Here is a 113,731-nt window from a genome sequence, read left to right as displayed (position 1 = left end):
GGGATTGGGGATTCGCAACATCGGCTTCCCTATCCGTTCTTACTTTAGTCAACCGCAGAGAGACTCCCCCATGTCGCAGCAATCCGCTTCTACGAATCCCGACTCCCCAATCCCGAATCCCGGCCTCAAGGACATCGTCCTCGCCTTCTCCGGCGGCCTCGACACCAGCTTCTGCATTCCCTACCTGCAGGCCAAGGGCTATGCGGTGCACACCGTGTTCGCCGACACCGGCGGCGTGGATGCCGAGGAGCGCGATTTCATCGAGAAGCGCGCGGCGGAACTGGGCGCGGCCAGCCACGTCACCGTCGACGGCGGCCCGGCGATCTGGGCCGGCTTCGTCAAGCCGTTCGTGTGGGCCGGCGAGGGCTACCAGGGCCAGTACCCGCTGCTGGTGTCCGATCGCTACCTGATCGTCGATGCCGCGCTCAAGCGCGCCGAGGAGCTGGGCACCAAGACCATCGCGCACGGCTGCACCGGCATGGGCAACGATCAGGTGCGCTTCGACCTGGCGGTCAAGGCGCTGGGCGACTACGAGATCGTCGCGCCGATCCGCGAGATCCAGAAGGAACACACCCAGACCCGCGCTTACGAGCAGAAGTACCTGGAGGAGCGCGGCTTCGGCGTGCGCGCCAAGCAGCAGGCCTACACGATCAACGAGAACCTGCTCGGTTTGACCATGTCCGGCGGCGAGATCGACCGCTGGGAAGCGCCGGGCGAGGGCGCCCGCGGCTGGTGCGCGCCGCGCAGCGCGTGGCCGACCGAGCCGCTGACGGTGAAGCTGAAGTTCGTGCAGGGCGAGGCGGTCGAACTCGACGGCAAGGCGCTGCCGGGCGAACAGATTCTGGCGAAGCTCAACAAGCTGTTCGCGCCCTACGGCGTGGGCCGTGGCGTGTATACCGGCGACACCGTGATCGGCCTGAAGGGCCGCATCGTGTTCGAGGCGCCGGGCCTGGTGTCGCTGCTGGCCGCGCACCGCGCGCTGGAGGACGCGGTGCTGACCAAGCAGCAGAACCGCTTCAAGCCGGACGTGGCGCGCAAGTGGGTGGAGCTGGTCTACGAAGGCTTCTACCACGATCCGCTGAAGACCGACCTGGAAGCCTTCCTGAAGTCGTCGCAGGCGATGGTCAATGGCGAAGTGACGCTGGAGACCCGCGGCGGCCGCGTCGACGCGGTGGCGGTGAAGTCGCCGCACCTGCTCAACGCCAAGGGCGCGACCTACGCGCAGTCGGCGGACTGGGGCGTGGCCGAGGCCGAGGGCTTCATCAAGCTGTTCGGCATGAGCTCGACGCTGTACGCGCAGGTCAATCGCTGACGTTTTGAAAAGCCCCTCTCCCTCCGGGAGAGGGGTTGGGGTGAGGGTACGAGCGCGAAGCGCGCGCGGTGCTCCATCTGCACGAGGCTTCGCCCGCACCCTCATCCGCCCCCTCCGGGGGCACCTTCTCCCGGTGGGAGAAGGGTTCATCCGACCAGCACCACTGCGGCCTGACCCATGACCGATCTGCTCACCTCCACGCTCGATCACCTGCAGGCGCTGGTGTCCTTCGACACCCGCAATCCGCCGCGGGCGATCAGCACCGATGGCATCTTCGACTACATCCGCGCGCAGCTGCCCGGCTTCGCGGTGGAGGTGATCGACCACGGCGCCGGCGCGGTCAGCCTGTATGCGGTGCGCGGCGCGCCGAAGTACCTGTTCAACGTGCACCTGGACACGGTGCCGGATTCGCCGCACTGGAGCGCCGATCCGCATGTCATGCGGCGCCTGGACGATCGCGTGGTCGGCCTGGGCGTGTGCGACATCAAGGGCGCGGCGGCGGCGCTGCTGGCCGCGGCCAATGCTGGCGACGGTGATGCCGCGTTCCTGTTCTCCAGCGACGAGGAAGCCAACGACCCGCGCTGCATCGCCGCGTTCCTGGCCCGCGGTATTCCCTATGAAGCGGTGCTGGTGGCCGAGCCGACCATGAGCGAGGCGGTGCTGGCGCATCGCGGCATCAGTTCGGTGCTGATGCGCTTCGCCGGCCGCGCCGGCCACGCCTCCGGCAAGCAGGACGCCGCGGCCAGCGCGCTGCACCAGGCGATGCGCTGGGGCGGCCGTGCGCTGGACCATGTGGAGTCGCTGGCGCACGCGCGCTTCGGCGGGCTGACCGGGCTGCGCTTCAACATCGGCCGGGTCGAGGGCGGGATCAAGGCCAACATGATCGCGCCGGCGGCGGAGCTGCGTTTCGGCTTCCGGCCGCTGCCGTCGATGGACGTGGACGCGCTGCTGGCGACCTTCGCCGGCTTCGCCGAGCCGGCCGCAGCGCACTTCGAGGAGACCTTTCGCGGGCCGAGCCTGCCCTCCGGCGACATTGCGCGCGCCGAGGACAAGCGCCTGGCCGCGCGCGACGTCGCCGATGCGCTGGAACTGCCGATCGGCAACGCGGTGGACTTCTGGACCGAGGCCTCGCTGTTCTCCGCCGGCGGCTACACCGCGCTGGTCTACGGCCCGGGCGACATCGCCCAGGCGCATACCGCCGACGAGTTCGTGACGCTGAAGCAACTGCAGCGCTACGCCGACTCGGTGCACCGCATCATCAACGGCGCGCGCTGAGCTGCGCGCCCTCCCACGTCGCCCGGACCGATCCCGCGATCGGCTCCACCCTGGATTCCTTCGGACACCGCCCCACGCCATGCACGCCAACCGCCAAACCCGCCAGACCATCGTGCGCCTGCTCTCGAGCATGGCCAGCGCGAAGGAGATCAGCCAGTACCTCAAGCGCTTCTCGCAACTGGACGCCAAGCGCTTCGCCGTGGTCAAGGTCGGCGGCGCGGTGCTGCGCGACGACCTGGAGGCGCTGACTTCCTCGCTGTCGTTCCTGCAGGAAGTCGGCCTGACCCCGATCGTGCTGCACGGCGCCGGCCCGCAGCTGGATACGGAGCTGTCCGCCGCCGGCATCGAGAAGCAGACCGTCAACGGCCTGCGGGTGACCTCGCCGGAAGCGCTGGCGATCGTGCGCCGGGTGTTCCAGGCCTCCAACCTCAAGCTGGTCGAGGCGCTGCAGCAGAACGGCGCGCGCGCCACCTCGATCACCGGCGGCGTGTTCGAGGCGCAGTACCTGGACCGCGACACCTACGGGTTGGTCGGCGAGGTCACCGCGGTGAACCTGGCGCCGATCGAGGCCAGCCTGCAGGCTGGCTCGATCCCGGTCATCACCAGCCTGGGCGAGACCCCCAGCGGTCAGATCCTCAACATCAACGCCGACTTCGCCGCCAACGAACTGGTGCAGGAACTGCAGCCGTACAAGATCATCTTCCTCACCGGCACCGGCGGCCTGCTCGACGAACAGGGCCGGGTGATCGATTCGATCAACCTGTCCACCGAGTACGACCACCTGATCGCGCAGCCGTGGATCCATGGCGGCATGAAGGTGAAGATCGAGCAGATCAAGGACCTGCTGGATCGCCTGCCGCTGGAGTCGTCGGTGTCGATCACGCGCCCGGCCGACCTGGCCAAGGAGCTGTTCACCCACAAGGGCTCGGGCACCCTGGTGCGGCGCGGCGAGAAGGTGCTGCGCGCCACGACATGGGGCGAGCTGGACCTGCCGCGGCTGAAGACCCTGATCGAATCCAGCTTCGGCCGCACCCTGGTGCCGGACTACTTCGACACCACCCGGCTGCTGCGCGCCTATGTCAGCGAGAACTACCGCACCGCGGTGATCCTGACCGACGAGGGTGGCTACACCTACCTGGACAAGTTCGCTGTGCTCGACGACGCGCAGGGCGAGGGCCTGGGCCGCGCGGTGTGGAACGTGATGCGCGAGGAGACGCCGCAGCTGTTCTGGCGCTCGCGCCACAACAACCAGGTCAACATCTTCTACTACGCCGAGTCCGACGGCTGCTTCAAGCAGGAGAAGTGGAAGGTGTTCTGGTACGGCCTGGAGACCTTCGAGCAGATCCAGCACTGCGTGGCGCATTGCGCCACGCGCACGCCGACCCTGCAGGGTTGAGCGGAATCGTCCAGAGAACCCAGGCCATGTCCAGCATCGATCCCGAGCTTCCCGAATCCTGGCGCCAGGTGCCGACGCTGCGCGGCCGCCACGTCAGCCTGGAGCCGCTGCAGGCGGCGCATGCCGAGGGCTTGCGCAACGCCGTGCGCGGCAGCGGCCTGGAGGCGCTGTGGTACACCAACGTGCCAGCGCCGGAACGCGTGGACGCCTATGTCGCCGCCGCGCTGGAGGTGCAGGCGCTGGGCCGGGTGCTGCCGTTCGTGGTGCGCGATGCGCAGGGCGAGATCGTCGGCAGCACGCGCTTCTACGGCCTGGATCCGCAGGTGCCGACCCTGTCGATCGGCTACACCTGGTATGCGCCGCGGGTGCAGCGCAGCGGCCTGAACACCGAGGCCAAGCTGCTGCTGCTCGGGCATGCCTTCGATACGCTCGGCTGCCTCAGCGTGGTGTTCGAGACCAGTTGGTTCAACCACGCCTCGCGCACCGCGATCGCGCGGCTGGGGGCCAAGCAGGACGGCGTGCTGCGCAACCACAAGCGCCACGCCGACGGCACCCCGCGCGACACCGTCATCTTCTCCATCATCGATACGGAATGGGCCGGGGTGAAACGCCACCTGCAGTTCCGCCTGGATTCGCACGCATGAACACTCCCAGTCATTCCATCGGCATCGTTGGCGCCCGCGGCCATACCGGCGCCGAACTGATCCGCCTGATCGCCGCGCATCCGCAGTTGCGGCTGGCCTTCCTGTCTTCGCGCGAGCTGGACGGGCAGCGCGTCGACGCCCACCACGACGCTTACCAGGGCGAACTTCGCTACGAGAATCTCGACCCGGAAGCAGTGGCGGCCAAGCGTGCCGACGTGGTGGTGCTGGCGCTGCCCAACGGCAAGGCCGCGCCCTACGTGGCGGCGCTGGATGCGGCGGTCGCCGCCGGTGCGCCCGACCCGATCGTGGTCGATCTGTCCGCGGACTACCGCTTCGACCCGGCCTGGTACTACGGCCTGCCGGAACTGACCCGCGCCGGCTATGCCGGGCAGCGCCGCATCAGCAACCCGGGCTGCTATGCCACTGCGATGCAGTTGGCGATCGCGCCGCTGCGCGAGCAACTCGCCGGGCCGCCGCAGTGCTTCGGCGTGTCCGGCTATTCCGGTGCCGGCACCACGCCGTCGGACAAGAACAACCCGGCGCTGCTGCACGACAACCTGATGCCGTACGCGTTGACCGACCACATGCACGAGCGCGAGGTGTCCGCGCAGCTCGGCGTGCCGGTGGAATTCATGCCGCACGTGGCGCCGCATTTCCGCGGCATCACCATGACCGTGAACCTGTGGCTGCAGCAGCCGCTGAAGTTGGAGGCGGTGCAGCAGCTGTATCGCGCCCGCTATGCCGATGAGCCGCTGATCGAGGTGATCGACGAGGCGCCATGGGTCAGCCGCATCGCCGGCCGCCACGGTGTGCAGCTCGGCGGCTTCACCCTGGCCCCGGGCAACAAGCGGCTGGTCCTGGTGGCGACGCTGGACAACCTGCTCAAGGGCGCCGCTACGCAGGCGATGCAGAACCTCAACCTGGCGCTGGGCGTGGACGAACTGACGTCGATCCCGCGGATGGACGCGCCGCAGTAGGGCGCCACCTCAGCACGGCATCCATCACCGCCGCCGCGCGCCGCTTTCCGAATCCCCATTCCCAATCCCCATTCCCGGCCTTCCCCCAATGACCAACCTCCTCTGGCAGAAACCCGGCGTCGCCGTCGACACGCAGATCCAGGCCTTCCTGGCCGGCGACGACGTGCTCCTGGACCGCGAGTTCTTCCTGCACGACATCGCCGCCAGCGGCGCGCACGCCGAGGGCCTGCAGCGCATCGGCATCCTGTCTGCCGACGAACTGGCCGGGTTGCAGCGCGAACTGGCGGTGCTGGCCGAGGATTTCCGCAGCGGCGCGTTCGTGCTGGATGCGCGCTTCGAGGACGGCCACTCGGCGATCGAGGCGCGGCTGACCGAGCGCCTGGGCGATGCCGGGCGCAAGATCCACACCGGGCGCAGCCGCAACGACCAGATCCTGGTCGCCACCCGGCTGTGGCTGAAGGACAAGTTGGCGCGGCTGGCGCAATTGAGCGCAGAGATCGCCAAGGTGGCGCTGGACCGCGCGCAGGCCGAGCGCGACCTGCCGGTGCCCGGCTACACCCACATCCAGCGTGCCGTGGTGTCCTCGGCGGGCATGTGGTGGGCGGGCTGGGCCGAGGCCTTCCTCGACGACGCCGTCCGCGCCCGCGACACCCTGCGCCTGGTCGACTGCAATCCGCTCGGCACCGCCGCCGGCTACGGCGTCAACCTGCCGCTGGACCGCGCCCACACCACCGCCGCGCTGGGCTTCGCGCGGCTGCAGGTCAGCCCGATCTACGCGCAGCTCTCGCGCGGCAAGTTCGAGATGGCCGCGCTGGAAGCGCTGGGCAGCGCCACCCTGGACCTGCGGCGCCTGGCCTGGGACCTGTCGCTGTTCACCAGCGGCGAATTCGGCTTCGTCGCGCTGCCGGCGCAGTACACCACCGGCAGCTCGATCATGCCCAACAAGCGCAACCCCGACGTGATCGAACTGATGCGCGCCACCCATGCCAGCGTGGCCGCGGCGCGCACCGAGATCGAGCAGCTGCTGTCGTTGCCGTCGGGCTATCACCGCGACCTGCAGAGCAGCAAGGGCGCGATCTTCCACGGCTTCGGCCGCGGTCTGGCCGCGCTGGAGCTGCTGCCGGCGCTGCTGGCCAACCTGGAGTGGCGCGAAGACAAGCTGCGCGCGGCGATCGATTCGGGCATGTACGCCACCGACGTGGCGGTGGAAGCCGCAGTGGCCGGTGTGCCGTTCCGCGAGGCCTACCAGGCCGCCGCCGCGTCGGCCGACAGCGCAGGGCAGGGGCGTACGCCGGAAGGCAGCCTGGCCGCGCGGGTCTCGCCGGGCGCCGCCGCCGATCTGCGCCTGGACGAGCTGCAGGCGCGCTGGCACGCGCTGGAGGCTTGATTGCCTGTGGGAGGACTTCAGCCGCGACGCCTTGGCGCTAACGCGTCGGGGCTGAAGCCCCTCCCACCAAAAGCATTCGCTGCGACGCCGAACATGCAAACCGATTGCATAAGGAACACCGTACGATGAAGCACTACCTGGTCCTGGCGATGCGCAAACCGAACTTCGACGAGCGCGTGGTCGCGCCGCATCTGGCCTTCCTCGACGACCTGCGCGCACGCGGCCTGCTGGCGCTGACCGGCGGCTTCAGCGACCGCAGCGGCGGCGCCTACCTGCTGCAGGGCGTGGACGACCTGGCGCAGGCGCAGGCGATCGTCGCCGCCGATCCGCTGGCGATCCAAGGTTGCTCCGACCTCACCGTGTACGAATGGAACACGCGCTGACCCCATGACCTCGCAGACGCCATCGCCCTTCGTCGAACAACGCCTGCCGCCGTGGCGGCGCGCGGTGCTCAAGGTCGGCAGCAGCCTGCTGGCCGCCGACGGCGGCGGGCTCACGCCACGCTTCGCGCTGGGCCTGGCGCAGTTCGTCTCGGCCAACCTGGCGGCCGGGCGCGAACTGGTGATCGTGTCCTCCGGCGCGGTCGCCGCCGGCCGTGCCATCGTGCCCAAGGCCGCCGAGGCCGGTGCGGCGCTGGCGGCACGGCAGGCGCTGGCCGCGCTCGGCCAGGCGCAACTGATCGCGCTGTGGCAGCGCTTCTTCGAACGGCCGGTGGCGCAGGTGCTGCTGACCCACGACGACCTGCGCAACCGTCGCCGCTACCTCAACGCGCGCGCCACGCTGGGCGAACTGTTGCGGCTGGGCGCGCTGCCGGTGGTCAACGAGAACGACACCGTGTCGGTGGACGAGCTCAAGCTCGGCGACAACGACAATCTCGCCGCGATCGTCGCCGCCCTGGTCGACGCCGATGCGCTGTTCATCGCCACCGACATCGACGGCCTATACACCGCCGACCCGCGCCGTGACCCGCAGGCACAACCGCTGCACGAGGTGCAGGAACTGAGCGCGGCGGTGCTGGCCATGGCCGGCGGCAGCGGCAGCGGCGTGGGCACCGGCGGCATGCGCACCAAGCTGGAGGCCGCGGCCAAGGCCGGCGCCGCTGGCATCGAGACCTATCTGTTCAACGGCCGCAGTGCCGAGGTGCTGCGCGGCCTGGCCCAGGACAGCCTGCGCGGCACCCGCATCCATGCCGCACGCACCCGCATCGCTGCGCGCAAGTACTGGCTGCGCCACGTGCCGGTGGAGCCGGGGGCGATCCTGATCGACGCCGGCGCCGCCGCCGCGCTGCTCGACAAGGGCGCCTCGTTGCTGCCGGGCGGCGTCGCCGGCGCGGTGGGCGAGTTCCGCCGTGGCGACATGGTGGAGGTACGCCTGCGCGATGCGGCCGGCGAACGCTGCCTGGCGCGCGGGGTCAGCCAGTACGCGGCGGTGGACATCCGCCGCATCGCCGGCCGCCACTCGCGCGACATCGAGGCGATCCTGGGCTACAACTACGGCGAGAACGTGATCCATCGCGATGATCTGGTGGTGGTGCGGGAATCGGGAGTCGGCAATGGGGCGTCGGCGTAACCGCGTCAGCCCCGCGCCGGCCGCGACGGCGTCGCAAGGCCGGCACCTGCATCGCGCCTCGCGCTCGCCGCCTCAGATGTCCTCGCGCCGCACGTAGCCTTTTCGAATCCCGAATCCCGAATCCCGAATCCCGAATCCACCGGAGCCGCCCAATGACCTCCATCCGCACCCAGGCCCTGCACTGCCGCGATGCCGCGCAAGCGTTGGCGCAGTTGTCGTCGCCGGCCAAACAGGCGTTGCTGGAGGCGATGGCGGCGGCGCTGGAAGCGGATGCCGAAGCGATCCTCGCCGCCAATGCGCGCGATCTGGAGGCGGCGCGGGCCAAGGACGTCGGCAGCGCGATGCTCGATCGGCTGGCGCTGGACCGCAAGCGCCTGGACGGCATCGCCGCGGCGCTGCGCGAGGTGGCGGGCCTGCCCGACCCGGTGGGGCAGGTCACCCGCGACGACGTGCGCCCCAACGGCATCCGCGTGCAGAAGATCCGCGTGCCGCTGGGCGTGGTGGCGATGATCTACGAAGCGCGCCCCAACGTCACCGCCGACGCCGCGGCGCTGTGCATCAAGGCCGGCAACGGCGTGATCCTGCGCGGCGGCTCCGAGGCGATCCACTCCAACACCGCCATCGCCGCGACGCTGCGCCGGGCCTTGCGCGAGGCCGGCATCGGCGAGGCCGCGCTGACCCTGGTCGAGGATCTGCGCCGCGAGACCATGCTGGAACTGCTGCAGCTCCACGACATCGTCGACCTGGCGATCCCGCGCGGCGGCGAAGGCCTGATCCGTTTCGTCGCCGAACATGCGCGGGTGCCGGTGATCAAGCACTACAAGGGCGTGTGCCATCTGTTCGTCGACGCCTCGGCGGACCTGGACCTGGCGGTGAAGCTGCTCATCGACGGCAAGACCACGCGGCCGGCCGCCTGCAACTCGCTGGAAACGCTGCTGGTGCACGCCGACGTGGCCGCGCGCTTCCTGCCGCTGGCCGCGCAGGCGCTGCGCGCACGCGGTGTCGCCTTGCGCGGCGATGCTGCCACCCGCGCCGTGCTGCCGGACGTCGACCCCGCCAGCGACGACGACTACGCCGCCGAGTACCTCGACCTGATCCTGGCGGTCGCGGTAGTGCCCAACCTGGACGCGGCAATCGCGCACATCCGCCGCTATGGCTCGGATCACACCGAAGTCATCGCCACCGCCGATGCGGCCAACGCGGAGGCGTTCGTGCAGGCGCTGCGCGCGGCAGTGGTGATGGTCAACGCCTCCTCGCGCTTCTCCGACGGCGGCGAACTGGGCCTGGGCGCGGAGATCGGCATCTCCACCACGCGCCTGCACGCCTACGGCCCGATGGGCCTGGAAGCGTTGACCGTGGAGCGCTTCGTGGTGCGCGGCGAGGGTCAGGTGAGGCACTGAGATGCACGCCGGTCATGGCGGTCCGAGTACCTTCTCGCTGCTTGCCGCTGCAGCGCTGGCCGCTGTCGTCGGCGACACCGGGCACGAACTTGCGCACACCGTGGTCGCGATATTCACGCCAGGCGTGAGCGTGCGGATGCTTTCGACCATCGGTCTGAGCAGCGTCGGAACCTCACCTTGGATCGCCTTGGCCGGACCTGCGTTCAATCTTTGCGCCGCACTCACGCTGGCCCTGGCGCGTCGTTCTGGTCTGCCAGCGTCGTGGCGCTATGCCGCTTGGGTAGCGGGCGTTTTCAATCTGTTCAATGCGGCGGCCTATCTGGTCTATTCAGCGCTGCTGGGGAGCGGCGATTGGGCCACGGTGTTTGCTGCGATCGGCAATTCGGCGGCCTGGCGGATTCCGCTGGGGATCGCCGGCGTCGTCGGCTATTGGGCGGCCATGCGTGCGTCGTCGGCTTCGCTGGCGACGCTGTGCGCCGATGGCGTGCTGTCTGCTGCGCAAGCCACGCGTGCGTGTCGCGTGTCCTACCTCTGCTTCGGCGTGCTGCTCACCTTGGGCGCGCTGTTCAACCCGGTCGGCTGGACGCTGGTGTTGAGTTCTGGCGTGGCGACAGGATTTCTGGCCATGGCCGGCATGCTGGCGCTGCCGTCTTTCCTGCCTACCGCGCCAGTCGAGTGCGATAGACTACGGCTGGGTATCGGCTGGCAGATCGCCGGCGCATTGGCCAGCCTTTGCTTCGTCGCGGTGCTCGGGCCGGGCATCCGCATTGGCTGATACGCCTGTTGCGCGGTCCGGCCACCCGCGATCGTCTCGGTGGTGTGAAAGCACGCGCACGCTGCCGCCGGGTGCCAGCTCCAGCGTGCGCCGCGTGCCGTTGAAGACGAGTTCGGTACGCGTGCCGCCGACGCTGCGCAGCACGATCCGCGTCGCCTTGCCGTCGCGCCATGCCAGGTCCACCACGAAGCCGCCACGCGCGCCGATGCCGCTGACCTTGCCGCGTGCGGCCCAGGCCTTGGGCAGCGCCGGCAACAGCGCGATGTGGCCGGGCCGCGAATACAGCAGCATTTCCAGCATCGCGGTGGGCGTGCCGAAGTTGGCGTCGATCTGGAACACGCCGCCCAGCGTGGGATCGCCGTGCTGGCTGAGGTCGTAGATGTCGAAGAAGTTCGGCGCGGTGCCGTTGCTGTGCACGATCGATGGCTTGAGGTTGGTCGCCACCAGCGCATAGGCGCGCTCGGCCTCGCCCAGCCGCGCCCAGCACAGCGCACGCCAGGCGCAGGCCCAGCCGAAGCTGTGCATGCCGCGCGCCTCCAGCAGCGTGCGCGCCGCGGCGACCTGGGCGGGCGGGGCCAGGTCCGGATGCAGGCGGTGGCCTGGATACAGGCCCATCAGCGGCGACAGGTGGCGGTGGTGCGCCTCGCCCAGGTCGTCGGGCGACATCCATTCCTGCAATTGCCCGCTGCGCGGGCTGATCTGCGGCAGGTACAGGCGCTGCCGCAGCGCGGCGATGGCCGCGGCATGGGCCGCATCGACATCAAGCAGCGCGCAGGCCTGGCAATACTGCCCGAACAGATTCCACACCAGCTCCTGCGCATAGGCGATGCCGCGCGCGTCCTCGGGGCCGTGTTCGGGCGACCAGTCGTGGTCGTCGACCAGGCGCGTCTGCCGGGACCCGTCGGCATCCGGGACCTCCAGCTCGATCAGCCGGGCCTGCCAGAACTCGCAGGCGCCCTTGAGCAGCGGATGGATCCGTTGCAGGTAGGCGCGGTCCTGGCTGTATTCGTAGTGCTGGAACAGGCTGTCGCACAGCCAGGCGTTGCCGGCCGGATGCCAGGACCAGCCGCAGCCGCCGAACGGATTGGTCGAGAACGCCACGGCCCAGCCGGCGACCTTGCCGGAGGTGTTGCGGAAGCGGTTGCGCGGGTCGTTGAAGTGCGCCTGGGTGATCTGCGTCCACGATGGCAGTTGCGCCAGACAGTAGCGGGCGAGGGCGTCGAAGCACGGGCCCAGCCCGGCCGCGTCGGCCAGCCAATAGTTCATCTGCACATTGACGTCGCTGTGGTAATCGCTCATCCACGGCGGATCGTTGTTCTCCAGCCAGAGCCCCTGCAGGTTGATCGGTAGGGCGTCGCGCGAGGCGGCGATGGTCAGGTAGCGGCCGAACTGCAGGTACAGCGCTTCCAGTTCCGGGTCGGGCGTGTCCGCCGCGGCGCGCGCCTGCAGTCGCTCGGCGATGGCGAGCCGGCGCTGCGCCGGGCTGGAGCGGCCCAACGCCACCTGCATGGTGTCGAACAGCGCGCGGTGGTCGGCCACGTGCGTGTACAGCAGCGTCTCGGGTGGTAGTTGCGCCGCCGCCGCGCAGCGCTGCCTGGCCAGCGCCTGCGGATCCAGCGCCGGATCGCGGTAGTTCCTGGCTAGGTCGGGCACGTAGTTGCTGCCGCCGCAGATCACGATGCGCAGCGCGCGGCAGTCACGGAAGTGCAGCGTATCGCCCTGCAGTTCCACGCTGCCGTCGGAGGCGATCAGCCGCACGTGCGCCCCGTGTCGCAGGCCGTTGGCCAGTGCGCCGGAATAGCCAAGTCCCCCGTCCGCATCGCCGTGCACGGGCGCATCGTGCGCGCTGACCAGGCGCAGCCGGCCGCTGTGCAGACCGCCACCGCGCTGTTCCAGGTGGATCACGATGGCGTCGTCGGGGTGGCTGGCGAAGACGGTGCGGGTGAACTGCGCAGCGCCCAGCGCGTAGCGCACGTGCACGCAGCCGTTGCTCAGGTCCAGCTCGCGCGTGTAGTCGCGCAGTTGCGCCGGCGCATGGCCGTCCAGTTCCAGATACAGCCTGGCGAGCATCACGAAGCTGCCGAAGCTGTCCTTCTCGTAGCCGAACTGGCCCTGCGCGTCTAGCGTGTCGTTGCGTCCTCCGGTCCACAGGCTGGCATCGGAGAGGTACAGGAAGTCGCGATCGGGCGCGCCGCCGACCAGGGCGCCAAGCCGGCCGTTGCCGATCGGCAGGCCTTGCCGCAACACCTCGGCCTCGCTCGCCACGTTGGCGTACCGCATCCGCAGCGCCTGGGCCGGCGGCACCAGCGGCGAGCTGGCCGGACGCAACGGCGCGGCCAGCGCGCGGCCGAACGCCGGCAGGCCGAGCAACGGCAGCATGGCGGCCAGGACGCCGCCTTGCTTCAGGAATGCGCGGCGGCCGGCATTGCCAGGCGGGTGATCGGAGCTGGTCATCGGGGTCTCGACGGCGCCCCACGCGTGGCCGCGGCGATGGGCAGAAGCACCGTTGTACCTGCCGTGCGTGTTGCAGGGAAGGCGTTGCGTGCAGTGTCCGGCGCGTTTGCGCCGATGGCGTCCGGCGTGTCCGCAAGCGGGCGCAACCTTGGCGGCCGCCTGGCCGTTGCGCGCTCCGATCCCTCCACGTCCTGTCCTGGATGCAGCCGCACGGCGACGGCATGCGTACACCGCCGTTCGCCGACACTTCCGCCCGGGCCGCGGTTGCGCCTACAGTCGGGGTCTGACTGCCCGGAGGTTTCATGCGTCCCATCGCCACCCGTTTGCTCGCCACCGTCGTCGCCAGCGTGCTGGCCACGGCCGCCCACGCGCAGACCGCGCCGATGACCCCGGATATCACCGGCAAGCCGTTCGTCGCGCCGACCGCGGCCAACGACTACGTCAAGCGCGAGGTGATGATCCCGATGCGCGACGGGGTCAAGCTGCACACGGTGATCGTGCTGCCCAAGGGCGCGCACGGCGCGCCGATGCTGCTGACCCGCACGCCGTACGACGCCAGCGGCCGCGCCAGCCGGCTGGCCTCGCCGCACATGCGCGATCTGCTGCCGCAGGGCGACGAGGTGTTCGTCGACGGCGGCTACATCCGCGTGTTCCAGGACATCCGCGGCAAGTACGGCTCGGAGGGCGACTACGTGGTGACGCGGCCGCTGCGCGGGCCGCTCAACCCGACCAAGGTCGATCACGCCACCGACGCCTGGGACACCATCGACTGGCTGGTCAAGCACGTGCCCGAATCCAACGGCAAGGTCGGCATGATCGGTTCGTCCTACGAGGGCTTCACCGTGGTGATGGCGCTGGCCGATCCGCATCCGGCGCTGAAGGTGGCCGCGCCGGAGAGCCCGATGATCGACGGCTGGATGGGCGACGACTGGCTCAACTACGGCGCCTTCCGCCAGGTCAACCTGGACTACTTCACCGGCCAGATGACCCGGCGCGGCAAGGGCGAGGGCATCCCGCGCCAGGGCTACGACGACTACAGCAACTTCCTGCGCGCCGGCTCGGCCGGCGACTACGCCAAGGCCGCCGGGTTGGAGCAACTGCCGTGGTGGCGCAAGCTCACCGAGCACCCGGCCTACGACGCGTTCTGGCAGGAGCAGGCGCTGGACAAGGTGATGGCGCGTACCCCGCTGAAGGTGCCGACGATGTGGCTGCAGGGGCTGTGGGACCAGGAAGACATGTGGGGCGCGATCCACAGCTACGAGGCGATGGAGCCGCGCGACACCGGCAACGACAGGAACTACCTGGTGATGGGGCCGTGGCGGCACAGCCAGGTGAACTACGAGGGCGCCTCGCTGGGCGCGCTGCAGTTCGACGGCGACACCGCGCTGCAGTTCCGTCGCGACGTGCTCAAGCCGTTCTTCGACCAGTACCTGGTCGATGGCGCGCCCAAGGCCGACACGCCGCCGGTGCTGATCTACGACACCGGTGCCAACCACTGGGACCGCCTGCAGCGCTGGCCGCTGAGCTGCGCGCAGGGCTGCCCGGCGCAGAGCAAGCCGCTGTACCTGGAGGCCGGCGGCCGCGTCTCGTTCGAGGCGCCCAAGGCCGGGCAGGGCGAGTACACCGAGTACGTGTCCGACCCGGCCAAGCCGGTGCCGTTCGTGCCGCGCCCGGTGGTGTTCGGCGACCGCGACATGTGGACCACCTGGCTGGTGCACGACCAGCGCTTCGTCGACGGCCGCCCGGACGTGCTGACCTTCGTCAGCGAACCGCTGCAGGCGCCGCTGCGCATCGCCGGTGCGCCGGAAGTGCACCTGCAGGCCTCCACCAGCGGCAGCGACAGCGACTGGGTGGTGAAGCTGATCGACGTGTACCCGGACCAGATGGCGTCCGAGCCGAAACTGGGCGGCTACGAGTTGCCGGTGTCGCTGGCGATCTTCCGCGGCCGCTACCGCGAAAGTTTCGAGCATCCGGCACCGCTGACCCCGAACCAGCCGCTGGCCTACCGCTTCGGCCTGCCGACGGCCAACCACACCTTCGAACGCGGCCACCGGATCATGGTGCAGGTGCAGTCCACGCTGTTCCCGCTGTACGACCGCAACCCGCAGACCTACGTGCCGAACATCTACTTCGCCAAGCCAGGCGATTACCAGAAGGCGACGCAGCGGATCTGGCACACGCCGCAGCAGGCGAGCTACATCAGTCTGCCGGTGGAGTGAGCGAAGCCGGCGCCGGCGCGTGATGCGCCGGCGTGTGGCGTTCGGCGTGCCGCGAACGCGTGGTCAGCTGCGCGATTCGACCAGCGCGAGGGTGCAGGTTTCGCCGGGAGCGGATTGCGCGTAGTCCAAGCGCGAAAGCTTCTTGCCCGAGGTCTGTGCGGCGAGCAGGCTCGCATAGGCGGCCTTGCCGAAATCGTCGCCGATGCTGAAATAGACGACGTCGAACTTGCAGTTGGTGGAAAACGGATCCTTGATGCTGAAGTAGGCGGTGCCGCCCTGCACGCCGACGCGGTCCACCGCCTTGTCGGTTTCGGTCACCGCGGCCGCGGGTGCGCAGTAGAGCGCGATCAGTGAGAGACAGAGCGTCGCTTGCAGTTTCATGGTGTCGTGTCCGTTTGTCTGAGTCGTGAGCGTAGAAACGGACACGCTCGCCGCCGCGCCTCGGCACGTGCCGTCGCCGAAGACGCAGGTCGTGATGAATGCGCCGGTTTCCCCGTCGCCATTGTGGCGAGACGCCAGGCCACGGCGTCAAGGTCCGGTTGCCCGGAGAAAAAAAGAGGGCATGCCGGCGCGAACGGCCGGTTGCCGCGATGCGCGGCAGTTGCCGGATTGCAGGCACAAAAAAACCCGGAAAACATTGGTTTTCCAGGCTTCTTGTGACCTTGAAACTGGTCGGGGAGACAGGATTCGAACCTGCGACCTCTACGTCCCGAACGTAGCGCTCTACCAGACTGAGCTACACCCCGAAGGAGCCGCACATGATACGGAGGTCTTCCGCATTCGGCAAGCGCCTTTGCAAAAAATTTCAGTCCCCCGCGGAGGCGGCGTCCGCGGCATCTGCCGCGTTGCGCTCGCGCGCCTCGAACCACATGCCGTTGAGGATGGCGGCGGTGGAGGCCAGGCCCACACCGAGAATCCAGGCGAAGTACCACATGATCGTTTCTCCTTGCGGGTGCGTCAGTACGCGTTGGGGTTGTCGTCCAGGGAGGCGGCGGTGACCTTGCCTTTCAGCACGCGATACACCCAGGTGGTGTAGCCGAGGATGATGGGCAGGAACAGCACGGTGGCCAGCAGCATGATCCACAGGGTCAGGTGGCTGCTGGAGGCGTCCCACACGGTCAGGCTGGAGCCCGGCTGGCTGGAGGACGGCAGCAGGAACGGGAAGATCGCAAAGCCCACGGTCAGGATGATGCCGGCGATGGCCGCACCGGAGGCGATGAAGGCCAGGCCGCCGCGGCGCTTGCGCAGCAGCACCGCGCTGAGCAGCAGACCGAGCAGGCCGGCGGCCGGGGCCAGGGCGGTCAGCGGCATGGTCTGGTAGTTGTGCATCCAGCCGCCGACCTCGCCGAGCACGGCGGTCTTCAGCAGCGGGTTGGTGGCGCCGTCGGTGACCACCGGCGAGGTGACCGCGTAGCCGGGCAGGCCGGTGGCCACCCACACCCCGGCGCCGGCGAACAGCGCACAGGCCACCAGCGCGGCGACGCTGCCATAGCGCGCCGCGCGCTCGGCCACCGGGCCGTCGGTCTTCAGCACCAGCATCGCCGCGCCGTGCGCCACCAGCATGCTCACGCTGAGCAGGCCGGCGAGCAGGGCGAACGGCATCAGCAGGCCGAAGAAGCTGCCGGTGTAGAACACCCGCAGGGTGTCGTCGAAGTGGAACGGCACGCCCAGCAGCACGTTGCCCACCGCCACGCCCATGATCAGCGCCGGGATGAAGCCGCCGAGGAACAGCGCCCAGTCCCAGCCGTTGCGCCAGCGCTGGCCGGGCAGCTTGCCGCGGAACTTGAACCCGACCGGGCGCAGGATCAGCGCGAACAGGATCACGAACATGGCCAGGTAGAAGCCGGAGAAGCTGACCGCGTACAGCGGCGGGAAAGCGGCGAAGATCGCGCCGCCGCCCAGGATCAACCAGACCTGGTTGCCCTCCCAGACCGGGCCGATGGTGTTCACCACCAGCCGGCGTTCGGCATCGTTCCTGGCCACGAACGGCAGCAGTGCGCCGACGCCCAGGTCGAATCCGTCCATCACCGCGAAGCCGATCAGCAGGATGCCCAGCAGCAGCCACCAGATCACGCGCAGCGTGGTGTAGTCCAATGCAATGAAGTCCATGGTGTGTCTCCTGCCGGAATCAGAGGTGGCCGGCGGCCGCAGGTGCGGCGATCGGGGTGACGGGACGCGGGGCGGGTTGCAGCAGGGCGGGCAGGTCGTCCGGCCCCTTGCGGATCGCCTTGAGCATCAACTTGATCTCGATGATCAGCAGCGTGGTATAGATCGCCACGAAGCCGGCGAGGGTGATCAGGATGTCGTGCAGGGCCAGGCCGGAGGCGGCATAGAAGGTCGGCAGCACGCCTTCCACCGCCCACGGCTGGCGGCCGTACTCGGCGACGAACCAGCCGCACTCGATCGCGATCCATGGCGCCGGCAGGGTCCACAGCGCCAGCTTCAGGAACCAGCGCTTGTCCTCGAAATTGTGCTTGCACGAGAACCACAGCGCCGCGGCGAAGAACGCGATCAGGTAGAAGCCCAGGCCGGCCATCACCCGGAACGTCCAGAACAGCGGCAGCACCCGCGGCACCGTGTCCAGCGCGGCCTTGGCGATCTCCTCCGGGGTGGCGTTGAGGATGTCCTCGCGGTAGCGCTTGAGCAGCAGGCCGTGGCCCAGGTCCTGCCAGTGGCGATCGAACACCGCGCGCGCCTCGGCGTCGTTGCGGTTGGCCTTGAGCCGTTGCAGCGCGCCGTAGGCGATCTGCCCGCCGCGCACGCGGTGCTCGGCGCGCTTGACCAGCTCCAGGATGCCGGGCACCGGCGTGTGCAGCGAGCGCGTGGCGATCAGGCCCATCAGGTACGGCACCTTGATCGCGTAGTCGTTCTTGCCGGTGGCCTGGTTGGGGATGCCGAAGGCGGTGAAGTCGGCCGGGGCCTGCTCGGTTTCCCACATCGCCTCGATCGCGGCCAGCTTCATCTTCTGGTGTTCGTTGGCGGCGTAGCCGCTCTCGTCGCCCAGCACCACCACCGACAGCGAGGAGGCCAGGCCGAACGCGGCGGCCACCGCGAACGAGCGCCGGGCGATGTCGCGGTGCTTGCCGCGCAGCAGGTACAGCGCGCTGATCGACATCACGAACACCGCGCCGGTCACGTAGCCGGCGCTGACCGTGTGCACGAACTTGGCCTGCGCCACCGGGTTGAACACCACCGCCATGAAGTCGACCACTTCCATGCGCATGGTGTCCGGGTTGAACACCGCGCCGGTCGGGTTCTGCATCCAGCCGTTGGCGATCAGGATCCACACCGCCGACAGGTTGGTGCCCAGCGCCATCAGCCAGGTCACCATCAGGTGCTTGACCGGCGTGAGCTTGCTCCAGCCGAAGAAGAACAGGCCGATGAAGGTCGCTTCCAGGAAGAACGCCATCAGCCCTTCGATCGCCAGCGGCGCGCCGAAGATGTCGCCAACGTAGTGGCTGTAGTAGGACCAGTTCATGCCGAACTGGAACTCCATCACGATGCCGGTGGCCACGCCCATCGCAAAGTTGATGCCGAACAGCACGCCCCAGAACAGGGTCATGCGCCGCCACACGTCCTTGCGGGTCATGACGTACACGCTCTCCATGATCGCGATCATGAAGGACAGGCCCAGGGTGAGCGGGACGAACAGGAAGTGGTACATCGCGGTCATGGCGAACTGCAGCCGCGACAGCTCTACGACAGTGGTGTCGATCATGGCTGTGCTACCTCGTGGAAGATGTGCATCTGGGTGGCCGAGTGGCGGGAGATTGGAGGTGATCTTCCGCCGCTGCGGCGCGTTCGACCTTGATTCAGATCAATGTGCGAAACCGGCGTGCCCGGCATCGTGGCGGCCACGGTGGTTCCGGCCTGGAAGCGCCTTCCCCGCTAAACTGGCGGCTTCGTTCGCCGTGCCGAGCCCGTTTTGACCGATTCCGCCGAGCCGTCCGCCGCACTGCCCGCCGACACGCCGCAGCAGCGGCAGCAGCGCATGCGTTGGCTGGAGGCCCTGGCCGCGGCGGCGCGTGGCCGCCAGCGCCTGGCCGCGGCGGCCATCAGCGTGTCCGGCGCGCTGCTGATCGTGCAGGCCGGCGCCATCGCCTGGCTGGTGCAGGCGCTGCTGGTCGAGCGCCGCGAGCTGGCGCAGGCGCTGCCAGCCTTCGGCCTGCTAGCGCTGGTGTTGGTCCTGCGCGCCGGGCTCGGCGCCGCCGCGCAGCGTGCCGCCGGCGATGTCGCCGATGCGGCCAAACTCGCGCTGCGTCGGCGCGTGTACCGGCAACTGCTGCAGCGCGGGCCGCTGTGGCTGCGCGGGCAGCGCAACGGCGAACTGGGCGAGCTGCTGCTGGCGCATGGCGATGCGCTGGACGGTTACTACGCCGGCTACCGGCCTGCGCGCTGGGAAGTGAGCGTGGTGCCGCTGCTGATCGTGCTGGCGGTGGCGTGGAGCGACTGGGTGGTCGGGCTGATCCTGTTGTTCACCGCGCCGCTGGTGCCGATCTTCATGATGCTGGTGGGCTGGGGCGCCGAGGCCGCCGGCCGCCGCCAGTTGCGCGAACTGGCGCGGATGGGCGGACACTTCGCCGACCGCCTCAAGGGCCTGGGGCTGCTGCGCCTGTACGGGCGCGGCGAGGACGAACTGCGCGGCATCGCCGCCGCCGCCGAGGGCGTGCGCGAGCGCACCCTGAAAGTGCTGCGCATCGCGTTCCTGTCGTCCACCGTGCTGGAGTTCTTCGCTTCGGTCAGCGTGGCGATCGTCGCGCTGTACCTGGGCCTGAGCTACCTCGGCATGATCGCCCTGCACGGCAGTGTGCCGACCCTGGGCACCGGCGTGTTCTGCCTGCTGCTGGCGCCGGAGTTCTACGCGCCGCTGCGGCGCCTGGCCGCGCATTACCACGACCGCGCCAATGCGCTGGCCGCGGCGGCGGAGGTGGAGCGCCTGCTGGAAGGCCTGCCGCAGGATGCGGAGGCGCCGGTCGCACGCGACGCGGGCGTGGCCGTGCCGAACGATGTTGCCGCCGCGACGCCCATCGAGACCGATACCACTGCAGCGACGTTTTCCGTGCCCGCAGCGGGCGCAGCGCGTACCGAGCCATTGCTGCGCGCACGCGCGCTGCACCTGCGGCCGCTGGGCGCGCGCTGCGATGCGGTGCAGGATCTGAACTTCGCATTGCACGCCGGCCAGCGCCTGGCCCTGGTCGGGCCCAGCGGCAGCGGCAAGAGCACGCTGCTGGAAGCGTTGGCCGGATGGCTGCCGCCGCGCGCCGGCGCCTTGCAGGTACGTGCGGGCCTGCGCATCGGCTACGCGGGGCAGCGCCCGTACCTGTTCCATGGCAGCATCGCCGACAACCTGCGCCTGGCCGATCCGCAGGCCAGCGATGCGCAGGTGCGCGCGGCGGCCGAGGCGGCGCAGGTGCTGCGTTTCGCCGCACGCCTGCCGCAGGGCCTGGACACGCCGATCGGCGAGCGCGGCTTCGGCCTGTCCGGCGGCGAAGCGCGGCGCATCGGCCTGGCGCGGCTGTTGCTGCGCGATCCGGAACTGCTGTTGCTGGACGAACCGACCGCGTTCCTGGATGCGGACACCGAAGCGGACCTGCTGCGCACGCTGGCGGATTTCGCCCACGGCCGCAGCGTGATCGTCGCCACCCACAGCGAGGCGGCGATGCGCTGGGCCGATGCCGTGCTGCGGCTGCCGGCGCGCGACGCGTCCGCCGCAACGCAGGAGACGCTGCCATGAGCGGCAACACAGGCGACACCTTGCGCGGCGTGTTCGGCCGCCATCTCGGCCGGCTGCTGCTGACCGCGCTGCTGGTGCTGTGCACGATGCTGGCCGGAGTCGGGCTGCTCGGCCTGTCCGGCGGCTTCCTCACCGCCGCGGCGCTGGCCGGCGCGGTCGGCATGGGCAGCGGGTTCAATTTCTTCTCGCCCTCGGCCGGCATCCGCGCACTGACCTTCGCCCGCATCGCCTCGCGCTACGGCGAAAAGCTGGTCGGGCACGACGCCACCCTGCGCATCGCGCGCGACCTGCGCGTGTGGTTCTTCCGTCGCGCGCTGCCGCTGGCGCCGGCGCGGCTCGGCGCCAGCCGCACCGGCGAGTTGCTGGCGCGGCTGATGTCGGACATCGGCGAGGTCGACGGCCTGGTGGTGCGCGCGCTGGCGCCGCTGGTGGCACTGCTCGGCGTCGGCGCGATCGGCATCGCCGCGGCGGCGGCGATCCACTGGCCCGCCGCACTGGTGTTGACCGCGCTTGCGCTGGCGATCGGCGTCGGCGTGCCGTGGGTGGTGGCGCGCGGCGGCGAAGCCCGCGAACACGCACGCGCGCAGCAGCGCGAAGCCCTGCGCACGCTCGCCTACGAAGGCCTGGAGGGCGCCGCCGACCTGGCCGCGCTCGAGGCGCAGGCCGCCTGGATCGCGCGCGTGGACGCCAGCGCACAGGCGCTGCGCAGCGAAGATCGGCGCCAGCGGCAGCGGTTGATCGGCGGCAACGCGCTGCACGCGCTGTGCGCGGCGCTGGGCCTGCTGGCGATGCTGTGGGTGGCGCTGGGCGCGGCGCGTGCCGATGCGATCAGCGCCGAACAGGCGGCGGGCCTGGTGTTCCTGACCGTGGCCCTGCTCGAGGTCTGGGCCGGCGCCGGCCTGGCCTGGCAGGCGCTGCAGTCCGGCCGCGTCGCCGCGCGGCGCCTGCAGGCGATCGCCGGGCAGGCGCCGCCGGTGCTCGACCCGGCGCAGCCGCAGGCGCTGCCGGCCACCGGCGAGGTGCAGTTCGACCACGTCGTCTTCGCCTGGCCGGGCGAGACCCGGCGCGTGCTCGATGGCATGTCCCTGCGCATCGCGCCCGGCGAGCGCATCGCCCTCTCCGGCGACAGCGGCAGCGGCAAGACCACCCTGTCGGCCTTGCTGCTGCGGTTGTGGGATCCGCAGCAGGGCAGCGTCCGCTACGCCGGCGTCGACCTGCGCGAGGTCGTCGAGGCGCAGTGGCACCGGCGCATCGCCTGGCTGCCGCAGGGCGCGCCGGTGTTCGCCGGCAGCGTGCGCGACAACCTGCGCCTGGGCGATCCCGCGGCCGACGATGCGCGCCTGCAGCGGGTGCTGGCCGACGTGCGGCTCGACGCCTGGCTGCACGAAGTCGGCGGCCTCGACGCCTGGCTCGGCGAGAACGGCGCGACCATGTCCGCCGGCCAGGCCCGGCGCCTGGCCCTGGCCCGCGCACTGCTGCGCGAAGCACCGCTGCTGGTGCTGGACGAACCCACCGAAGGCCTGGACGTGGACACCGCGCAGGCGCTGCTGCGCGACCTGGCGCAGGCCCTGGGCCCACGCAGCCTGCTGCTGATCAGCCACGATGCGCTGCCCGAGGGCGTGGCGCATTTGCGTTATCGGTTGCAGGAGGGGCGGCTCGTGCGCAGCGCCGAGGCGTCACGCGCCGACGTCGTCTAAGGAGCGCGGCTCGACTGGTGAAGCGCGGCGCGCGCGTACCACGAGCCGCGGCAATGCCTAAGCACGCGCGCTGCAGAGACATGACAACTGAGACCGGATTCTCTGATGGTATACAACGCACCGTCGGTGTCGGCCGGTGAGACGCGGCCGCCCTAGAATTTCGCCACGGTCGGTGATGCGGAACGAACACCACGAAGCGGTTGTCGGTTTCTCTCCGGATGACCGGGCGACAGGGGGTTGCCCATCATAGAAAAGGAGTTTCACGTATGTCTGGAACAATGTTCGCGAAGAAACGTCTGTCTGCCCTGGTGCGCTTAGGGGCGTTGATAGGACTGGCGCTAAGTAGCGCGGTCCACGCACAGGCGCCTACCAACGATCCGCTTTCGGCGCAGCAATGGAATCTTTCCGCGATTCGCGCACCGCAAGCCTGGGCGCTGGCGCCGGCGAATGGCCAGAAGATTCGCATTGCCACGATCGATTCCGGGTATTCCGGACACTCGGATATTACGTGGGCCCAGGATGGGAGTGGTAAGGATTTTTACGTTGCCGGACCCAGTGATCCTTACGATGGTAAGGAAGCCGGGGAATTTTCTCACGGTACTCATGTCGCCGGCATCATCGCGGCCAAGACGCAGAATGGTCAGGGTATTGCAGCCGTTTGTCCGCAGTGCGAGATCCTGTCCAGAAGTGTCAATTCAGGTCTGACGGACGACGTGCTTGCTGGAGCGATCAAACAGGCTGTTCAATCCGGCGCAAGAGTCATCAATTTGAGCCTGGCCGAAGCGAACAGTGCATGTAGCAACTATCAGTACACCAATCGTGCGATAGCCCAAGCACATGCTGCGGGTGTGTCGATCGTTGCTTCGGCTGGCAACCATAATGCGCCGGGAATAGTCTACGACCAAGCGGCTTCCGCTTCGTGGGTGGATGTGGCCAACGTAAGGCCTGCCTCGTGTCCGGAAGTCATTTCTGTTGGTGCGACCGACCAGATGAATCTGGAGGCTCCTTACACGAACGGTGGCGTGTCCTTGACCTTGATGGCGCCTGGCGGCGGCGCTACCCGCGATGAAGGAGTCTACGGCGCGGGAGTAGGAGACTGCCCGGCAATCATCAACCCGATTTCGCAGGGCAACAGTACAACGACGGTCGGCATACTCTCGGCTTGGGCGGTAAATAACGGTAATGGCTTGACGTCGTGCTATCGCTATCTTTCGGGAACGTCGATGTCGGCGCCGCACGTCAGCGGCGTGATAGGGCTGATGCTGTCGGTGAATCCTTCGCTGACGCCTGACCAGATCAAGAGCATCCTGCAAAGCACCGCCACGCCGATGTCGTGCGCTAACAATCGCTGTGGTGCCGGTTTGCTGAACGCGGAGGCCGCCGTCAACTGGGCCCGTTCGATGGCAGGCAACGGCAAAATTCCTGGTGCTTGCCTCTACAACTTCGGCGGCGATTCGCTTCAGGCGGCTGCATGCAAGCTGGGCACAATGGACGAAGCGCCGGATGGAACTGAATCTGCTACCGCTTACGGTCATCTGTGGAAGTTCAATGCCCAGGGGCAGGCAGCGGCCAGGCCGGTGCCGCTGAGCAGCGTGTCGCGTTATGCGACCGGCAGCGGCCCGTGCACTGTGCAGTTCGTTTCGCGTCAGGACATCTGCAAGTTCGAAACCCGCGCCGAAGTGAACTACCCAGGCGTTGGCTATCTCGAATCCATCACCGCCTACGGTCGCTACTGGAACTTCGATGCCAACGGCCAGCCGTTCGGTCCGCAGGGTGGAGAACTGAAAGACGTGCCGCGGTATGCGGCTGGTCCTTGCCAGGGGAAGAATCCCTGTGTGTTCGACACGCGCTCGCTGGTCGTGTTCCCGGAATGGGGCGGGCTGGTCGAGTCGGTCAACGCGTACGGGCAGTACTGGATGTGGGACGCGAACGGCAATCTGCTCGGCTCCGGTCCGTTGCAGAGCGTTGCGCGCTATCAGCAGATCTGCAACTACGGTCCGGCAGGCGAGGTGTGCAAGTTCGACACGCGTGAACTCAAAAGCAATCGACATGAGGTGATCACCGCCTATGGCCGCTACTTCGAGTTCAATGGCGAGACGCTGATTCAGAGCACGGCGCTGGCGGACATGGCGCGGTTCAACTGATTTCACCGTTGCCGGCGTTCTGCTGCAACGATCGGCGAGAGTGCGGCAAAGGAGCTGCCGTGCTCTCGCTCTTGCCGGTGGCAGTTGGTCTGCCGCCTGCATTCGGTTGGTCAGCGCGTACGGCTGTGGCAATGCCTACCCGCGCGCGATCTGTGATGTGGGATCTCTTCGGAGCAAGCTCAACTGCACCGAACGGAATGCGTGACGGGATAAGCCTACCGCGATCGATGCCGATGACGGCATCGCCAGGCGCAGAATGATGGAGTGATGCGGCCAGTACGCCGCACCACTCACAGCGCGTCCAGAAACGCCCGCACCGCTGGTCCGAACCGCGCGAAATCCACCAGGAAGGCATCGTGGCCCTGCGGCGAATCCAGCCCCAGGAACTGCGCCTGTGCGCCGCCGGCGCGCAGGCCGTCGGCGATCTGTTGCTGCTGCTGCACCGGGAACAGGATGTCGGTGTTGGCGCCGATCGCCAGGGCGCGCTCGATGCGGATCGTGGCGATGCCGGCGAGCACGTCGCCGCCGGCAGGTTCGGCCAGGTCGAACCAGTCCATCGAGCGGCTCAGGTACAGGTAGCAGTTCGGATCGAAGCGGCGCACGAAGCGGCGGGCATGGCCTTCGAGGTAGCTCTCGACCTGGAATTCCAGGCCGAACGGATCGTCGTCGGTCTGGTCCGAATCCAGGCGCACGCGGCCGAAGCGGCCGTCCCATTCCAGCGCCGAGCGATAGGTGATCACGCCGAGCTTGCGCGCCATGCGCATGCCCGACTCGGGATAGGTGGCCTCGTCGTAGTCGCCGCCGTTCCAGTTCGGATCCAGCCGGATCGCCTCGCGCTGCAGCGAGCGGATCGCGATCGAGAACGGCAGCGCCTGCGCACTTCCGGAAATATTGATGTGGCTGCGCGCCAGGCCCGGATGCCGGTGCAGCAGCGCCAGTGCGGTCATGCCGCCCATCGAGTTGCCGATCACGCAGGCCAGTTGCGCGATGCCCAGCGCCCGCACCACTTGCGCGGCGGCGTCGGCACCGTCCTCGATCGACAGCTCCGGGAAGCGCAGGCGATACGGCTGGCCGTCGTCCGGATGCGCCGAGGCCGGGCCGGTCGAGCCCTTGCAACTGCCCAGCGAGTTCACGCAGATCACGAACCAGCGCTGCGTGTCGATCGGCTTGCCCGGGCCGAGCATGCCTTCCCACCAGCCGGGCGTGGGATCGTCGGCATTGGCCGCGGCATGCGCGTCGGGCGAGAGCCCGGTGACGATCAGGATCGCGTTGTCGCGTGCGGCCGACAGCGTGCCCCAGGTTTCGTAAGCGACCCGCGCGCCGTGCAATTGGCCGCCACGCTTCATCGGGAACGGCGAGGGCAGGGCGAGGAAGCGGCTGCCGGGCGGGATGAATTCGGTCATGCGCCGATTCTAGCCGCGCCATCGCGCATCCGGCGTATGCGTGGTGCGAGATGCAGCATGCCGATGGCGATAGCCGCCGCTGGCTGCGCAGACGCGGGTCCGGCTTGTACGAACCGTTTTTGCCGCGCAGGAGCGGCTTCAGCCGCGACGCGCGTTACCTGCAATGCCGTCGCGGCTGAAGCCGCTCCTACGCGATGCTCCCGCCGTTGCGGGAGGCGCCTCTGGCGGCGGTCGACATCCACCGCGTCTGCACGAGGTCGCAGTGATCAGGGCTTGCCGATCACCAGCTCCACCGGCGCGGTCGCCGGCAGGTTCACTGTCACCGGTGCCGATTCCACGTCGCTCTCCTGGCGCATCGCGTTGCCGCTGGTCGACAGCCGCGCGACCACCTGCACCTGCTTGAGTTGCGAGAGCTTCTGCGTCGGCATCGGGCTGTCCGCGTCGCTCAGCGTCAGCCGCAACGGCAGCGCCTGCAGCGGATGCTTCTGCACCGCCACCGGCATCGGCGGGCCGCCCGGCACGCGCGCGATCACGAACACGCTGGCGTCGCCGCGCAGGCGCACGCGGGCGGCGAACGCCGGGTCCAGCGACACGGCCACGGTCAGGCCGGTGCTCGCCGGCGCCTGCGCATCCTGCGCCGTGGAGGAGGTGCCCTCAGCGGGCAGTGCCGGCAGGCTGGCCGCGCTGCGCGCCGCATCGATCTGGGGCCGCAGCGCCGCGGCGGTGGCCGCGTCCACGCGCGGCAACAGCGCTTCCCAGGTGGCCGCGGCGGCGGCGTCCTGGCCGCGCTGGCGCTGGGCGATGCCCAGGAACCAGGCGCCGCGTTCGCTGCCCGGCGCCAATTGCAGGGCGTGCTGCAGCCAGGCCAGCGCCTGGTCGTCGAACTGCCGTTGCGGGTTGGCCATCGCACGCGCCTCGGCGGCTTCGATCAGCAACGGCGCCTGCTCCGGCGCCAGGCGCACCGCACGTGCGAATGCGGCCGCAGCCTCGGCGTGGTGGCCCAGCGACATCTGGCTGCGGCCGAGCAAGGCCCAGCCGTCGGCCCGGTTGGGATCCTTCGCCAGTGCCGCCTGCAATTGCTTCACGCCGTCCTCGAGTGTGCGTGGTGCCTCGCGGTTCTGCGCCTGCAGGGCGCGCGGCGTGCCGACCAGCGCATACAGCGCCGCCGTCGCCACGCCCAGTGCCAGGATCGCCACCGCCAGCACCGCGCCCTTGCGGCCGCGGCTGCGCAGCGGCCACAGCACCACCGCGAACACCAGCGCCGCCAGCGCCACCGCCGCGGCCGACATGCCCCAACTCAGCATCGCCTCACCATTCCTGTTCGTCCTGCAGCGGCAACGCGGTCGCCGCCGGCGCGCGTCGCCGCACCATCCGGATCAGCACCACGGCGCCGCCGGCCAGCAGCAGCAAGGGGCCGAACCACAGCAGCCAGGTGCGCGCTTCCAGTTGCGGCCGGTACAGCACGAACTCGCCGTAGCGATCGACCAGGAACTGCTTGATCTGCGCATCCGACTTGCCCTGGTGCATCAGCTCCAGCACTTCGCGGCGCAGGTCCATGGCGATCTGCGCGTGCGAGTCGGCCAGCGACTGGTTCTGGCATTGCACGCAGCGCAATTCCGCGGTCAGCGCATGGAAGCGCGCCTCCTCGGCGGTGGAGCGGTAGGCCAGCGGGGTGGGATCGGACACCGGTTCGGCGCCGGCCAGCGTGGACCACGCCAGCAGCGCCAGCAGGCCCAGCCCCAGCGCAGGCCGGCGGTGCTGGCTCATGGCGTGGCCTTGCCCTGGGTGCGCGTCGGCGGGGCGTCGCGCTCGGCCTGCTGCAACGCCGGCAGCAGTTCGTCGCGGATGATCGCATCGGTCAGCGGGCCGGCGTGTTTCCAGCGCACCACGCCGCGCGCATCGACCAGAAAGGTTTCCGGCGCCGCGGCCACGCCCCAGTCGATCGCGGTGCGTCCGTCGGGATCGAACAGCACCGCCAGGAACGGATTGCCGAGCTGCTCCAGCCAGCGCAGCGCGTCCTCGCGGGTGTCCTTCCAGTCGTAGCCGATCACCCGCACGCGCTTGCTCAGCGCGAAGCGGGTCAACACCGGGTGTTCCTCACGGCAGGCCGGGCACCAACTGCCCCACACGTTGAGCACGTACGGCGCGCCGAGCAGCTCGCTGCTGCGCACGCGGATCGAGGCATCGTGCAGCAGCGGCAGTGCGAACGCCGGCGCCGGCTTGCCGATCAGCGCCGACGGCAGCGCGTCGCGATCGGCGCTGCCGGAGCGTTGCACCGCATACACCATCAACGCCAGCAGGCCGAGGAAGAACAGCGCGCCCAGGACGATGGCGGGCAGCGGCAGGCGACGTGGAGCGGGAGCGGACATCAGGGGGTCTCCGGAGAACGACGGAAGCGCCGGTCGGCGGCGGTGACGAAACCGCCCAGCGCCATCAGCGCCGCGCCAAGCCAGATCCAGCGCACGAAGGGTTTGACGTGCACGCGCATCGCCCAGGCGTTGCCGCCCAGCGGCTCGCCGAGGGCGACGTACACATCGCCGAACAGGCCGGGGTGGATGCCGGCCTCGGTCATGTTCTGGCCGCCGCTGGCGTACAGGCGCTTTTCCGTGTGCAGCAGCGCCAGCGGGCGATCGTCGCGCAGCACCTGCACGTGCGCGCGCTCGGCCACGTAGTTGGGGCCCTTGCGCTGGTCCAGGCCCTGCAGTTCGAAGCGGTAGCGGCCCAGGTCCAGGTGCTGCCCCGGCGCCAGCGCCACTTCGCGCTGCTGCTCCAGCGCCTCGACCAGCAGCGCGCCGGCCAGGAACACCGCGATGCCGGTGTGGGCCAGGGTCATGCCCAGCATCTCGGCGGTGAAGCGGCTGCCCTTGAGCTGGCGCCGGCTCCACACGAAGCGCGCGGTGCCCAGCAGCACCCAGGTCGCGGCGGCGACGCCGGCGGCGGTCTTCCACGCACCCTGCGGCGCCAGGAAGAAGCCGATCGCCCCGGCCAGCAGCGCCAGGCCCGCCCACGGCGCCAGCAGCGCCAGCGGCCGCGACGCCTGTTCGCGCTGCCAGCGGGTCAGCGGGCCGAACGGCAGCAGCGCCACCAGCGGCGCCATCAGCACGATGAACAAGGTGCCGAAGTAGGGCGGCCCCACCGACAGCTTGCCCAGGTCCAGCGCATCGGCCAGCAGCGGATACAGCGTGCCCAGCAGCACCATGGCGCAGGCGCAGGTCAGCAGCAGGTTGTTGGCCAGCAGCAGGGTCTCGCGCGAGGCCGGGGCGAAGCGTTGCCGCGCCTCGTCGGCTGCCGCCGCCACGCGGCCGCCGCGCAGCGCATACAGCAGCAGCGCGCCGCCGCACAGCAGGCTCAGGAACACCAGGATGAACAGGCCACGGGCGGGATCGGCGGCGAAGGAATGCACGCTGGTCAGCACGCCCGAGCGCACCAGGAAGGTGCCGAGCAGCGACAGCGAGAATGCGGCGATCGCCAGCAGCAGGGTCCAGGCGCCGAAGCTGCCGCGTTTCTCGGTGACCGCCTGCGAATGCAGCAGCGCCGCGCCGGCCAGCCACGGCATGAAGCTGGCGTTCTCCACCGGGTCCCAGAACCACCAGCCGCCCCAGCCCAGTTCGTAGTACGCCCACCAACTGCCGAGGGCGATGCCGATGGTCAAAAAGCCCCAGGCCACGTTGGTCCACGGCCGCGTCCAGCGCAACCAGCGCGCATCCACCTGGCCGTCCAGCAGCGCGGCGATGGCGAAGGCGAACGGCACCGCGAAGCCGACATAGCCGGCGTACAGCAGTGGCGGATGGATCACCAGGCCAGGATCCTGCAGCAGCGGATTGAGATCGCGCCCTTCCAGCGGCGCCGGCAGCAGCCGCGCGAACGGGTTGGAGGTGAACAGCAAAAACGCCAGGAAGCCGATGCTGACCAGCGCCAGGGTGCCGATCACCCGCGCGACGACGTGCGCCGGCAGGCGCCGCGAGTACAGCGCCACCGCGCCGGTCCACAGCGCCAGGATCAGCGTCCACAGCAGCAGCGAGCCCTCGTGCGCGCCCCACACCGCGGAGTAGCGGTACACCAGCGGCAGCAGCGAGTTGGAGTTCTCGGCGACGTAGGCCACCGAGAAATCCTGGGTCACGAAGGCGTGGGTAAGGATCGCGAAGGCGCCGGCGACCAGCGCCAGTTGCGCGAACGCAGCCGGCCGCGCCACGCCCATCCAGCGCGCATCGCCGCGTTGCGCGCCGGCCAGCGGCAGCGCCGCCTGCAACACCGCGGTGAGCAGGGCGAGGATCAGCAGGAGCTGACCGACCTCAGGCAGCATGGCGCTTGCGGAACGCGCGAGTGGGTAGGGCGGGACGCGCAACGGATGGCGGGATGCACATGGCGCAAGGCTGCCCCCCCGGGTTCCGTCGCCGCTGCTTGGTGATGCCAACGATCGGGCCAGCGCTGTTGCTTCGACGATTCCCCATTCCCCGATCCCGATTCCCGCCCCTCACTGCATCGCCCCCACATCGTGCTTGCGATGCGCGCTGCCCATCTTGTCCGCCAGTTCCTTCGGCATGTAGGTCTCGTCGTGCTTGGCCAGCACGTCCTCGGCGACGAACACGCCGTCGTGCATGCTGCCGGTGGCCACCACCGCCTGGCCCTCGCGGAACAGGTCGGGCAGGATCCGGTCGTAGCGCACGGTCAGTTGCGCATCGCCGTCGGTGACCCGGAAGTGCGACTGCAGCGCACCGGGTGCACGCTGGAACGAGCCTTTCTCGACCATGCCGCCAAGGCGGAAGCGCGCGTGCGCGCCGGTTTTGCCGGCCAGCACCTCGGCCGGGGTGTACAGGTAGGCGGCATTGCGCTGCAGGGCCATCGCCACCAGGGTGGTGGTCAGGCCGGCGGCCAGCACCAGCAGCATCAGCCACAGCAGGCGGCGCTTGCGCTGCGGGTTCATCGGCTCAGCTCCAGCGGCGGCGCCGGCTCGGCCTTGGCCTGGCGCTTGCGTTGTGCGCGCAGCCGCGCCGCGCGCAAGGCATTGCGCACCTGCAAGCGCGCCAGCACGAAATCGGCCAGCAGCACCCCGGCGAACACCGCATAGGCCCCGACCACATACGGCAGGTAGTTCATCCGCGCGCCTCCGCCAGTTGCGTCACCCAGTCCTTGCCGGCCTCGCGGCGCAGGTTGTCGGCGCGCGCGCGCGCCAGCAGCGAGCCGGCGAACCAGAACTTGGTCGCGGCCACCATCAGCCACAGCGGCGGCAGCATGCTCGGATCCATGCTGGACTGGCCGAACAGGCGGATGGTCTGGCCCTGGTGCAGCGAGTTCCACCACACCACCGAATAGCGGATCACCGGCAGCAGCACCACGCCGACGATGGCCAGCAGCCCGGCTGCGCGCGCGGCGGTGCGTCGGTCCTCGATGGCCAGGTACAGGCCCATCACGCCGATGTACAGGAACAGCAGGATCAGTTCGGTGGTCAGGCGCGGGTCCCAGTCCCACCAGGCGCCCCACATCGGCTTGCCCCAGATGCTGCCGGTCAGCAGGGTGATCAGGGTGAAGGCGGCGCCGATCGGCGCGCAGGCCATAGCCAGGATCTCGCACAGCTTGATCCGCCACACCTGGGCGATGGCGGCGTACACGGCCATCAGGCCGAACACGAACAGGCTCATCCAGGCGCTGGGCACATGGATGTAGAGGATGCGGAAGGCGTCGCTCTGCAGGCGATCGGCCGGGACCACGAACAGTGCCTGCCAGATGCCCACGCCGGCCAGCAGCAGCGCCGCCAGGTAGCACCACGGAGTCCAGCGCGCCGCGAAGCGATCGAAGGTCGGCGGCGAACCGAGTTGGTGGAACCAGCGGACGAGAGAGGCCATGCGGACGATTCTAGCTGGCGGAAGGCGGGCTTCGATGCGACAACATTCGATGCGACAACGGCGGAACGGCGAGGGAGCACTGCGCTTGCATGGTACGTCCGCCGCCGCGCCCGCGCTGCGCCAATGGCTCAGCTCAGCGAGATGCGGATCGCCGCGGCCGCCGCCAATGGCGCCAGCACCAGCCCCGCCACCAGGCCCGCGGCCAGCAACAGCAGGCCGCCGGCCGGGTCCAGGCCCTGCGCCGCCGCCGCCACGCTGCCGGCGCCGAACACCAGCACCGGCACGTACAGCGGCAAGGCCAGCAGCGCGACCAGGATGCCGGCGCGCTTCATGCCCACCGTCAGCGCCGCGACCACCGCGCCGAGCAGGCTCAGCAGCGGGGTCCCCAGCGCCAACGATGCCAGCAGCACCGGCATGCGGTCATGCGGCAGGTGCAGCAATTCGCCGAGCAGCGGCGCGGCCACGATCAGTGGCAAGGCGGTGGTGACCCAGTGCAGCAGCACCCGCACCAGCACCAGCCAGGCCAGCGGCACCGGTGCCAGCAGCCATTGCTCCAGCGAACCGTCCTCGGCATCGCTGCGGAACAGGCTGTCCAGCGCCAGCAGCCCGGCCAGCAGCACCGCCAGCCACAGCGCGGCACCGGCCACCTCGCCGAGCAGGCGCGGCTGGTTGCCCAGCGCCAGCGCGAACAGGGCCACGATCAGCAGGGCGAACAGCGCCGGCTGCAGCGCGTCGCCGCGGCGCCGCCACAGCAGGCGCAGGTCGCGCAGCAGCAGCGCCCGGGTGGCCTGCCACAGCGAGGGAACGGGCGTGGCCAGGCTCATGCGGCGACTCCGCTCAGGGTCAGCATGCGCGTGCGCACGGGTGGGGCGGCGTAGGCGCCATGGGTGGTGACCAGGGCCGCGCCGCCGCTGCGCAGGTGCGCGGCGATCATCCGGTTGACCAGGGTGATGCCGTCCAGGTCGAGGTTGGCGTAGGGCTCGTCGAGCAGCCACAGCGGCGCCGGCGACAGCCACATCCGCGCCAGTGCCAGGCGCTTCTTCTGCCCGGCCGACAACTGCCGCACCAGGGTGTCCTCGTAGCCGGCCAGGCCGACGATGGCCAGGGCGCTGCCGGGCATCTGCTTGGCCCGGCGCCCCTGCAACCCGCACAGGTAGTGCAGGTTCTCCAGTGTGCTCAGGTCGGCCTTCAGCGCGCCAAGGTGGCCCAGGTAGGCCATGAAGCGGGCGCGGTCGCCGCGCCGCACCGGGTGGCCGTCGATCTCGATGCGCCCGGCCTCGGCGCGCAGCAGGCCGACCAGCACCCGCAGCAGGGTGGTCTTGCCGGCGCCGTTGTCGCCCTGCACCAGCAGCGCCTCGCCGGCATCCAGGTGGAAGTCCAGCGGACCGAACACCGCGGCGTCGTCGCGGGCGAACGTGAGCCCGTGCGCGGCCAGCAGCGGCGGCGGGGTGTACAGCGGATCGGTCATCGGCGAAGGCCGCGGCGATGGCGCGGCGGCGGGCGGCAAGGGAAGGCGCGCATTGTATCGGCATGCGGGCGTCCGGCGGATGCCGGCGGCGGCCAGGTGCGGCGATGTGCGCGCACTGCGGCGAGGGCGGCGGGCCGATGCCGCATCGCCGGCAAGCGGCTTTGCGTACACTCGGCGTTTTCCCGCTGCCCGCAGATCCCCCGCATGCATCCGCAGACCAAGCTGCCCAAGGTGGGCACCACCATCTTCACCGTGATGTCGCAACTGGCCGCCGAGCACGGCGCAGTCAACCTGGGCCAGGGCTTTCCCGACTTCCCGGTGCCGCCGCGGCTGATCGAGGCGCTGGACCGCGCCATGCGCGACGGCCACAACCAGTACCCGCCGATGACCGGCGTGCCGGCGTTGCGCCAGGCGATCGCCGAGAAGGCGCTGCGCTGCTACGGCGCCCAGGTCGATGCCGACACCGAGGTCACCGTCACCAGCGGCGCCACCGAGGCCCTGTTCAACGCCATCCACGCCGTGGTGCGCCCGGGCGAGGAGGTGATCGTGCTGGATCCGGCCTACGACAGCTACGAGCCGGCGATCGACCTGGCCGGCGCACGCGCGGTGCACGTGCCGCTGGACCCGCAGACGTTCGCGGTGGACTGGGAGCGCGTGCGCGCGGCGATCACCCCGCGCACCCGGCTGCTGATGCTCAACAGCCCGCACAACCCGTCCGGGGCGATGTTCGGTGCCGACGATCTGCAGGCGGTGACCGAGCTGCTGCGCGGCAGCGACATCTTCCTGATCTCCGACGAGGTCTACGAGCACATCGTGTTCGACGGCCGCCGCCACGAGTCGGTGCTGCGCTGGCCGGAACTGCGCGCGCGCGCCTTCGTCGTCTCCAGCTTCGGCAAGACCTACCACTGCACCGGCTGGAAGATCGGCTACGCGATCGCACCACCGGCGCTCAGCGCCGAGTTCCGCAAGGTCCACCAGTACAACACCTTCGCCAGCTTCGGCCCGGCCCAGCACGCCTTCGCCGCGATGATCCGCGAGGAGCCGGAGCACGACGAGCAACTCGGCGCGTTCTACCAGGCCAAGCGCGACCGCTTCCGCGAACAGTTGCTGGGCACGCGGCTGAAGCCGCTGCCGGTGCCGGGCGGCTACTTCCAGCTCGTGGACTATTCGGCGGTCAGCGACCTGCCCGACACCGAGTTCGTGAAGTGGCTGACCATCGAGAAGGGCGTGGCGGCCATTCCGCTGTCGCCGTTCTACCAGGACCCGCCGCCCGCCCAGCGCCTTGCGCGGCTGTGCTTCGCCAAGAACGAGGCGACGCTGGATGCGGCGATCGAGCGCTTGCGCGCGCTTTAGCGCGCGTAAGCGCCGGGAATGGGGATTCGGGAATTGGGAATGGTGAAAACTCGCCGATGCGCTTAGCCTTTACCCATTCCCTATTCCCCTTTCCCGATTCCCTGCTATGAACGATCTGAGGATTTCGTTGGTCCAGGGCGATACCCGCTGGCACGATCCGGCCGGCAACCGCACGCATTACGCCGAACTGCTGGCGCCGCTGGCCGGTGTCACCGACCTGGTGATCCTGCCGGAAACCTTCACCAGCGGCTTCTCCAACGATGCGCTGGCGCAGGCCGAGGACATGGACGGGCCGACCGTGGCGTGGATCCGCGCGCAGGCGGCGCGGCTGGGCGCGGCGGTGACCGGCAGCGTGCAGTTGCGCGTGCCCGACGCCGATGGCGAGGCCAAGGTGTTCAATCGCCTGCTGTGGGCCACGCCGGACGGCGCGTTGCAGCATTACGACAAGCGGCATCTGTTCCGCTACGGCAACGAACACCTGCGCTACGCCGCCGGGCACGAACGCCTGTGCGTGGAGTGGAAGGGCTGGCGGATCAATCCGCAGGTCTGCTACGACCTGCGCTTTCCGGTGTTCTGCCGCAACCGCTACGACGTCGAGCGCCCGGGCCAGCTGGATTTCGACCTGCAGCTGTTCGTCGCCAACTGGCCGTCGGCGCGCGCCTACGCCTGGCGCACGCTGCTGCGCGCCCGCGCGATCGAGAACCTGTGCTTCGTGGCCGCGGTCAACCGTGTCGGCGTGGACGGCAACGACCTGCACTATGCCGGCGACAGTGCGGTGATCGATTTCCTCGGCCAGCCGCAACTGGAGATCCGCGAGCGCGAGCAGGTCGCCACCACCACCATCTCCGCCGCGGCGCTGGCCGCGCATCGCGCGCGCTTCCCGGCCATGCTCGATGCGGACGCCTTCAGCCTGGACGACTAGCCTGCGGTTGCAGTGACGCCGGAAACCTCATCGTGCTATTTCCGAGGACGCCCGTCGTAGGAGCGGCTTCAGCCGCGACGGGCGTTCCCGTCAACCCCTGTCGCGGCCGATTTCGAAAAGCCGGCAATAGCACGTCTCGTAGCATTTTTGCGGCAAGTTCGGCGGGTTCACTGTGGGAGGGACTTCAGTCCCGACGCATTGAGCCATCAGAAAGTGCTTCGCACGTCGCCGCTGCATGAGCGTTGACGCCCAAAAAGCACAGAGGCAATCAGGCCAAGCCGCCGCAAACGAGTCTGGAGATGCTTGGCGCCGGCCTCGCCTCCTGCCTGCGCTCCGGCCAGGCCGGGGCCGGCCGTACCCGCCGCGAGTGGAAATGCCTGCTGAACGCACCCGCGGCGCCCTGGCAGCCTTGTCGCGGCCACCACACCCCCATTGCTACGCTCGCGCCTCGTCCTCCCACCGGTAATGCCCACATGATCAAGTCGCTTTCTCTGCTCGCACTGCTGGGCGCGGCCGCCCTGGCGCCGCAGGCCCAGGCCGCTGGCAACATCGATTGCAAGCTGTCCTTCAACCTGTCCGGCTGGTCGGTGTTCTACAAGACCGCCAAGGGCACCGGCACCATCACCTGCAACGACGGCGCGGTGATCCCGGTCAAGATCAGCAGCAAGGGCGGTGGCCTGACGGTCGGCAAGTCGAAGATCGTCGGCGGCCGCGGCACCTTCAGCGGCGCCTACAGCCTCAACGACCTGTTCGGCACCTATGCCGCCGCCGAAGCCCATGCGGGCGTGGTGAAGTCCAGTACCGCGCAGGTCGTCACCAAGGGCGATATCTCGCTGGCCCTGGCCGGCACCGGCGAGGGCGTCGATCTCGGCATCAACGTGGGCAACTTCGTGATCGAACGCCGCAGGTAAGGCATCTCGTTCTGCCTGCTGCTGCGGCGCAGGCAGGACGGACACCACGCGAAGAAAGCAGCGAATCCAGGCGCATCGCGCCTGGATTCTTTTTTTGGGTCAACGGGTCTCGCAGCCGCGCGCGAATGCCCGCCGTGGGGCGGACGTGCGACGCAACCGGGCAAAGCGCGCCCTCGACGAGGACGCGCTGCGTGCGCTGCGCTTACTGCTGCGCGAACACCCAGGCCAACTGGCCGCGCACCGGTTCCGGCGTCGCCAGTGCCTGGCGATACAGGGTACGTGCGGTCCAGCAGGCGTCCTCGTCGCTGGCCTTGGTGATCTGCGGCAACACCCGCATCAGACGTTGCTGCTGGTCGGCAGGCAGTGATTTGACCAGGGTGCTCATCGCCGCCTGGATCTGCTCCGGCGCCACCGTTTGCGGCGGAGTCTTGTTCAACTCCGCGTCGGTGGCCTTCAGGGAGGCGTCGAACCAGCGGTCGATCTGCGCCTGCGGCAGCTTTTCCAGGCCGGACAGCATGGCCGCGCTCAACGCCTGCGCATCGTTGGGATTGCCGCCGCGGGCCAGCACCGCGCACTGCGGTACGTCGACCTTGTCGCTGACCTGCGACAGGATCTCCAGGCGCTGTTCCAGCGTGGCGCGGTCCAGCCGCGCGATGCCGTTCTGCGCCAGTTGGAACCCGGCCTGCTGCGCCTGCGGGCCGCTCTGCTTGAGCAGCGCCACGTAGCGCGGATCGTTGGCCAGCTTGCGCAGCATGCGGTCGAACGGCGCGTGCAGCGGCGAGCTGGCCGGGTAGGGGTTCTGCGCCGCGGCGATCTCTTCCTGGGCCTTCTGCTGCGCCTTCTGGCAGGCGGCGAGGCCCAGCACGCCGGCGATCAGCAGCGGCAGGGCGATCTTCATCTTCCGTGTCATCGGGATTCCTGGTCGGTGAGGGGCGGCCACCCGCGGCGGCCGCCAGATGCGCCAGGATATCGGCTTCGCATCAGGCGTGCATGCGAGCGCCTGATGTCGGATCCGGCGCAGCAGCGGCCGGTGCTTCCGGCAAGAGACGCTGGCGGCCGCTGCGTTTGCCTGCGGTCGTAGACGACGCGCCCGATTTCGCGTCCGATCCGTCGGATATAGTCGAATCGGATGGTGAATGCGGTGGTGGCGGGTTCAATGCCTGCGAGGCGCTGCAGCGTATCCGCGCTGGCGCCTGCGGATGCTCAACGCCGTCTGGGTGAACTGCACCGCTGCCTTCGCGGCCAGCCGCGGTTTCGAGTGCCTTGACACGACCTGAGAGGAATTGCCATGTCCGAGCGTCTCTCCTTCGGTTGCGCATGCTGCAGTCCGCACATGCTGCCGGTCTACCAGCACGATCACGATACGTGGCAGGACGTGCTTGAGACCGTCGCCGAGCGGTACGGTGGGCGAGTGCCGATGCAGTCGGTCATCTTTCATGGCGGTCAGATCCATCCGGATCCAGAGCGCCCCGAGTTGCGGGTGGATGCGATCGGTATCGCCGGCGGAAAGGTCATCGCCATCGGTTCGCTCGCCCACGTGCGTCGGGAGATGCGGCCATATGCTCCGGTCAAGCCACACGATCTGATCGAACGGAAGCTCAAGGACGACGAAACGCTGCTGCCCGGCCTGATCGATCCGCATGCGCATCTGATCACCAGCGCGTTGATGACCACCTGGGCGGATCTGTCGCCTTTCACTGGGCAGAACTTGAATGCCAAGTACACCCGGGGCGAAATCCGCAAGCGGCTGCAGCAGGCCGTCGAAAAAGCGGAAGCGGATCCGGCGCAGCAGGGGTGGGTCAAGGGATTCGGCGTGGACCCGTCGTTGATGGTGCATTGGAAAGATATCGATGTGCATTTCCTCGACCACATCAGCACCAAGGTCAAGATCTTCCTGCTCAATGCCTCCGGGCATATCAGCTATGCGAACACGCCCGCCCTGCAAGCGGCGGGTCTGGACCCGAAGTCCACGCAAGGCGTCCTGACCGAGCAGCAATCCCAGGCCGTGCTGCAGAAGATGCCCCAGGTCAAACCTGGGGACATTCTGGAGGGCCTGATGAAGGTGTTCCACCAAGCGAACGCATGCGGCATCACCACAGTGTTCGATGCGAGTATCGGCTTGATCGCCGGTTCCGCTGAAATTCCGATGATGAAGGCGCTGGCGGCGACCCCGGCGATGACTGTCAGGGTGGGGGGCGCGCTGTACGGCAACAGCAACGATCTGATGACATGGGTCAATTGCTTCAAGCCGGAGTTGTCGAGCGCTGCCGATAGCCTGTTCACGCTGCGCGCGATCAAGCTTATCGCCGACGGTTCCAACCAGGGATTGACCGGCTTCCAGAGCGTGCCTTACGACTGTTGCGATCGGCATTCTGTGCCGGGCGTGGGCGCCTACGGCCTGTTCAACTTCGATCCTGTGCGCAAGCTGGCGGACGTGATGGCAGTGGCCACAGCCGCGGGTTGGCCGATCCTGACGCATGCCAACGGCGACGAAGCCATCGCCAACGTGTTGGCCGCTTACCAATTGGCGCTCAGTACGGTGCCGCCTCCGCCGCCGCCCAAGCGGCCATTCCCGACGCCGCCTGCATGGGCCGAGCAGCGCCACCGGATCGAGCACGCATCGCTGCTTCACGACGAGGCGATCGGGCTGATGCGGCGGATGGCGATTTCGCCGAGCTTCCTGATCGGACACGTCGGCTATTGGGGCAAGGCGTTCAAGGAGACCATCCTCGGTTCAAAGCGCGCGATGTTGCTGGATCGCACCGCATCGGCCTTGCGGGCCGGATTGCGGATCAGCCTGCACAGCGATCACTTCGTGACGCCATTCGGTCCACTGCGCTGCATGGAACAGGCGATCGGACGGGTCATGGAGGCGATGGACACCGGCGACTCCAGGACCTCGAAAAGCGCGGTGCTGCATCGGGAAGAGCGTCTGGATGCGAGTCAGGCATTGCGAGCGGTGACGATCGACGCAGCCTGGCAATGCCATCTGGATCACCAGATCGGCTCGTTGCTCCCGCACAAGCAGGCGGACTTGGTGATCCTCGAGAAAAATCCGTTGCGGTGGAAGGCCGCTCACGCTGCAGGTATGCGCGATATCGCCGTCCACGAGACCTGGGTGAATGGTCGCAAGGTGTTTCCGCTGCTGCGTTGAGCCATGTGCGCCTGACAGTGATCGGCGCGGGAGGCGGGTGGAAGCGCAGTGGCGTCTCGATATTGACGACAGACTGTGGCCGCGCAGCGGTGGCAGCTATGCGCTTGTCTGGAAGGCGCGTGGGCTGGATTGCCAGCGACGTCTCCGCTGGCGGGTCATCCCGCCACGCGCGTTGGTGCCGCGTGGCGGGTGCAGTGCTTCTGCTTCAGGTGGGAGCGATCCAACGGTGGGCGGCGCCGGCGCGCAGACCATCGCGTGGAGACCGCAGTGCGAGAATCCTGATCATGGCGCCCAGACCCTGGTGCATGCAAGGACACGCCCCGGCATGATGCCGGCCGGGACTCAGCCGCCGCGCGGACCTCGGTTGCCGCCGCCACCGGGACGGCCACCGCCACCCGGGCGGCCGCCGGCCGGGCGATTGCCGCCGCCGGGACGTCCGCCCGGACCCGGGCCGCGCTTCTGGCCGCCGGCCTGGCGCGCGGCGCGCGGCGCGGCGCCGTAGGGGTTGAAGCCCGGGGTGGCGTGATCGGACGGGAAGCTCGGCGCGTTGCCCGGATGCCCGTAGGGATGCGCCTTGCGCTGCTGGCCCTGGCCCTGGGCGCGGCCCTGACCGGCGCCCGCACCGGCGCCGGCACCGGCCGGACGCGGCTTGGCGTAGGGACGTCCCTGGCCCTGGCCCTGACCCTGGCCACGACCGCCGGGACCGGCGTTGCGATGGCCGGTCGGGCCGGTGCTGACGCCATCGGGCACGTACCAGGTGCGGAACGCCGCCGGGTTGCCGTCCGGCAGCGGCTTGGGGCCCTTCGGCGTGCGCTGCTTGAACGGCTTCTGCGATTGCTTGGCGGCCATTTCGCCGCTCACGGTCAGGCCGCCATGCGGCTTCTTGCCGCCGCGGCCGCGGCCGCGGTCCTCGCGGAAGGTGTCGAAGCGGCGCAACTCGCGGCCTTCGTCGGCGGTGTTGTGGCCGTTGACGTAGGCGTTGCCGCCGCGGCCGACCTGCACCGTGGCCTTGGCCGCCTTGCGCTGGCCGATCACCGGCTGCAGGGTCAGCGCCGACGGGGTGCCTTCCTCCAGCTTCAGCTCGACGCGCAGCGCCTCGACCTTGTCCTGCGCCAGCTCGACCGAATGCCCGCGCAGCAGTTCGCGCGGCAGCGCGATCTTGCCGTAGCGGGTGCGCTTGAGCCGGCTGACCTGGCAGCCCTGCGATTCCCACAGGCGCCGCACTTCGCGGTTGCGGCCTTCCTTGACCACCACCCGGAACCAGTCGTGCGAGTCGGTGCCGCCGATGCGTTCGATCTCGTCGAACTTGGCGCCGCCGTCCTCCAGCAGCACGCCGCGCGAGAGCCGCTCGATCATGCTGTCGGGCACGGTCTCTTCGCCTTCCGGGGCGCGCACGCGCACCACGTACTCGCGCTCGATCTCGTAGGAGGGATGCATCATCGCGTTGGCCAGCTCGCCGTCGGTGGTGAGCAGCAGCAGGCCGGTGGTGTTGATGTCCAGCCGGCCGATCGCGATCCAGCGCGCGCCCTTCAGCGCCGGCAGCGCCTCGAAGATGGTCGGGCGGCCTTCGGGATCTTCGCGCGTGGTCACTTCGCCTTCGGGCTTGTTGTAGATCAGCACGCGCGAGGGCTCGGTCAGCGCGCTGGCGACGAAGCTGCGGCCGTCCAGCTCGATCTTGTCGCCGCTGCGGATCGACATGCCGGTCTGCGCGACCTCGCCGTTGACCTTGACCAGGCCGTCGGCGATGCGCTGTTCCAGCGCCCGGCGCGAGCCCAGCCCGGCCTGGGCCAGGACCTTGTGCAGGCGTTCTTCCAGTTTCGGCTGCTCGGCGGCAGCGGCGTCGCGCTTGAGCGAGAGCTTGTTCAACGACAGCTTGCGGGAGGTGTCACTCATTTACTTGGCTCCGGCCGGCGCGTTGCGCGTCGGCCTGTGGTTCGGAATCGGCATCGTCAACAGCCACGGTCGTCGTCGCGACGGCGTTGTCTTCGGCTTCGTTCGCATCCGCCGCGCGCTCTCCCGGCGCGGCTTCGGGTTCGCCCGTCGGGGCGGTCGTGGAATCCGTGGCCGTCGGCGCGTGGGCGTCGTCGGTCGCGGGGGTGTGCGGTGTTGCGGTGTCGCTGGTGTCGGTGTCGGTGTCGGTGTCCGTGGCGTCTGCAGCCTCGGCCGCGTCCGCCTGCGCCGTCGCGGCAGGCTCGGCGGCATCGCCGGCGGCCGCGGCCTGCGCCGTGGTGTCGCCCTGGTTGCCCTGGTCGGCGGCATCGCCCGGGGCGGCGTCGGCCTGGGCCATGTCGCCGACCGGCAGCGCGTCGCGGTCCAGCGGCAGCTGCGGTTCCAGTTCGCCGATGTCCTTGAGTTCGGACAGCGGCGGCAGTTCGTCCAGGCGCTTGAGCCCGAAATAGTCCAGGAAGGTCTTGGTGGTGCCGAACAGCGCCGGCTTGCCCGGCACGTCGCGGTGCCCGACCACGCGGATCCACTCGCGCTCTTCCAGCGCCTGGATGATGTTGCTGCTGACCGCCACGCCGCGCACCTGCTCGATCTCGCCGCGGGTGATCGGCTGCCGGTAGGCGATCAGCGCCAGGGTCTCCAACGTGGCGCGGGTGTAGCGGGTCTTGCGCTCGGTCCACAGCCGCGCCACCCAGGCGTGCACGTCGCTGCGCACCTGGTAGCGGAATCCGGAGGCCACTTCGACCAGTTCCACACCGCGGCCCTCGCAGGCCTCGCGCAGCAGTTCCAGCGCGCGCTCGATGCTGCCCGGCGGCGCGGGTTCCTCCTCCGGGAACAGGCCGTGCAACTGCGCCAGCGGCAACGGCTGGTTGGCGGCGAGCAGGGCGGCCTCGACGATGCGGTTGATCAGCGCTTGATCCATGCGGGGGCGGGTTCTCGGTGGACTCAGGTGGTGGCGTCGGCGGCGTCGCTGTCGTCGAACTCGCTGTTGAACTGCAGCGGCGCGTTGGTGTTGCCCAGCGCCAGCGACTTGACGTAGATCGGTGGCATCGGCGGCCGCTCGGTGGCCTCGGCGGGGACGTGCGCCAGCGGCTCCTGGACGATGTCCAGCAACTGCTCCTTGGCCAGTTCCAGCAGCGCCAGGAAGGTGACCAGCACGCCGAGCTTGCCTTCCTCGGCACTGAACAGCGATTCGAAACGGTGGAACTTGCCGTCGTCCAGACGGCCCAGCACGTCGCCCATGCGCTGGCGCACGCTCAGGGCCTCGCGCTTGATCGCGTGGCCGCTGAACAGTTCGGCGCGCTTGAGCACGTCGTACAGCGCCAGCAGCATTTCCTTGAGCTCCACCGGCGGCGGCAGCTTGACCGCAGCACGGTCCGGCACGTGGGCGTGCACCGGGGTGGTGTCGCGATCCTGCCGCGGCAGCGCGTCGATGTCCTCGGCCGCCTGCTTGAAGCGTTCGTACTCCTGCAAGCGGCGGACCAGTTCGGCGCGTGGGTCCACTTCCTCGCCGTCCTCGGCCGGCGGCCGCGGCAGCAGCATCCGCGACTTGATCTCGGCCAGGATCGCGGCCATCACCAGGTACTCGGCCGCCAGTTCGAAGCGCAGCTCCTGCATCACGTTGATGTAGTCCACGTACTGCCGGGTGATCTCGGCGACGGGGATGTCCAGGATGTCCAGGTTCTGGCGGCGGATCAGGTACAGCAGCAAGTCCAGCGGGCCTTCGAACGCGTCCAGGATCACTTCCAGCGCATCCGGCGGAATGTACAGATCCTGCGGGATCTGCAGCACCGGCTGCCCATGCACGACCGCCAGCGGCATTTCCTGCTGCTGTGGCGGGGGTGTCTGGGTTGGCGGGTTCGCGTCGAGCGCGAGTTCGGAAGTCATCGGTTGGACATCGGTGTTGCGGTGGCGAAGGGCCGGGCAGGCGCGACCCGGCGCGGCTCCTTGCCGACAATGCTGCGGTTCAAGGGCGCGTCGTCCCCGCAACGCGCTCGGTACTTCAACAAGACACACGACGCACGCCACGCGTGTCGCGGCGGCGGGACCTACGGAGGAGGACGTCTGCGCGGGCGGTGTCAGGCAGCGAATCGGTCGTCGGAAGGGGCTTGGGGTCGCCGATCACCGACGGGCCGCTGCATCCGGCCGCGTGCAATGGAACCAAGGGTAATGCGCCGGCGGGGTCGGTGTCCAGCGTCGCCGTGCCGGGCCAGGTCCTACAATGCCATGTCCATAGAGAAGGAACGAGGGCGGAGACGCGATGTGGTACGTGATCGAGGGGTACGACGTGGCCGATGCGCTGCCGCGGCGGGCGGCGGCGCGGCCGGCGCATCTGCAGCGGCTGACGCAGTTGCAGGAGGCCGGACGGCTGTTGCTGGCCGGGCCGTGTCCGGCGATCGACGCCGAGGATCCGGGCCCGGCCGGCTTCAGCGGCAGCCTGGTGGTGGCCGCGTTCGACTCGCTGGCCGAGGCGCGGGCCTGGGCCGAGGCCGACCCGTATGTCGACGTCGGCGTCTATGCGCGGGTCGAGGTGCGGCCGTTCCGCAAGGTGCTGCCATGAGCCCGGTGGGCGCCGAGCGGGTGGCGCGGATCCGCGCCGCGCTGGAGGCGGCGTTCGCGCCGCAGGCGCTGGAGGTGGAGGACGACAGCCACCGTCATGCCGGCCACGCCGGCGCGCGCGATGGCCGCGGACATTTCAATGTCCGCGTGGTCAGTGCGGCCTTTGCCGGGATGGGGCCATTGGCCAGACACCGCGCCGTCTACGCGGCGCTGGGCGAGATGATGCAGACCGATATCCATGCGCTGTCGATCCGCGCCGAGGTGCCGGGCACGGGCGGCTGACGCGCGCGGCGGGTGGGGTGCCGCTGGCCCGAAAACGGGGTGGGCACCCCGTGCAGAACCGGAATCTGCACCTGGATTATGTTGCACTGCGGTACGATTCCGGCCGCTTTCGCATTATCCAAGTGTCTGAAAAGCAATGATTTTATTGGGGAAATAACAAAAGGCTTCTGCCTTGCGCTGAAAACGATTACAGTCCGCGCCAGTTTCTCAAGGTCTCTGCCGCGGAGGGCGGCACGATGGCGAAGAGCGCGGTCACCATCAAAGATGTCGCACGCGAGGCCCGGGTCTCCGTGGCCACCGTGTCGCGTGCGCTCAACGGCCACGAGAACGTGGCCGCGCCGGTCCGGACCCTGGTCCTGGAAGTGGCCGAGCGCCTGCGCTACAGCCCGCATGCGGCCGCGCGCAGCCTCAGCAGCCGCCGCACCCAGACCCTGGGGGTGGTGCTGCCCGACCTGTACGGCGAATTCTTCTCCGAACTGATCCGCGGCATCGACGGCGCGGCGCGCGCGCGCCGCCAGCACCTGCTGGTGTCCAGCTACCACGGCGACCCGGAAGAGCAGGGGCGGGCGCTGCGGGCGATGCGCGGCCGCGTCGACGGCCTTCTGGTGCTGTCGCCGTACGCCGAGCGCCCGGGCTTCCTCACCGACAACCTGCCGCAGGCGCTGCCGACGGTGTTGATCAACACCCACCTGCCGGGCACCGAGTACCCGGTGCTGAGCATCGACGACCATGCCGGCGCGGTGGCGATGACCGAACACCTGCTGGCGATGGGGCATCGCCGCATCGCCTTCATCGGCGGCCCGGAACTGAACTTCGACGCGCGCGAACGCCTGCGCGGCTTCCGCGACGCCATCGCGCGTCATCCTGGCGAGGCGCACGGCCAGGAGTTTCCGGGCGACTTCGACGAAGCCTCCGGGTACCGCGCGGGGCAGGCGATGCTGCAGGCCGGCACGCTGCCCGATGCGGTGTTCGCCGCCAACGACATGACCGCGCTCGGCTGCCTCTACGCCTTCACCCAGAGCGGCGTGCGCGTGCCCAACGACATCGCGCTGGCCGGCTTCGACGACATCCCGCTGGCGCGTTTCGTTCACCCGTCTCTCACCACCATGCGCGTCAGCATCGCCGGGCTTGGTGAGCAGGCAATGCATCGTCTGCTGCAACTGATCGATCGGCCCGACGCCGACGACCGGCAGCGGCAGACCCTGGTTCCTACGTTGGTCGTGCGCGATTCCAGCACGGCCCGTTCCTGATGCGACGCGGTGTTCCGCGCCGCATCGCTTGTTCCACTTCGTTCCATCGAAGCACCACGCACCACCCATAACGAGCACCACGTCTTCCTGGAGGGAAAACCCCACATGCAACACACCCCGCACTCCGCCCGGCCCACGCGCAAGCTGTTGAGCTGCGCCCTCGCCAGTTGCCTGCTGCTGGGCGCCGCGCCGGCCTTCGCGCAAAGCACCGGCGCCACCATCCGCGGCCAGGTCAAGGTCGATTCGGCGCCGGCCGCGTCCGCGCAGGTCACCGCCACCAACCTGGCCACCGGTCTGAGCCGCAGCGTGCAGGCCAACAACGGCGTGTACTCGGTCGGCGGCCTGCCGCCGGGCTCCTATCGCATCGACGTCACCGCCGACGGCAAGACCACCTCGCAGAACGTCACCGTGCAGGTCGGCCAGACCGCCACCCTGGATCTGGGCGTGGGCGGCGAAGCGGCCACCGCCAACGGGCAGGGCGCGACCACGCTCGACGCGGTGCAGGTGCAGGCGCCGCCGGTGCTGGTGGAAACCCGCACCTCGGAGAACGCCACCTATATTTCCAACGTGCAGATCGAGAAGCTGCCGCAGGCCACGCGCAACTTCCTGGAGCTGGCCGACAGCGTGCCGAGCGTGCAGTTCCAGCGCGACGCCAAGGGCAACACCACGGTGCGCTCCGGCGCGACCTCGGCCAACGGCACCAACGTCTACATCGACGGCATCAGCCAGAAGAACTACGTGCTGACCGGCGGCGTCAGCGGCCAGGATTCCAGCCGCGGCAACCCGTTCCCGCAGTCGGCGATCGGCGAGTACAAGGTCATCACCTCCAACTACAAGGCCGAGTTCGACCAGGTCAGCAGCGCGGCGATCGTGGCCTCGACCAAGTCCGGCACCAACGATTTCCATGGCAGTTTCTTCTGGGATACGACCAACGACGACTGGCGCGCCGAAAGCCCGCTGGAGCGCAAGGCCGGCCAGCGCGACGACTTCTCCGAGACCCAGTACGGCGCCACCTTCAGCGGCCCGATCCTCAAGGACCGCGCGCATTTCTTCGTGGCCTACGAGGCCAAGGAATACACCACGCCGAACACGGTGATCCCGGGCGGCATCTACGCCGACCGCGTCGACCAGTTGCCGGCGCAGCTGCAGCCGCTGGTCGCCACCTACAGCACCCCGTTCAAGGAAGACCTGTACTTCGGCAAGATCGACTGGACCCTGGGCGACAACAACCTGTTCGAACTGACCGGCAAGTACCGCAAGGAAGACGAGCTGTCGGACATCGGTGAAACCACCACCTACCAGCACGGCAGTAGCAACGGGCAGAAGGAAAAGCGCGCCAACCTGCGCTGGCAGTACAGCGGCGAGGCCTTCCTCAACGACCTGAACCTGAGCTACGAGAGCGCGTTCTGGACCCAGACCCCGCTCAACGACGGCAACGGCTACGTGCTGTCCTACGTGCCGCAGGCCGGCAACGAGACCACCATCCTCAGCGCCGGCGCCGGCAGCAGCTTCCAGAACAAGGGCCAGAAGGGCTGGACCCTGCAGGACGACCTGACCCTCAACAGCCTCGAGTGGCACGGCAGCCACACCATCAAGATGGGTGTGAAGTACAAGGACATCCAGCTCGATTCGACCCAGATCAATCCGGCCAATCCGCAGTACTACTACAACATCCTCAGCGATGTCGACACGCCGTACCGGGTGCGCTTCGGCGACACCGGCGACGGCGGTTCGGTGCAGTCGCAGAACAAGCAGTACGGCATCTACCTGCAGGACGACTGGGAGGTCAACGAGCACCTGACCCTGAACCTGGGCGTGCGCTACGACTACGAGAAGACCCCGTCGTTCCTCGACTTCGTCACCCCGGCCGACGTCGCCAGCGCGCTGCTGAACTGGCGCAACCTGGACAACGCCAACTACGACATCGCCAACTACATCAGCACCGGCAACAACCGCAAGGCGTTCAAGGACGCCTGGCAGCCGCGCCTGGGCTTCTCCTACGACCTGTTCGGCGACCAGGCGCACGTGATCTACGGCGGTGCCGGCCGCGCCTACGATCGCAACCTGTTCGACTACCTGGCGCTGGAGCAGCTCAACAACAACTTCCGCTCCTACAGCTACTACTTCAGCAGCGCCAACACGCCGTGCCTCGGCCAGCCGTGCGTGGCCTGGGACCCGAGCTATGCGACCCAGGCCGGCCTGAACGGGCTGGCCGCCTCCACCACCGCCGGCACCGGCGGCGGCCGCGAGGTTTACCTGATCGACAACGACATCAAGGTGCCGTACTCCGATCAGTTCAGCCTGGGCATGCGCAACATGCTGCATTTCTGGGGCAACGACTGGTACACCGACGTGACCCTGAGCCGCATCGTCAGCGAGGACGGCTTCGTGTTCCTGCGCGGCAATCGCCGTGCCGACGGTTCGTTCTTCCTGCCCGGCACCACCTCCGGCGTGCCCACCGACTCGCCCAACGGCTACAGTGCGATCGTGCTCGGCACCAACGGCCTGAAGACGCGCAACAACCAGCTGGCGCTGAAGCTGGACAAGCCCTACGACAAGGAATCGGGCTGGGGCCTGACCGTGGCCTACACCTTCTCCGACGCGAAGGAGAACCGTCAGTACGGCGAGCATTACGCGCTGGACCAGCCGTCGATGGCCGGCTACGGCTGGCGTGAGGCCGGCGGCATTCCGAAGAACCGCCTGGTGGTCACCGGCATCTACGACCTGCCGTACGACATCACCCTGTCGGCCAAGCTGTCGCTGGCCAGCCAGACCCCGCGCTACGGCACCAACTGCCTGGCGGGCAACGACCAGTGCTATATCATCCAGTACAAGCCGGACGCCACGCTGGGCTACAAGGAATTCAGCCTGGCAGCGAACAAGGAATGGGACACCGGGTCGGGCATCAAGTTCAATGTGCGCGCCGATGTCATCAACCTGTTCAACTGGACCAACTACGCGGACTACAACACCGATACCGGCACCTATGCCGACCTGAATACGGCGTTTGGCTCGCCGAGCGGCGTGCTTGCCTCGCCGATGCGGACGTTCAAGCTGTCGTTCGGCTTGAACTGGTAAGTAAGGTCGCCGCGGCTCCCCTCCGACGGGGGCCGCGGCGATGCGGAAGTGGGTTATTTTTTGTGGGCATGTAAACGATTTCACGGGGGGCAGGATGAAGAAGCAGCGCAGTTTCATCAGGTTTTCGCTGATGCTGATGGCAGCAGGGGTGCTGCTGACGGCGTGCAAGAAGACCGACGAGGAGCCGAAGGCGGTGGAGAAGAAGCCGGTCAAGGTCATCCTGGTGGAGGCCGAGTTGCCGCCGAAGCTGCTGAAGCCGGAACTGCCCCCGCTGTTCGAGGACATCGAACGCCGCACCTTCCAGTTCTTCTGGGACACCACCAACGAGCAGAACGGCATGGCGGTGGACCGCTATCCGTCGCGCCCGTTCGCCTCCATCGCCTCGATCGGCTTCGCCCTGACCGTGTATCCGATCGGTTATGAAAACGGCTGGATCAGCCGCGAGCAGGCGGTGCAGCGCACGCTGACCACGCTGCGCTTCCTGCGCGACGTGCCGGTCGGCCCGCAGCGCACCGGCCGCGCCGGCTACAAGGGTTTCTATTACCACTTCCTGGACATGCAGAAGGGGCTGCGCTACGACCAGTGGGTGGAATTGTCGACCATCGATACCGCGCTGCTGATGATGGGCGTGCTGTTCGCCCAGTCCTACTACGACGGCGACACCGCCGACGAGAAGGAGATCCGCCAGATCGCCGACACCCTGTACCGGCGGGTGGACTGGCCGTGGATGCAGCAGCGCAAGCCGCTGATCACGATGGGCTGGTATCCCGAGCGCGGCTTCATCCAGCACGACTGGATGGGCTACAACGAAGGCATGATGGTGTATCTGCTGGCGTTGGGTTCGCCCACCCATCCGATCGAGCCGGACGCGTGGCAGGAATGGACCCGCACCTACAACAAGGACTGGGGCGTGTACTACGGCCAGGAATACCTGGCGTTCGGTCCGCTGTTCGCGCACCAGTACAACCACGTCTGGATCGACTTCCGCGACATCCAGGACCAGTACATGCGCGAGCATGGCATCGACTACTTCCTCAACAGCCGCCGCGCCACGCTGGCGCAGCGCGAGTACGCCATCGACAATCCGATGAAGTGGAAGGAGTACGGCGAGAACGTGTGGGGCCTGACCGCCAGCGACGGTCCGCAGAACACCACCCAGGAGTACCGCGGCGAGCAGCGCCAGTTCTTCCACTACCGCACCCGCGGCGCCGGCCTGTTCGAGGCCTTCGACGACGGCACCATCGCGCCGACCGCGGCGGTGTCCTCGATCGTGTTCGCGCCGGAGGTGGTGATTCCGGCGACCCAGGAAATGCACAAGCGCTTCGGCGACTTCCTGTATTCGAGCTACGGCTTCCTGGATTCGTTCAACCCCAGCTTCAACTACGATATTCCGCTGAAGACCGGCCGCATGATTCCCAACCGCGGCTGGGTGGCCGGCGACTACATCGGCATCGACCAGGGCGCGATCGTCACCATGATCGCCAACTACCGCAATGAGTTCGTCTGGAACGTGATGAAGAAGAACAAGTACCTGCGCACCGGGCTGGAACGCGCCGGCTTCACCGGCGGCTGGCTGACCCCGGAGGGCGAGGCCCAACCGCTGCCCAAGAAGGACGAGCAGGCGGCCAATGCACGTGCGCTGGGCATCGCCGAGTCGCGTGCCGCCGCCGCCGAGGCGCAGTCCAACCCCGCCCAGCGCCAGCCGCAGCAGCCGGAATGAGCACCGCACGCATGATCGGTCGTTGGCTTTCGCTGGGTGTGCTGATGTTGGTTGTGTGCGGCTGCGCACGCGCGCCGCAGGGCGAGGTGGTGCGGTTCTGGGCGATGGGCCGCGAGGCCGAGGTGGTGGCCGAGCTGATCCCGCAGTTCGAGAAGGAAAATCCCGGCATCCACGTGGACATCCAGAACATCCCGTGGACCGCGGCGCACGAGAAGCTGCTCACCGCCTTCGCCGCCGACGGCCTGCCGGACGTGTGCCAGTTGGGCAACACCTGGATCCCGGAATTCGCCGAACTGGGCACGCTGCAGCCGCTGCAGCCCTACGTGGACCGCTCCAAGGTGGTCGATCCGAAGGACTACTTCCCCGGCATCTGGGACACCAGCGTCATCGATGGCCATCTCTACGGCATCCCCTGGTACGTGGACACGCGCCTGCTGTTCTACCGCAAGGACATGCTGCGCGACGCCGGGGTGACCAAGCTGCCGCAGACCTGGGCCGAATGGGAGCAGGCGATGGCGGCGGTGAAGAAGCACGTCGGGCCGAAGCGCTACGCCATCCTGATGCCGCTCAACGAGTTCGAGCAGCAGTTGTCGCTGGGCCTGCAGATGCCCGATCCGCTGCTGCGCGACCACGACAACTACGGCAACTTCAACAGCCCCGGCTTCCGCAAGGCGCTGGCGTTCTACGCCAACATGTTCGACCAGGGCTGGGCGCCGAAGATGTCGGAGACGCAGATCTCCAACGTCTGGGACGAGTTCTTCAACGGGTTCTACGCGTTCTACATCTCCGGCCCGTGGAATATCCGCGAGTTCCGCAAGGTGCAGCCGGCCGCGCTCAAGGACCAGTGGGGCACGATGCCGCTGCCCGGCCCGGACGGCCCCGGCGCCGGCATCGCTGGCGGCACCAGCCTGGTGATCTTCCGCAAGTCCGAGCACAAGGACGCGGCCTGGAAGCTGATCGAGTTCCTGTCGCGGCCGCAGATCCAGGCGCGCTTCCACGCGCTGATCGGCGACATGCCGCCGCGGCGCAGCACCTGGGCGTATCCGTCGCTGGCCGAGGATCCGCTGGCGCATGCGTTCCGCGATCAGCTGGAACGGGTCAAGCCGGCACCGAAGGTGCTGGAGTGGGAGCGCATCGTGCAGGAGATGCGGCTGGCCACCGAGCGCGTGGTGCGCGGCGGTGAGCCGCAGGAGAAGGCGATGCGGGAACTGGACAAGCGGGTCGACGAGATCCTGGAAAAACGCCGCTGGATCCACCAGCAGCACCGCGAAGGCACGGCGGCGCCGGCCGCGGGAGCGGCGCCATGAAGCGCGGTTCCCTGATCGGCTGGCTGTTCGCCGGCCCGGCGCTGATCGTGATCGGCGTGTTCTTCGGCCTGCCGGTGCTGTCGGCGCTGGCGCTGAGCGTCACCGACTTCGACCTGTATTCGCTGGCCGACCGCCACAACCTGCGCTTCGTCGGCTTCGGCAACTACATCGAGTTGCTGCAGACGCCGATGTTCTGGAAGTCGCTGTGGAACACCACGTACTTCGTGATCGTCGGCGTGCCGCTGTCGATCGGCGCCTCGCTGGGCGCGGCGCTGCTGCTGAACGCGCCGGTGGCGCGCTTCAAGGCGCTGTTCCGCACCGCGCTGTTCGCGCCGGTGGTGACCACGCTGGTGGCGGTGGCGGTGATCTGGCGCTACCTGTTCCACACCAGCTACGGCCTGGTCAACTACGGCCTGGCGCACCTGGGCATCGGCCCGATCGACTGGCTCGGCGACCCGCACTGGGCGATGCCGACCATCATGCTGTTCGCGGTGTGGAAGAACTTCGGCTACAACATGGTGATCTTCCTCGCCGGCCTGCAGGCGATCCCGCAGGACCTGTACGAGGCCGCGCGCATCGACGGCGCCTCCAAGTGGCGGCAGTTCCTGCACATCACCCTGCCGATGCTGGGACCGGTGCTGCTGGTGGTCGGGGTGATCACCGTGTCCGGCTACTTCCAGCTGTTCGCCGAGCCCTACGTGATGACCCGTGGCGATCCGCTGCAGAGCACGGTCAGCGTGCTGTATTACATGTTCGAGGAGGGCTTCAAGTGGTGGAACCTCGGCCGCGCCTCGGCGGTGGCGTTCCTGCTGTTCCTGATCATCCTGGGAGTGACGACGGTGATGCTGCGCTTCGGCCGCAAGAGGGACCTGGTATGAGCCGGGAGATCGGCGCCTCGCGCTGGAACACGCTGCTGGTCAACGGTGGGCTGCTGCTGCTCGCCGTGATCAGCCTGGCGCCGCTGTTGTGGATGGTGTCGGTGTCGTTCATGCCGGCGGGGCAGGCCAGCCGCTTCCCACCGCCGATGCTGCCCACCGGCGCCACCCTGGCCAACTACGGCGAGCTGTTCTCGCGCACCGGCATGGCCCGCAACTTCGCCAACAGCCTGCTGGTGTCGTGTGCGATCACCTTCGGCTCGCTGCTGATCAACACCATGGCCGGCTATGCCTTCGCCAAGCTGCGCTTCGTCGGCAAGGAACGGATCTTCCAGATCCTGCTGGCGGCGCTGGTGATTCCGGCGCAGGTGGCGATGCTGCCGCTGTTCCTGCTGATGAAGCAGTTGCATCTGGTCAACAACTTCGGCGGCGTGGTCGTGCCGGCGCTGGCGACGGTGTTCGGCATCTTCCTGGTGCGCCAGTACGCGCGTTCGATCCCGGACGAGCTGCTGGAGGCCGCGCGCATCGACGGTGCCGGCGAGCTGCGGATCTTCTTCCAGATCGTGCTGCCGATGCTCAAGCCGGTGCTGGTGACGCTGACCATCTTCACCTTCATGGCCGCGTGGAACGACTTCATGTGGCCGCTGATCGTGCTGACCGACCAGGAGCACTACACCTTGCCGGTGGCGCTGGCGGCACTGTCGCGCGAGCACATCATGGACGTGGAGATGATGATGGCCGGCGCGGTGGTCACGGTGGTCCCGGTGCTGGCGCTGTTCCTGGCGCTGCAGCGCTACTACATCCAGGGCCTGCTGCTGGGTAGTGTGAAGGGGTGAGGGAACGCGCTTGCGAGCCACTGGCTCGCGCGTTCGCGAACGCCTGGCCATGGATGGCCAGGCCGGACGATCTGGTGTGGGATGGTTGCGCCATGGACGGCAGCATCGATGCGGAACATCGAGCGCCACTGGCGCGCGTTGCGCCGAACGCCCGGCCATGGATGGCCGGGCCGGACGTTCCGGTGTCGGAGAGGCACGCCATGGATGGGTATCATCGAGCGTCGTAGGCGCAAACCGTACCGAACGCGTGGCCTTGGGCGCACGCCTGTAGGAGCGGCTTCAGCCGCGACAGTGGCACGGGATACTCCATCGGGGCCGAGGCCCCTCGACAGAAGCAGATACGACGAACGCAACGGGGAACACGATGAGGGACGGGATGGCGACGACGTGCGCACGCGCGATGCTGGCGATGCTGGGACTGGCGGCCGCCCAGGCCGTCGCCGCGCCGCCGACCTCCACGGTGACGCTGGACAGCTTCAACGATCTGGACAAGTGGCAGATCGTCGTCTCCAACCAGGTCACCGCCTCGACCCGGCTGGTGCAGGCGCCCAGCGGCGGCCGCGCCAAGGCGCTGTGCCTGGACTACGACTTCAACGGCGTGTCCGGCTACGCCGGGATCCGCCGCAGCGTGCCGATCGACTACCCGGACAACTACCAGTTCGCGTTCCAGCTGCGCGGCGATTCGCCGAGCAACGACCTGCAGTTCAAGCTGACCGACGCCAGCGGCGACAACGTGTGGTGGGTCAACCGTCCGCGCTACGACTTCCCCACGCAGTGGAACACGGTCACCTACAAGAAGCGGCAGATCGACAAGGCCTGGGGACCGAGCCCGGAAAAGGAACTGACCCGCAGCGCGCAGATCGAATTCACCATCTACAACCAGGTGGGCGGCGCCGGCACGGTGTGCTTCGACCAGCTGACCCTGACGCCATTGCCACCGCAGGACACCTCGCCGCTGACGGTCAAGGTCAGCGCCGATACCGCGCCGGCGCTGGAGCAGCGCATCGCCGACGGCAAGCCGGACACGGTCTGGTACAGCGGCAACGCCAAGAACCAGACGATCATGCTGGACCTGGGCAAGGTGCGCGAGTTCGGCGGCGCCAAGGTGCAGTGGGCACCGGGCGTGTACGCCTCGCGCTATACCGTGCAGGGCTCGGCCGACGGGCGTAGCTGGCGCGAATTGCGCACCGTGACCGCCGGCAACGGCGGCACCGACTGGCTGGCGCTGCCGGAGACCGAGGCGCGCTATGTGCGCTTCGATCTGCAGGATGGCCCCAGCTTCCGCTACGGCATCGCCGACATCGCGTTGCAGCCGCTGGCCTTCGCCGCGACCCAGAACGACTTCATCAAGTCGGTGGCGGCGCAGTCCACCCGCGGCTGGTTCCCGCGCGGTTTCAGCGGCGAGCAGCCGTACTGGACCATCATCGGCCTGGACGGCGGCCGCGAGCAGGGGCTGGTCGGCGAGGATGGCGCGATCGAGGTGGGCAAGGGCGGCTTCAGCATCGAGCCGTTCCTGCTGCTGGACGGCAAGCGCCTGAGCTGGGCCGACGTCAAGACCGCGCAGAGCCTGCAGGACGACTACCTGCCGATTCCCAGCGTGGACTGGAGCCACGACAACGCCGCGCTGCGCGTGACCGCGTTCGTGCAGGGCGAGCCGGAGCAGGCGCAACTGGTGGCGCGCTACCGGCTCAGCAATCCGAGCAAGCAGCCGCACGACTACACCCTGGCGCTGGCGGTGCGTCCGTTCCAGGTCAATCCGCCCAGCCAGTTCCTCAACACCGTCGGCGGGGTCAGCCCGATCCGCTCGCTGGCCTTCGCCGGGACGCAGGTGCAGGTCAACGGCCAGCCGCGGGTGTTTGCGGTGCAGAAGCCGGATGCCGCCTACGCCACCGCGTTCGATGCCGGCATCGATGTCGAACGGCTGAGCACCGACGCCAGCGGCCTGCCGCAGCAGGCGCAGGATCCGGACGGGCTGGCCTCCGGCGCCTTGCTGTACCGCGGGCGCCTGGCCCCGGGCGAGGTGCGCGAGGTGGCGCTGGTGATCCCGCAGACCGGCAACGCCGCGCTGCCGGCGGGCTTCGATGCGGCACGCGCGCAGCAGCAGGTCGCCGCGCAGTGGCACGAGAAGCTGGACCGCGTGCAGTTGCACGTGCCGGCGCAGGGCAAGGCGGTCACCGACACGCTGCGCACCGCGCTGGCGCACATGCTGATCTCGCGCATCGGCCCGCGCCTGCAGCCGGGCACGCGTTCGTATTCGCGCAGCTGGATCCGCGACGGCGCGATGATTTCCGAAGGCCTGCTGCGGCTGGGCCGCGCCGACGTAGTCCGCGAATACGTGGAATGGTACGCGCCGTACCAGTTCGCCAACGGCATGGTGCCGTGCTGCGTCGACGACCGCGGCAGCGACCCGGTGCCGGAGAACGACAGCCATGGCGAACTGATCTACAGCGTCGCCGATTACTACCGCTACAGCGGCGACCGCGCCTTCCTGGAGCAGATGTGGCCGCACGTGCTCGGCGCGTACACCTACATGGAGCAGCTGCGGCTGAGCGAGCGCACCGACGAGAACCGCGCGCGCAATGCGGCCTTCTACGGGATGATGCCGGTGTCGATCAGTCACGAGGGCTATTCGGCCAAGCCGATGCACTCGTACTGGGACAACTTCTGGGCGCTGCGCGGCTACAAGGACGCGGTGAGCATCGCCGCCGAACTCGGCCGCATCGACGATGCCGCGCGTTTCGCCGCCTCGCGCGACCAGTTCCGCCAGGACCTGTACGCCTCGCTGGACGCGGCCACCCAGCAGCACCACATCAATTTCCTGCCGGGCTCGGCGGAGCTGGGCGATTTCGATCCGACCTCGACCACCATCGCACTGGCGCCGGGCGGCGAGCAGGGCCGGTTGCCGCAGGTGCTGCTCGACAACACCTTCGAACGCTATTGGAGCGAATTCGTCGGCCGTCGCGACGGCACCCGCGAGTGGAAGGACTACACCCCCTACGAGTGGCGCAACGTGTCCGCGTTCGTGCGCCTGGGCTGGCGCGAGCGCGCCTGGGAGGCGACGCAGTTCTTCTTCAAGGACCGCACGCCGCAGGCGTGGAACCAGTGGGCCGAGGTGGTCTCGCGCACGCCGCGCAAGCCGTTCTTCCTCGGCGACCTGCCGCATGCCTGGGTCGCCTCGGACTTCGTGCGCTCGGTGCTGGACATGTTCGCCTACGCCCGCGACGTCGACGACAGCCTGGTGCTGGCCGCCGGTATCCCCGCCGACTGGCTCGACGGTAAGGGCGTGGCGATCGAACAGTTGCGCACCCCGCAGGGCCCGCTGAGCTACCAGCTGCGGCGGCAGAAGAACCGCCTGCTGCTGAACATCCCCGACGGCCTGCGCATGCCCAGCGGCGGCCTGGTGCTGCCGTGGCCATACCCGGGCGAACCGGGCCGCACCCTGGTCAACGGCGAAGCGGCGCAGTGGGAACACGGCGAACTGCGCATCCATGCATTGCCGGCGGATGTGCAGATCGAGGTGCGGTGAGGCCGGGAATCGGGAGTGGGGAATCGGGAATCGCAACAGCAAAAGAAAAGCGCCGGCATGCCGGCGCTTTTGCTTTCTGGAGTATGGAGTTGTGAGAGCCGAGGTTCTGGCTGTTAACGATTCCCTATTCCCCGCTCCCCATTCCCGGCTAGGCGCTACCGCGCCGCCGCCACGATCGCCGCCGCCTTCGCCGAGCTCTCGCGCACCTTGTCCCAGGCGCCGTCGGCCAGCCAGTCCTTGGGCACCATCCACGAGCCGCCGATGCAGACCACGTTGGGCTGGGCCAGGTACTCGGCGGCGGTGCTTTCGCCGATGCCGCCGGTGGGGCACAGCTTGAGCTCGGCCAGGGGGCCGGCCAGGCCCTTGAGCATCGCCAGGCCGCCGACGGCGGAGGCGGGGAACAGCTTGCACACGCGGAAGCCGCGCTCCATCAGCGCCAGCAGTTCGCTGGGGGTGGCCGCGCCCGGCACTACCGGCAGCGGCGCCTGCGCCAGCGCATCGGCCAGGGTCGGGGTGGTGCCCGGGGTGACGATGAAGTCGGCGCCGGCGTCGATCGACTGCTGCAGCTGGGAGGCGTTGAGCACGGTGCCGGCGCCGATCACGATGTCCGGCAGCTCGCGCTTGAGCATCGCCAGCGCCTCCATCGCCACCGGCGTGCGCAGGGTCAGTTCGATCGCCGGCAGGCCGCCTTCGAGCAGCGCGGCCGAGACGCGGCGCGCTTCTTCCAGGGTGTGGACGGTGACGACGGGCAGGATGCCGGCCGCGCGCAGCAGTTGCTCGGCCTTGGTCTGGTGTTCGGCGATGGTCATGGGCGTCTCGGTTGCGAAGGGAGCGAGGCCCCGGCCGCGCACGGCCAGGGCAGGGTGAGGCAGGCGGCGGCTCAGGCGTCCTTGGATTCGTGCGGCGCGGCGGCGGCCTCGGCATCGCGGCCCAGGTCGTACTCGGCGTCGTAGTTCCACAGGTCGCCGTCGGCGGCCGGCGGGCCGCAGGAGATCGACAGCGCGCCCTGGTCGGCGGGGCCGACCATGCGGCGGTTGAGTCCGAACAGATTGCGGCCCAGGTCGTGCGCGGCCGGCGCGGTGTTCGGCGCCAGCGGGCGCGCGGCCCACTCGGCGGCGTCCACCAGCACTTCCAGGGTGCCGGCCTCGCCGTCCAGGCGCACGATGTCGCCTTCGCGCACCCGCGCCAGCGGGCCGCCGCGTGCCGCTTCCGGGGTCACGTGGATGGCCGCGGGGAACTTGCCGGACGCACCGGACAGGCGCCCGTCGGTGACCAGCGCCACGCGCCGGCCCTGGTTCTGCAGCAGGCCCAGCAGCGGCGCCAGCGAATGCAGTTCCGGCATGCCGTTGGCCTGCGGGCCCTGGTAGCGCAGCACCACCACGAAGTCGTGCGGCAGCGCTCCGGCGGCGTGCAGCTTGTTCAGCGCCTGCGGCGCGTCGATCACCACGGCTGGGGCTTCGATGGTGCGGAACTGCGGCTTCACCGCCGACAGCTTGATCAGCGAACGGCCGAGGTTGCCGCGCAGCAGGCGCAGGCCGCCCTGCGCCTCGAACGGGTTGGACGCCGGGCGCACCACCGCCTCGTCGGCGCTCCTGGCCGGGGTCGGCACGTAGCTCAGCTTGCCGTCCTGCAGGCACGGCTCGTCGCCGTAGGCGCGCATGCCGCCGGGCACGATGGTGGCCAGGTCGTCGTGCATCAGCCCGGCGTCCATCAGCTCGCGGAACACGAAGCCGATGCCGCCGGCGGCGGCGAAGTGGTTCACGTCGGCCTCGCCGTTCGGATACACCCGCGCCAGCAGCGGCACCAGCTGCGACAGCGCGTCCAGGTCGTCCCAGGTCAGCACGATGCCGGCCGCGCGCGCCACCGCCAGCCAGTGGATGGTGTGGTTGGTGGAGCCGCCGGTGGCCATCAGCGCGACCACCGCGTTGACGATGGCACGCTCGTCGATCAAGCGGCCCAGCGGGCGGAAGTCGCTGCCCAGGGCGGTGATGCGCAGCGCGCGCTCGGTCGCCTGCTGGGTCAGCGCCTCGCGCAGCGGGGTGCCGGGGTTGACGAAGGAGGCGCCCGGCAACTGCACGCCCATCGCTTCCAGCAGCACCTGGTTGGAGTTGGCGGTGCCGTAGAAGGTGCAGGTGCCGGGAGCGTGGTAGGACGCCGACTCGGCGGCCAGCAGTTCCTCGCGGGTGGCCTGGCCGGCAGCGTAGCGCTCGCGCACCTCGGCCTTCTGCTTGTTGGGGATGCCCGGGGTCATCGGCCCGGCCGGCACGAACACCGCCGGCAGGTGGCCGAAGGCCAGCGCGCCGATCAGCAGGCCCGGCACGATCTTGTCGCACACGCCCAGATACAGGCTGGTGTCGAACATGTCGTGGCTGAGGCCGATCGCGGTGGCCTGGGCGATCACGTCGCGCGAGAACAGCGACAGTTCCATGCCCGGCCGGCCCTGGGTCACGCCGTCGCACATCGCCGGCACGCCGCCGGCCACCTGCGCGGTGGCGCCGAGCGCGCGCGCGGTGCTGCGGATGATCTCCGGGTAGTGCTCGAACGGCTGGTGCGCCGAGAGCATGTCGTTGTAGGCGGTGATGATGCCGAGGTTGGGGGTGATCCCGCCTTCCAGCCGGCTCTTGTCGGTGGGGCCGCAGGCGGCGAAGCCGTGGGCGAGGTTGCCGCAGCTCAGGCGGCTGCGGAACGGACCGTCGCGCAGCGCGGCGTCGATGCCGGCCAAGTAGGCGCGCCGCGACGGCGCACTGCGCTGGCGGATGCGTTCGGTGATCGCGTGGAGGGTCGGATGCAGGCTCATTGGCGGACGTGGCTATGAAGGGGGGGAATCGGGAAACGGGAATCGGGAATCGGAAGAGCGGGAATCGGCAAGGGGAATCGGAAGAGCGGAAAAGCGTCAGCGCGCAGCCGTTGCCAATCCCTAATCACCAATCCCCAATCCCCGCCTCACTCGCACCAATGCACGCGCAGGCGCGCACCGGGCGTATCGAAGGCGACGCGGATCGGATACTCGTGCGGGTCGGTGCCGGCCAGCGCGCGTTCCAGCACCTCCAGCTTCTGCTTGCCGCGCAACAGCAGCATGCGCTGGCCGATCGGCGCCAGGCCGGCCGGGGTCAGGGTGATGCGCAGCGGCCAGGTGTTGGCGCCGGGGCAGCCGGTGGCGTCGAGGGTGGCGTAGGGCAGCGGGTTGGCCAGGGCCTTGTTCAGGTCGGTGGCGCCGGGAAACAGCGAGGCGGTGTGGCCGTCGCCGCCCATGCCCAGCACCGCCATGCATGCGGCCGGGGCGTGCTGCGCGTGCAGGTTGGCGGCGTGCACGCAGTCCTGCAGCGGCTTGCCGACCCGCACCAGCGGTTCGAAGCGCGCGTCCTCGGCGCGGTCCAGCAGGCTGTGCCGGACCAGGTAGGCGTTGCTGTCGCTGTCCTGCGGCGACAGCCAGCGCTCGTCGACCAGGCCGACTTCCAGCTTCGACCAGTCCAGCGGCAACTCGGCCAGCGCCTGGTACACCGGCGCCGGGGTGGTGCCGCCGGACAGCAGCAGGCGCGCGCCGCCGCGGCGCTGGATCTCCTCGCGCAACGCGGTGCCGATCTCGGCCGCCGCCGCGTCGATCCATTCGTCCGGATCGTCGTAGCGGATCAGCGTGATGCGGTCGGACAGCGTGGGGCTCATGCGATGGCTCCTGGGGATTGCCGCGCGGCGTCCACCGCGTAGGCGGCGGCGCCGAGCAGGCCGGGACGGGGATGGATCACCGCCAGCGACGGCACCCGCGCCATGATCGACGAAAACCGGCCCTTGTGCTCGAAGCGCTGGCGGAACCCCGAATGCTGGATCGCGTCGAGCATCTTCGGCACCAGCCCGCCGGTCAGGAACACGCCGTCCCAGGCGCCCTGCATCAGCACCAGGTCGCCGGCGATGGCGCCGAACACGGCGCAGAACACGTCCACCGTGCGCATCGCCCGGTAGTCGCCCTGCGCGGCACGCGCGGTGATGTCTTCTGGCTGCAGCGGGCCCGGGTCGTCGCCGGCGATCTCGCTGAGCGCGCGGTGGATGTTGACCAGGCCGGGGCCGCAGATCAGGCGCTCGTTGGAGACACGGCCGAACTGCTGCGACAGCAGTTCCAGGATGCGAATCTCCTCCGGCGTGCCCGGCGGGAAGCTGACATGGCCGCCCTCGGTCTCCAGCGGAAAGCAGCGCCCGCCGCGCATCAGCAGGCCGCCCACGCCCAGGCCGGTGCCGGGGCCGATTACCCCGTAGTTGCGCGGCACCTCGATCGCTGATGGCGTCCAGCTGGCGCCGCCGACCTGGACCACGTCCTGCGGCCGCAGCAGGCTGATCGCCATCGCCTGCGCGGCGAAATCGTTGATCAGGTGCAGTTCGTCGAAGCCGAGCATGGCGCGGGTGCGCGCCCGCGAGATCACCCACGGATGGTTGGTGATGCGCGCCTCGTCGCCGTCGACGCGGCCGGCGACCGCGAAGGTACCGCTGCGCGCGTCCACCCCGGTCTGTTCCAGGTAATGGCGGGCGGCGTCGCCCAGCGACGGGAATTCCACCACCGCGTAGGTCTGGGTGCTGTCGTCGAGCAGCGGCACCGAGGCGTCGAGATCGGCGAGGGCGAAACGGGCATTGGTGCCGCCGATGTCGGCGACCAGCACCGGGCGCTGCGGCGCGCTCATTGCGCGACCTTCGGCGCGGCGCCGGACTGGTCGCAGGAGACGTAGGCCTGCGCTTCCTGCGGCCCCCAGCTGCCGGCCGGGTAGGGCAGCAGCGGCAGGTGCGCCTGCGCCCAGGCGGCGCTGACGCTGTCGATCCAGGCCCAGGCGGCGCGGACTTCGTCGTCGCGCACGAACAGCGCATGGTTGCCGTTGAGCGCGTCGAGCATCAGCCGCTCGTAGGCGATGCGCCGGTGCAGGCCGGTGGGCACCGACAGTTCCAGTTCCAGCGGCTGCAGTTCCAGCGCGCCCCATTCCGGGCCGGCCAGGCTGCTCATCAGCCCCAGTTCGATGTTCTCCTGCGGCTGCAACTGGAAGGTCAGCCGGTTCGGCGCCACCTGCTGCGCGGCCGGGCGCTCGAACAGCCAGTGGGTGACCGGCTTGAGCGTGACCACCACGCGGGTGGAGCGTTCGGCCAGGCGCTTGCCGGTGCACAGCCGGAACGGCACCCCGGCCCAGCGCCAGTTGTCGATGTAGGCGGTGACCGCGGCGAAGGTCTCCACGTCGCTGCCTTCCGGCGGCTGGTAGGCCTGCGCCGGCTGGCCGTTGATGGTGCCGGCGGTGTAGCGCCCGCGCACGCTGTCGCGGGCGGCATGCTCTGCGCTCAGCGGACGCAGCGCGCGCAGCACCTTGACCTTCTCGTCGCGGATACGGTCGGCTTCCAGCGACGCCGGCGGCTCCATCGCCACCAGGCACAGCAACTGCAGGATATGGCTCTGCACCATGTCACGCAGCGCGCCGGAACGCGCGTAGTAGGCGTCGCGGCCGTCCACGCCTTCGCTCTCGGCGACCAGGATGTCCACCGACTCGATGTAGTTGCGGTTCCACACCGCTTCCAGCAGGGTGTTGCCGAAGCGCAGCGCGATCAGGTTCTGCACCGCAGCCTTGCCCAGGTAGTGGTCCAGGCGGAACACGCGGTCCTCGTCGATCAGCGCGCCGATCGCCTGCACGATCTCGCGGGCGCTGTCCGAATCGTGGCCGATCGGCTTCTCCAGCATCAGCCGGTGCGGCGCGGCCAGGGCGCCGCCCAGGGCCAGGCCCTGGCAGGTGCTGATGTACAGCCCCGGCGGGATCGCCAGGTAGCTCACGCAGCGGCGCGCGGTCAGGTCGCGCACCGCGGCGGCCACCGATTCGGCATCGCGCAGGTCCACCGAACGGTAGTCGATGCGCGCCAGCAGCGCCTGCACGATCGATTCGCCGATCTGCGGCATCGCCGCCTGCAGGCGTGGCTTGAGGATCTCGTGGAACTTGGCGGTGTCGTGCGGCGACAGCGCCAGCGCGCGGATGCGGAAGTCCTCCGGCAGGAAGCCGTCGTCGAGCATGCGCAGCAGCGAGGGGAACAGGTAGCGCTGGGCCAGATCGCCGGTGGCGCCGAACAACAGGAAGGTATCGTGCATCGACCGGGTTTCGGTTTCGGGTGACATGGTGTCGATCACCTGGGGGCTAGGAGTGACGTGGCGTGGGAAAGCGAACGGCGGCAACGGCCTGTATCCGGCCGGTTCGGGCGAGGGCGTGACGCGGGAGGGCCGCCAGGCGGGAACGCACGATCCAGGAGATGAATACGACTGCCAGACCTCTGAGCATACCTCTCCAATGCCTCATGCTGCAGGTCGGTCGTCATCCGGCAGGATGACGGCGGCGCGCCGGATCGGCGGCTGGCGGATCGCATTGCATGCCCTCCCAGGCTCGATGTTGCCCCGTGAAAACGGTTACATGGCAGAATACCGCATCGCGATCCATTGTTGCCTGCGCGCGGGCATGATGCGACCCGAATTCGTATGCACTGCCCTCGGGAGGGACCGGCGGCAGCCCGTTCCTCACTGCCGGAAACCGGATACATGGCGAAAGTACAACTGGACAACATCCGCAAGGTCTACGACAACGGCCAGGTCGCCGTGCACGGGGCCAGCTTCGAAGTGGCCGACGGCGAACTGATGGTGCTGGTCGGGCCCTCGGGCTGCGGCAAGTCCACGCTGCTGCGGATGATCGCCGGCCTGGAAGAGATCAGCGGCGGCGAGCTGCGCATCGGCGAGCGCGTGGTCAACGAGGTGGCGCCGAAGGACCGCGACATCGCCATGGTGTTCCAGAGCTATGCGCTGTATCCGCACATGACCGTGGCCGAGAACCTGGCGTTCGGGCTCAAGCTGCGCGGCGAGAGCAAGGAGGTCATCCGCCAGCGCGTGGCCGCCGCCGCCGACACCCTGGGCCTGACCCCGATGCTGGACAAGCTGCCGCGCGCCATGTCCGGCGGCCAGCGCCAGCGCGTGGCGCTGGGCCGCGCGCTGGTGCGCGAGCCGGCGGTGTTCCTGCTCGACGAGCCGCTGTCCAACCTGGACGCCAAGCTGCGCCATTCGGTGCGCACCGAGATCGCGCAACTGCACCGCAAGCTCGGCACCACCATGATCTACGTCACCCACGACCAGGTCGAGGCGATGACCCTGGGCCAGCGCATCGTCGTGCTCAAGGACGGGCTGATCCAGCAGATCGACACGCCGATGGCGCTGTACGACCGCCCGGCCAACCTGTTCGTGGCCGGCTTCCTCGGCAGCCCGGCGATGAACGTGCTGCGCGGGCGGCTGGTGGAGGAGGGCGGCCTGCAGCTGCAGTTGCAGGATGGCGGGCGGGTGCCGCTGCCGGGTGCGCAGGTCGCGCCGCAGTGGTTGGGCCGGGAACTGGCGATCGGCGTGCGGCCGGAGCACCTGCAGCCCAGCGACGACGCCCAGGGCGGCTTCGAGGCCACCATCGAGGTGATCGAGCCGGTCGGCAACGAGATCTTCGTCAATCTCAGCCACGGCGCGCAGCCGCTGGTGATGCGGGTGGCGCCGCGCGCGCTGCCGGGGTTGGGCGAGCGCCTGCGGGTGGCGGTGCGCGGCGACGCGCTGCACTTCTTCGATGCCGAGAGTGGGGGGCGCCTGGAGGCGCGGGAGTCGGGAATCGGGAGTCGGGAATAGCAAAGGCAACAGCGCGAAGCGCCGGCGCGCTCAGCGCGCCAGGCCCTCGACCAGCGGCTGCCACCGTGCGGGGTGGCCGTCGACGTCCAGTCCCGTCGGCGGCGCCTCCTCCAGCGGCAGCACCGCCAATGCCATGGTGCCGGCGACGCTGACCACGCTGCCGAACGGCTGGCCGTCGCGCAGCACCGGTGCGTCGATGGCGACGGCCGCATCCACTTCCAGCAACTGCACGGCGCGCTTGGCCTTGCCCAGGAAATGGGTGCGGGCGACGATTTCCTGGCCGGGGTAGCAGCCCTTCTTGACGCTGAAGGCGTGCAGCCGGTCCAGGCCCAACTGCTGCGGCGTCCATTGTTCGCGCTGGCTCGGCGCAAGCCGGGCCAGGCCCAGGTGCAGGTCGGCCGCGCGCCAGGCCTCCGCCAGTGCCGGGTCGGCGGCCGGCGCATCCGCGACCGGTGCCGGCACCAGGCGCAGGGTGCGCGGCAGGCCGTCGCCGCCCATGTCCAGTTCGATCACGCCGGCCTCATCGCGCGCCGACGCCGCGCCGCGGGCCTGCTGGGGTAGGCTCAAACGACCGAAGGCATGCAGCGTGTCCTCGACCGTGACGCGCAGCTTGCGCCGGAACACGAAGCGGCCCAGCGCCGTTGCCAGTTCCTCGGCGCCGCCGTCGGCCAGCAGCATCAGCAAGGCATCGTCGGCTTGGCGCAACAGCGCGAACACCGCGATCACCCGGCCCTTGGCGGTGAGCCAGGCGTTCCATTGCCATTGCCCGGGCGCCAGCGCCTGCACGTCGTTGGCGAATTGCGCATGGGCGAAGGCCGCTGCATCCGGACCGCGCAATGCGACGTATTGCAGGTGTGGCAAGGCGGAAAAACCGCCGGATTCCAGATTCAGGTTGTCAGGCACGAGAGGGGAGGACTAAAATTGACGAGTTGTGAGACCCGCATGATAGGCCAACCAACCCCCACACCCGAGTCCGATCCCGAAACGCAGCGGCCCGCAGAGGACACCCCTCCGCAGACCGAGCCTGCGCCGCGGGAGATCGGCGGGCGCGGCGGCCTCGAGCCGACGCGCTACGGCGACTGGGAGAAAAACGGACGCTGCATCGATTTTTGAGCAGCTTTGAGCCAACGCGGCCTTAAGCACGCCGCCCAGCCGAGACAACGAGCCCAGCGAATGGCTACGCGCGAACGTCCCCTTTCCCCGCATCTGCAGGTCTATCGCTGGCAGATCCAGATGGTCACGTCCATCCTGCACCGTGCCACCGGCATTGTGCTGTCGGTCGGTGCCCTGATCATCGCCGCCGCGCTGCTGGTGCTGATGCTCGGCCCGGCGTCCTGGAACTGCTTCCGCGGCATGGCCGGCGCCTGGTACGGCCAGGTATTCCTGTTCGCCTGGAGCTGGGCCTTTGCCTACCACCTGTGCAACGGCCTGCGCCATATCGTGCAGGACTTCGGCCATGGCTACAGCATTCCCGCGTTCGTGCGCAGCAGCTGGATGTCGGTGGTCGGCAGCCTGGTGATCGTGGCGCTGATCTGGGCCTACGTCCTCCACGGAGCCGCCGCATGAGCCGCTATCGCACCCCCCTGAAGAACGTCCGCGGCCTGGGCGCGGCCAAGTCCGGCACCGAGCATTTCGTGCTGCAGCGGCTGACCGCCACCGCGCTGGTCGGCCTGACCGTGTGGTTCCTGGTGTTCGTGCTGAGCCTGCTCGGCGCCGACTACGTCACCGCCACCGAAGCGGTGGCCAAGCCGTGGAACGCGGTGCTGCTGGTCGGCTTCCTGATCGCGATGTTCTGGCACGCGCAGATCGGCCTGCAGGTCATCCTCGAAGATTACGTACACAACTCGCTGCTGGCCCTGGCGCTGCAGACCACGGTGAAGTTCGTCGCCGTGCTCGGCGCGATCGTCGGTGTATTCGCGGTCGCCCGCATCGCGCTGGGCAGCGCCTGATCGGCGCCCGGAACAGGAACTCAGATTCGATGTCCGCTTACAAGATCACCGAACACAAGTACGACATGGTCGTGGTCGGCGCCGGCGGCGCCGGCCTGCGCGCCACCTTCGGCCTGGCCCAGAAGGGCCTGCAGACCGTCTGCCTGACCAAGGTCTTCCCGACCCGTTCGCACACCGTGGCCGCGCAGGGCGGCATCTCCGCCGCGCTCGGCAACATGGGCGAGGACGACTGGCGCTACCACTTCTACGACACCATCAAGGGCTCGGACTGGCTGGGCGACCAGGACGCCATCGAGTACATGTGCCGCGAGGCGATCCCGGCGATCATCGAGCTGGAGCACTACGGCGTGCCGTTCAGCCGCACCGAGGACGGCAAGATCTACCAGCGTCCGTTCGGCGGCATGACCACCAAGTACGGCGAAGGCCCGTCCGCGCAGCGCACCTGCGCCGCCGCCGACCGCACCGGCCACGCCATGCTCCACACGCTGTACCAGCAGTCGCTGGCGCACAATGCGCGCTTCATGATCGAGTACTTCGCGCTCGACCTGATCTTCGACGAGGAAGGCGCCTGCCGCGGCGTGCTCGCCCTGGACATGGCCGAAGGCTCGCTGCACCTGTTCCGCGCCCACGGCGTGGTGCTGGCCACCGGCGGCTACGGCCGCGCCTACTTCAGCGCCACCTCGGCGCACACCTGCACCGGCGACGGCGGCGGCCTGGTGATGCGCGCCGGCCTGCCGATGCAGGACATGGAGTTCGTGCAGTTCCACCCGACCGGCATCTACGGCGCCGGCTGCCTGATCACCGAGGGCGTGCGCGGCGAAGGCGGCATCCTGCGCAACAGCAGCGGCGAGCGCTTCATGGAGCGCTACGCGCCGCACTACAAGGACCTGGCCTCGCGCGACGTGGTGTCGCGTTCGATGACCATCGAGATCCGCGAAGGCCGCGGCGTCGGCGAGCACAAGGACCACATCCTGCTCGACCTGACCCACCTCGGCCCGGGCGTGATCGACGACAAGCTGCCCGGCATCGCCGAGAGCGCGCGCATCTTCGCCGGCGTCGACGTGCACAAGCAGCCGATCCCGGTGATCCCGACCGTGCACTACAACATGGGCGGCATCCCCACCAACTACCACGGCGAAGTGGTGCGCAAGGACGGCGACAACCCCGATGCGGTGGTGCCGGGCCTGTACGCCATCGGCGAGGCCGCCTGCGTGTCGGTGCACGGCGCCAACCGCCTGGGCTCCAACTCGCTGCTCGACCTGGTGGTGTTCGGTCGCGCGGTGGCCAACCGCTGCGCCGAGACGATCAAGACCGGCGCCCCGCACAAGAGCCTGCCGGGCGACGCCTGCGACAAGGCGCTGGGCCTGCTGGACAAGCTGCGCAACGCCAACGGCGGCACCCCGACCTCGGTGATCCGCGACAAGATGCAGCGCACCATGCAGTCCGACGCGGCGGTGTTCCGCACCAGCAAGACGCTGAAGGAAGGCGTGGACAAGATGGCCGACATCTTCGCCAGCTTCGAGGACGTCAAGGTGTCCGACCGCTCGCTGGTGTGGAATTCCGACCTGATCGAGACCTACGAGCTGAACAACCTGCTGCTCAACGCGGTGGCGACGATCAACTCGGCCGAACAGCGCAAGGAAAGCCGCGGCGCGCACGCCCACGAGGATTTCCCCGACCGCGACGACGTCAACTGGCAGAAGCACACGCTGGTCACCGTCGACGACAAGGGCCAGTGCAGCTTCGACTACCGCCCGGTGCACATGTACACGCTCAGCAAGGACGTGGACGTGGTGCCGCCGAAGCCGCGCGTTTACTGACCACAGCCGGGAAACGGGAGTAGGGAATCGGGAATCGAGAACAGCGCATGCGCTCTTCGCTCCCGCTTCCCATTCCCCATTCCCCAATCCCCATTCCCGGATTTTAAAGCCATGGCAGAGTTCACCCTCCCCAAGAATTCCAAGATCGGCAAGGGCAAGCACTTTCCCGCCAAGGGCGCGAAGAACGTGCGGACCTTCAAGGTCTACCGGTGGAATCCGGACGACGACAGCAACCCGCGGACCGACACCTATGAGGTGGATCTGGACGCGTGCGGCCCGATGGTTCTGGACGCGCTGATCAAGATCAAGAACGAGATCGACCCGACCCTGACCTTCCGCCGCTCGTGCCGCGAGGGCATCTGCGGCTCGTGCGCGATGAACATCGACGGCACCAATACGCTGGCCTGCACCAAGGCGATCAGCGACTGCGGCAAGAAGGAAGTGCCGATCTACCCGCTGCCGCACATGAGCGTGGTCAAGGATCTGGTGCCGGACCTGACCCACTTCTACGCGCAGTACGCCTCGATCAAGCCGTGGATCCGCACGCAGACCCCGCCGCCGCCGGACCGCGAGCGGCTGCAGTCGCCGGAGGACCGCAAGAAGCTCGACGGCCTGTACGAGTGCATCCTGTGCGCGTGCTGCTCGACCAGCTGCCCAAGCTACTGGTGGAACGGCGAGCGCTACCTGGGCCCGGCGATCCTGCTGCAGGCCTACCGCTGGATCATCGACTCGCGCGACGAGGACACCGGTGCGCGCCTGGACGATCTGGAAGATCCGTTCAAGCTGTACCGCTGCCACACCATCATGAACTGCGCGCGGACCTGCCCGAAGGGCCTGAACCCGGCGCTGGCGATCGCCGAGATCAAGAAGCTGATGATGGCGCGCCGCGCCTGATCGCAGCGGCGCACGTTCCAAGCGGCGGGCCTTCCCGCCGACCGCGCGGCACCGGCTTTCGGGTTCGGTGCCGCGTTCGTTTTCGGCGGCTGCCGTGCGGAGCCGCCCCCAGGCAAGGGCGCATGCGATGGACGAGAGCACCGAACTGAAGAAGCTGCGCTGGCGCTGCCGGCGCGGCATGCGCGAACTGGACCAACTGTTCGGCCGCTATCTGGACCGGCGCTGGGGGGAGGCTTCCGAGGCCGAGCGCGGGGTTTTCCTATACCTGCTCGACTGCGAGGACGATAAGTTGTGGCGCTGGTTCATGGGCTACGAGGCCTGTCCCGATGCACGCGCCGCCGATCTCATCGCTTCCATCCGCGCCATGCCGGCTTGACTGGCGCCCCTCGTGCTGGCTGCTGGCCGCGCTGACCCTGCTCGGCGTGCTGGCGCCGCTGTCGCTGCTCGGCTCCGACCTGCCGCCACGTCTGGCCTGGCCGGCGGCCGTGCTGGCGCTGCTGTACGCGGCGTGGCTGCTGCGCCGCGAGGCCGGGCGCGCGCCGCGCACGTTGGTGCTTCCTGTCGGCGCCGGTGCGCCCCGCGTCGACGGCGTGGCGGTGAGCGACCTGCAGGTCGCCTGGCGTGGACCGCTGGCGTTCGTGTGCTGGCGCGATGCGCAGGGGTGTACGCAGCGCCTGGCGTGGTGGCCGGACACGCTGCCGCCGGCGGCACGACGTGAACTGCGTCTGGCCGCTGCCGCCCATGCCGCTTCGTCTGCGCCGCCGCAAATGGCACCATAGCGCTCCCTGGATGGTGGCTGCGCATGTTCAAACCCTTACCCGTGGCCATCGGCCTGCGCTATCTGCGCGCCAAGCGCCGCAACAATTTCATCTCCTTCATCTCCATGGCCTCGATCCTCGGCATCGCCCTGGGCGTGACCGTGCTGATCACCACCCTGGCGGTGATGAGCGGCTTCCAGAAGGAGATCCGCGACCGCCTGCTGCAGATGGCCGCGCACGCCACGGTCAGCGCGCAGGGCGCGCCGATGGAGGACTGGCAGCACGCGGTGGACGTGGCCATGCGCGACAAGCGCGTCGCCGGCGCCGCGCCCTACGTCGAGGAAGAGGCGCTGCTGACCGGCCAGCGCAACCAGCCGGCGATCGTCCGCGGCATCCTGCCCAAGGAAGAGGCCAAGGTCTCGGTGCTGGCGCAGAAGATGAAGCAGGGCTCGGTCGACAGCCTGACCCCGGGTTCGTACAACATCCTGCTCGGCCAGGAGCTGGCGCTGTGGCTGGGCGTGGGCGTCGGCGACAAGGTGGTGGTGATGCTCGGCGAGCCGCAGGCCAGCCCGATGGGCATGGTGCCGCGCTACAAGCGCTTCACCGTCAGCGGCATCTTCGAGGCCGGCTACAACGAGATCGACCGCGGCCTGGCGGTGACCAGCATGCCCGACCTGCAGCGGGTGCTGCGCATGGGCGACGGCGTCACCGGCGTGCGCCTGAAGCTGTACGACATGGACCAGGCCTGGAACGTGGCGCGCGACCTGGCGCTGAACCTGCACGGCCCGTACATGGTCAGCGACTGGACCCGCGAGAACGCCAACCTCTACCAGTCGCTGAAGATGGAAAAGACGGTGATGGGCATCCTGCTGTCGCTGATCATCGCGATGGGTGCGTTCAACCTGGTGTCCTCGCAGGTGATGCTGGTGACCGACAAGCAGGCCGATATCGCCATCCTGCGCACGCTGGGGCTGAGCCCGGGCGGGGTGATGCAGGTGTTCATGGTGCAGGGCACGCTGATCGGCGTGATCGGCACCGTCGCCGGCGTGATCGGCGGCATCGTGCTGACGCTCAACCTGGAGCGGATTCTGGCCGGCATCGAGGCGGTGTTCAACATCAAGCTGCTGCCGGAGGACGTCTACTACATCACCGGCCTGCCCACCGACATGCAGCCGCACGACGTCATGGTGATCACCATCGTGGCCTTGCTCATGAGCTTCCTGGCCACGCTGTACCCGGCCTGGCGCGCGGCACGCACGCAGCCGGCGGAGGCGTTGCGCTATGAATGAGAGCCGGGAATCGGGAATGGGGAATCGGGAATCGGGAATGCAGAAGCCACAAGCGGGCGCAGCGATCCGCGCCGAAGGCCTGGCCAAGACCTACGCCGAAGGCAAGATGCGCACGCCGGTGTTCGACGGGCTGGAGCTGAGCGTGGCCGCCGGCGAGACCGTGGCCATCGTCGGCGCGTCCGGTGCCGGCAAGAGCACCCTGCTGCACCTGCTCGGCGGCCTCGACGTGCCGACCTCCGGCGAGGTCTACGTGGCCGGGCAGCGCATGTCGGCGCTGACCGACGCGGCGCGCGGGCAGTTGCGCAACCGCTCGCTGGGCTTCGTCTACCAGTTCCATCACCTGCTGCCCGAGTTCACCGCGCTGGAGAACGTGATGATGCCGGTGCTGCTCGGCGGCGCGCCCATGCCCGATGCCGATGCGCGCGCGCGGGCGCTGCTGGAATCGGTGGGCCTGGGCCATCGCCTGGAACACAAGCCGGGCGAGCTGTCCGGCGGCGAGCGCCAGCGCGCCGCGGTGGCGCGTGCGCTGGTCAATCGCCCGGCCTGCGTGCTCGGCGACGAGCCGACCGGCAACCTCGACGACAAGACCGCGGCCAACGTGTTCGCGCTGATGCTCGAACTCAACCGCGCGCAGCGCACCAGCCTGGTCCTGGTCACCCACGACCGCAGCCTGGCGCGCAAGCTGGATCGCGTGCTGGAACTGCACCAGGGCAAGCTGCGCGAATTGGCGCCTGCGGACGTTTGAGCGAGCGCGGTGGCGGCGGCATGTGTCGCCGCCTTGCACGTTGTCGGGAATGGTCGCGGCCTGAGCTCGCAAGCCGCTGAAGTCTGTTGCATGCGGGGCCGGGCGTGACAGCCTGGCGTGCTGTGCAGCGCCCGCGGTCACGACAACAGCGGTGTCCTGCGACTCGATGCAATGCTGAAGTCCCTCCCACAGTGCACATCGCCGCTTCGCCGAGCGGTGGAGCGAGGTCAGGCGCGACGAACGAGGCAGCGAGCCGCAGTGGCTTCACTGCATCTGCCGACACCGGCGATCCTCGGACAGGCGAAAGCACTTCTAGCGCAAGCGCCCCGTAGGAGCGGCTTCAGCCGCGACGGAGCATCACCGGTAGAGCCCGTCGCGGCTGCAAGCCGCTCCTGCACGTGCACCCCATGTAGGAGCGGCTTCAGCCGCGACGAACGAAGCCGGGCACGTCACCGGCCTTGGTTGCTGTCGGTGCCGAAAGACGTCGTACAGCATGCCCAGCAAACACGCCGCCGCGGCAGTGCAGTGCATGTCCCTACAGCGGCGACCGTCCTGGAGCGCACCGCATGCCCGGTAGGCGGCAACCTTCCGGATTGCCGCTTTCCCACTGCATCGACGACTCTTCACCCAACCGCGTGCCTCAGGGAATCACGCGCTGCGCGCGCAGCCGCGTGAACAGCTCCAGGAACGAGGCGCGGCTGTCGTAGTAGCCGAGGAAGCCGAGGTCGCGGCTCTTGGTCATGTCGTTGACGCACTCGATCTCGCGACCGAGGTCGGCATCGGTGTGCCACCACGAGGCGAGTTGGTTGACGTCCGCCTGCACCAGCCCATGCTGCTCGGCGATCTCGCGCCACAACGCTGGTGCGGTGTCCTGCAGGCGCGCTTGCAGCGGCATCGGCGCCTGCGGATAAGGGGCAGGGTCCAGGCCGAAGAACGCGGCGATCTCGCCCCACATCCAGCGCCAGCGGAACACGTCGCCGTTGACCGTGTTGAAGGCCTGGTTGCGTGCGCCCGGATTGGTCGCCGCCCAAGCCAACTGGCGGCCGAGCAGGCCGGCGTCGGTGAGGTCGGTGAGGCTGTCCCACTGCGCGCGCGAGCCGGGAAACACGAACGGCTGCCCGGTGTGCTTGCACAGCGTCGCATACACCGCCAGGGTCACGCCCATGTTCATCGCATTGCTGCCGTTGGCCTGGCCGATCATGGTGTGCGAGCGGTGCACGCTCCAGCCGAAGCCATGGCGCGCGGCGGCGTCGAACAGCAGGTCTTCCAGCGTGTAGTAGAAATTCTCGCCCGGCTGCCGCGGTTCGCTCTCGCGGAACGGCGTCTCCGCCTTGCCGCTGCCGTAGTGCTCGAACGAGCCCAGGTAGTGCTTGGTGCCGGTGACCAGCGCCATGTGCTGCAGCGGTGCGCTGTCCAGGCCTTCGCACAGGTGCCGCAACATCGCGCCGTTCGCGGCGACGTTCTCCTTCTCGGTGTCGCGCCGGGTCCAGGTGCAGAAGAACACGTGGGTGATCGGCAGCCCGCGCAGCGCGGCCACGGTGGCCTCGCGGTCGAGCAGATCGGCCGCCACCGGGATCACGCCTTCCTGCGGCACCGGGCGGCGCGCCAGCCCATAGACGGTCCAGCCGTCGGCGACCAGGACGTTGGCGAGGTTGTAGCCGGAGATGCCAGTGACTCCGACGATCAAAGCGATGCCCTTGCGCATGCGCGAACTCCTTACGACGTGGGGTATCGCACCATAGGCGCGGGGCGATGAAGCTGCGGCGAACTGCGCCGGCACTGTGACGCGGCGCGCGCTTGGCTTAGGCAAATTCTGACGCGGTGTCCCGGCGTAGCCCGATGGCCCGCGTCGAATCGCGATGCGATGCTGGCACGGCGATCGCGATGGCATTGCACGTTGTGGATGCCCGCGCGGACTCGCGTCGTTGCGTCCGATCCGCCGATGCCAAGGAGGGCAAACACATGCAATTGGCAGCAGAGGCCGTGCCGCATCGAGACGCAGCTGGCGTCGACGCTGGCGTCTCGCATTGGCCGGCACCGGCGCCGTTTGGTGTTGCGGTCGCCGCCAGCCTCGCCGCCGGCGTGCTGGCCGCGCTGTGGCTGCCGCGCCTGCTGCCCTGGCCGCTGGCCGTGGCGATCCTGCTCGCCGGGGCGGCGCTGTACGTGGCGGCGCCGCGCTGGCGCTGGCTGGGGGCGTTTGCGATCGGTGCCGGCTGGCTGGCGTTGGTCGCCGGCATGGTACTGGCAAGGCAGTTGCCGGCCGCCTGGGAAAAGCGCGTGGTCGACGTCCGCGGCCAGGTGGTGGAACTGCCGCAGGCGGAGACCCGCCGCACCCGCTTCCTGTTCCGCGTGGACAGCGACGCGGCGCAGCCGGCACCGGTGCGCGGGCGCCTGCTGCAACTGGCGTGGTACGACGACTTCGGCACGCACCAGGCCGGACCGCGCAGCGCCCTGCGCGCCGGCGCGCGCTGGCAGTTGCAGGTGCGCCTGCGTGCACCGCGCGGCTTGAGCAATCCGGGCGGCTTCGATGCCGAGGCCTATGCGCTGGCGCAGCGGATCAGCGCCAGCGGCTACGTGGTGGCGCCGCGTGCGGCTACGCAACTGACGCCGGGGCAGGGCATCGACGCCTGGCGTGCGGGCATGTCCGCACGCATCGCCGCGGCCGTGCCGCAGGCCTCGGCGCGCTACGTGCAGGCACTGGCGCTGGGCGACACGCGGCGCCTGGACGATCGCGACTGGCGCATCCTGCGTGCCGCCGGCCTGACCCATCTCATCGCCATTTCCGGCTTCCATGTCGGCCTGGTCGCCGGCGCCTTCGCGTTGCTCGGCGGCGGCCTGTGGCGGCTGTGGCCGCAGTTGGGCCGCTACTGGCCGCGCCGCCAGGCCGCGGCGGCGCTGGCGCTGCTCGGTGCCGGCGGCTACACCCTGGTGTCGGGCATGGCCTTGCCGACCGTGCGCACCGCGCTGATGATCGCCGTGGTGGTCGCGGCACGGCTGTGGCGGCGGCCGGTGCGGGTGGTCGACGCGCTGGCGCTGGCGGCGATCGCCATGCTGCTCTGCGACCCCCTGGCCGTGCTCTCGGCCGGTTTCTGGCTGAGCTTCCTCGGCGTCGCCTGGCTGGCCTGGTGCATGCCCGACGCCGGGCGCGGCTGGCGCGAGACGCTGCGCAGTTTCCTGACCGCGCAGGGCGTGGCCACGGTCGGCCTGCTGCCGGTGAGCACGATGCTGTTCGGGCAGGCCTCGCTGGTCGGGCCGCTGGCCAATCTGCTGGCGATCCCCTGGTGGAGCCTGGTGGTGGTGCCGCTGGCCCTGCTCGGGACCGCGCTGGAGGCACTGCATCCCGGCGCCGGCGCCTGGCTGTGGCGCCTGGCCGCGGCCTGCTTCGACCTGACCTGGCCGTTGTTCGTTGCCCTGGGCGAAAGCCGCTTCGCGCTGCGCTGGTTGCCGGAGGCGCGCGACTGGGCGCTGCCGCTGGCCATGCTGGGCGCGTTCTGGCTGCTGTTGCCGCGCGCGGTGCCGGGCAAGCCGCTGGCGGCGCTGCTGTGGTTGCCGTTGCTGCACCCGCCACTGGAGCGGCCACGGCCGGGCGAGGTCGATCTGGTGATGTTCGACGTGGGGCAGGGGCTGTCGTTGCTGGTCCGCACCGCCCACCACCAACTGCTGTACGACACCGGCCCGGCGGTGGAGGACGGCTACGACGCCGGCGAGCGGGTGGTGGTGCCGGCGCTGCATGCGCTCGGCGTGGCGCGGCTGGATCGCGCGGTGATCAGTCATGGCGACAACGATCATGCTGGCGGCCTGGGCGCGGTGCGCGCGGCGCTGCCGATTGGCCTGACCCAGGCTCCCGCCGGTGCGCCGTTGCCGTTGGACCGGGCCTGCGTGGCCGGCGAGGCCTGGGAGTGGGATGGAGTGCGTTTCCGGTTCCTGCATCCGACGCCACACTTTCCCTATCTGCGCAACGAGTCCAGTTGCGTCCTGCGCGTGGAGACCGCGCACGGTGCGTTGCTGCTGGCCGGCGACATCGGCGACGTGGTCGAGCGCACGCTGCTGCGCGAGACGCCGCAGGCGCTGCACGCCGAGGTGGTAGTGGCGCCGCATCATGGCAGTGCGCATTCCTCGCAGCCGGCCTTCGTTGCCGCCACCGGCGCACGGCTGGTGCTGGTCTCGGCAGCCTACGGCAACCGCTTCGGCCATCCGCACCCTGGCGTGGTGGCGCGCTGGCAGGCCGCCGGTGCCGAGGTCGCCGGCACGCCGCAGGGCGGTGCGCTGCGCGTGTGGCTGGGGCGCGCCGGCCTGCAACTGCGCGAGCGGCGGTCCTGGCGGGCGCGGCTGTGGGACGCGGCGGAGCGGGCGCGGGCGGCTGCTATCCTATCGGCCAGTGAACGAACGGCCGAGCGTGCCGGAGGGTTGCGACGTGTGGGAACTGGTCAAGGCCGGTGGCTGGCCGATGGTGCCGTTGCTGCTGTTGGGCGTGGTCGCGCTGGCGATCGTCCTGGAGCGGTTCTGGAGCCTGCGCCGTAGCGAGGTGTTGCCGCCGGGACTGGGCCAGGAAGTGCGCAACTGGGCCACGCGCGGCAAGCTCGATCCCACCCACATCGAGTCGCTGCGGCGCAATTCGCCGCTGGGCGCGCTGCTCGCCGCCGGCCTGGACGTGCGCAACCGCCCGCGCGAGATCGTGCGCGAGCGCATCGAGGACACCGGCCGACATGTCGTGCACCGCATGGAGCGTTACCTGAACGCGTTGGGCACGATCGCCTCGGCCGGGCCGCTGCTGGGCCTGCTCGGCACCGTGGTCGGCATGATCCAGATGTTCCTCGGCATCCTCGACCACGGCCTGGGCGACGTGAACCAGCTCGCCGGCGGCATCGGCAAGGCGCTGGTGTGCACCGCCACCGGCATGATCATCGCGGTACCCGCGCTGATCTTCCATCGCCATTTCAAGGGCCGCATCGCCGGCTATGTGATCGAGATGGAGCAGGAAGCCACCGCGCTGACCGATGCGCTGGACGGCCACGGCCGTGCCGTGGCGCCGGCGACACGCGGCGCCGCGCCGAACGCCGCGACGGCCAAGGGCTGAGCCGGTGCGGATCCGCGATGACCGTGGCCAGGACGAGCCGCAGATCGACCTGGTGCCGTTGATCGACGTCATCCTGGTGCTCATCATCTTCTTCGTCGTGACCACCACCTTCGATGCACGTTCGACGCTGCAACTGCAGTTGCCCAACGCCAGCGACCGCAATGCGCCGCCGCCGGCGCGCGCGCTGAGCGTGCTGATCAACGCCGACGGGCATTACTTCATCAACGACCAGGAAGTGCTGCGCACCGACGTGGAGTCGGTCAAGCGCAGCATCGCCCAGGTCGCCGGCGACGACCGCGAACAGCCGGTGCTGCTGCGCGCCGACGCGCGCACGCCTTACCAGGCGGTGGTCACCGCGCAGGACGCGCTGGGCCAGCTCGGGTTCCGCCGCATCGCCATCGCCACTGCCCCCGAAGTCAACAGGGACGGAAGCTCCAAGTGAATGTACCCACCGACGTGCCCGTCCAGGATTCCCCCTGGCGGACCTATCGCCGCCTGTTGTCCTATGCCGGCGGCTACCGCGGCCTGCTGCTGATCGCCGCCGTCGGCGCGCTGCTGGAAGCGCTGGCCGGCTCCGGCTTCCTGGCGCTGATGAAGCCGATCACCGACGAGACCTTCATCGCCCGCAACCGCGAGGTGGCGATGTGGCTGCCGCTACAGATCGTCGGCCTGTTCGTGCTGCGCGGCATCGCCGGCTACGTCACCGACATGTCGATGGGGCGTGCGGCGCGGAGCATCTCCCGCGATTTCCGGGTCAATGTGCTGGACAAGTACCTGCGCCTGCCGGGCAGCCGCTTCGATGCCGAGCCGGTTGCCTCGATGCTGGTGCGGCTGGGTTCGGACAGCGAGCAGGTGGCGCAGGCCGCGGTCGACGCGATGAAGGTGATGGTGCAGCAGACCCTGCAGATCGTCGGCGCGCTGGCGGTGATGCTGTGGTACAGCTGGACCGTGACCGTCACCATCCTGCTGGTGGCGCCGCCGCTGGCCTGGGTGATGGACCGCGTGGCCAAGCGCTACCGGCGGGTCAGTCATCGCATCCAGGAAAGCAACGCGGAACTGATGCAGTCCGCCGAGCAGGCCCTGTCCGGCAACCAGGAGGTCAAGGTCTACGGTGCGCGCGGCAGCGAGATGGAGCGCTACCAGCAGTTGGCCGACACCAACCTGCATCTGGCGATGAAGGTCGAATCCACCCGCGGCATCTCCTCGGCCGCGGTGCAGTTGCTGGGCGCGATCGGCCTGGCCGCGCTGCTGCTGATCGCCGGCCACGAAGCCTTGGCCGGGCGCCTGACCGCCGGCGAGTTCGTGTCGCTGATGACCGCGATGATGGCGATCATCCCGGCATTGAAGAACCTCACCAATGTGCAGAACATGCTGCAGCGGGGCGTCGCCTCGGCGCAGCGGCTGTTCGTGGTGCTGGATGCGCCGGAGGAACAGGACAGCGGCACCCGCCACATCGAGCGCGCGCAGGGCCGGATCGAGTTCCGCGAGGTCACCGCCGCCTATCCGGGGCAGGCGCGGCCGGCGCTGGCCGAGGTCAGCTTCGTCGCCGAACCCGGCACCGTCACCGCCATCGTCGGCCGTTCCGGCAGCGGCAAGTCGAGTTTGGTCAAGCTGATCCCGCGCTTCTACGATCCGCAGTCCGGGCAGATCCTGCTCGATGGCCATCCGCTGCAGGAGTATCGGCTGGAGGATCTGCGCCGGCAGATCGCCCTGGTCGGCCAGCAGGTGATGCTGTTCGACGGCAGCATCGCCGAGAACGTCGCCTACGGCGAGATGCGCGAGGCCGGTCCGGCGCAATTGCGCCAGGCGGTCGCCGACGCCAATGCCATGGAGTTCGTCGATCACCTGCCGGAAGGGCTGCAGGCGCAGGTCGGGGCCAAGGGCAGCCGCCTGTCCGGCGGCCAGCGCCAGCGCCTGGCGATCGCCCGCGCCATGCTCAAGGACGCGCCGATCCTGATCCTCGACGAGGCCACCGCGGCGCTGGACAACGAATCCGAGCGGCTGGTGCAGGACGCCTTGCACCGGCTGATGCCCGACCGCACCACGCTGGTGATCGCCCACCGCCTCTCGACCATCGAACACGCCGACCAGGTGCTGGTGATGGACCACGGCCGCATCGTCGAGCGCGGCACCCACCACGAGCTGCTGGCGCTGGGCGGGGTGTATGCGCACCTGCACAGCATGCAGTTCCGCGAAAGGCAGTTCGGATGAGCGAGCGCGGGCCGCACACCCCCGCCTACTGGTACGGCACGGGTTCGCCGCCGCTGCATGCGCGCGTGTTGACCCCGCTGTACGCGGCGGCGATCGCGCTGCGCCGTGCGCTGTACCGGCGCGGCTGGCGCAAGCGCCACAGCATCGCCGCACCGGTGGTGGTGGTGGGCAATCTCACCGCCGGCGGTACCGGCAAGACGCCGCTGACCATCGCCCTGGTGCAGCGCCTGCGCGACGCCGGCTGGAGCCCGGGCGTGGCCAGCCGCGGCTACGGCCGCAGCCAGCCGCAGGAACCGCGCTGGATCGAGCCGGGCACCTCGGCCGAGCAGGGCGGCGACGAGCCGGTGCTGATCGCGCGCAAGACCGGCGTGCCGGTGCGGGTGGACCGCGACCGCGTCGCCGCGGCGCGCGCGCTGCTGCAGGCCGGCTGCGACATCGTGGTCTGCGACGACGGCCTGCAGCACTACCGCCTGCAGCGCGACATCGAGATCGAGGTGGTGGACGGCCAGCGCCGCTACGGCAACGGCCGCCTGCTGCCGGCCGGGCCGCTGCGCGAGCCGGTGGCGCGCGGCAACGAATGCGATTTCCGGGTCATCAACCTGGGCCAGGCCAGCGACAGCGGCGCGCTCGAAGCCGGCTTCGGCGAATGGGCGATGCGCCTGCGCATCGACAGCGCGCAGCCGTTGCGCGGCGGCCGTGCGCGGCCGCTGCGCAGCTTTGCCGGCCAGCGCGTGCATGCCGTGGCTGGCATCGCCCACCCGCAGCGCTTCTTCGACATGCTGCGCGCGCAGGGCATCGGCGTGGTCCCGCATGCCTTTCCCGACCACCACCAGTACCGCGCCGCGGACCTGGCCTTCGGCAGCGAACTGCCGGTGCTGATGACCGAGAAGGACGCGGTGAAGTGCGCGACCTTCGTCAACGATTGGTGCTTCAGCGTGCCGCTGGTCGCCGAGCTGCCGGCGGCGTTCTGGATCGGCCTGCTGGACCGGCTGGACAAGCTGCGCGGCCGCGCCGGCGAGTCCGGCGACTAGCGGCGCGGCGCATCAACTGTTTCCGCCGCAATCGCGCCGGATCCAGCGTCTCCCGTAGGAGCGGCTTCAGCCGCGATGGGGCGTTACCGGTAAAGCCCATCGCGGCTGAAGCCGCTCCTACAGGACGCTCAAGACGCTTCCGACGAGAGGTGCCTGGAGGCACGCAGGCGGCACGACGCTCGTCGCAGCCCACGCCTTGAGCACCGCGTTCCGCCAGCGAACCGCGCTAGAACCGGTAGTTCAGCGACAGCGCAGTGTTGCGTGGCGCGCCATAGTAGCCCTGCGCCCAGTACAGGCTGTTGATGTACTTGCGGTCGGTGACGTTGTAGACGTTGAGCGTGGCGCTGAACTGCGGGGTGAAGTCGTAGTGCGCCATCAGCCCGAGCAGCGCGTAGCTGTCCTGTCGGGTGAAAATCTCATTGCCGCTGGTGTCCACGGCCTGCTGGTCGCGGGAGATGTCGCTTTGCCAGGTCAGCGTCGCGCCCAGCTTCAGCGCTTCCCACTGCGGCACGGTGTAGGTGCTGGCGAGCTTGAAGGTGCGGCGCGGCACGTAAGTGCGCACGTTGTTGCCGGCGTCGTCCTTGAGGCTCAGCTGGGTGTAGCCGGCATTGAGCTGCCAGTGTTCGCCGAGCCGGCCGGCGATGTCGAACTCGTAGCCGGTGGAGGTGGCGTCCACCGGCTTGTAGGTCTGCAGCGTGCCGACGTAGGCATCGGCTTCGGCGGTGTTGTCCTGCTTGGCGCGGAAAATGGCGAACGAGGCATTGACCCGCTGCTGCAGCCACTGGCCCTTGATGCCCAGTTCGGCGTTGCTGCCGGTGATCGGGTCCAGCACCCGCAGGTTGCGGTCCAGTTCGGTCTGCGGATTGAAGATCTCCGCATAGCTGGCGTACAGCGCGTAGTTCGGATCGAAGGTGTACACCGCGCCGACGAACGGGGTGGTCTTGCTGGCGTCGTAGACGTGCTGCACGCCGTAGTTCTGGCCGCTGCTCTCGATCCGGGTGTGGTTGACGCCGGTGATCAGCTTCAGCGCATCGCTCAGGTTCCAGCGCGCGGTGGCGTAGGCGCTGCGGCGGATCATGTCGAACGCGGCGCCGGTCGGCGCGGTGGTGAACGCCGGCAGGGCGATGTCGCCGCTCCAGTTCTCCAGGCTGGGCAGGGCGAACCAGGCGCTGGTGTCGCTGGAATCGGGGTAGGTGGAGACCTGCGAGACGTCGATGCCGGCCCACTTCACCCCGGCCACCAGTTCGTGCTCGCGTCCGCCCAGCACGAACGGGCCGCTGGCGTAGAGGTCGGCGTACTTCTGGGTTTCGTGGCTGACGTAGCGCGAGGGATAGGAGTACAGCCCCAGCCCGGTGGCGCGCTCGGGCGTGCCGTAGGCGTAGAACAGGTTGCCGTCCGACTCCAGCTTGCGGTAGTTCAGCGCGGCCTTGAGCTGCCAGCCGCCGCCCAGCCCCTGCTGCAGTTCCACGAACGCGCGCTTGTCGGTGCTGTTCCAGTACGACCAGTCGGCCGAGGTGCTGGTCGAGCGCGCATAGTGGGTGGCGCTGCCGTCGCTGTAGTACAGGGGCAGGGCGCCCCACATGCCGCCGTGGGGTTCATTCTTCTGGTAGCTGGCGCCCACGCTGAGCAGGGCGCTGTCGCTCAGGTCGGCCTCGACGATGCCGTAGACGCTGCGCTTCTTCAGCGAGTAGCGGTCCAGGTAGCTGTCGCCGTCCTGGCCGGCGGCGACGATGCGCCCGCGCACGCTGCCGCTGTGGTTGAGCTTGCCCGACAGGTCCGCGTCCACCCGCCGCATGTCCCAGCTGCCGGCGGTGACGCCGACGCTTCCCTGCAGGTCCTGGGTCGGGCGCTTGCGCACGAAGTTGATCGTCGCCGACGGGTTGCCGGTCGAGGACAGCAGGCCGTTGGCGCCGCGCAGCACTTCCACGCGCTCGTACATCGCCGTGTCCAGGTCGCCCTCGGCGCCGCCGTTGGTGAACGGCAGGCCCAGCCCGTCGACCTGGAAATTGATGATGTCGAAGCCGCGCGCGGTGTAGTAGGTGCGGTCGGTCTCGATCTTCTCCACGTTGACGCCGGTGGCCAGGGCCAGTACCGCGTTGGCGTTGTCCAGGCCGAAATCGTCCATCTGCTCGCGGCTGATCGTGCTCACTGACTGCGGCGTCTGCAGGGGGCTCAATACCAGGCCGGTGCCGGTGGCGCTGGCCGGCGGGGTGTAGCCGTCGCTGCGCTGCGCGACCACTTGCAGCTTGTCTAGCAGCGTCGGCGCGGCCTCGCCGGTCGAGGCCGCTTCTGCGGCGGTCGCATCCGCATCGGCCGCGCTGGCGGCCAGCGGCACCAGCAGGGCGACGAGCGCCAGGCACAGCGCGTGGCGGCGGACGGGGGCGCAAGCAGGCGATGCGGCGAGCCGGGCGGAACGGGCAGGAAGGTTCATCGGGCAGGATCTATAGAATGGGAGGGGACGGCGGTGCGCCGCGTGGCCGGCAAGCGCCATCGAGGATGGTCGGCTGCCGTTTCGTTGGCGAATACGAACTATTCTCAATAAGCAATGGAGAAAGATCAACGCATGTGTCGGTTTCCCGAGTTCCAGCGTTCAGCCATGACCCTGCGCGCGGGCGCCGCATGAGCGCGCCGCCCCCCTTCGTGGTCGCCATCCCGGCCCGCTATGCCGCCTCGCGGCTGCCGGGCAAGCCCTTGCGTGCGCTCGGCGGCGAGCCGCTGATCCGCCACGTGGCCCGGCGTGCGCTCGCCGCCGGTGCCACGCAGGTGTGGGTGGCCGCCGACGATGCGCGCATCGCCGCCGCGGTGGCCGACCTGGACGGCGTGCACGTGGCCACGACCTCCAGCGATCACGCCTCCGGCACCGACCGCCTGGCCGAGTGCGCCGACATCGCCGGCTGGGACGATGCGACCCTGGTGGTCAACCTGCAGGGCGACGAACCGTTCGCGCCGGTCGCCGGCATCGTCGCGGTGGCCCGGACCCTGGCCGACAGCGGCGCCGAGATGGCGACCCTGGGCACGCCGGTGGACGCGGCCGAACACCTGTTCGATCCCAACGTGGTCAAGCTGGTGCGCCGCGCCGACGGCGATGCGCTGTACTTCAGCCGCGCGCCGATCCCCTGGCACCGCGACGCCTTCGCCACCTCGCAGGCGCAGCTGCCGCTGCCCGGCCCGTGGTTGCGGCATATCGGCATCTATGCCTATCGCGCCGGCTTCCTGCGCCGGTTCGCGGCGATGCCGCCGGGCACGCTGGAGCGGATCGAATCGCTGGAACAGTTGCGGGTGCTGGAAGCCGGCTTCCGTATCGCGGTGGCGCTGTCGCCGGCGCCGTTCCCGCCCGGGGTGGACACGCCCGAGGACCTGGCGCGCGCCGAGGCCTATCTGCAGGGCGGTCAGGCATGAAGCTGCTGCTGGTGTGCCTGGGCAACATCTGCCGTTCGCCGATGGCCGAGGGCGCGCTGCGCCACCATCTGCAGCGCTCGCCACTGGCGAGCGTGGTGGAGGTCGACTCGGCCGGCACCGGCGACTGGCACCGCGGCGAGCCGCCTGACCGGCGTGCGGTCGCCTGCGCGGCCGCGCACGACGTGGACATCGCCGGCCTGCGCGCGCGGCAACTGCGCGACCGCGACTTTGCCGAATTCGACTGGCTGCTGTGCGCCGATGCGGCGAACCTGCGCGACGTGCTGCAGCGCGCACCGGCGTCGGCGCGCGAGCGCGTGGCGCTGTGGCTGCCGTGGGCCGGGGTGCATGGCCGGAGCGAGATTCCGGATCCGTACACCGGCGGCAGCGCGCAGTTCGAGCAGGTCTGGCAACTGGTAGACGAAGCGGCCGCCGGCAGCGTGGCACGACTGTCCGCCGACCTCGGCTCCGGCATAATCGGCCGATGAATTCCATCGCCGCCCTGGAACTTCCCGCGTCCGGCGCCTGGCTCAACGCCGAGCCGATCCGCCTGCGCGACCTGCAGGGCCGGGCGCTGGTGCTGGCCTTCGTCAATGCCGCCTCGGTGTGGTGCGCGCAGCGTCTGGCCGAACTGGGCCAGTGGCAGGCGCGCAATCCCGGACGGCTGCAGGTGATCGTGGTGCAGGTGCCGCGCTTCGACAGCGAGCGCGAGCCGCAGCGGGCGCTGAAGCTGCTGCGCGGCCAGGGCGTGTCCGCGCCGATCCTGCTCGATGCCGATTGGGCCGCCTGGCAGCGCTTCGACATCCAGGCCTGGCCGACCCTGGTGCTGATCGACGCCGGCGGTGTCGAGCGTGAGCGCCTGGTCGGCATCGGCGGCGCCGAACTGGACAAGGCGCTGCACGCGCTGTGCGCCGGGCAGCCGTTGCCGCTGGACGAGGACCTGCGCGACGCCCGCGAGACCCAGCCGGAGCCGCGCCTGCCGCTGCGCTTCCCGACCGGCCTGGTGGTGGCCGACGATCTGCTGTATGTGGCCGACAGCGGTCATCACCGCATTCTCGAATGCAGCACCAATGGCCGCGTCCTGCGCCAGTTCGGTATCGGCACCGCCGACTTCATCGACGGCGCGATCGGCGAGGCGGCGTTCCACCGTCCGCGCGGGCTGGCGCTGGAGCGTGGCGTGCTGTACGTGGCCGACACCGGCAACCATGCGCTGCGCCGGATCAACCTCCTCACCGGCCAGGTCGACACGCTGTGCGGCAACGGCCGCGCCGGCGAGCCGGTCGAGGGGCGTGTGGAGCAACCGCTGCTGGCGCCGTTGAACCATCCGCAGGACGTGGTGATCGCCGACAACCAGGTGCACCTGGCGATGGCCGGCGACAACCGCATCTGGAGCTACGACCTGGGCAGCCGCAGCCTGCGCTGGCGCGCGGGCGCCGGCGGGCTGGAGCTGCGCGACGGCAGCGGCCACCTGGCCGCGTTCGCGCAGCCGTGCAGCCTGGCCGCGGTGCAGCAGGTGCTGTACGTGTGCGATGCGCTGGGCTCGGCGGTGCGCTCGATGCAGTTGCGCGGGGACCTGGTGCAGACCCTGCTCGGCGGCCAGGGGCCGTGGGATTTCGGCAACGAGGACGGACCGCGCAGCCGGGCGCGCCTGCAGTTCCCGCAGGCGATCGCGCTGAGCCCGGACGCGCCGCTGCTGTGGATCGCCGACAGCGGCAACGGCAGCCTGCGCAGCCTGCGCCTGGGCGGCGGCGAACTCTCCACTGCAGTGTTGCCGCGGCGCCTGCACGGCCCGGGCGGGCTGGCAGTGAGCGCGGGCACCGTGTGGATCGCCGAGACCGATGCGCATGCGGTGCTGCGCTACGACATCGCCAGCGGCGAACTGCGCGACCTCGCGATCGGCGAATGAGTACCCCCGAATTGCCTCCGTTCGACGGCAAGGCCTTTGCCGCCAACCTCAGTACCGCGCCCGGCGTCTACCGCATGTACGCCGCCGACGACACCTTGCTCTACGTCGGCAAGGCCGGCGCGCTGCGCAAGCGCGTGTCCAGCTACTTCAGCGGCTCGCCGAAGAATGCGCGGACCATGGCGATGCTGGCGCAGGTGGCGCGCATGGACGTCACCGTCACCCGCAGCGAGGGCGAGGCGCTGCTGCTGGAAAACCAGCTGATCAAGTCGCTGTCGCCGCGCTACAACGTGTCGCTGCGCGACGACAAGAGCTATCCCTACGTGCTGCTGACCCGCGAGGAGTGGCCGCGGATCACCCTGCACCGTGGCCCGCGCGCGGTGCCCGGGCGCTACTTCGGGCCGTATCCCGGCGTCACCGCGGTGCGCGAGACGCTGAACCTGATGCACAAGCTGTTCAAGCTGCGCAGCTGCGAGGACAGCGTGTTCCGCAACCGTTCGCGGCCGTGCCTGCAATACCAGATCGGCCGCTGCAGCGCGCCGTGCGTGGCGCTGGTGGCGGCCGACGAGTACGCCGAGGCGGTGCGCCGCTCCACGCTGTTCCTGGAAGGGCGCAGCGACCAGCTCGGCGAGGAACTGGTGCAGGCCATGCAGGCCGCCAGCGAGCGCCTGGAGTTCGAGCGCGCCGCGCGCCTGCGCGACCTGCTCGGCTCGCTGCGCAGCATGCAGAGCCGGCAGTACGTGGACGGCCGCGCCGCCGACCTCGACGTGCTGGCCTGCGCCACCCAGGGCGCCAACGCCTGCGTGCTGCTGCTGGCGTTCCGCGACGGGCGCAATCTCGGCACCCGCGCGTTCTTCCCCAAGACCAACGGCGAGGACAGCGCCGCCGAAGTGCTGGGCGCGTTCGTGTCGCAGTACTACGTCGAGCACGCGCCGCCGCGCGAGGTGCTGCTGGACCGCGAGATTCCCGACGCCGAGCTGATCGAGGCGGCGCTGAGTTCGGCCGCCGAGCGCAAGGTGCAGCTGAAGTGGAACGTGCGCGGCGAGCGCGCCGGCTACCTGGAGTTGGCCAGCCGCAACGCCCAGGCCACCCTGGTCACCGAACTGACCAGCCGCAACGCCCAGCACGCGCGCAGCGAAGCGCTGCGCGAGATGCTCGGCCTGGCCGAGCCGGTCAAGCGGGTGGAATGCTTCGACATCAGCCACACCATGGGCGAGGCCACGGTGGCCTCCTGCGTGGTGTTCGATGCCAGCGGCCCGGTGCGCAGCCAATACCGCCGCTACAACATCAGCGGCATCGAGCCGGGCGACGACTACGCGGCGATGCGCCAGGCGATCGAGCGCCGTTTCCGCCGCGCCGCCGAAGGCGAGGGCAAGGGCGATGCGGTGCTGCCGGACGTGCTGCTGATCGACGGCGGCGCCGGCCAGTTGGCGCAGGCCACCGGCGCGCTGGCCGACCTGGGCGTGGACGGGGTGCTGCTGATCGGTGTGGCCAAGGGCGCCGAGCGCCGCGCCGGCCACGAGACCCTGGTGATGCCGGACGGGCGCGAGCTGCGGCCGGGCGCGGCGTCGCCGGCGCTGCAGTTCATCCAGCAGGTGCGCGACGAGGCGCACCGCTTCGCCATCACCGGCCACCGCGGGCGCCGGCAGAAGGCGCGCATGACCAGCAAGCTGGAGGACATCCCCGGCATCGGCCCGCGGCGCCGCGCCAGCCTGCTCAAGCACTTCGGCGGACTGGCCGGGCTCAAGGCCGCCGGCGAGGCCGAGATCGCGCGGGTGGAAGGGATCAATGACGCACTGGCTGCACGAATCTACGCTAACCTGCACGGGCTGCCGGTACCCGATCCGGCAGGTGAGTAGAGCAGCGCAATGAAGTTGACCATCCCCACCTGGCTCACGCTGCTGCGGATCGTGATGATCCCCGTGCTGGTGCTGGTGTTCTATCTGCCGTACACCTGGACCAACTTCGCCTCGGCGGCGATCTTCGGCCTGGCCGCGTTCACCGACTGGCTGGACGGCTGGGTGGCGCGGCGCTACCACCAGTACTCCGCGTTCGGTGCGTTCCTGGATCCGGTGGCCGACAAGCTGATGGTGGCGGTGGCGCTGTTCCTGATCGTGCAGGGCCACCCGACGCCGTGGATGGCGTTCTGGGCGGCGGTGATCGTCGGCCGCGAGATCGCGGTGTCGGCGCTGCGCGAGTGGATGGCCGAGATCGGCCAGCGCGCCAAGGTGCGCGTGGCGATGATCGGCAAGATCAAGACCACCGCGCAGATGGTGGCGCTGCTGTGCCTGCTGTACTCGGTGATGCCCGACGGCTCGCCGCCGGAAAGCGTGTGGATGGGCCTGTTTGTCTTCCACGTCGGCGACTGGACCCTGGCCATCGCGGCGATCCTGACCCTGTTGTCTGGTATCCAGTACTTGCATGCGGCCTGGCCGAGCCTGCGCGACGACGAGCGCGCGGCGGTGGCGGAAAAGAACGCGAAAAAAATCGAAGGCAACGGTTGACAGGCTGCGTGGTCCCGGTAGAATTCGCGGCCTCAAGCGGGAATAGCTCAGTTGGTAGAGCGCAACCTTGCCAAGGTTGAGGTCGCGAGTTCGAGTCTCGTTTCCCGCTCCAGATCATGAAAACAGGACCTTCGGGTCCTGTTTTCGTTTTGGCGGAGGCTCTGCACCGGCAGATGCGATGCACGCGCGTCGCGCCGTCGCGCAGTGCCGTTTCGCTTGATGCGGTCGCCGGCAACGCGATGGCGAACTGCACTGCGTCAGTTGGCCGCCGCCATCGCATCGCATCGCCGGATGGCCGTGTCAGCTGCCGTTGTCGGAAGCGATCCAGCTCGCTGCCTTGGCCTGCCGCGCCGGTGCTCATGCAGGTTGTCGGCTGCTCAACGTTGAATGAGGGCGCGCCGTTCGCCATGCGCAATCTCGGCTGGATCAAGATGCAGGCGCCGCGGCGGCGTTGAGGATGCCGCGGGCGCTGCATCAGTCTGTACTCGCCACCGTGCGCTGACCGCGTCGCGCGCCAGCGGCGAGCGCGTCATACAGGCGCGACCGCGACGCGAGAAATGCGCCCCTGTGTTCTCGTGCCGCCTCAGGGCTTTGGAGTGGCCGCACGGAAGCCGGCATGCCCGCACGCGGCGTCGTAGGCGTAGTCGCCCGCGGCGAGCAGGTGGCGGCCGCTGTTGATGTGCGCCGGTGGCGTCTTCAGCGGTCCGCGCCACTGCACGCTGTCCGGCGTCGCCGCCTTGCCGTCGCCGACCGCGAAGCCGTAGCCGAACACCGGCTGTCCCTTGGCGTCGACGACATCCAGCCGCAGTTGGGTGGCATCCGGCACCACGCGCGTGGGATGGCCTGCCATCTCCACGGTCTGTTGCAGGCTCTCGGGCGTAGCGGGCGGCACCACCGGATTGAGCATCATGTAGGACACGCCGGTGTCGGGCAGCAGCTTGCCGCAGACACGGTAGTCGCTGCCGCTGCCGGGGAAGCTGGCGCAGGCAGTGGGCGCCTGCCAGTCGCTCGGTGCGGTGGCGGTGGCCGCGCCGCGCTGCAGCGGCACCAGGGCGAAACCGGTCAATGCCTGCTTGCTGACACCCAGGGTGATGCCCTTGGCGCCGACGATGTAGCCGGGGCTCATGCGCTGCGCACGCATCTGCGCCAGGTTGAGAAACGGATTGCGCGCGGCGTCGACGCCGCGGTCGTAGCCCACGCCCATCATGCCGAAGCCCGGCGAAATGGTGCTGCAGTTGCGCAGCACCTGCGTGGTGCTGCTCAACGCGGGGCTGCCGTCGTAGCCGGCGCAGGTGGCGGGTACCTGCGCCAGCGGCTTGGGGGGCTGGGCGACGCTGGCGACATCGCAGGTGCACTGCGCCGCCAGTACGGTGATGCGGTCCACCCGCGCCGCGGCGCTCTTGCCGTCGGCGGAAACACCGAGTCGCATCGGCACGTCCACGTACTTGCCGGGGTGATACTTGCCGTCGCTCGAGTAGAAGATGTAGCCGGGCGTGCTGGACGCGTCCCAGGCGCTGCGCAGCGCGTCGCTCAGTGGCACCACCACGCCGGTGGAACCGGTATCGACTTCCAGCACCTGGCTGCCGCTGCTGCGGCCATCGGCATCGCTGCCGAGCTGCACGCGGACCTGGTAGGCGAATTTGGGCGTGGCCCTGGAGACCAGCGGCAGGTCCACGGTCTGCGACTGCAGTGCGCAGGTCTGCGCGGTGGCGGTGGCGCTCGCGGCCAGGCAAAGGACGGTGCCGCTCCAGCGTGTCCATCGGTTCATGGCGATGCCTCGGTTGGGTGTGGCGCCATGCTAGAGCGCGGTAACGCGTCGATCGCGTGGGGCGCAGTGCGAGTGTGCGCTTGTCTACCTAGGCCGGCGTGGCGCTGTGCTGATCATTCCAGAGGCGCCACGGCAGCATTGCACCGCATAGCGCAATGCGGAAATCGCGAAACGCAAAAAGGGCCGCAAAGGCGGCCCGATTCGCTGCATCGTCAAACTGGAGGCCTGGGTCGGAATTGAACCGGCGTACGCGGATTTGCAGTCCGCTGCATAACCACTCTGCCACCAGGCCGGTGGACTGATGTCTCGTCGCAACGCCCGTGGCGTCTGACAAAACAAAGCCCCGCTGGCGGGGCCTTTGTGGCGGGAACTGGACATTGCCCTGTGGCAATAATCCAACATATTGATTCAAAAGATTTTTTTGAACCAGTCCAGCGCACAACGGACTGCATTGTGTACCAAGCCCCCCAGCTTGGCAAGCCTGCGCTCGATGCTGTTATGTCGAACGCCTTCATACAGGTGGTGGTGAATTCGCGATTGGTTCTGTGCGGGGTTGGTAAGGACAAGCGCGCCTGCGCGCCTTCGGCAGCGATACGTGGCCATTGCGGCTACGCGTCGCTGTTCGCCGTAGTAACAGTTGTCGTAGGTGGGGGCAGTTGCGGAGGAGGATCTGTCGGCGAGATTGCGCACGTTCAACGCCAACTCCAGCGGTCGTGGTCGCAGCCGAGCAACGCGTCGAACAGGGTGAACGTCGGCACCTCCGCGCCTGTGGCGTCCACAGCGTCGTGTTCGGCACAAGGGATTCGCCTTAGTTTCACGGGCGGCCCGCCGTCCGTGGCCATGTAGGCGGCAGTGTGCGTGCGGGCCTGGCGTGCAAAGCCGTCGCCAGCGCGCTCTCCTGCGTCAACGTAGTGGCGTCACCGGCAGCGCCATTTTTGCGATGATGCCGGCCTCGCCATTCGCTCCTGACCTCATGATTCCATCGCGACCCGTCCCGCGTTTCGCAAACGTAGTGGGTGCGGCGCTGGTCGCGGCGCTCGGCCTGTGCGCTGCCGCCCACGCTGCGCCGCCCGCGCAAACCGTCACGCGCTGCGGCTGGTTCGACAATCCCACGCCAGGCAACGCCACGCTCGTTGACAAGGACGGCGAGTGGACCGTCGGCCAGCAGGGCGGGCACCAGGCCGAGGGTACGTGGCCGACGTTTCCGCCGGCGCGCTGGGTGGCGACCGGCACAGGCAGTGCCGGCTATGGCTGCGCCTGCCTCAAGGTGCGCGCGCGTGACGACACCCGGGAGGTGACCACGATCGTGTCCGCCACGGTGCAGCCCTTGAAGACCTGCCGACAGGACAAGGCGCTGCAGGGCAGGGAGCCGGAGAATCCGCTGAAGTAGCGCCTCGGTTGCGTGGCCGGTTGCCGGTGCGCTGCCATCGGGGGGATGCGTTGCCGCCGAGAATGCGTTCCGATTCAGCGAGGCAGCCGTGCCCGGCCGAACGCCGCCATGGTCACCGTTCGCTGCGTTCAGGATCGGACGGCCGCGGTTGCGTGTCGCGCCGGCCGGTGGCTGCCCGACCCGGCGTGCAGGCGGCTGCTGCCGGTCCGACCCCAACGCCGCAGAACCGCGAACGGGAAAGGCCGAATCGCGGCCTGGCACGCCGCCAGCCGGCGGCGGACTTTTTTTTGCAACTAAGGGCTAGCGCACCTCCCGGGAGGCGTGTAGAATGCGCGGCTCCCAAGCGGGAATAGCTCAGTTGGTAGAGCGCAACCTTGCCAAGGTTGAGGTCGCGAGTTCGAGTCTCGTTTCCCGCTCCAGATTGCGTCACGTGCCTCTTGCGAGGCGGGTGAAACCCCGAAAAAGGAGCTGCGGCTCCTTTTTTCGTTTCCGCAATTCGTCTTTTCCCTGATAGCGCCAGATCCGGCCTCGCTGCCGGCGCTGCGCGCTGCGCCGTCGCTCACGCAAGCGAGCCGGCGAGGAGCGCCTGTCTGGTCGCGTCGTCGGCGGGGTAGAAGCATTCCAGCGTCAGCTCCGCCAGGGTCACGTCGGTTGCGGTACCGAAGACCGTGGTGGTGGAGAGAAACGACAGGATGCTTCCGCTTGCTCCGCTGCGGATCGAAAGCGGCACCGCGATCCGTGCGGCAGCGCCGTGCGGGCGATCGCTGGCCGGGCAGGGGAAGCCGTTGAGTTCGGTATGCAGCCTTTCGAGTTCGGGATCGGCCGACCGGTCGATGTCGAGGCGAAGCCGGGCCAGCAGATGGTGCCGCCATTCGGCGAGGTTGGCGATGCGCGGCGCCAGGCCATCGGGATGCAGGCTCGCGCGCAACACGTTGATGGGCGCCACCAGCAGCGTCGGATCGATGCCGACCAGCATCGCGGCCGCTGCGTCGTTGGCGCGTACCAGGTTCCAGTGACGGTCGAGCGCGAGTGCAGGAAACGGAGCGTGAGCGCGCAGCACCGCGTCGACGGCCGCCAGCGCGGCCGCCATGTCGGGCGCGTCGAGGGCGCGTTCGCCATGCACCGGCGCATAGCCCGCCGCGTGCAGCAGCCGGTTCTGTTCCCTGAGCGGCATCGCCAGCGGTTCGGCCAGGCGCAGCAGCAGGTCGCGGCTGGGCGCCGCCCGCCCGCTCTCGACGAAGCTCAGATGGCGCGTGGACACCTCTGCCGCGCAGGCCAGATCGAGTTGGCTGAGCCGGCGCCTGGCCCGCCAGTCGCGCAGCACGTCGCCCACGGTGATCGCGTGTGTCGTCATGTCCTCATCCTAGCGACCTGCGGCAGTGGTGCCATTACCTGGGAGGTAATCGCGTCGTCCGATCGGCGTCGGCATGCTCGGCCCATCAACGACGAGGAGATGGCGATGAACGACCCGGACACGCTGGCACGTGCCTATCTTGCGCTATGGAACGATGCCGATGCGGCCTCGCGCGACCGGCGCTTGTCCGACGGCTGGACCGCCGATGCCCGCTACGCCGATCCGATGATGACCGGCGCAGGCCATGACGGCATCGCCGCGATGATCGCGGCTGCCCGCGCACAGATTCCCGGCCACCGATTCGCGCTGCGCGGCGCGCCCGATGCACACGGCCCCTTCGTGCGCTTCTCCTGGACGCTGTCGCCCGAACACGGCGCGCCGATCGCCGCCGGAACCGATATCGCCCGACTCGCAGCGGATGGGCGTATCGCCGAAGTCATCGGCTTTCTCGACAAGGACAGCGCATGACGCCGGCCTTCATCCCGCGTGGCGATGGTCATGCGCTGTTCGTGCGCGACTGGGGCGAGGGTCCGCCCGTGGTCCTGCTGGCGGGCTGGGCGATGGACGGCCGGATCTGGGGCGACACCATGCTCCACCTCAACGCCGCCGGCCTGCGCACCATCGCGTACGACCGCAATGGCCACGGACGCTCGACCGACCGTCCCGACTACGGCTACGACGCGCTCGCCGACGACCTGGCCGCCGTGCTGGAGACGCTCGACCTGGACGGTGTCACTCTGGTGGCGCATTCGGGGGCAGGCGGCGAGGCGATCCGCTATCTCGCGCGCCACGGTCGTACCCGGATCGCGCGATTGATCCTCGTCGGGGCGACCGGTCCGCGGGTCGTCGGCGACAGCGGGATCACCCCGGCACTGGTGGATGCACTGTGCGCGCAGCTCGCCTCCGACCTGTCGGGCTGGATCGACGCCAATATCGCACCCTTCGCGCCAGGTGCACCGGATCGCGTCAACGCATGGATGGCCGCCATGGTGCTGGACTGCTCCCGCCGCGCCGTGGTCGCGTTCCAGCGCACCATCGCGCTGAGCGATCTCTCGGCGGAGGCCGCCGCGCTTACGCTGCCTGTCACCATCCTGCATGGCGACCGCGACGTGTCCGCGCCGCTCGATGCCAGTGGCCGTGTCTATGCGGCGACCATCCCGGGCGCCGAACTGATCGTCTACGCAGGCGTGGCGCATGGCGTGATGGTGACGCATGCGGCGCGGCTTGCCGGCGATATCGTGCGGCGGGTGAGGTCCTGCCCATGAGCTGCGGGTCGGGGGCGAACGCGACGGCGCCGATCGTGTCGCCGAAGTGCAGATAGCGGAGACGTTGGCATGAACTTGAGGACACCTCCTGAGACCTACGTCATCACCTTCCACGTCAAGCTGGATCAGGTCGGCCGCTTTCGCGCGCTGCTCGACCCGGTGCTCAACGCGATGCGTCACGAGCAGACCTTCGTGCATGCGGCGCTGCACGTCGATCCCGAGCGACCGAATGTCTTCCAGCTGCACGAGACCTGGGCCGACCGCGAAGATGTCCTCGACGTGCAACTGCATCGGCCGTACCGGCGCGAGTGGCACGCCGCGTTGGACGATCTGCTGGTTGCGCCGAGGCAGATCGCCATCTGGACGGTGTTGCGCGCCGATTGAGGTCGGCCGCGAATGACGACGTGCGGTTGGAGGAGGCTGGACTCGGCGTTGCGCGAGCATCGTGGTGGTGACGATCGCGACCTGGCCGAGGTCGCGCAGGCCGATGCGCGGTTGCGTGCAAGGACATCGACGCCTCAGCGTCCATCGCTTGGCGCACCGTCCGTCTGCTGGCGCATCGTCGCGGGGCCGATCGAAGGCGCTGCGCAGGTGACCGCTGCGTCCGTCATCAGTTTCGCCAGCGCAGCCCGGGCGATCGGGCGCGCGGCCTTGTTGTCGAGGCGCGAAAGCCGGGTGATGTCCAGGCCCGTCGCTTGCGCAAGCCGCAGACCCAGGTAGTAGCCGAAGCGATCCGGCAGCCCATCCGGGGGACGACCGCCCATCTGCAGGGCACTGGAGGTCGCCGCGCTGTCGGCGTCGTCGAAATGTGCAGCGACGAAGCACAGGGCCACCGACCAGCGGCGATCGGTCGCTGCGCGAATAGGCGAGGGGATGTCGAGCAGCAATTGATGATCCGTCGCCTGTGGCATCAGTGTGGCAGTCGCGTCGACGGCCAGCGCTTCCTGCCACAGCGTGCACCAGAGTTGGTCGCAATCGGCGAAGTGGCGGGCGTGTTCCAGATGAAAGAGCTCGTGGATCAGGAACGGTTCGAGCGAATCGTCGGCGTGGTACTTCGCGATCAGGTCGGCGCCGAAGAGCATCACGTGCCGATGGCCCGGTTGCAGGTAGTCCGAACCGCCATCGCGCTGCCCGAGCGAGTGATAGAGGTAGATCGGCAGCGGTGACGCGAAGCCGGGAAATGCCCGCTTGAATCGCGCGATCGCGCCGCTCAGGGCGGCCGGGAAATCGCCGATGGCGCGGTCGTAGTCCTCGTGATCGACGGAAAGCTGATGCAATGCGGCGCCGATCCGCTTGTCTGTGCCGGCACCTTCTGGATAGAGCCCGGGCAGCATCGCATCGATGCGCGCCCGGACCGCCGCGATCCGTGCATCGTCCGGTTGGCCCGCCGTCTCGAGCGCGGCCTGTTCGAACGGCGTGGCGAGATCGACATAGTGTGTCGCTGGCGCCGCGCTAGCCGAATGAGCGATGGTCGAAAGGCCGATGGCGAGGCAGAAGCAGGTGAACAGCCTGTGCCCATTCCTGGCGTGTCCCATGGTCGCTCCTGTCGGATCCGGTGGAGGGGGAAGTCCCGCTTCGCGGGACATGCGTCGCGCCCATCGCGTCCGCAGTCACGGGCGAGTGAGTCCCGATCGCGGCTTCCAGCGTAGCGCGGTGGCGCTTCGCCACCTGGGCGCTTCCCGCTATTGCACGCGTGGGTTCGCATGGCCCAAGGGTCGGGATGTCAGTCCGGTGTTGCAAGAACAGCTGGCGCCGGCCCGGATCGGCTCACGCCGCCAGCCACCACCACGCGATCAGCGCGATCGACAGCGCGGCGACGCCGCCCAGCAGCCGCGGCCGCCGCCACCAGCGCCGCGGCTGGCGGTCGATGGCATTGGCGCCGGCCCGGCGCAGCAGGCCGCGGGCGAACCCATGGCGGTCCATGCTGCGATCGCAGGCGTCGATGCAGGCGCCGCACGCGGTGCAGGCGTAGTGCGCGCCGTTGCGCGGATCGATGCCGGCCGGGCAGGCCTGCACGCAGGCGTCGCAGGCCACGCAGTCGCCGAGCTGCTCGGCGCTGAACTTGGGCAGGGTGCCGGCATACGCAGCCAGGGCCTCGCCGCGGCTGCCGCCCTGGCCGGCGAGCTGGGCGATGCTGGCGCGCCAGGCATAGTCGCGGGCGGTGACGGGATCGAGCAGGCGCCGCCCGCGCTGGGCGATGCTGCCGTGGCCGCAGGCGCGGGCGCCGCGCGGTTCGCCGCGCATCGCGTCGTAGCCGATCAGCGGCGTGTCGCGGTCGCACAGCAGCGGCTGCAGGCGCGCGTACGGGCACAGGTAGCGGCAGACCTGGCTGCGCAGGAAGCCGGCATTGCCCCAGGTGGCCAGCGCGTAGAACAGCACCCAGAACGTCTCCCAGCCGCTCCAGGCGAACGGATGCAGGCGTGCGACCAGATCGGCGATCGGCACGAAATAGCCGACGAAGCTGACCCCGGTCCACAGCGCCACGCTCGCCCACACCACATGGCGCGCCGCGGCGGGCCAGCCGGCGAAACGGCGTTCGATCCAGGCGAAGGCATGGCCCCACACCGTCTGCGGACAGGCGACGCCGCACCACAGGCGCCCGGCGACGGTGGTGAGCACCGCCAGGGCCGCCGCGGCAGCCCCCAGCGCCAGCAGCAGCCAGCCGACGTCGTGCGGCCACAGGGTCCAGCCGAACAGGTCGAAGCGCCGCGCCGGCAGGTCCAGCAGCAGCGCCTGGCGGCCGTGCCAGCGCAGCCACGGCAGTACGTAGAAACCGGCAAACAGCAGCCAAAGCACAATGCGTCGCACCTGCGTGTAGCGTTTTGGCGGTGCAGGACCGGCCGCCGTGACGGGCGCAGTGACCAGGCGCAGGGGAATGGGACGCGGCATCGGCAGTCCGCTCAGGACAGCGGCGCGGCGTCGCCATGCGGCGCCGGACGCAACAGGAAACCGGTGAGCAGGCTCGAGGCCAGCGTCGCCAGCCAGAACATGAAGAAGCCCACCGTGTAGCCCAGTTCGCGGCTCAGCTGGCGGCCGGGGAAGGTGATGTCGCGCAGCGCCAGCGGATCGACCAGGGCGAAGAACAGCACGCTCATGGCGCCGGCGACCAGGAAACTCGGCCACAGGATCACCCCCAAGCGCTGCACCAGCGGGCGCGGCGCGTCTGGATCGAGCGGATCGAGCAGCGGATCGTCGGCTGAGGGCATGACGGTGGTTCCATCGCGAAAGGGAGATGCGGCATGCGCCAAGGCAGCGGCGCCACACGTCGCCGCGCCTGCCAGCCGCCTGGCCGCCGATCCCCCGTCGACACCGGCGTCGGCGCATGCCGCAGCTGCAGACTAGGCAGCGCGGGCAGGGCCGGCATTGATCCTGATCAAGGCCGCCGCTGCCATCGCGTGGAGACTGGGCCGGTCGAACGAGATGGAGCGGGCCATGCGGGACGAGATCGAAGGCATGCCCTTGCCGGGGCCGTACCTGTGCAGCGAGGCGGAGGTGCAGGCGCTGGTGGAGGCGTTCTACCGCCGCGTACGCGCCGATGCGGATCTGTCGGCGGTGTTCGCCGCGCACATCGAGGACTGGGACGCGCACCAGCACCAGCTGTGCGATTTCTGGTCGGCGATGCTGCGCGGCACGCGCCGCTTCCGTGGCGCGCCGATGCCGCGGCACATGGCCATGCGCGAACTCAGTGCACTGCTGTTCCAGCGCTGGCTGGGCCTGTTCCGCGCCACCACCGCCGAGCTGAGCAATGCGCCGATGCGGCTGCTGGCCGACGACATCGCCCAGCGCATCGCCGAGACCTTCTGGCGCCGCCACCAGATGAGCTGGCGCCCGTTCGAGCCGGTGTCGCCGCTGCCGCCGGCCACGTGCGCGGATTGATCCAGGTCAAGGCGGCCGCGCCGGGCGCCGCGCATGCTCGGTCCATGGACATCCTCACCGCGCCCGATCCCTCCGCCGCCTGGACCTTCGACGCCGACCTGCTGCGCCGCTACGACCGCCCCGGCCCGCGCTACACCTCGTACCCGACCGCGCCGCATTTCCAGACCGGCTTCGGCCCGGCGCAATTGTTCGCCGCGGTCCAGGCCAGCGATCCGCGGCGGCCGCTGTCGCTGTACGTGCACGTGCCGTTCTGCCGCAGTCCGTGTTTCTACTGCGGCTGCCACCGGGTCATCACCCGCGACCCGCAGCGCGGCCGCGCCTACGTGCAGCGGCTGCTGCGCGAGGCGGCGATGATGGCCGCGTGTTTCGACGGCGAGCGCGAGGTGGTGCAACTGCACCTGGGCGGCGGGACCCCCAACTTCCTCGCGCCCGAGCTGCTCGGCGAACTGGTGCAGGGCCTGCGCGGCCTGTTCCGCTTCAGCCAGGCGCCGGACCGCGAGATGTCCATCGAACTGGATCCGCGCACGGTGACCCCGCAGGACGTCGCCACCCTGGCCGAACTGGGCTTCAACCGCGCCAGCCTGGGCATCCAGGATTTCGACCCGCTGGTGCAGCAGGCGATGAATCGTCGCCAGGGCGTGCACGAGACCCTGGACATCCTGCGTGCCTGTCGAACGCACGGCATGCGCTCGGTCAACGTCGACCTGATCTACGGCCTGCCGCGGCAGACCCTGGCCGGGTTCGCGCAGACCCTGGAAACGGTGATCGCCGCGCGACCGGACCGCCTGGCGGTCTACGGCTACGCGCACATGCCGCAGCTGTTCAAGGCGCAGCGGCGCATCGCCGACGCCGAGCTGCCCGACGCCGAACAGAAGCTGGCGCTTCTCGGGCTGGCGGTCAGCAGGCTCTCGGCGGCCGGCTACCAGTACATCGGCATGGACCACTTCGCGCTGCCGCAGGAAGACCTGGCGCGCGCGCAGAGGCAGGGCAGCCTGCACCGCAACTTCATGGGCTACACCACCCACGCCGACACCGACCTGCTGGGCCTGGGCGTCAGCGCGATCAGCCGCATCGGCGCCAGCTACAGCCAGAACCAGCGCGACCTGCCGGCCTGGGAGGCGGCGGTGGATGCCGGCGACAGCCCGGTGCTGCGCGGCCTGCAACTCAGCACCGACGATGCCCTGCGCGCCGAGCTGATCCAGCAGCTGATGTGCCAGGGGCGGGTGGACGTGGCGGCGGTGGCGCGGCGCCACGGCATCGACGTCGCCAGCTATTTCCGCGAGGAACTGCGCGCGCTGGCGCCGCTGTGCGCGGACGGCCTGGCCGACTACCGCGACGGCGTGGTCCAGGCCACCGCCCGAGGCCGCCCGTTGCTGCGCCTGATCGCCATGTGCTTCGACCGCTACCTGCGCCAGCCCGACCAGCCGGCGCGCTACTCGCGCGCGATCTGAGCGCATCAAGCTTGCCGTTGGCATCCCCGGTGCCGCCGTGGCGGCGGTGCCGGGGATTTTTCGGCGGCGGTGCGCAGGCCTGCCGATGCCGGCATGTGGTGTCTCGGTTCGGCGCGTCTGGCGAATCGGCAGCGCCCTGCGGTTCACAAGCGCCGCGCGATCAGGCACGCTACGCGCCACCAGGCCCGGATGGCGAAACTGGTAGACGCATCGGACTTAAAATCCGCCGGGGGCAACCCCATGCCGGTTCGATTCCGGCTCCGGGCACCATGGGTGTGTAAGAGTTTCAGTGCTTTGGCGGCTCCGATCGGCTCCGCCGCTGTGCAGCTGCCTGCAGTTTAGAACTTGTACTGGCGCTGCCGAGGAATTCTTTGCCTGCCGACAAGGTGGTTGCATGCAGGTCGATGAAATCTACTATCGAGTTACCTATCTGGACCCAAAGATGCGCTTGCCCGTCATACAGGCTTACGTTTGTCTTGGGATGAATCTTTCTGATGAAGATGTGGAGGGCGATACCTGGTATTTTCAGGACGTCTTCAGCTATTACGAATCTGGTTCAGCGCTGACCGCAACAGGGTCAGACGTTCCCGTGGTATGTCTGTCAGACGACGAGTTGAAGGGCGACATGCTGGATGCCGATCGGCTCCATGACTTGTTGGAAGAGATCAGGGTCAAGCGCTACTGACGTGAATTCTGTAACCCACCATGACTTCGTTGAGTAGCGAATGAGATCGCTGCATGAAAAATGTAGATGGAATTTATTATAGGGTTACTTATCTTGATCCAGGGATGCGCTTCCCAGAGATAACGGCTTACGTTTTGCTTGGGGTGAATCTTTCTGACGAAGATGTGGATGGTGATATCTGGTATTTTCAGGACGTCTATAGCTATTGCGAGACGGGCTCAGCATTGACAGCTACGGAACCAGGCACTCCTGTGGAATGCCTCACTACCGAGCAGTTGGTAGGCGACATGTTTGACATCGATCAACTTCGTGCGTCATTAATAGAGGTCAAAGCTAGGTGTGGACGAAAATAAAATTAGCAAAAATATAGATGTCAATGCTTTTATTGAAAAAAATGGAAGTATGGAGCCCTTTTTGCTTAAAATATCGGAGCCGATTCCTTCAGGTGAAGATGACTTCTACTGTGTCGTACATATGCCTGGAGTGCTGACAGAAGATAGAAGAATTCTAGGAATTGATGCGACCCAGGCAAGCGAGTTGGCAGCTAATTTTGCTAGGTCTATGTTGGGTGATGCCAAGATTGTTGATGGAAATGGAGTTGCCATCAACTGGTGATGTAAGAAGTAATCAGATGAATCCGCCAGAATTTCGCTGGCGGATCTTCGTTATCGTCTATCCAGGCCGTCTTACTGGATGATTTCTCATCTGTATTTCTGAGAAGGAAGGCACCGGGCCATGGCCTCGCGACGCGCGTGTCTACTAGATGACAAGGCGCGCGCCGCATCACGCAAGCTTCGGCATTGCGTCATGGTTTGTTGCATTGCCGTTCGTTGGCGCAGTTCCAATCGCCGATACGCGCGACGCCTGAGTCTAGACTCGCCCGCATCTTTCGATGCGGGAGGGTAGAGGCGATGCAATTCTCGAACGACGATGAAGACGCCATCCTGCAGCGCCGCCGCACCTTTCTTCTCGGGACTGCGGGCGCGCTGGCACTGGGAATCACCGCACGTGCCGTAGGCGCTTCGCCGACGTCTGCCAGGCTGCATCACGTCGGCGGTGCCGATGCGCTGGCCACCGCTACGTCCGGGGTGTCCGGCATCGTGCATCCCGGCCTGTTGGTCACCGAGGCCGACCTGCAGCGCATCCGCGACAAGTTGGCTGCCAACGCCGAGCCGTGGGTGGGCGGTTGGAACATGATGCTCAAGACCAACGACACCAACCTCGACGCGACGCCGCGTCCCCTGGCGTTGGTGACGCGTGGCGTGGAGGGCGAGAACTATTGGCAGATGATCGGCGACATGGTGCGCACGCTGCACCTGGCCTTGCGCTGGAAGATCAGCAACGACGAGCGCTATGCGAAGAAGGCCATCGCGTTCCTCAATGCCTGGTCGTCGACCTTGACCGAACTGGGTGGCAACTCGAACGTCTATCTTGCCTCGGGCCTCTACGGCAACCAGTGGGCCAACGCCGCCGAGCTGATGCGGACGTACTCCGGTTGGGCGACGCAAGATCAGGCGCGCTTTCAGGCCATGCTGCTCAACGTGTTCTACCCGAAGTGCCACGACTTCCTGGTCGACCATAACGGCACGGAGATCAGAAAGGTCACGCACTATTGGGCCAACTGGGACCTGGCCAACATCTGCTCCATCTATGCGATCGGCGTGTTCTGCGACCGCGCCGACCTGATGGCCGAAGCGAGCGGCTACTACAAGACGGGTCGCGGCAACGGCGCGAGCGCCAACAACGTCTACTACCTGCATCCTGGGTATCTGGGGCAATGGCAGGAGAGCCATCGCGATCAGGGGCACTCGACCCTCGGCATCTCGCTGGCCGGCATGTTGTGCGAGATGGCCTGGAATCAGGGTGAGGATCTGTTCGGTCATTGGAATAACCGGTTGTTGGCCGGTGCGGAATACGTGGCCAAGACCAATCTGACCGATACCAGCGGCAATGCGCTGTTCACGCTGCCGTTCGCGCCCTACAACGGGGTGTTCGGATTGGGCACCGCGACGGCGGGCACCAATCAACTGCGGCCCAACTGGGAGCTCATCTGCAACCACTATGTGAACCGCAAGGGACTCGCGGCTCCCTGGAGCGAGGCGATGCGCGACATGATCCGGCCCGAGCGCGTCGATGGTGGCGATCAGCCTGGCATCGGTACCTTGCTCTACGCGCGCGATCCGGTCGCGCCGGCCGCACCCAGCGGCCTCAGCGCTTTCCTGAGCAACGGAAAGGTGCAACTGTCGTGGTGGGGCAGTGCAGGCGCTTCGCTGTACGTGGTGCAGCGGGCCGCGTCGCCCAACGGCCCGTTCGCGGCGATCGCGCGCGTCGCCGATCCGTGTACCTACACCGACGTTCCCGCGCAGGGCACCTGGTACTACCGCATCGTCGCACTGACCAAGGACGCCGGGCCGATACTCGGTGCGGAGACTGCGCGCGTGGCGGTTCCCGGTGAGTTGTGGTTGCACCTGCCGCTCAACGGCGATGCCAACGACGCCAGCGGCCGCGGGCGGCATGGACGCTTGCAGGGCGGCACCAGTTGGGGTGCAGGCCGTAACGGCGGCAGCGCCCTGCAGTTCGACGGCCGCAGCGGTCATGTGCTGCTGCCCGACGGTGCGGTGTCGGCATTGGGCGATGTCACGGTGGCGGTGTGGGTGTACTGGGATGCGTCGGTGGTCAACGCGCGCATTTTCGACTTCGGCTCCAACGACGTGGCGTACATGGCGCTGCTCGCACGCGACGGCAGCGGCAAGCTGCGCTTTTCGAGTTCCCGCAATCAGTTCTGGAACGAAGAGTCGGTCAAGGCCGATGCGTTGCCTACCGGGCGCTGGGTGCATGTGGCGGTCGCGCTCTCGGGGAAAGTGGGCACGCTTTACGTGGACGGCAAGCAAGTCGCCATTGCAGACGGCATCTGGATCAATCCCTTCCAGTTGGGCGAGACCACGCAGACCTGGCTGGGCCGCTCCCAGTACGGCGGCGATCCTTACTTCAAGGGCCGCATGCAGGATCTGCGCATCTACAGCGGCGCGCAGGACGCGGCCTTCATCGCAGGCCTCGCCCGCTGAGCGGGCGGGCAGCCGCGCTGCCCTTACTCCTTGAATAAGCATCGGTGCATGGCCGCACCGATGCGATCTCGCACATACCGGGAGTGTCTTTCCTGGCCTGTCCGCCCAGCCTATTCTCGGCCTTGCATTTTTAGAGACGGTCGGTCTAATATCGGCGCATGGAGCTTCCAGTCGCGTCATTGCAGCCTCGCCGCGGGCGGCCGCCAAAGTCGGAACGCGCGCTGCAGGACACGCGCGACCTGCTGTTGCGTGCCGGTATGGAAGTGCTGACCAGTCAGGGCTATGCGGCCACCGGGATCGACGCCGTGCTGTCCAGCGTCAAGGTGCCGAAGGGGTCGTTCTATCACTACTTCAGCAGCAAGAACGCCTTCGGCCTGGCGGTGCTCGAGGCGTACGACGCCTATTTCCTGCGCAAGCTCGATCGTCATCTGCAAGCCGACGAGGTGCCAGCCTTGCAGCGTCTGCGCCACTTCGTCGAGGACGCCCAGGAGGGCATGGAACGCTTCGACTTCCAGCGCGGTTGCCTGGTCGGCAACCTGGCTCAGGAAGTGACCACGCTGCCCGGCGACTTCCGCGCGCGTCTGGATGCCGTGCTGCTGGGCTGGCAGCAGCGGGTGGCCGACTGTCTGCGTTCGGCGCAGGCGGAGGGCGTGCTGGCCGCGCATGCCGACGCCGATGCTCTTGCCGCGTACTTCTGGATCGGCTGGGAAGGCGCGGTGCTGCGCGCACGGCTGGCGTGCAGCGTCGCGCCGATGCAGGTGTTCGCGCAGGGCTACTTCGCCGGCCTGCCGCGCTAGATCGGTTTGCTTCCTCTCTCATCCAAGGAGTGCTCATGTTCAACGCCATCCTCATCGACAAGGACGATGCCGGCTATCGCGCCGCGCTGCAGCCGCTGGACGACGCGGCCCTGCCGCCGGGGACGGTCACCGTCGAGGTCGCGTACAGCACGCTCAACTACAAGGACGCCCTGGCCATCACCGGTCAAGGGGGCGGCGTGGTGCGCCGCTTCCCGATGGTGCCGGGCATCGACCTGGCCGGTACCGTGCTGCACAGCGAAGATCCGGCCTATCGCGTCGGCGATGCGGTGCTGCTCAACGGCTGGGGCGTGGGCGAAAAACACTGGGGCGGCCTGGCCCAGCGCGCACGCGTGGACGGCGATTGGTTGATCCCCTTGCCGCAGGCGCTGAGCGCCCGCCAGGCGATGGCGATCGGGACGGCCGGCTACACGGCCATGCTGTGCCTGCTGGCACTGGAGCGCCATGGCCTGCGTCCCGAGCATGGCGAGGTGCTGGTCACCGGCGCCAACGGCGGCGTCGGCAGCTTCGCCATTTCCCTGCTGGCGCGCCGCGGCTACCGTGTGATCGCCTCCACCGGCCGTCCGCAGGAAGCGGACTATCTGAAGGCGCTTGGCGCGCAGGAGATCGTCGATCGCGCGACGTTGTCGCAACCAGGCAAGCCGCTGCAGGCCGAGCGCTGGGCCGCAGCGATCGATTCGGTCGGAAGCCACACCCTGGCCAACGTATGCGCCAGTACGCGCGCCGATGGGGCAGTGGCGGCATGCGGTCTGGCGCAGGGCATGGAGTTTCCCGCCACCGTCGCGCCGTTCATCCTGCGCGGGGTCAGCCTGCTCGGGATCAACAGCGTCACCCGTCCCAGGCACGAGCGCATCGAAGCGTGGTCGCGGCTGGCGATGGACCTGGACCTGTCACAGCTCGACGCCATCACCCGCGACATCGGCCTGGGTGAGGCCATCGGCGCCGCACCCGATCTGCTCGACGGCAAGGTGCGCGGACGCTTGGTGGTGGACGTCAATCGCTGAGGGGAGGGGCTGGCCTCGGCGGCGAGCCTCGACCGCGGTGCCGTGCGCAAGCCACCTGTCAGCCCGCCGCGACGGTAGGTCGATGCCGGCGGCGTGATGTTTCCTCGAGGCCGTCTGTCTGGAGGTGCAGCCGTTGTCGCATGCGGGCGCGCCGCCGATCCCAATCCGCAATGGAGTGTGGGCGGCGGTGCGGCTTGGTTTCCTGATGGCAATGAGCCACTGCCGGGCACGCAGTGAGGCGCCTTGGCGTTGGGATGGGCGTCGCTTTACGTCCCGAAGGCGGGCCCAGGGTGGCCACGTTGCCGTCTTCGACGAATCTCCCCCTTTGCAAGCTTCTTCGCCGAAACCACGCGCAACTGCGCCGCGGAACGCCTGGGAGCGGACTCGGGCGTCATCGCGTCCTGGCCCGGGCTGACGCTTCCGCGCGTCCGTGCCGGGCAGGCGCCGGCCTACCACGCCCAATGTGAACGCTCCGCTTTCTTTCACTTCGCCGAAAGGAGTGCGAAAGACAGCGTGCCTAGGCTCTGCCCCCATCAGCCGGAGAGCCACCTTGCGCGCCCAATGGAACATCCTTTGCGATTTTGACGGTACCGTGTCCCTGCAGGACGTGACCGACCGCCTGCTCGAGCACCTCGGGCGCCCCGGTTGGCAGGAACTGGAAGACGACTGGGTCGCCGGTCGGATCGGCGCCCGCGAGTGCATGAGCAAGCAGGTCGCGCTGCTCGACGGCGACGTCGATGCGCTGCACCGGGTGCTCGATGGCGTGCGGATCGATCCGGCCTTCGTGCGCTTCGTCGCGCTGGCCGAGCGCCTGGGCATCCCGCTGAGCATCGTCAGCGACGGGCTGGACTACGGCATCGCCCGCATCCTCGCCCGCCACGGCCTGCACCATCTGCCGATCATCGCCAACCGCCTGCTGCGCACCGATGCCGGCGAATGGCGCATGGCCTCGCCGCATGCGCGCCCGGACTGCCCAAGCGGCACCTGCAAGTGCGCGGTCATGGCGCAACAGCCGCCCGAGCGCGCCACCTTGCTGATCGGCGACGGCCGTTCCGATTTCTGCCTGGCCGGCAAGGCCGACCTGGTGTACGCCAAGGACGGGCTGCTGCGCCATTGCCGCGCCAACGGGATCGCCCACTGCGCGATCACCGGTTTCGACGACGCCATCGCCCTGCTGCCCGACCTGGCGGTGCCGGCGACCACCACCGTGTCCTTCCCGCTTCCCGTCACCCAACGAGCCTGATCCCGATGAACCGGAATGTTTCGCTTTCCTCGCTCGCACCGCTGCATGGCGATGCCGCGCCCGATCCGGAGGCGCTGCTGCGCACCGGTGCCGACCACCAGCGCGCGCTGAGCGATGCGCAGATGCTGGCCGACGAGTCCCAGTACTGCTCCTACGGCGACACCGTGCACTACAGCGAGCCGCCGCGCATCTTCGGCCGCTGCGACGGCAGCTACCTGTACGACACCGAAGAAGTGCCGTACCTGGATCTGCAGATGTGGTACTCGGCGGTCAACTTCGGCTACGCCAATCCGCGCCTGAACCAGGCGCTGACCCGCCAGATCGAGACGCTGCCGCAGGTCGCCAGCCAGTACCTGCACCCGACCAAGATCGAGCTGGCCAAGACCATCGCGGTCGATGCCGAGCGCAAGTGGGGCCGCAAGGGCCGCGTGCACTTCAACGTCGGCGGCGCGCAGTCGGTGGAAGACTCGCTGAAGCTGGTGCGCAACGCCAGCGCCGGCAAGAGCCTGGTGTTCGCCTTCGAAGGCGGCTACCACGGCCGTACCCTCGGTGCCTCGGCGATCACCTCGTCGTACCGCTACCGCCGCCGCTTCGGTCATTTCGACCGCGCCCAGTTCATCGAATTCCCGTACCACTTCCGCGGCCCCAAGGGCATGTCCAAGGAAGAGTACGGCGAGCAGTGCGTGGCCAAGTTCGAGCGCCTGTTCGAGACCGAGTACAACGGCGTGTGGGATCCCAAGGCCGGGCAGTGCGAGTACGCGGCGTTCTACGTCGAGCCGATCCAGGGCACCGGCGGCTACGTGATCCCGCCGCCGAACTTCTTCACCGGCCTGAAGCGGGTGCTGGACAAGTACGGCATCCTGATGGTGGTGGACGAAATCCAGATGGGCTTCTTCCGCACCGGCAAGCTGTGGGCGATCGAGCATTTCGGCGTGACCCCGGACGTGCTGGTGTTCGGCAAGGCGCTGACCAACGGCCTCAATCCGCTGGCCGGCATCTGGGCGCGCGAGGAGCTGATCAACCCGACCGTGTTCCCGCCGGGTTCGACCCACTCCACCTTCGCCTCCAACCCGCTGGGCACCGCGGTCGGCCTGGAGACCATGCGCATGCTGGCCGAGACCGACTACGAGTCGATGGTCATGGCCAAGGGCGCGCACTTCCTGGACGGCCTGCGTGACCTGCAGAAGCGCCACCCGGAAATCGGCGACGTCGACGGCCTGGGCCTGGCCCTGCGTGCGGAAATCTGCCAGGCGGACGGTTTCACGCCGAACCGCAAGCTGCTCGACACCATGGTCGACATGGGCCTGGAAGGCGAGCTGCGCCACAACGGCAAGCGCATCGGCCTGATCCTGGACGTGGGCGGTTACTACAAGAACGTCATCACGCTGGCGCCGTCGCTGCACATCAGCCACGAAGAGATCGACCTGGGCCTGTCCTTGCTGGACCAGTTGCTGACCCGCGCCAAGCAGGTCGCATGAGCCGGGCGGGAGACGACGCGCGCGGTTCGCGTTGCCTCCCGCCGTTGTCTGCGGCGGCGGGCGTTTCAGCCCGCCGCGCGCAGCGCGATCACCGCATTGAGTCCGCCGAAGGCGAAGGAATTGCTCAGCACCGCCTGCACGTGGCGGGCGCGTGCCTGGTTGGGCACGTAGTCCAGATCGCATTCGGGATCGGCATCGAGGAAGTTGGCCGTGGGCGGCACCACCTGCTCGCGCAGCGCGCCGATCGCCGCCACCAGTTCCAGCGCGCCGGCCGCGCCGAGCGCATGGCCGTGCACCGCCTTGGTCGAACTGACCGCCAGCGCCTCGGCGTGCGCGCCGAATACCTGCCGCAGCGCCTGGGTTTCGCAGCGGTCGTTGGCCTGCGTGCCGGTGCCGTGGGCGTTGATGTAGTCGATCTGTTGCGGCGCCAGACCGGCATCCTGCAGCGCCAGGCGCATCGCCGTGGCGGCGCCGTCGATGCTGGGCGCGACGATGTCGCCGGCATCGGAACTCATGCCGAATCCCGCCAGCTCCGCCAGCGGCAGCGCGCCGCGGGCGGCGGCGTGCTCGGCGCTTTCCAGCACGAACATCCCGGCGCCTTCGCCCAGCACCAGGCCGCTGCGCTGCGCGCAGAACGGCCGGCAGGTGTCGTCGCTGACCACCCGCATCGCTTCCCAGGCGCGGATCAGCGCCAGGCTCAGGCAGGCTTCGCTGCCGCCGGCGATGGCCACGTCGGCCAGGCCATGGCGGACCATCAGCGCGGCTTGCGCGAAGGCGTGGTTGGCCGAGGCGCAGGCGCTGGACACGGCGAAGGCCGGGCCGCGCAGGCCGAAGGCGATGCTGATCTGGCTGGCCGGGGCGTTGGCCATGCTGCGCACGATGGTCAGCGGATGCAGGCGTTCGGCCTGGTCGCGGTACAGCCGGCGCGATTGTTCGTCGCGGCTGAGTTCGGCGCCGACGCCGGTGCCGACCACCACCGCGCAGCGCGCGCCGAGCGCGGCATCGCCGTGCGGCAGGCCGGCCTGGGCGATCGCCTCGCGGGCGGCGACCAGCGCCATCTGGGTCATGCGGTCGAGCTGGCCGGGGGCGATGCCGCCGGTCTGCGTGGCATCGGGTGCGAACCCCGGCAGTGTCGCGGCCACGCGCATCTTCAACGTGCTGAGCGGATCGGGCGAGGGCAGGGCGGCGATGCCGCTGCGGCCCTCGCGCATCGCGCTCCACAGGGCCTCGGCGCCCAGGCCGAGCGCGCTGACCGCGCCCATGCCGGTGATGACGACGCGCCGCGCGTGCGGAGAGGCGCCCATGGCGCGTCAGTGCGCCGGTTGCGCCGCGCTGGCCGCCTTGGCCGCCAGGGCGTCCTCGACCGCCTGCACCAGCTTGCCGAGCGAACCGTCGTCCAGGTTCGGGTCGCGCTGCGGGAAGGTGATGTCGAAGTGTTCTTCGATGTCGAACAGGATTTCGATGGCCTCGAGCGAATCCACGCCCAGGTCCTGCAGCTTGGCATCGGGGGTCAGGCGCGCCGGGTCGATCTCGCCATGCTTGGCGACGATGCTGTGGATTTGCGACTCGATGGACGGGGTCATGGCAGTGCTCCGCGAAATGAAGGGCCACCGCGCGGCGCCCGCCGCCGGTGGATCGCACGCTGCGGCCTGGGCCGCAGCATCCATTCTCCACGCTAGACGATCAATCTTGCAGATGCCTTTCGTCAACCAACTCGAGCCGCAGGCCTTGCAGCGGCAGTTCCTGCAGCACCCGCCAGCCGGTTTCCTGATCCAGCCCCTGGAGCACGGGGTGCCGGCCTTCGAGGCCGATTTCGACCTGCTCACCACCGCCGAACCCGCGCTGCGCGCGAAGGTGGCGCGATTGCCGCTGCAGCGCCTGTGGCAGCGCCTGCTGCGGCCGCGCACCAGCTTCGTCGGCAGCACCGTCAGCGAATACGCCTGGCTGCCGCGCGCGGCCGACCCGGCGCAGTTGCCGCGGCAGTGGCGTACGCAACTGGGCCGGCGCCGCGCGCTGATGATCGTCAAGGACGTGCCGCAGCGTTCGCCGCTGCTGGACGACGCCGACAACGCCTGGGCACAGACGTTCCTGGACGCCTGCGAGCGCAACGGCTACGTGCTGCTGCGCGGGCAGGCGCTGGCCTGGGTGCCGATCGACTTCGCTTCCACCGACGAGTACCTGGCGCGGCTCTCGCGCGGGCGCCGGCGCAACATCCGCCGCAAGCTGCGCTCGCGCGCCGACCTGCAGATCGAGGTGCTGCCGACCGGCCCGGCCTTCGCCGATCCGGCGCTGCGCGCGCATTGCTATGCGCTGTACCAGGAGGTGTATGCGCAGAGCGAGATCCATTTCGACCTGCTCACCGCGCCGTTCTTCGACGCGCTGCTGACCGACGCCGACTCGGGCGGGCAGGTGTTCGTGTACCGGCACCAGGGCCGCATCATCGGCTGGAACCTGTGCTACGTGCACGAGGGGCGGCTGCTGGACAAGTACATCGGCCTGCACTACCCGGACGCGCGCGACCACAACCTGTACGCGCTGAGCTGGATCGAGAACCTCGACTACGCCTGCCGCCACGGCCTGACCGCCTATGTCGCCGGCTGGACCGATCCGGAAGTGAAGGCCCAACTCGGTGCCAGCTTCACCTACACCTGGCATGCGGTGTACCTGCGCAATCCGCTGCTGCGTGCCGTGCTGCGCCGATTGCGGCCGCTGTTCGAATCCGACGACGTCGGGCCGGCGGCCGATGCCGCCGAGGAGGACTGAGATGCGCACTCCGGTCCTGCTCGATCTCGATGATTCGTTGGGCGCCGTGCCCGGCGCCGTGCGCCTGCCGCTGCGCGACTGGTGCGACGGCCTGCGCTTTGCCTGCTCGATGGCGCGGCTGCGCCGCTTCGGTGCGGCGCTGGAGCAGGCGCTGCCGGCGCGGTACGGCACCGTGCTGCTGGGCAGCGGCGATTTCCATCACCTGAGCCTGCCGTTGATCGTGCGCCTGGCGCAGCGCGCGCAGGCGCCGTTGCGGGTGGTGGTGTTCGACAACCATCCGGACAACATGCGCTTCCCGTTCGGCGTGCACTGCGGTTCGTGGGTACGCCGCATCGCCGCGCTGCCGCAGGTGGCGCAGGTCGAGGTGGCCGGCATCACCTCCGGCGACGTCGGCCCCGGCCATGCCTGGGAAAACCATCTGCTGCCGCTATACCGCGGCAAGTTGCGCTACTGGTGCAGCGGCGTGGACGTGGGCTGGGCGCGGCGGCTGGGCCTGGGCCAGGCGGTGCGCGGCTTCGACAGCGTGAGCGCGCTGAGCGATGCGTTCGTCGAGCACCTGCGGCGCACGCCGATGCCGACCTATCTGTCGCTGGACAAGGACGTGCTGGATCCGCAGGACGTGCGCACCAACTGGGACCAGGGCCAGCTGCGCGTGCCGCAGTTGCTGCAGGCGATCGAGGCGTTGCGCGGGCAGGTGTGCGGCAGCGACATCACCGGCGAAGTGTCGCTGGCCCATTACCCGCAATGGTGGAAACGCAAGCTGGCGGCGCTGGATGCGCAGCCCGAGCCGTCGCCGGCGGACCTGTCGGCGTGGCAGGCGCAGCAGCACGCATTGAACCTGCGGCTGCTGGCGGCGCTGGATGCGGCCAGCGTCGGTTAGCGCAGCGCCATTCTAGAGGAGCGGCTTCAGCCGCGAGAGGCGTTACCGGTCATGCCCTCGCGGCTGAAGCCGCTCCTACAGGATGCTTCCGGTCATTACGAGCGGCGCATTGTCCATCGCGACGCTGGCGAAGTCGCCCGTCGCCCGATCAAGCGCTCGGCGCAGCGGCGTGCACCAGGTCGACATCCAGTGGCGCCGGCCCGACCGCGGTGGCGCAGGCCGCCTGCATTGTGGCCACGATGGTCTCGAAGCGCGCCTCGTCCAGCCAGGGGCTGTTGCTGATGCTCAGGCAGCGCGCGGCGAAGTCGCTGGCGTTGGGCATCGGCGTGCGTTCGACGATGCCGTCCAGGTAGTCGTAGTCGGGCAGGGCATGCACGAACGGCACCGCCACGCCGAGTCCGCGCGGCCACAGCGCGGCCAGCACCGATTCGCGGGCGGCCGCATCGGGCAGCAGCACCATCAGGATCGGCCAGCTGCCCTGGGCGCCGGCGGTATCGGCGATCACACTCAGGCCGGGGATGCCGGCAAGACGGGCGCTGCGGCGCCGGCCCTGCTCGCGGATCTGCGCCAGGAACGCCGGCCAGCGCGCGCTGGCGCGCACGCCCACGCCTTCGCGCCAGGCGCCGACCGCATGCTGGGCGATCGCGGTGCCGAAGCGGTCGCCCGCCGCGCCCACGCGGTCACCACGGCGCAGCGCGCGCCGCACCGGTGCGCCATACGCCCAGCGCAGCGGTTGCGGCCGGTACAGCGCGGCGTAGCCGAGCAGTTCGAGGCTGCGGCGCAGCTCCCAGCGCCAGTCGCGCTGGCCCAGGCGCGCGGCGGTGTCGGCCAGGCTGCGCTGCAGCGGCGCATGCCGCGACATCAGTAGCCCGCCTTCGTACAGCGTGAGCCCCTTGCCGGCGGCCAGGCTGCAGAAACCGATGTCGCCGCCCAGGCCGGCCGGGCGGCCGTCGGCATGCACGCCGCCCAGCGCCTGTGCCGCGTCCTCGATCAGCAAGGCGCCGCAGCCTTCGGCGGCGCGGCGCAGCGGCGCCAGATCGGTCAGGCGTCCGCCGAGATGGGTGGCGATGATCGCCAGGGTGTCGCTGCCGCAGCGTTGCGCCAGTTGCACCGGGTCCAGCTCCAGCGAGCCGGGCAGAAGATCGCACAGCACCAGTTGCAGGCCGCAGTGCGCCACCGCCAGCGCCACCAGCGGGCAGGTATAGGCCGACACCAGCACCTGCCGGCGCCGGCTGGCCGCGGTCAGGGTACGCAGCGCCACGATCAGCGCGGCGGTGCCGGAGCAGGTCAGCAGCGCCTGCGGCAGGCCGAGCGCGCTGGCCAGGCGGGTGCGCGGGCGGCCCGGCCACAGGTCGCGCCACTGCAGCGGCAGGCCGGCGGTCGGTGGCACCTCAATGCGCATCGGCGGGATCCGCGCGTTCGCCGATCGCCAGGCAGACGATGCCGCCGACGATCAGCGCCGCGCCCAGCGCCTGCAGCAGGCCGATGTGTTCGTTGAACCACCAGGCCGACAGCAGCATCACGCTGACCACCTCCAGGTGCGAGGCGGCGAAGGCCGGGCCGATCGGCGCGTGTTCGAGCAGCTTCATCCAGGTGAAGAACGCGCCGACGTAACCCAGCAACGCGGCGTACAGCCAGGGGCTGCCGAGCAGGCGCAGCACCCAGGCCAGTTCGGCCTGGGGCGGGAACGCGTGGGTGCCGGCCAGCTTGAAGCCGATCTGGGCCAGGGTGTCGAAGCTCAGCAGCAGGGCGAAGCCCACCGCATAGCGATGCAGCGACGGCCGGCTCATGAGCCCAGCCCCACCACGGCCACGCCGGCGCTGACCAGGCAGATGCCGGCCACCTGCATGCGCCCCAGGCGTTCGCCGAACAGCCAGCGCCCGGCCAGCATGATCGCCACGATGTTGATCGAGCCCAGCAGCACGCCGCGGCCCAGCGGCACCAGCGACAGGAACGCGGTCCAGGCGAGGAACTCGAACACGTAGCAGGCCACGCCGAACCACAGCTGCGGCTGCCGCGCCATGCGCTGCCAGCGCGCCATGCCGGTGC

99 protein-coding genes, 5 tRNA genes and 1 pseudogene (1 of these 105 running past the window's edge) are annotated in these 113,731 nt (G+C 69.0%); 66 read left to right on the top strand and 39 right to left on the bottom strand.

Translation table 11 applies throughout. The annotated features are described in order from the left end of the window. Positions 1-70 precede the first annotated feature (70 nt). From J7357_RS12885 to J7357_RS12840, 10 genes are all read left to right on the top strand, one after another. Positions 71-1,312 carry an argininosuccinate synthase gene (locus J7357_RS12885; protein ID WP_010343562.1) on the top strand — a complete coding sequence of 414 codons (1,242 nt, stop codon included), beginning with the start codon at positions 71-73 and terminating at the stop codon, positions 1,310-1,312. 177 nt (positions 1,313-1,489) lie between these two features. Continuing rightward, entirely contained in the window at positions 1,490-2,587 is a 1,098-nt protein-coding gene (locus J7357_RS12880) for an acetylornithine deacetylase (RefSeq protein ID WP_209246929.1), read from the top strand. A gap of 79 nt (positions 2,588-2,666) precedes the next feature. Then, on the top strand, positions 2,667-3,983 hold the full coding sequence (locus J7357_RS12875) for an acetylglutamate kinase (protein ID WP_209246927.1): 1,317 nt from the start codon (positions 2,667-2,669) through the stop codon (positions 3,981-3,983). 26 nt (positions 3,984-4,009) lie between these two features. Further along, on the top strand, positions 4,010-4,627 hold the full coding sequence (locus J7357_RS12870) for a GNAT family protein (RefSeq protein ID WP_209246925.1): 618 nt from the start codon (positions 4,010-4,012) through the stop codon (positions 4,625-4,627). Continuing rightward, positions 4,624-5,604: an N-acetyl-gamma-glutamyl-phosphate reductase gene (argC, locus tag J7357_RS12865; protein WP_209246923.1), complete on the top strand. Its 981-nt coding sequence runs from the start codon at positions 4,624-4,626 to the stop codon at positions 5,602-5,604. Before J7357_RS12870 ends, argC begins: the two co-directional genes overlap by 4 nt. Positions 5,605-5,692: 88 nt before the next feature. Continuing rightward, positions 5,693-6,991 (top strand): argininosuccinate lyase, encoded by a 1,299-nt coding sequence (gene argH / locus J7357_RS12860; protein ID WP_209246921.1) that lies wholly within the window; start codon positions 5,693-5,695, stop codon positions 6,989-6,991. A gap of 125 nt (positions 6,992-7,116) precedes the next feature. Continuing rightward, positions 7,117-7,374: a YciI family protein gene (locus tag J7357_RS12855; protein WP_209246919.1), complete on the top strand. Its 258-nt coding sequence runs from the start codon at positions 7,117-7,119 to the stop codon at positions 7,372-7,374. Between the two features lie 4 nt (positions 7,375-7,378). Continuing rightward, positions 7,379-8,560, top strand: a complete 1,182-nt coding sequence (gene proB, locus J7357_RS12850) for a glutamate 5-kinase (RefSeq protein ID WP_209246917.1) — start codon at positions 7,379-7,381, stop codon at positions 8,558-8,560. A gap of 152 nt (positions 8,561-8,712) precedes the next feature. Next, positions 8,713-9,960 carry a glutamate-5-semialdehyde dehydrogenase gene (locus J7357_RS12845; protein ID WP_209246915.1) on the top strand — a complete coding sequence of 416 codons (1,248 nt, stop codon included), beginning with the start codon at positions 8,713-8,715 and terminating at the stop codon, positions 9,958-9,960. A 1-nt stretch (position 9,961) separates the two neighbouring features. Then, positions 9,962-10,735: a hypothetical protein gene (locus tag J7357_RS12840; protein ID WP_209246913.1), complete on the top strand. Its 774-nt coding sequence runs from the start codon at positions 9,962-9,964 to the stop codon at positions 10,733-10,735. A 51-nt stretch (positions 10,736-10,786) separates the two neighbouring features. Here the strand turns inward: J7357_RS12840 and J7357_RS12835 are convergent. Continuing rightward, positions 10,787-13,189: pseudogene (locus J7357_RS12835) on the bottom strand (glycoside hydrolase N-terminal domain-containing protein); the annotation flags it as partial. 302 nt (positions 13,190-13,491) lie between these two features. On the opposite strand from J7357_RS12835, the gene J7357_RS12830 reads away from it, so the two are divergent. Beyond that, complete coding sequence (locus J7357_RS12830) at positions 13,492-15,408, top strand: CocE/NonD family hydrolase (RefSeq protein ID WP_209246911.1); 1,917 nt, start codon at positions 13,492-13,494, stop codon at positions 15,406-15,408. 63 nt (positions 15,409-15,471) lie between these two features. Here J7357_RS12830 and J7357_RS12825 read toward each other — a convergent pair whose 3' ends face one another. The 5 genes from J7357_RS12825 to J7357_RS12805 form a co-directional block, all read right to left on the bottom strand. Beyond that, positions 15,472-15,834 (bottom strand): hypothetical protein, encoded by a 363-nt coding sequence (locus tag J7357_RS12825; RefSeq protein ID WP_244667473.1) that lies wholly within the window; start codon positions 15,832-15,834, stop codon positions 15,472-15,474. A gap of 243 nt (positions 15,835-16,077) precedes the next feature. Then, positions 16,078-16,154 (bottom strand) — tRNA-Pro (locus tag J7357_RS12820). A 59-nt stretch (positions 16,155-16,213) separates the two neighbouring features. Further along, entirely contained in the window at positions 16,214-16,342 is a 129-nt protein-coding gene (gene cydX, locus J7357_RS12815; protein WP_209246909.1) for a cytochrome bd-I oxidase subunit CydX, read from the bottom strand. 23 nt (positions 16,343-16,365) lie between these two features. Further along, a complete protein-coding gene (gene cydB / locus J7357_RS12810) occupies positions 16,366-17,517 on the bottom strand; it encodes a cytochrome d ubiquinol oxidase subunit II (RefSeq protein WP_209246907.1) in 1,152 nt (383 codons plus the stop codon). A gap of 19 nt (positions 17,518-17,536) precedes the next feature. Continuing rightward, positions 17,537-19,126 carry a cytochrome ubiquinol oxidase subunit I gene (locus J7357_RS12805; RefSeq protein ID WP_209246905.1) on the bottom strand — a complete coding sequence of 530 codons (1,590 nt, stop codon included), beginning with the start codon at positions 19,124-19,126 and terminating at the stop codon, positions 17,537-17,539. A gap of 273 nt (positions 19,127-19,399) precedes the next feature. Between J7357_RS12805 and cydD the strand changes: the two genes are divergently transcribed. The 3 genes from cydD (at position 19,400) to J7357_RS12790 (ending at position 24,983) form a co-directional block, all read left to right on the top strand. Next, positions 19,400-21,142 carry a thiol reductant ABC exporter subunit CydD gene (gene cydD, locus J7357_RS12800; protein ID WP_244667498.1) on the top strand — a complete coding sequence of 581 codons (1,743 nt, stop codon included), beginning with the start codon at positions 19,400-19,402 and terminating at the stop codon, positions 21,140-21,142. After that, a complete protein-coding gene (gene cydC, locus J7357_RS12795) occupies positions 21,139-22,839 on the top strand; it encodes a thiol reductant ABC exporter subunit CydC (protein ID WP_209246901.1) in 1,701 nt (566 codons plus the stop codon). Before cydD ends, cydC begins: the two co-directional genes overlap by 4 nt. Positions 22,840-23,105: 266 nt before the next feature. Further along, positions 23,106-24,983: a S8 family serine peptidase gene (locus tag J7357_RS12790; protein WP_209246899.1), complete on the top strand. Its 1,878-nt coding sequence runs from the start codon at positions 23,106-23,108 to the stop codon at positions 24,981-24,983. Positions 24,984-25,273: 290 nt separating this feature from the next. Here J7357_RS12790 and J7357_RS12785 read toward each other — a convergent pair whose 3' ends face one another. From J7357_RS12785 to ccmA, 10 genes are all read right to left on the bottom strand, one after another. Next, the gene (locus tag J7357_RS12785) at positions 25,274-26,386 is read right to left on the bottom strand and encodes a homoserine O-acetyltransferase (protein ID WP_209246897.1); all 1,113 of its coding nucleotides are present in this window, start codon (positions 26,384-26,386) and stop codon (positions 25,274-25,276) included. A 266-nt stretch (positions 26,387-26,652) separates the two neighbouring features. After that, positions 26,653-27,690: a tetratricopeptide repeat protein gene (locus J7357_RS12780; RefSeq protein WP_209246895.1), complete on the bottom strand. Its 1,038-nt coding sequence runs from the start codon at positions 27,688-27,690 to the stop codon at positions 26,653-26,655. Between the two features lie 4 nt (positions 27,691-27,694). Then, positions 27,695-28,153 (bottom strand): cytochrome c-type biogenesis protein, encoded by a 459-nt coding sequence (locus J7357_RS12775; RefSeq protein ID WP_244667472.1) that lies wholly within the window; start codon positions 28,151-28,153, stop codon positions 27,695-27,697. Further along, on the bottom strand, positions 28,150-28,758 hold the full coding sequence (locus J7357_RS12770) for a DsbE family thiol:disulfide interchange protein (RefSeq protein WP_209247026.1): 609 nt from the start codon (positions 28,756-28,758) through the stop codon (positions 28,150-28,152). The genes J7357_RS12775 and J7357_RS12770 overlap by 4 nt, the downstream gene beginning before the upstream one ends. Further along, the gene (locus J7357_RS12765) at positions 28,755-30,689 is read right to left on the bottom strand and encodes a heme lyase CcmF/NrfE family subunit (protein WP_209246893.1); all 1,935 of its coding nucleotides are present in this window, start codon (positions 30,687-30,689) and stop codon (positions 28,755-28,757) included. The genes J7357_RS12770 and J7357_RS12765 overlap by 4 nt, the downstream gene beginning before the upstream one ends. Before the next feature lie 171 nt (positions 30,690-30,860). Further along, entirely contained in the window at positions 30,861-31,310 is a 450-nt protein-coding gene (gene ccmE, locus J7357_RS12760; RefSeq protein ID WP_209246891.1) for a cytochrome c maturation protein CcmE, read from the bottom strand. Next, entirely contained in the window at positions 31,307-31,483 is a 177-nt protein-coding gene (locus tag J7357_RS12755; RefSeq protein ID WP_010343776.1) for a heme exporter protein CcmD, read from the bottom strand. The genes ccmE and J7357_RS12755 overlap by 4 nt, the downstream gene beginning before the upstream one ends. Then, positions 31,480-32,229 carry a heme ABC transporter permease CcmC gene (gene ccmC, locus J7357_RS12750; RefSeq protein ID WP_010343777.1) on the bottom strand — a complete coding sequence of 250 codons (750 nt, stop codon included), beginning with the start codon at positions 32,227-32,229 and terminating at the stop codon, positions 31,480-31,482. Before ccmC ends, J7357_RS12755 begins: the two co-directional genes overlap by 4 nt. 128 nt (positions 32,230-32,357) lie before the next feature. Beyond that, positions 32,358-33,053, bottom strand: a complete 696-nt coding sequence (gene ccmB, locus J7357_RS12745; protein WP_017907306.1) for a heme exporter protein CcmB — start codon at positions 33,051-33,053, stop codon at positions 32,358-32,360. After that, positions 33,050-33,697, bottom strand: coding sequence for a heme ABC exporter ATP-binding protein CcmA (gene ccmA, locus J7357_RS12740; protein WP_010343781.1), 648 nt, complete (start codon positions 33,695-33,697; stop codon positions 33,050-33,052). The genes ccmB and ccmA overlap by 4 nt, the downstream gene beginning before the upstream one ends. A 204-nt stretch (positions 33,698-33,901) precedes the next feature. Between ccmA and J7357_RS12735 the strand changes: the two genes are divergently transcribed. From J7357_RS12735 to J7357_RS12725, 3 genes are all read left to right on the top strand, one after another. After that, complete coding sequence (locus tag J7357_RS12735) at positions 33,902-35,050, top strand: pyridoxal phosphate-dependent aminotransferase (RefSeq protein WP_209246889.1); 1,149 nt, start codon at positions 33,902-33,904, stop codon at positions 35,048-35,050. 106 nt (positions 35,051-35,156) lie between these two features. Next, complete coding sequence (locus J7357_RS12730) at positions 35,157-35,972, top strand: amidohydrolase (RefSeq protein ID WP_209246887.1); 816 nt, start codon at positions 35,157-35,159, stop codon at positions 35,970-35,972. 473 nt (positions 35,973-36,445) lie between these two features. Next, positions 36,446-36,883: a hypothetical protein gene (locus J7357_RS12725; RefSeq protein ID WP_209246885.1), complete on the top strand. Its 438-nt coding sequence runs from the start codon at positions 36,446-36,448 to the stop codon at positions 36,881-36,883. Positions 36,884-37,085: 202 nt separating this feature from the next. On the opposite strand, the gene J7357_RS12720 is transcribed toward J7357_RS12725, so the two are convergent. After that, a complete protein-coding gene (locus tag J7357_RS12720; protein ID WP_209247024.1) occupies positions 37,086-37,781 on the bottom strand; it encodes a hypothetical protein in 696 nt (231 codons plus the stop codon). 390 nt (positions 37,782-38,171) lie between these two features. Between J7357_RS12720 and J7357_RS12715 the strand changes: the two genes are divergently transcribed. Continuing rightward, a complete protein-coding gene (locus tag J7357_RS12715; protein ID WP_209246883.1) occupies positions 38,172-40,037 on the top strand; it encodes an amidohydrolase in 1,866 nt (621 codons plus the stop codon). Between the two features lie 342 nt (positions 40,038-40,379). Here the strand turns inward: J7357_RS12715 and J7357_RS12710 are convergent, their stop codons facing one another. Genes J7357_RS12710 through J7357_RS12700 form a run of 3 tightly spaced genes read right to left on the bottom strand, consistent with a single transcriptional unit; the run spans position 40,380 to position 43,868 of the window. Next, positions 40,380-41,930, bottom strand: coding sequence for a pseudouridine synthase (locus J7357_RS12710; RefSeq protein ID WP_209246881.1), 1,551 nt, complete (start codon positions 41,928-41,930; stop codon positions 40,380-40,382). Continuing rightward, positions 41,923-42,903 (bottom strand): SMC-Scp complex subunit ScpB, encoded by a 981-nt coding sequence (scpB, locus tag J7357_RS12705; RefSeq protein WP_209246879.1) that lies wholly within the window; start codon positions 42,901-42,903, stop codon positions 41,923-41,925. Before scpB ends, J7357_RS12710 begins: the two co-directional genes overlap by 8 nt. A gap of 23 nt (positions 42,904-42,926) precedes the next feature. Continuing rightward, entirely contained in the window at positions 42,927-43,868 is a 942-nt protein-coding gene (locus J7357_RS12700) for a ScpA family protein (protein ID WP_209246877.1), read from the bottom strand. A 373-nt stretch (positions 43,869-44,241) separates the two neighbouring features. Here J7357_RS12700 and J7357_RS12695 point away from each other — a divergent pair, with 373 nt between their 5' ends. From J7357_RS12695 to J7357_RS12655, 9 genes are all read left to right on the top strand, one after another. After that, positions 44,242-44,541, top strand: a complete 300-nt coding sequence (locus J7357_RS12695; protein ID WP_209246874.1) for a YciI family protein — start codon at positions 44,242-44,244, stop codon at positions 44,539-44,541. Then, on the top strand, positions 44,538-44,822 hold the full coding sequence (locus tag J7357_RS12690; protein WP_209246872.1) for a BolA family protein: 285 nt from the start codon (positions 44,538-44,540) through the stop codon (positions 44,820-44,822). Before J7357_RS12695 ends, J7357_RS12690 begins: the two co-directional genes overlap by 4 nt. A gap of 236 nt (positions 44,823-45,058) precedes the next feature. Next, entirely contained in the window at positions 45,059-46,072 is a 1,014-nt protein-coding gene (locus J7357_RS12685) for a LacI family DNA-binding transcriptional regulator (RefSeq protein ID WP_209032568.1), read from the top strand. A 105-nt stretch (positions 46,073-46,177) separates the two neighbouring features. Beyond that, entirely contained in the window at positions 46,178-49,150 is a 2,973-nt protein-coding gene (locus J7357_RS12680; RefSeq protein ID WP_209230091.1) for a TonB-dependent receptor, read from the top strand. A 94-nt stretch (positions 49,151-49,244) separates the two neighbouring features. Continuing rightward, entirely contained in the window at positions 49,245-50,870 is a 1,626-nt protein-coding gene (locus J7357_RS12675; RefSeq protein WP_209246870.1) for a glucoamylase family protein, read from the top strand. Positions 50,871-50,914: 44 nt separating this feature from the next. Then, positions 50,915-52,177 (top strand): sugar ABC transporter substrate-binding protein, encoded by a 1,263-nt coding sequence (locus J7357_RS12670; protein ID WP_234006651.1) that lies wholly within the window; start codon positions 50,915-50,917, stop codon positions 52,175-52,177. After that, complete coding sequence (locus J7357_RS12665) at positions 52,174-53,055, top strand: sugar ABC transporter permease (RefSeq protein WP_010342668.1); 882 nt, start codon at positions 52,174-52,176, stop codon at positions 53,053-53,055. The genes J7357_RS12670 and J7357_RS12665 overlap by 4 nt, the downstream gene beginning before the upstream one ends. Further along, positions 53,052-53,888, top strand: a complete 837-nt coding sequence (locus J7357_RS12660) for a carbohydrate ABC transporter permease (RefSeq protein ID WP_017909683.1) — start codon at positions 53,052-53,054, stop codon at positions 53,886-53,888. Before J7357_RS12665 ends, J7357_RS12660 begins: the two co-directional genes overlap by 4 nt. A gap of 409 nt (positions 53,889-54,297) precedes the next feature. Beyond that, complete coding sequence (locus J7357_RS12655) at positions 54,298-57,414, top strand: discoidin domain-containing protein (protein WP_209247022.1); 3,117 nt, start codon at positions 54,298-54,300, stop codon at positions 57,412-57,414. A 155-nt stretch (positions 57,415-57,569) separates the two neighbouring features. Here the strand turns inward: J7357_RS12655 and J7357_RS12650 are convergent, their stop codons facing one another. The 5 genes from J7357_RS12650 to zwf all read right to left on the bottom strand — a co-directional run bounded on the left by J7357_RS12650 (position 57,570) and on the right by zwf (position 63,541). Further along, on the bottom strand, positions 57,570-58,223 hold the full coding sequence (locus J7357_RS12650; RefSeq protein WP_209246868.1) for a bifunctional 4-hydroxy-2-oxoglutarate aldolase/2-dehydro-3-deoxy-phosphogluconate aldolase: 654 nt from the start codon (positions 58,221-58,223) through the stop codon (positions 57,570-57,572). A 71-nt stretch (positions 58,224-58,294) separates the two neighbouring features. Further along, positions 58,295-60,211, bottom strand: a complete 1,917-nt coding sequence (gene edd / locus J7357_RS12645; protein ID WP_209246866.1) for a phosphogluconate dehydratase — start codon at positions 60,209-60,211, stop codon at positions 58,295-58,297. Between the two features lie 146 nt (positions 60,212-60,357). Continuing rightward, positions 60,358-61,077 (bottom strand): 6-phosphogluconolactonase, encoded by a 720-nt coding sequence (pgl, locus tag J7357_RS12640; RefSeq protein ID WP_209246864.1) that lies wholly within the window; start codon positions 61,075-61,077, stop codon positions 60,358-60,360. Beyond that, a complete protein-coding gene (gene glk / locus J7357_RS12635) occupies positions 61,074-62,081 on the bottom strand; it encodes a glucokinase (protein ID WP_209246862.1) in 1,008 nt (335 codons plus the stop codon). Before glk ends, pgl begins: the two co-directional genes overlap by 4 nt. Further along, a complete protein-coding gene (gene zwf, locus J7357_RS12630; RefSeq protein WP_039727862.1) occupies positions 62,078-63,541 on the bottom strand; it encodes a glucose-6-phosphate dehydrogenase in 1,464 nt (487 codons plus the stop codon). Before zwf ends, glk begins: the two co-directional genes overlap by 4 nt. 414 nt (positions 63,542-63,955) lie before the next feature. Between zwf and ugpC the strand changes: the two genes are divergently transcribed. Beyond that, positions 63,956-65,068: a sn-glycerol-3-phosphate ABC transporter ATP-binding protein UgpC gene (gene ugpC / locus J7357_RS12625; RefSeq protein WP_209246860.1), complete on the top strand. Its 1,113-nt coding sequence runs from the start codon at positions 63,956-63,958 to the stop codon at positions 65,066-65,068. 30 nt (positions 65,069-65,098) lie between these two features. On the opposite strand, the gene J7357_RS12620 is transcribed toward ugpC, so the two are convergent. Beyond that, positions 65,099-65,971: a folate-binding protein YgfZ gene (locus tag J7357_RS12620; RefSeq protein ID WP_209246858.1), complete on the bottom strand. Its 873-nt coding sequence runs from the start codon at positions 65,969-65,971 to the stop codon at positions 65,099-65,101. Here J7357_RS12620 and J7357_RS21535 point away from each other — a divergent pair. The 9 genes from J7357_RS21535 (at position 65,873) to lolD (ending at position 72,523) form a co-directional block, all read left to right on the top strand. Then, complete coding sequence (locus tag J7357_RS21535; protein ID WP_309252725.1) at positions 65,873-66,181, top strand: DUF1674 domain-containing protein; 309 nt, start codon at positions 65,873-65,875, stop codon at positions 66,179-66,181. The genes J7357_RS12620 and J7357_RS21535 overlap by 99 nt on opposite strands. Positions 66,182-66,241: 60 nt before the next feature. After that, complete coding sequence (gene sdhC, locus J7357_RS12610) at positions 66,242-66,634, top strand: succinate dehydrogenase, cytochrome b556 subunit (protein ID WP_026144277.1); 393 nt, start codon at positions 66,242-66,244, stop codon at positions 66,632-66,634. Then, positions 66,631-67,017: a succinate dehydrogenase, hydrophobic membrane anchor protein gene (gene sdhD / locus J7357_RS12605; RefSeq protein WP_017908440.1), complete on the top strand. Its 387-nt coding sequence runs from the start codon at positions 66,631-66,633 to the stop codon at positions 67,015-67,017. The genes sdhC and sdhD overlap by 4 nt, the downstream gene beginning before the upstream one ends. Before the next feature lie 29 nt (positions 67,018-67,046). Beyond that, positions 67,047-68,837 (top strand): succinate dehydrogenase flavoprotein subunit, encoded by a 1,791-nt coding sequence (gene sdhA / locus J7357_RS12600; protein ID WP_209246856.1) that lies wholly within the window; start codon positions 67,047-67,049, stop codon positions 68,835-68,837. A 111-nt stretch (positions 68,838-68,948) separates the two neighbouring features. After that, positions 68,949-69,731, top strand: coding sequence for a succinate dehydrogenase iron-sulfur subunit (locus tag J7357_RS12595; RefSeq protein WP_017908442.1), 783 nt, complete (start codon positions 68,949-68,951; stop codon positions 69,729-69,731). Between the two features lie 127 nt (positions 69,732-69,858). Then, positions 69,859-70,107: a succinate dehydrogenase assembly factor 2 gene (locus tag J7357_RS12590; protein ID WP_010342652.1), complete on the top strand. Its 249-nt coding sequence runs from the start codon at positions 69,859-69,861 to the stop codon at positions 70,105-70,107. Further along, entirely contained in the window at positions 70,058-70,510 is a 453-nt protein-coding gene (locus tag J7357_RS12585) for a hypothetical protein (protein ID WP_209246854.1), read from the top strand. Before J7357_RS12590 ends, J7357_RS12585 begins: the two co-directional genes overlap by 50 nt. A gap of 23 nt (positions 70,511-70,533) precedes the next feature. Beyond that, the gene (locus tag J7357_RS12580) at positions 70,534-71,778 is read left to right on the top strand and encodes a lipoprotein-releasing ABC transporter permease subunit (RefSeq protein ID WP_010342649.1); all 1,245 of its coding nucleotides are present in this window, start codon (positions 70,534-70,536) and stop codon (positions 71,776-71,778) included. A gap of 16 nt (positions 71,779-71,794) precedes the next feature. Continuing rightward, positions 71,795-72,523: a lipoprotein-releasing ABC transporter ATP-binding protein LolD gene (gene lolD, locus J7357_RS12575; protein ID WP_175300596.1), complete on the top strand. Its 729-nt coding sequence runs from the start codon at positions 71,795-71,797 to the stop codon at positions 72,521-72,523. Positions 72,524-73,163: 640 nt separating this feature from the next. On the opposite strand, the gene J7357_RS12570 is transcribed toward lolD, so the two are convergent. Further along, positions 73,164-74,228, bottom strand: a complete 1,065-nt coding sequence (locus tag J7357_RS12570; RefSeq protein WP_209246852.1) for an SDR family oxidoreductase — start codon at positions 74,226-74,228, stop codon at positions 73,164-73,166. A gap of 257 nt (positions 74,229-74,485) precedes the next feature. Here J7357_RS12570 and J7357_RS12565 point away from each other — a divergent pair, with 257 nt between their 5' ends. From J7357_RS12565 to lpxK, 5 genes are read left to right on the top strand one after another with little or no spacing between them, the layout of a single operon-like run. Further along, on the top strand, positions 74,486-77,044 hold the full coding sequence (locus J7357_RS12565; RefSeq protein WP_209246850.1) for a DNA internalization-related competence protein ComEC/Rec2: 2,559 nt from the start codon (positions 74,486-74,488) through the stop codon (positions 77,042-77,044). Then, entirely contained in the window at positions 76,938-77,600 is a 663-nt protein-coding gene (locus J7357_RS12560) for a MotA/TolQ/ExbB proton channel family protein (protein WP_209246848.1), read from the top strand. Before J7357_RS12565 ends, J7357_RS12560 begins: the two co-directional genes overlap by 107 nt. A 4-nt stretch (positions 77,601-77,604) precedes the next feature. Continuing rightward, positions 77,605-78,042 carry a biopolymer transporter ExbD gene (locus J7357_RS12555; RefSeq protein ID WP_019800228.1) on the top strand — a complete coding sequence of 146 codons (438 nt, stop codon included), beginning with the start codon at positions 77,605-77,607 and terminating at the stop codon, positions 78,040-78,042. Then, the gene (gene msbA / locus J7357_RS12550) at positions 78,039-79,811 is read left to right on the top strand and encodes a lipid A export permease/ATP-binding protein MsbA (RefSeq protein ID WP_209246846.1); all 1,773 of its coding nucleotides are present in this window, start codon (positions 78,039-78,041) and stop codon (positions 79,809-79,811) included. The genes J7357_RS12555 and msbA overlap by 4 nt, the downstream gene beginning before the upstream one ends. Then, the gene (gene lpxK, locus J7357_RS12545) at positions 79,808-80,842 is read left to right on the top strand and encodes a tetraacyldisaccharide 4'-kinase (protein ID WP_209246844.1); all 1,035 of its coding nucleotides are present in this window, start codon (positions 79,808-79,810) and stop codon (positions 80,840-80,842) included. The genes msbA and lpxK overlap by 4 nt, the downstream gene beginning before the upstream one ends. Positions 80,843-81,068: 226 nt before the next feature. Here the strand turns inward: lpxK and J7357_RS12540 are convergent, their stop codons facing one another. Next, positions 81,069-83,273 (bottom strand): TonB-dependent siderophore receptor, encoded by a 2,205-nt coding sequence (locus tag J7357_RS12540; RefSeq protein WP_244667469.1) that lies wholly within the window; start codon positions 83,271-83,273, stop codon positions 81,069-81,071. A gap of 188 nt (positions 83,274-83,461) precedes the next feature. Between J7357_RS12540 and kdsB the strand changes: the two genes are divergently transcribed. From kdsB to J7357_RS12510, 6 genes are all read left to right on the top strand, one after another. Next, complete coding sequence (kdsB, locus tag J7357_RS12535; RefSeq protein WP_209246842.1) at positions 83,462-84,241, top strand: 3-deoxy-manno-octulosonate cytidylyltransferase; 780 nt, start codon at positions 83,462-83,464, stop codon at positions 84,239-84,241. Further along, complete coding sequence (locus tag J7357_RS12530) at positions 84,238-84,726, top strand: low molecular weight protein-tyrosine-phosphatase (RefSeq protein WP_209246840.1); 489 nt, start codon at positions 84,238-84,240, stop codon at positions 84,724-84,726. Before kdsB ends, J7357_RS12530 begins: the two co-directional genes overlap by 4 nt. After that, positions 84,723-86,144 (top strand): hypothetical protein, encoded by a 1,422-nt coding sequence (locus tag J7357_RS12525; protein WP_209246838.1) that lies wholly within the window; start codon positions 84,723-84,725, stop codon positions 86,142-86,144. Before J7357_RS12530 ends, J7357_RS12525 begins: the two co-directional genes overlap by 4 nt. After that, entirely contained in the window at positions 86,141-88,000 is a 1,860-nt protein-coding gene (gene uvrC / locus J7357_RS12520) for an excinuclease ABC subunit UvrC (protein WP_010342634.1), read from the top strand. Before J7357_RS12525 ends, uvrC begins: the two co-directional genes overlap by 4 nt. 9 nt (positions 88,001-88,009) lie before the next feature. Further along, positions 88,010-88,645: a CDP-diacylglycerol--glycerol-3-phosphate 3-phosphatidyltransferase gene (gene pgsA / locus J7357_RS12515; protein ID WP_010342633.1), complete on the top strand. Its 636-nt coding sequence runs from the start codon at positions 88,010-88,012 to the stop codon at positions 88,643-88,645. Between the two features lie 36 nt (positions 88,646-88,681). Further along, positions 88,682-88,757, top strand: a tRNA-Gly gene (locus J7357_RS12510). A 471-nt stretch (positions 88,758-89,228) separates the two neighbouring features. Here J7357_RS12510 and J7357_RS12505 read toward each other — a convergent pair. Continuing rightward, positions 89,229-90,413, bottom strand: coding sequence for a hypothetical protein (locus tag J7357_RS12505; protein ID WP_209246836.1), 1,185 nt, complete (start codon positions 90,411-90,413; stop codon positions 89,229-89,231). A gap of 218 nt (positions 90,414-90,631) precedes the next feature. After that, a tRNA-Cys gene (locus J7357_RS12500) sits at positions 90,632-90,705 on the bottom strand. A 579-nt stretch (positions 90,706-91,284) separates the two neighbouring features. Here J7357_RS12500 and J7357_RS12495 point away from each other — a divergent pair. Further along, positions 91,285-91,803, top strand: coding sequence for a DUF4087 domain-containing protein (locus J7357_RS12495; RefSeq protein WP_343237413.1), 519 nt, complete (start codon positions 91,285-91,287; stop codon positions 91,801-91,803). Positions 91,804-92,146: 343 nt separating this feature from the next. After that, positions 92,147-92,222, top strand: a tRNA-Gly gene (locus tag J7357_RS12490). Between the two features lie 140 nt (positions 92,223-92,362). Here the strand turns inward: J7357_RS12490 and J7357_RS12485 are convergent. Beyond that, a complete protein-coding gene (locus J7357_RS12485) occupies positions 92,363-93,157 on the bottom strand; it encodes a helix-turn-helix transcriptional regulator (RefSeq protein ID WP_209246834.1) in 795 nt (264 codons plus the stop codon). A gap of 105 nt (positions 93,158-93,262) precedes the next feature. Here J7357_RS12485 and J7357_RS12480 point away from each other — a divergent pair, with 105 nt between their 5' ends. The 3 genes from J7357_RS12480 (at position 93,263) to J7357_RS12470 (ending at position 94,806) form a co-directional block, all read left to right on the top strand. Next, entirely contained in the window at positions 93,263-93,625 is a 363-nt protein-coding gene (locus tag J7357_RS12480) for a nuclear transport factor 2 family protein (protein WP_209246832.1), read from the top strand. Continuing rightward, positions 93,622-94,422 carry an alpha/beta hydrolase gene (locus tag J7357_RS12475; protein ID WP_209246830.1) on the top strand — a complete coding sequence of 267 codons (801 nt, stop codon included), beginning with the start codon at positions 93,622-93,624 and terminating at the stop codon, positions 94,420-94,422. Before J7357_RS12480 ends, J7357_RS12475 begins: the two co-directional genes overlap by 4 nt. Positions 94,423-94,491: 69 nt before the next feature. Next, a complete protein-coding gene (locus J7357_RS12470) occupies positions 94,492-94,806 on the top strand; it encodes an antibiotic biosynthesis monooxygenase (protein WP_209246828.1) in 315 nt (104 codons plus the stop codon). Between the two features lie 134 nt (positions 94,807-94,940). On the opposite strand, the gene J7357_RS12465 is transcribed toward J7357_RS12470, so the two are convergent. The 3 genes from J7357_RS12465 to J7357_RS12455 form a co-directional block, all read right to left on the bottom strand. Then, a complete protein-coding gene (locus J7357_RS12465; RefSeq protein WP_209246826.1) occupies positions 94,941-95,957 on the bottom strand; it encodes a hypothetical protein in 1,017 nt (338 codons plus the stop codon). A gap of 232 nt (positions 95,958-96,189) precedes the next feature. Next, positions 96,190-97,218 (bottom strand): 4Fe-4S dicluster domain-containing protein, encoded by a 1,029-nt coding sequence (locus J7357_RS12460; protein ID WP_343237412.1) that lies wholly within the window; start codon positions 97,216-97,218, stop codon positions 96,190-96,192. A 104-nt stretch (positions 97,219-97,322) separates the two neighbouring features. Beyond that, a complete protein-coding gene (locus J7357_RS12455; protein ID WP_209246824.1) occupies positions 97,323-97,628 on the bottom strand; it encodes a hypothetical protein in 306 nt (101 codons plus the stop codon). A gap of 226 nt (positions 97,629-97,854) precedes the next feature. On the opposite strand from J7357_RS12455, the gene J7357_RS12450 reads away from it, so the two are divergent. From J7357_RS12450 to J7357_RS12400, 11 genes are all read left to right on the top strand, one after another. After that, a complete protein-coding gene (locus tag J7357_RS12450) occupies positions 97,855-98,298 on the top strand; it encodes a group III truncated hemoglobin (RefSeq protein ID WP_244667467.1) in 444 nt (147 codons plus the stop codon). A 44-nt stretch (positions 98,299-98,342) separates the two neighbouring features. Continuing rightward, positions 98,343-99,749, top strand: coding sequence for an oxygen-independent coproporphyrinogen III oxidase (gene hemN / locus J7357_RS12445; protein WP_209246820.1), 1,407 nt, complete (start codon positions 98,343-98,345; stop codon positions 99,747-99,749). A 183-nt stretch (positions 99,750-99,932) separates the two neighbouring features. Further along, positions 99,933-100,019, top strand: a tRNA-Leu gene (locus J7357_RS12440). A gap of 124 nt (positions 100,020-100,143) precedes the next feature. Next, positions 100,144-100,434 carry a hypothetical protein gene (locus J7357_RS12435; protein ID WP_209246818.1) on the top strand — a complete coding sequence of 97 codons (291 nt, stop codon included), beginning with the start codon at positions 100,144-100,146 and terminating at the stop codon, positions 100,432-100,434. Between the two features lie 53 nt (positions 100,435-100,487). Further along, positions 100,488-100,787, top strand: a complete 300-nt coding sequence (locus tag J7357_RS12430) for a hypothetical protein (RefSeq protein WP_209246816.1) — start codon at positions 100,488-100,490, stop codon at positions 100,785-100,787. Beyond that, a complete protein-coding gene (locus J7357_RS12425; protein ID WP_209246814.1) occupies positions 100,774-101,049 on the top strand; it encodes a hypothetical protein in 276 nt (91 codons plus the stop codon). Before J7357_RS12430 ends, J7357_RS12425 begins: the two co-directional genes overlap by 14 nt. Before the next feature lie 296 nt (positions 101,050-101,345). Continuing rightward, positions 101,346-103,499 (top strand): LamG-like jellyroll fold domain-containing protein, encoded by a 2,154-nt coding sequence (locus J7357_RS12420; RefSeq protein ID WP_209246812.1) that lies wholly within the window; start codon positions 101,346-101,348, stop codon positions 103,497-103,499. Between the two features lie 179 nt (positions 103,500-103,678). Beyond that, on the top strand, positions 103,679-104,296 hold the full coding sequence (locus J7357_RS12415; protein WP_244667466.1) for a TetR/AcrR family transcriptional regulator: 618 nt from the start codon (positions 103,679-103,681) through the stop codon (positions 104,294-104,296). Between the two features lie 35 nt (positions 104,297-104,331). After that, positions 104,332-105,318, top strand: a complete 987-nt coding sequence (locus J7357_RS12410) for an MDR family oxidoreductase (protein WP_209246810.1) — start codon at positions 104,332-104,334, stop codon at positions 105,316-105,318. A gap of 550 nt (positions 105,319-105,868) precedes the next feature. Next, positions 105,869-106,561, top strand: coding sequence for an MtnX-like HAD-IB family phosphatase (locus tag J7357_RS12405; protein WP_209246808.1), 693 nt, complete (start codon positions 105,869-105,871; stop codon positions 106,559-106,561). 122 nt (positions 106,562-106,683) lie between these two features. Further along, a complete protein-coding gene (locus J7357_RS12400; RefSeq protein ID WP_198526533.1) occupies positions 106,684-108,039 on the top strand; it encodes an aminotransferase class III-fold pyridoxal phosphate-dependent enzyme in 1,356 nt (451 codons plus the stop codon). 65 nt (positions 108,040-108,104) lie between these two features. Here the strand turns inward: J7357_RS12400 and J7357_RS12395 are convergent, their stop codons facing one another. Together J7357_RS12395 and J7357_RS12390 are read right to left on the bottom strand one after the other, a co-directional pair. Next, positions 108,105-109,343 carry a beta-ketoacyl-[acyl-carrier-protein] synthase family protein gene (locus J7357_RS12395; protein WP_209246806.1) on the bottom strand — a complete coding sequence of 413 codons (1,239 nt, stop codon included), beginning with the start codon at positions 109,341-109,343 and terminating at the stop codon, positions 108,105-108,107. 6 nt (positions 109,344-109,349) lie between these two features. Continuing rightward, positions 109,350-109,622 (bottom strand): acyl carrier protein, encoded by a 273-nt coding sequence (locus tag J7357_RS12390; RefSeq protein ID WP_160947413.1) that lies wholly within the window; start codon positions 109,620-109,622, stop codon positions 109,350-109,352. A gap of 112 nt (positions 109,623-109,734) precedes the next feature. On the opposite strand from J7357_RS12390, the gene J7357_RS12385 reads away from it, so the two are divergent. Together J7357_RS12385 and J7357_RS12380 are read left to right on the top strand one after the other, a co-directional pair. Next, positions 109,735-110,802 (top strand): GNAT family N-acetyltransferase, encoded by a 1,068-nt coding sequence (locus tag J7357_RS12385; protein WP_209247013.1) that lies wholly within the window; start codon positions 109,735-109,737, stop codon positions 110,800-110,802. 1 nt (position 110,803) lies between these two features. Next, entirely contained in the window at positions 110,804-111,682 is an 879-nt protein-coding gene (locus J7357_RS12380) for an arginase family protein (protein ID WP_209246804.1), read from the top strand. Between the two features lie 148 nt (positions 111,683-111,830). On the opposite strand, the gene J7357_RS12375 is transcribed toward J7357_RS12380, so the two are convergent. The 3 genes in view from J7357_RS12375 to J7357_RS12365 are tightly spaced (each overlapping or abutting the next) and all read right to left on the bottom strand, a layout consistent with a single transcriptional unit that may run on beyond the window. Beyond that, entirely contained in the window at positions 111,831-113,084 is a 1,254-nt protein-coding gene (locus J7357_RS12375; RefSeq protein ID WP_209246802.1) for a DegT/DnrJ/EryC1/StrS family aminotransferase, read from the bottom strand. Continuing rightward, positions 113,074-113,472: a DMT family transporter gene (locus J7357_RS12370; RefSeq protein ID WP_010342594.1), complete on the bottom strand. Its 399-nt coding sequence runs from the start codon at positions 113,470-113,472 to the stop codon at positions 113,074-113,076. Before J7357_RS12370 ends, J7357_RS12375 begins: the two co-directional genes overlap by 11 nt. Then, on the bottom strand, positions 113,469-113,731 hold the 3' portion of the coding sequence (locus J7357_RS12365; RefSeq protein ID WP_209246800.1) for an EamA family transporter. The gene runs 100 nt beyond the window's last position; only the last 263 of its 363 coding nucleotides appear in the window; its start codon lies beyond the right edge, outside the window; the stop codon is at positions 113,469-113,471. The genes J7357_RS12370 and J7357_RS12365 overlap by 4 nt, the downstream gene beginning before the upstream one ends.

The sequence above is a fragment of the Xanthomonas sp. D-109 genome (assembly GCF_017746095.1).
Classification (GTDB): domain Bacteria; phylum Pseudomonadota; class Gammaproteobacteria; order Xanthomonadales; family Xanthomonadaceae; genus Xanthomonas_A; species Xanthomonas_A sacchari.
Note: the sequence above shows the minus strand (reverse complement) of the source record. Positions and strands in the feature narration are given on the sequence as shown.

Excerpts from the sequence above, each read along its gene's own strand:
- J7357_RS12885 (WP_010343562.1), top strand. The coding sequence starts at position 71 with ATGTCGCAGCAATCCGCTTCTACGAATCCCGACTCCCCAATCCCGAAT.
- J7357_RS12880 (WP_209246929.1), top strand. The coding sequence starts at position 1,490 with ATGACCGATCTGCTCACCTCCACGCTCGATCACCTGCAGGCGCTGGTG.
- J7357_RS12875 (WP_209246927.1), top strand. The coding sequence starts at position 2,667 with ATGCACGCCAACCGCCAAACCCGCCAGACCATCGTGCGCCTGCTCTCG.
- J7357_RS12870 (WP_209246925.1), top strand. The coding sequence starts at position 4,010 with ATGTCCAGCATCGATCCCGAGCTTCCCGAATCCTGGCGCCAGGTGCCG.
- argC (WP_209246923.1), top strand. The coding sequence starts at position 4,624 with ATGAACACTCCCAGTCATTCCATCGGCATCGTTGGCGCCCGCGGCCAT.
- argH (WP_209246921.1), top strand. The coding sequence starts at position 5,693 with ATGACCAACCTCCTCTGGCAGAAACCCGGCGTCGCCGTCGACACGCAG.
- J7357_RS12855 (WP_209246919.1), top strand. The coding sequence starts at position 7,117 with ATGAAGCACTACCTGGTCCTGGCGATGCGCAAACCGAACTTCGACGAG.
- proB (WP_209246917.1), top strand. The coding sequence starts at position 7,379 with ATGACCTCGCAGACGCCATCGCCCTTCGTCGAACAACGCCTGCCGCCG.
- J7357_RS12845 (WP_209246915.1), top strand. The coding sequence starts at position 8,713 with ATGACCTCCATCCGCACCCAGGCCCTGCACTGCCGCGATGCCGCGCAA.
- J7357_RS12840 (WP_209246913.1), top strand. The coding sequence starts at position 9,962 with ATGCACGCCGGTCATGGCGGTCCGAGTACCTTCTCGCTGCTTGCCGCT.
- J7357_RS12830 (WP_209246911.1), top strand. The coding sequence starts at position 13,492 with ATGCGTCCCATCGCCACCCGTTTGCTCGCCACCGTCGTCGCCAGCGTG.
- cydX (WP_209246909.1), bottom strand. The coding sequence starts at position 16,342 with ATGTGGTACTTCGCCTGGATTCTCGGTGTGGGCCTGGCCTCCACCGCC.
- cydB (WP_209246907.1), bottom strand. The coding sequence starts at position 17,517 with ATGGACTTCATTGCATTGGACTACACCACGCTGCGCGTGATCTGGTGG.
- J7357_RS12805 (WP_209246905.1), bottom strand. The coding sequence starts at position 19,126 with ATGATCGACACCACTGTCGTAGAGCTGTCGCGGCTGCAGTTCGCCATG.
- cydD (WP_244667498.1), top strand. The coding sequence starts at position 19,400 with ATGCGTTGGCTGGAGGCCCTGGCCGCGGCGGCGCGTGGCCGCCAGCGC.
- cydC (WP_209246901.1), top strand. The coding sequence starts at position 21,139 with ATGAGCGGCAACACAGGCGACACCTTGCGCGGCGTGTTCGGCCGCCAT.
- J7357_RS12790 (WP_209246899.1), top strand. The coding sequence starts at position 23,106 with ATGTCTGGAACAATGTTCGCGAAGAAACGTCTGTCTGCCCTGGTGCGC.
- J7357_RS12785 (WP_209246897.1), bottom strand. The coding sequence starts at position 26,386 with ATGACCGAATTCATCCCGCCCGGCAGCCGCTTCCTCGCCCTGCCCTCG.
- J7357_RS12780 (WP_209246895.1), bottom strand. The coding sequence starts at position 27,690 with ATGCTGAGTTGGGGCATGTCGGCCGCGGCGGTGGCGCTGGCGGCGCTG.
- J7357_RS12775 (WP_244667472.1), bottom strand. The coding sequence starts at position 28,153 with ATGAGCCAGCACCGCCGGCCTGCGCTGGGGCTGGGCCTGCTGGCGCTG.
- J7357_RS12765 (WP_209246893.1), bottom strand. The coding sequence starts at position 30,689 with ATGCTGCCTGAGGTCGGTCAGCTCCTGCTGATCCTCGCCCTGCTCACC.
- ccmE (WP_209246891.1), bottom strand. The coding sequence starts at position 31,310 with ATGAACCCGCAGCGCAAGCGCCGCCTGCTGTGGCTGATGCTGCTGGTG.
- J7357_RS12755 (WP_010343776.1), bottom strand. The coding sequence starts at position 31,483 with ATGAACTACCTGCCGTATGTGGTCGGGGCCTATGCGGTGTTCGCCGGG.
- ccmC (WP_010343777.1), bottom strand. The coding sequence starts at position 32,229 with ATGGCCTCTCTCGTCCGCTGGTTCCACCAACTCGGTTCGCCGCCGACC.
- ccmB (WP_017907306.1), bottom strand. The coding sequence starts at position 33,053 with ATGAGCCTGGCCACGCCCGTTCCCTCGCTGTGGCAGGCCACCCGGGCG.
- ccmA (WP_010343781.1), bottom strand. The coding sequence starts at position 33,697 with ATGACCGATCCGCTGTACACCCCGCCGCCGCTGCTGGCCGCGCACGGG.
- J7357_RS12735 (WP_209246889.1), top strand. The coding sequence starts at position 33,902 with ATGCATCCGCAGACCAAGCTGCCCAAGGTGGGCACCACCATCTTCACC.
- J7357_RS12730 (WP_209246887.1), top strand. The coding sequence starts at position 35,157 with ATGAACGATCTGAGGATTTCGTTGGTCCAGGGCGATACCCGCTGGCAC.
- J7357_RS12725 (WP_209246885.1), top strand. The coding sequence starts at position 36,446 with ATGATCAAGTCGCTTTCTCTGCTCGCACTGCTGGGCGCGGCCGCCCTG.
- J7357_RS12720 (WP_209247024.1), bottom strand. The coding sequence starts at position 37,781 with ATGAAGATCGCCCTGCCGCTGCTGATCGCCGGCGTGCTGGGCCTCGCC.
- J7357_RS12715 (WP_209246883.1), top strand. The coding sequence starts at position 38,172 with ATGTCCGAGCGTCTCTCCTTCGGTTGCGCATGCTGCAGTCCGCACATG.
- J7357_RS12710 (WP_209246881.1), bottom strand. The coding sequence starts at position 41,930 with ATGAGTGACACCTCCCGCAAGCTGTCGTTGAACAAGCTCTCGCTCAAG.
- scpB (WP_209246879.1), bottom strand. The coding sequence starts at position 42,903 with ATGGATCAAGCGCTGATCAACCGCATCGTCGAGGCCGCCCTGCTCGCC.
- J7357_RS12700 (WP_209246877.1), bottom strand. The coding sequence starts at position 43,868 with ATGACTTCCGAACTCGCGCTCGACGCGAACCCGCCAACCCAGACACCC.
- J7357_RS12695 (WP_209246874.1), top strand. The coding sequence starts at position 44,242 with ATGTGGTACGTGATCGAGGGGTACGACGTGGCCGATGCGCTGCCGCGG.
- J7357_RS12690 (WP_209246872.1), top strand. The coding sequence starts at position 44,538 with ATGAGCCCGGTGGGCGCCGAGCGGGTGGCGCGGATCCGCGCCGCGCTG.
- J7357_RS12685 (WP_209032568.1), top strand. The coding sequence starts at position 45,059 with ATGGCGAAGAGCGCGGTCACCATCAAAGATGTCGCACGCGAGGCCCGG.
- J7357_RS12680 (WP_209230091.1), top strand. The coding sequence starts at position 46,178 with ATGCAACACACCCCGCACTCCGCCCGGCCCACGCGCAAGCTGTTGAGC.
- J7357_RS12675 (WP_209246870.1), top strand. The coding sequence starts at position 49,245 with ATGAAGAAGCAGCGCAGTTTCATCAGGTTTTCGCTGATGCTGATGGCA.
- J7357_RS12670 (WP_234006651.1), top strand. The coding sequence starts at position 50,915 with ATGTTGGTTGTGTGCGGCTGCGCACGCGCGCCGCAGGGCGAGGTGGTG.
- J7357_RS12665 (WP_010342668.1), top strand. The coding sequence starts at position 52,174 with ATGAAGCGCGGTTCCCTGATCGGCTGGCTGTTCGCCGGCCCGGCGCTG.
- J7357_RS12660 (WP_017909683.1), top strand. The coding sequence starts at position 53,052 with ATGAGCCGGGAGATCGGCGCCTCGCGCTGGAACACGCTGCTGGTCAAC.
- J7357_RS12655 (WP_209247022.1), top strand. The coding sequence starts at position 54,298 with ATGCTGGGACTGGCGGCCGCCCAGGCCGTCGCCGCGCCGCCGACCTCC.
- J7357_RS12650 (WP_209246868.1), bottom strand. The coding sequence starts at position 58,223 with ATGACCATCGCCGAACACCAGACCAAGGCCGAGCAACTGCTGCGCGCG.
- edd (WP_209246866.1), bottom strand. The coding sequence starts at position 60,211 with ATGAGCCTGCATCCGACCCTCCACGCGATCACCGAACGCATCCGCCAG.
- pgl (WP_209246864.1), bottom strand. The coding sequence starts at position 61,077 with ATGAGCCCCACGCTGTCCGACCGCATCACGCTGATCCGCTACGACGAT.
- glk (WP_209246862.1), bottom strand. The coding sequence starts at position 62,081 with ATGAGCGCGCCGCAGCGCCCGGTGCTGGTCGCCGACATCGGCGGCACC.
- zwf (WP_039727862.1), bottom strand. The coding sequence starts at position 63,541 with ATGTCACCCGAAACCGAAACCCGGTCGATGCACGATACCTTCCTGTTG.
- ugpC (WP_209246860.1), top strand. The coding sequence starts at position 63,956 with ATGGCGAAAGTACAACTGGACAACATCCGCAAGGTCTACGACAACGGC.
- J7357_RS21535 (WP_309252725.1), top strand. The coding sequence starts at position 65,873 with ATGGGCGAAGGCCGCTGCATCCGGACCGCGCAATGCGACGTATTGCAG.
- sdhC (WP_026144277.1), top strand. The coding sequence starts at position 66,242 with ATGGCTACGCGCGAACGTCCCCTTTCCCCGCATCTGCAGGTCTATCGC.
- sdhD (WP_017908440.1), top strand. The coding sequence starts at position 66,631 with ATGAGCCGCTATCGCACCCCCCTGAAGAACGTCCGCGGCCTGGGCGCG.
- sdhA (WP_209246856.1), top strand. The coding sequence starts at position 67,047 with ATGTCCGCTTACAAGATCACCGAACACAAGTACGACATGGTCGTGGTC.
- J7357_RS12595 (WP_017908442.1), top strand. The coding sequence starts at position 68,949 with ATGGCAGAGTTCACCCTCCCCAAGAATTCCAAGATCGGCAAGGGCAAG.
- J7357_RS12590 (WP_010342652.1), top strand. The coding sequence starts at position 69,859 with ATGGACGAGAGCACCGAACTGAAGAAGCTGCGCTGGCGCTGCCGGCGC.
- J7357_RS12585 (WP_209246854.1), top strand. The coding sequence starts at position 70,058 with ATGCACGCGCCGCCGATCTCATCGCTTCCATCCGCGCCATGCCGGCTT.
- J7357_RS12580 (WP_010342649.1), top strand. The coding sequence starts at position 70,534 with ATGTTCAAACCCTTACCCGTGGCCATCGGCCTGCGCTATCTGCGCGCC.
- lolD (WP_175300596.1), top strand. The coding sequence starts at position 71,795 with ATGGGGAATCGGGAATCGGGAATGCAGAAGCCACAAGCGGGCGCAGCG.
- J7357_RS12570 (WP_209246852.1), bottom strand. The coding sequence starts at position 74,228 with ATGCGCAAGGGCATCGCTTTGATCGTCGGAGTCACTGGCATCTCCGGC.
- J7357_RS12565 (WP_209246850.1), top strand. The coding sequence starts at position 74,486 with ATGCAATTGGCAGCAGAGGCCGTGCCGCATCGAGACGCAGCTGGCGTC.
- lpxK (WP_209246844.1), top strand. The coding sequence starts at position 79,808 with ATGAGCGAGCGCGGGCCGCACACCCCCGCCTACTGGTACGGCACGGGT.
- J7357_RS12540 (WP_244667469.1), bottom strand. The coding sequence starts at position 83,273 with ATGAACCTTCCTGCCCGTTCCGCCCGGCTCGCCGCATCGCCTGCTTGC.
- kdsB (WP_209246842.1), top strand. The coding sequence starts at position 83,462 with ATGAGCGCGCCGCCCCCCTTCGTGGTCGCCATCCCGGCCCGCTATGCC.
- J7357_RS12530 (WP_209246840.1), top strand. The coding sequence starts at position 84,238 with ATGAAGCTGCTGCTGGTGTGCCTGGGCAACATCTGCCGTTCGCCGATG.
- J7357_RS12525 (WP_209246838.1), top strand. The coding sequence starts at position 84,723 with ATGAATTCCATCGCCGCCCTGGAACTTCCCGCGTCCGGCGCCTGGCTC.
- uvrC (WP_010342634.1), top strand. The coding sequence starts at position 86,141 with ATGAGTACCCCCGAATTGCCTCCGTTCGACGGCAAGGCCTTTGCCGCC.
- pgsA (WP_010342633.1), top strand. The coding sequence starts at position 88,010 with ATGAAGTTGACCATCCCCACCTGGCTCACGCTGCTGCGGATCGTGATG.
- J7357_RS12505 (WP_209246836.1), bottom strand. The coding sequence starts at position 90,413 with ATGAACCGATGGACACGCTGGAGCGGCACCGTCCTTTGCCTGGCCGCG.
- J7357_RS12485 (WP_209246834.1), bottom strand. The coding sequence starts at position 93,157 with ATGACGACACACGCGATCACCGTGGGCGACGTGCTGCGCGACTGGCGG.
- J7357_RS12480 (WP_209246832.1), top strand. The coding sequence starts at position 93,263 with ATGAACGACCCGGACACGCTGGCACGTGCCTATCTTGCGCTATGGAAC.
- J7357_RS12475 (WP_209246830.1), top strand. The coding sequence starts at position 93,622 with ATGACGCCGGCCTTCATCCCGCGTGGCGATGGTCATGCGCTGTTCGTG.
- J7357_RS12470 (WP_209246828.1), top strand. The coding sequence starts at position 94,492 with ATGAACTTGAGGACACCTCCTGAGACCTACGTCATCACCTTCCACGTC.
- J7357_RS12465 (WP_209246826.1), bottom strand. The coding sequence starts at position 95,957 with ATGGGACACGCCAGGAATGGGCACAGGCTGTTCACCTGCTTCTGCCTC.
- J7357_RS12455 (WP_209246824.1), bottom strand. The coding sequence starts at position 97,628 with ATGCCCTCAGCCGACGATCCGCTGCTCGATCCGCTCGATCCAGACGCG.
- J7357_RS12450 (WP_244667467.1), top strand. The coding sequence starts at position 97,855 with ATGCGGGACGAGATCGAAGGCATGCCCTTGCCGGGGCCGTACCTGTGC.
- hemN (WP_209246820.1), top strand. The coding sequence starts at position 98,343 with ATGGACATCCTCACCGCGCCCGATCCCTCCGCCGCCTGGACCTTCGAC.
- J7357_RS12435 (WP_209246818.1), top strand. The coding sequence starts at position 100,144 with ATGCAGGTCGATGAAATCTACTATCGAGTTACCTATCTGGACCCAAAG.
- J7357_RS12430 (WP_209246816.1), top strand. The coding sequence starts at position 100,488 with ATGAAAAATGTAGATGGAATTTATTATAGGGTTACTTATCTTGATCCA.
- J7357_RS12420 (WP_209246812.1), top strand. The coding sequence starts at position 101,346 with ATGCAATTCTCGAACGACGATGAAGACGCCATCCTGCAGCGCCGCCGC.
- J7357_RS12410 (WP_209246810.1), top strand. The coding sequence starts at position 104,332 with ATGTTCAACGCCATCCTCATCGACAAGGACGATGCCGGCTATCGCGCC.
- J7357_RS12400 (WP_198526533.1), top strand. The coding sequence starts at position 106,684 with ATGCTGGCCGACGAGTCCCAGTACTGCTCCTACGGCGACACCGTGCAC.
- J7357_RS12395 (WP_209246806.1), bottom strand. The coding sequence starts at position 109,343 with ATGGGCGCCTCTCCGCACGCGCGGCGCGTCGTCATCACCGGCATGGGC.
- J7357_RS12390 (WP_160947413.1), bottom strand. The coding sequence starts at position 109,622 with ATGACCCCGTCCATCGAGTCGCAAATCCACAGCATCGTCGCCAAGCAT.
- J7357_RS12385 (WP_209247013.1), top strand. The coding sequence starts at position 109,735 with ATGCCTTTCGTCAACCAACTCGAGCCGCAGGCCTTGCAGCGGCAGTTC.
- J7357_RS12380 (WP_209246804.1), top strand. The coding sequence starts at position 110,804 with ATGCGCACTCCGGTCCTGCTCGATCTCGATGATTCGTTGGGCGCCGTG.
- J7357_RS12375 (WP_209246802.1), bottom strand. The coding sequence starts at position 113,084 with ATGCGCATTGAGGTGCCACCGACCGCCGGCCTGCCGCTGCAGTGGCGC.
- J7357_RS12370 (WP_010342594.1), bottom strand. The coding sequence starts at position 113,472 with ATGAGCCGGCCGTCGCTGCATCGCTATGCGGTGGGCTTCGCCCTGCTG.